General features: G+C 41.3%; 100 protein-coding genes, 1 pseudogene and 2 riboswitches (2 of these 103 only partly in view). Of the genes and pseudogenes, 47 read left to right on the top strand and 54 right to left on the bottom strand.

Annotated features, from left to right (window positions below; genetic code table 11):
- Together CYLST_RS10900 and CYLST_RS34390 are read left to right on the top strand one after the other, a co-directional pair.
- Positions 1-639: the 3' portion of an FIST signal transduction protein gene (locus CYLST_RS10900; RefSeq protein ID WP_015207782.1), read on the top strand. Its footprint begins 594 nt before the window's first position; 639 of the gene's 1,233 nt are visible here — the last part of the coding sequence; the start codon falls outside the window, past its left edge; the stop codon is at positions 637-639.
- A 3-nt stretch (positions 640-642) separates the two neighbouring features.
- Positions 643-795, top strand: coding sequence for a hypothetical protein (locus CYLST_RS34390; protein WP_157162565.1), 153 nt, complete (start codon positions 643-645; stop codon positions 793-795).
- Positions 796-819: 24 nt separating this feature from the next.
- Here CYLST_RS34390 and CYLST_RS32750 read toward each other — a convergent pair whose 3' ends face one another.
- The 6 genes from CYLST_RS32750 to CYLST_RS10870 form a co-directional block, all read right to left on the bottom strand.
- Positions 820-2,661, bottom strand: coding sequence for a type III secretion system chaperone family protein (locus CYLST_RS32750; RefSeq protein WP_015207781.1), 1,842 nt, complete (start codon positions 2,659-2,661; stop codon positions 820-822).
- Positions 2,662-2,738: 77 nt separating this feature from the next.
- Positions 2,739-3,473, bottom strand: a complete 735-nt coding sequence (locus tag CYLST_RS10890; protein WP_015207780.1) for a HEAT repeat domain-containing protein — start codon at positions 3,471-3,473, stop codon at positions 2,739-2,741.
- A 132-nt stretch (positions 3,474-3,605) separates the two neighbouring features.
- Positions 3,606-6,056, bottom strand: coding sequence for a leucine-rich repeat domain-containing protein (locus CYLST_RS10885; RefSeq protein ID WP_172642154.1), 2,451 nt, complete (start codon positions 6,054-6,056; stop codon positions 3,606-3,608).
- A gap of 223 nt (positions 6,057-6,279) precedes the next feature.
- On the bottom strand, positions 6,280-6,762 hold the full coding sequence (locus CYLST_RS10880) for a hypothetical protein (RefSeq protein WP_015207778.1): 483 nt from the start codon (positions 6,760-6,762) through the stop codon (positions 6,280-6,282).
- A gap of 37 nt (positions 6,763-6,799) precedes the next feature.
- A complete protein-coding gene (locus CYLST_RS10875) occupies positions 6,800-8,254 on the bottom strand; it encodes a hypothetical protein (RefSeq protein WP_157162563.1) in 1,455 nt (484 codons plus the stop codon).
- 314 nt (positions 8,255-8,568) lie between these two features.
- Positions 8,569-9,126: a hypothetical protein gene (locus CYLST_RS10870; protein ID WP_015207776.1), complete on the bottom strand. Its 558-nt coding sequence runs from the start codon at positions 9,124-9,126 to the stop codon at positions 8,569-8,571.
- 132 nt (positions 9,127-9,258) lie between these two features.
- Here CYLST_RS10870 and CYLST_RS10865 point away from each other — a divergent pair.
- Positions 9,259-9,495: pseudogene (locus CYLST_RS10865) on the top strand (IS982 family transposase); the annotation flags it as partial.
- A gap of 134 nt (positions 9,496-9,629) precedes the next feature.
- Here the strand turns inward: CYLST_RS10865 and CYLST_RS10860 are convergent.
- The 5 genes from CYLST_RS10860 to CYLST_RS10840 all read right to left on the bottom strand — a co-directional run bounded on the left by CYLST_RS10860 (position 9,630) and on the right by CYLST_RS10840 (position 18,734).
- A complete protein-coding gene (locus tag CYLST_RS10860; protein WP_015207774.1) occupies positions 9,630-10,403 on the bottom strand; it encodes a HEAT repeat domain-containing protein in 774 nt (257 codons plus the stop codon).
- Between the two features lie 26 nt (positions 10,404-10,429).
- Positions 10,430-14,797, bottom strand: coding sequence for an eCIS core domain-containing protein (locus tag CYLST_RS10855; RefSeq protein WP_015207773.1), 4,368 nt, complete (start codon positions 14,795-14,797; stop codon positions 10,430-10,432).
- A 546-nt stretch (positions 14,798-15,343) separates the two neighbouring features.
- The gene (locus CYLST_RS10850; protein WP_015207772.1) at positions 15,344-15,835 is read right to left on the bottom strand and encodes a hypothetical protein; all 492 of its coding nucleotides are present in this window, start codon (positions 15,833-15,835) and stop codon (positions 15,344-15,346) included.
- Positions 15,802-16,899 (bottom strand): hypothetical protein, encoded by a 1,098-nt coding sequence (locus CYLST_RS10845; protein ID WP_041233059.1) that lies wholly within the window; start codon positions 16,897-16,899, stop codon positions 15,802-15,804. Before CYLST_RS10845 ends, CYLST_RS10850 begins: the two co-directional genes overlap by 34 nt.
- 695 nt (positions 16,900-17,594) lie before the next feature.
- Positions 17,595-18,734 carry a metallophosphoesterase family protein gene (locus CYLST_RS10840; protein ID WP_015207770.1) on the bottom strand — a complete coding sequence of 380 codons (1,140 nt, stop codon included), beginning with the start codon at positions 18,732-18,734 and terminating at the stop codon, positions 17,595-17,597.
- Positions 18,735-18,869: 135 nt separating this feature from the next.
- Between CYLST_RS10840 and trmB the strand changes: the two genes are divergently transcribed.
- The 7 genes from trmB to CYLST_RS10805 all read left to right on the top strand — a co-directional run bounded on the left by trmB (position 18,870) and on the right by CYLST_RS10805 (position 26,079).
- The gene (trmB, locus tag CYLST_RS10835) at positions 18,870-19,517 is read left to right on the top strand and encodes a tRNA (guanosine(46)-N7)-methyltransferase TrmB (RefSeq protein WP_041233578.1); all 648 of its coding nucleotides are present in this window, start codon (positions 18,870-18,872) and stop codon (positions 19,515-19,517) included.
- Between the two features lie 332 nt (positions 19,518-19,849).
- Entirely contained in the window at positions 19,850-21,013 is a 1,164-nt protein-coding gene (locus CYLST_RS10830) for a phosphotransferase family protein (protein WP_015207768.1), read from the top strand.
- 25 nt (positions 21,014-21,038) lie between these two features.
- Entirely contained in the window at positions 21,039-22,160 is a 1,122-nt protein-coding gene (locus CYLST_RS10825; RefSeq protein ID WP_015207767.1) for a T3SS effector HopA1 family protein, read from the top strand.
- A gap of 457 nt (positions 22,161-22,617) precedes the next feature.
- Positions 22,618-22,812, top strand: coding sequence for a hypothetical protein (locus CYLST_RS10820; RefSeq protein ID WP_015207766.1), 195 nt, complete (start codon positions 22,618-22,620; stop codon positions 22,810-22,812).
- 649 nt (positions 22,813-23,461) lie between these two features.
- Positions 23,462-23,644, top strand: a complete 183-nt coding sequence (locus CYLST_RS10815) for a hypothetical protein (RefSeq protein ID WP_015207765.1) — start codon at positions 23,462-23,464, stop codon at positions 23,642-23,644.
- A gap of 176 nt (positions 23,645-23,820) precedes the next feature.
- Entirely contained in the window at positions 23,821-25,005 is a 1,185-nt protein-coding gene (locus CYLST_RS10810; RefSeq protein ID WP_015207764.1) for a phosphotransferase family protein, read from the top strand.
- A 12-nt stretch (positions 25,006-25,017) separates the two neighbouring features.
- Entirely contained in the window at positions 25,018-26,079 is a 1,062-nt protein-coding gene (locus CYLST_RS10805) for a T3SS effector HopA1 family protein (RefSeq protein WP_015207763.1), read from the top strand.
- A 140-nt stretch (positions 26,080-26,219) separates the two neighbouring features.
- Here CYLST_RS10805 and CYLST_RS10800 read toward each other — a convergent pair whose 3' ends face one another.
- The 14 genes from CYLST_RS10800 to ppsA all read right to left on the bottom strand — a co-directional run bounded on the left by CYLST_RS10800 (position 26,220) and on the right by ppsA (position 45,814).
- Positions 26,220-26,477 (bottom strand): hypothetical protein, encoded by a 258-nt coding sequence (locus CYLST_RS10800; protein WP_015207762.1) that lies wholly within the window; start codon positions 26,475-26,477, stop codon positions 26,220-26,222.
- Positions 26,478-26,987: 510 nt separating this feature from the next.
- Complete coding sequence (locus tag CYLST_RS10795) at positions 26,988-27,983, bottom strand: thiaminase II/PqqC family protein (protein ID WP_015207761.1); 996 nt, start codon at positions 27,981-27,983, stop codon at positions 26,988-26,990.
- A gap of 15 nt (positions 27,984-27,998) precedes the next feature.
- Complete coding sequence (locus CYLST_RS10790; protein WP_015207760.1) at positions 27,999-29,024, bottom strand: TENA/THI-4/PQQC family; 1,026 nt, start codon at positions 29,022-29,024, stop codon at positions 27,999-28,001.
- Positions 29,025-29,280: 256 nt separating this feature from the next.
- Positions 29,281-29,535, bottom strand: a complete 255-nt coding sequence (locus tag CYLST_RS10785; protein ID WP_015207759.1) for a hypothetical protein — start codon at positions 29,533-29,535, stop codon at positions 29,281-29,283.
- A 602-nt stretch (positions 29,536-30,137) separates the two neighbouring features.
- The gene (locus CYLST_RS33305; RefSeq protein WP_157162562.1) at positions 30,138-30,335 is read right to left on the bottom strand and encodes a hypothetical protein; all 198 of its coding nucleotides are present in this window, start codon (positions 30,333-30,335) and stop codon (positions 30,138-30,140) included.
- 688 nt (positions 30,336-31,023) lie between these two features.
- Positions 31,024-31,761, bottom strand: coding sequence for a peptidylprolyl isomerase (locus CYLST_RS10775; RefSeq protein WP_015207755.1), 738 nt, complete (start codon positions 31,759-31,761; stop codon positions 31,024-31,026).
- Between the two features lie 110 nt (positions 31,762-31,871).
- Positions 31,872-33,395 carry a beta-barrel domain-containing protein gene (locus CYLST_RS10770; RefSeq protein WP_015207754.1) on the bottom strand — a complete coding sequence of 508 codons (1,524 nt, stop codon included), beginning with the start codon at positions 33,393-33,395 and terminating at the stop codon, positions 31,872-31,874.
- Between the two features lie 123 nt (positions 33,396-33,518).
- Positions 33,519-36,236, bottom strand: coding sequence for a peptidase domain-containing ABC transporter (locus tag CYLST_RS10765; RefSeq protein ID WP_015207753.1), 2,718 nt, complete (start codon positions 36,234-36,236; stop codon positions 33,519-33,521).
- Positions 36,214-36,789, bottom strand: coding sequence for a helix-turn-helix domain-containing protein (locus CYLST_RS10760; protein WP_245587488.1), 576 nt, complete (start codon positions 36,787-36,789; stop codon positions 36,214-36,216). The genes CYLST_RS10765 and CYLST_RS10760 overlap by 23 nt, the downstream gene beginning before the upstream one ends.
- A gap of 476 nt (positions 36,790-37,265) precedes the next feature.
- Positions 37,266-38,432 carry a hybrid sensor histidine kinase/response regulator gene (locus tag CYLST_RS10755; RefSeq protein ID WP_015207751.1) on the bottom strand — a complete coding sequence of 389 codons (1,167 nt, stop codon included), beginning with the start codon at positions 38,430-38,432 and terminating at the stop codon, positions 37,266-37,268.
- A 118-nt stretch (positions 38,433-38,550) separates the two neighbouring features.
- The gene (locus CYLST_RS10750; protein WP_015207749.1) at positions 38,551-38,997 is read right to left on the bottom strand and encodes a response regulator; all 447 of its coding nucleotides are present in this window, start codon (positions 38,995-38,997) and stop codon (positions 38,551-38,553) included.
- Positions 38,951-41,248 (bottom strand): sensor histidine kinase, encoded by a 2,298-nt coding sequence (locus CYLST_RS10745; RefSeq protein WP_015207748.1) that lies wholly within the window; start codon positions 41,246-41,248, stop codon positions 38,951-38,953. Before CYLST_RS10745 ends, CYLST_RS10750 begins: the two co-directional genes overlap by 47 nt.
- A 473-nt stretch (positions 41,249-41,721) precedes the next feature.
- A complete protein-coding gene (locus CYLST_RS10740) occupies positions 41,722-43,230 on the bottom strand; it encodes a dolichyl-phosphate-mannose--protein mannosyltransferase (RefSeq protein ID WP_015207747.1) in 1,509 nt (502 codons plus the stop codon).
- A 121-nt stretch (positions 43,231-43,351) separates the two neighbouring features.
- Entirely contained in the window at positions 43,352-45,814 is a 2,463-nt protein-coding gene (gene ppsA, locus CYLST_RS10735; protein WP_015207746.1) for a phosphoenolpyruvate synthase, read from the bottom strand.
- Between the two features lie 180 nt (positions 45,815-45,994).
- On the opposite strand from ppsA, the gene CYLST_RS10730 reads away from it, so the two are divergent.
- Positions 45,995-46,402, top strand: coding sequence for a hypothetical protein (locus tag CYLST_RS10730; protein ID WP_015207745.1), 408 nt, complete (start codon positions 45,995-45,997; stop codon positions 46,400-46,402).
- A gap of 441 nt (positions 46,403-46,843) precedes the next feature.
- The gene (locus CYLST_RS10725) at positions 46,844-48,034 is read left to right on the top strand and encodes an RNA-guided endonuclease InsQ/TnpB family protein (RefSeq protein WP_015207744.1); all 1,191 of its coding nucleotides are present in this window, start codon (positions 46,844-46,846) and stop codon (positions 48,032-48,034) included.
- A 75-nt stretch (positions 48,035-48,109) separates the two neighbouring features.
- Here the strand turns inward: CYLST_RS10725 and CYLST_RS10720 are convergent, their stop codons facing one another.
- Positions 48,110-49,306 (bottom strand): site-2 protease family protein, encoded by a 1,197-nt coding sequence (locus CYLST_RS10720; RefSeq protein ID WP_015207743.1) that lies wholly within the window; start codon positions 49,304-49,306, stop codon positions 48,110-48,112.
- A gap of 455 nt (positions 49,307-49,761) precedes the next feature.
- Between CYLST_RS10720 and CYLST_RS10715 the strand changes: the two genes are divergently transcribed.
- A complete protein-coding gene (locus CYLST_RS10715) occupies positions 49,762-50,046 on the top strand; it encodes a hypothetical protein (protein ID WP_015207742.1) in 285 nt (94 codons plus the stop codon).
- Positions 50,047-50,098: 52 nt separating this feature from the next.
- Here the strand turns inward: CYLST_RS10715 and psaK are convergent, their stop codons facing one another.
- The 3 genes from psaK to CYLST_RS10700 form a co-directional block, all read right to left on the bottom strand.
- Entirely contained in the window at positions 50,099-50,374 is a 276-nt protein-coding gene (gene psaK / locus CYLST_RS10710; protein WP_015207741.1) for a photosystem I reaction center subunit PsaK, read from the bottom strand.
- 189 nt (positions 50,375-50,563) lie between these two features.
- Positions 50,564-51,409: a metal ABC transporter permease gene (locus CYLST_RS10705; protein WP_015207740.1), complete on the bottom strand. Its 846-nt coding sequence runs from the start codon at positions 51,407-51,409 to the stop codon at positions 50,564-50,566.
- Between the two features lie 60 nt (positions 51,410-51,469).
- Positions 51,470-52,297, bottom strand: a complete 828-nt coding sequence (locus tag CYLST_RS10700) for a metal ABC transporter ATP-binding protein (protein ID WP_015207739.1) — start codon at positions 52,295-52,297, stop codon at positions 51,470-51,472.
- An 89-nt stretch (positions 52,298-52,386) separates the two neighbouring features.
- Here CYLST_RS10700 and CYLST_RS10695 point away from each other — a divergent pair, with 89 nt between their 5' ends.
- From CYLST_RS10695 to CYLST_RS10680, 4 genes are all read left to right on the top strand, one after another.
- Positions 52,387-53,385 (top strand): metal ABC transporter substrate-binding protein, encoded by a 999-nt coding sequence (locus CYLST_RS10695; protein ID WP_015207738.1) that lies wholly within the window; start codon positions 52,387-52,389, stop codon positions 53,383-53,385.
- Positions 53,386-53,573: 188 nt separating this feature from the next.
- Complete coding sequence (locus tag CYLST_RS10690) at positions 53,574-53,906, top strand: hypothetical protein (RefSeq protein WP_015207737.1); 333 nt, start codon at positions 53,574-53,576, stop codon at positions 53,904-53,906.
- A gap of 130 nt (positions 53,907-54,036) precedes the next feature.
- The gene (locus CYLST_RS10685; protein WP_015207736.1) at positions 54,037-54,774 is read left to right on the top strand and encodes a hypothetical protein; all 738 of its coding nucleotides are present in this window, start codon (positions 54,037-54,039) and stop codon (positions 54,772-54,774) included.
- Between the two features lie 8 nt (positions 54,775-54,782).
- The gene (locus CYLST_RS10680; protein WP_015207735.1) at positions 54,783-55,430 is read left to right on the top strand and encodes a carboxylesterase family protein; all 648 of its coding nucleotides are present in this window, start codon (positions 54,783-54,785) and stop codon (positions 55,428-55,430) included.
- Positions 55,431-55,602: 172 nt separating this feature from the next.
- On the opposite strand, the gene CYLST_RS10675 is transcribed toward CYLST_RS10680, so the two are convergent.
- Together CYLST_RS10675 and CYLST_RS34385 are read right to left on the bottom strand one after the other, a co-directional pair.
- Positions 55,603-56,055 (bottom strand): restriction endonuclease, encoded by a 453-nt coding sequence (locus CYLST_RS10675; RefSeq protein WP_281172823.1) that lies wholly within the window; start codon positions 56,053-56,055, stop codon positions 55,603-55,605.
- 112 nt (positions 56,056-56,167) lie between these two features.
- The gene (locus CYLST_RS34385; RefSeq protein WP_015207734.1) at positions 56,168-56,344 is read right to left on the bottom strand and encodes a hypothetical protein; all 177 of its coding nucleotides are present in this window, start codon (positions 56,342-56,344) and stop codon (positions 56,168-56,170) included.
- Between the two features lie 404 nt (positions 56,345-56,748).
- Here CYLST_RS34385 and CYLST_RS10670 point away from each other — a divergent pair, with 404 nt between their 5' ends.
- The 4 genes from CYLST_RS10670 (at position 56,749) to CYLST_RS10655 (ending at position 63,367) form a co-directional block, all read left to right on the top strand.
- Entirely contained in the window at positions 56,749-58,104 is a 1,356-nt protein-coding gene (locus CYLST_RS10670) for a GTP-binding protein (protein WP_015207733.1), read from the top strand.
- A gap of 341 nt (positions 58,105-58,445) precedes the next feature.
- Positions 58,446-58,691: a Calvin cycle protein CP12 gene (locus tag CYLST_RS10665; RefSeq protein WP_015207732.1), complete on the top strand. Its 246-nt coding sequence runs from the start codon at positions 58,446-58,448 to the stop codon at positions 58,689-58,691.
- 640 nt (positions 58,692-59,331) lie between these two features.
- Positions 59,332-62,463 (top strand): hypothetical protein, encoded by a 3,132-nt coding sequence (locus tag CYLST_RS10660; protein ID WP_015207731.1) that lies wholly within the window; start codon positions 59,332-59,334, stop codon positions 62,461-62,463.
- Between the two features lie 154 nt (positions 62,464-62,617).
- On the top strand, positions 62,618-63,367 hold the full coding sequence (locus CYLST_RS10655) for a nucleotidyltransferase domain-containing protein (protein ID WP_015207730.1): 750 nt from the start codon (positions 62,618-62,620) through the stop codon (positions 63,365-63,367).
- 2 nt (positions 63,368-63,369) lie between these two features.
- Here the strand turns inward: CYLST_RS10655 and CYLST_RS10650 are convergent, their stop codons facing one another.
- Together CYLST_RS10650 and CYLST_RS10645 are read right to left on the bottom strand one after the other, a co-directional pair.
- Entirely contained in the window at positions 63,370-63,933 is a 564-nt protein-coding gene (locus CYLST_RS10650) for an NIF family HAD-type phosphatase (RefSeq protein ID WP_015207729.1), read from the bottom strand.
- 159 nt (positions 63,934-64,092) lie between these two features.
- Complete coding sequence (locus tag CYLST_RS10645) at positions 64,093-64,794, bottom strand: rhomboid family intramembrane serine protease (protein ID WP_015207728.1); 702 nt, start codon at positions 64,792-64,794, stop codon at positions 64,093-64,095.
- 106 nt (positions 64,795-64,900) lie between these two features.
- Here CYLST_RS10645 and CYLST_RS10640 point away from each other — a divergent pair, with 106 nt between their 5' ends.
- Entirely contained in the window at positions 64,901-67,015 is a 2,115-nt protein-coding gene (locus CYLST_RS10640) for a tetratricopeptide repeat protein (RefSeq protein ID WP_015207727.1), read from the top strand.
- Between the two features lie 132 nt (positions 67,016-67,147).
- Here CYLST_RS10640 and CYLST_RS10635 read toward each other — a convergent pair whose 3' ends face one another.
- Both CYLST_RS10635 and CYLST_RS10630 read right to left on the bottom strand, forming a co-directional pair.
- A complete protein-coding gene (locus CYLST_RS10635) occupies positions 67,148-68,938 on the bottom strand; it encodes a serine/threonine-protein kinase (RefSeq protein ID WP_041233056.1) in 1,791 nt (596 codons plus the stop codon).
- Positions 68,939-69,082: 144 nt separating this feature from the next.
- Positions 69,083-70,636: a YcjF family protein gene (locus CYLST_RS10630; protein WP_015207725.1), complete on the bottom strand. Its 1,554-nt coding sequence runs from the start codon at positions 70,634-70,636 to the stop codon at positions 69,083-69,085.
- 314 nt (positions 70,637-70,950) lie between these two features.
- Here CYLST_RS10630 and CYLST_RS10625 point away from each other — a divergent pair, with 314 nt between their 5' ends.
- The 3 genes from CYLST_RS10625 (at position 70,951) to rnc (ending at position 74,061) form a co-directional block, all read left to right on the top strand.
- Positions 70,951-71,448 carry a DUF937 domain-containing protein gene (locus CYLST_RS10625; RefSeq protein ID WP_015207724.1) on the top strand — a complete coding sequence of 166 codons (498 nt, stop codon included), beginning with the start codon at positions 70,951-70,953 and terminating at the stop codon, positions 71,446-71,448.
- 1,007 nt (positions 71,449-72,455) lie between these two features.
- Entirely contained in the window at positions 72,456-73,241 is a 786-nt protein-coding gene (locus tag CYLST_RS10620) for an NYN domain-containing protein (RefSeq protein ID WP_041233573.1), read from the top strand.
- A 136-nt stretch (positions 73,242-73,377) separates the two neighbouring features.
- The gene (rnc, locus tag CYLST_RS10615) at positions 73,378-74,061 is read left to right on the top strand and encodes a ribonuclease III (RefSeq protein WP_015207722.1); all 684 of its coding nucleotides are present in this window, start codon (positions 73,378-73,380) and stop codon (positions 74,059-74,061) included.
- A gap of 66 nt (positions 74,062-74,127) precedes the next feature.
- Here the strand turns inward: rnc and CYLST_RS10610 are convergent, their stop codons facing one another.
- The gene (locus CYLST_RS10610) at positions 74,128-75,315 is read right to left on the bottom strand and encodes a sensor histidine kinase (protein ID WP_015207721.1); all 1,188 of its coding nucleotides are present in this window, start codon (positions 75,313-75,315) and stop codon (positions 74,128-74,130) included.
- Between the two features lie 430 nt (positions 75,316-75,745).
- Positions 75,746-75,943: riboswitch (cyclic di-AMP (ydaO/yuaA leader) on the top strand.
- A 98-nt stretch (positions 75,944-76,041) separates the two neighbouring features.
- Between CYLST_RS10610 and ntrB the strand changes: the two genes are divergently transcribed.
- From ntrB to CYLST_RS10585, 5 genes are all read left to right on the top strand, one after another.
- Positions 76,042-76,893 (top strand): nitrate ABC transporter permease, encoded by an 852-nt coding sequence (gene ntrB, locus CYLST_RS10605; RefSeq protein ID WP_015207720.1) that lies wholly within the window; start codon positions 76,042-76,044, stop codon positions 76,891-76,893.
- 286 nt (positions 76,894-77,179) lie between these two features.
- On the top strand, positions 77,180-78,622 hold the full coding sequence (locus CYLST_RS10600) for an ABC transporter substrate-binding protein (protein ID WP_015207719.1): 1,443 nt from the start codon (positions 77,180-77,182) through the stop codon (positions 78,620-78,622).
- A 52-nt stretch (positions 78,623-78,674) separates the two neighbouring features.
- Positions 78,675-79,511: an ABC transporter ATP-binding protein gene (locus tag CYLST_RS10595; RefSeq protein WP_015207718.1), complete on the top strand. Its 837-nt coding sequence runs from the start codon at positions 78,675-78,677 to the stop codon at positions 79,509-79,511.
- Between the two features lie 30 nt (positions 79,512-79,541).
- Positions 79,542-79,660, top strand: a riboswitch (cyclic di-AMP (ydaO/yuaA leader).
- Positions 79,661-79,826: 166 nt separating this feature from the next.
- Positions 79,827-80,471: a universal stress protein gene (locus CYLST_RS10590; RefSeq protein WP_015207717.1), complete on the top strand. Its 645-nt coding sequence runs from the start codon at positions 79,827-79,829 to the stop codon at positions 80,469-80,471.
- A gap of 295 nt (positions 80,472-80,766) precedes the next feature.
- Positions 80,767-80,967: a hypothetical protein gene (locus CYLST_RS10585; RefSeq protein ID WP_041233055.1), complete on the top strand. Its 201-nt coding sequence runs from the start codon at positions 80,767-80,769 to the stop codon at positions 80,965-80,967.
- A 184-nt stretch (positions 80,968-81,151) separates the two neighbouring features.
- On the opposite strand, the gene CYLST_RS10580 is transcribed toward CYLST_RS10585, so the two are convergent.
- On the bottom strand, positions 81,152-82,036 hold the full coding sequence (locus tag CYLST_RS10580; RefSeq protein ID WP_041233054.1) for an aspartoacylase: 885 nt from the start codon (positions 82,034-82,036) through the stop codon (positions 81,152-81,154).
- 309 nt (positions 82,037-82,345) lie between these two features.
- Between CYLST_RS10580 and pip the strand changes: the two genes are divergently transcribed.
- The gene (gene pip / locus CYLST_RS10575) at positions 82,346-83,293 is read left to right on the top strand and encodes a prolyl aminopeptidase (protein ID WP_015207714.1); all 948 of its coding nucleotides are present in this window, start codon (positions 82,346-82,348) and stop codon (positions 83,291-83,293) included.
- Positions 83,294-83,482: 189 nt separating this feature from the next.
- On the opposite strand, the gene CYLST_RS10570 is transcribed toward pip, so the two are convergent.
- From CYLST_RS10570 to CYLST_RS10560, 3 genes are all read right to left on the bottom strand, one after another.
- Positions 83,483-83,959, bottom strand: coding sequence for a Uma2 family endonuclease (locus CYLST_RS10570; RefSeq protein WP_015207713.1), 477 nt, complete (start codon positions 83,957-83,959; stop codon positions 83,483-83,485).
- A 115-nt stretch (positions 83,960-84,074) separates the two neighbouring features.
- Positions 84,075-84,296 (bottom strand): hypothetical protein, encoded by a 222-nt coding sequence (locus CYLST_RS10565; protein ID WP_015207712.1) that lies wholly within the window; start codon positions 84,294-84,296, stop codon positions 84,075-84,077.
- Positions 84,274-84,564: a BrnT family toxin gene (locus CYLST_RS10560; RefSeq protein ID WP_015207711.1), complete on the bottom strand. Its 291-nt coding sequence runs from the start codon at positions 84,562-84,564 to the stop codon at positions 84,274-84,276. The genes CYLST_RS10565 and CYLST_RS10560 overlap by 23 nt, the downstream gene beginning before the upstream one ends.
- Before the next feature lie 209 nt (positions 84,565-84,773).
- On the opposite strand from CYLST_RS10560, the gene CYLST_RS32260 reads away from it, so the two are divergent.
- Positions 84,774-87,557 (top strand): TPR end-of-group domain-containing protein, encoded by a 2,784-nt coding sequence (locus CYLST_RS32260; RefSeq protein WP_015207710.1) that lies wholly within the window; start codon positions 84,774-84,776, stop codon positions 87,555-87,557.
- 178 nt (positions 87,558-87,735) lie between these two features.
- Here CYLST_RS32260 and CYLST_RS10550 read toward each other — a convergent pair whose 3' ends face one another.
- Together CYLST_RS10550 and CYLST_RS10545 are read right to left on the bottom strand one after the other, a co-directional pair.
- The gene (locus CYLST_RS10550; RefSeq protein ID WP_015207709.1) at positions 87,736-88,353 is read right to left on the bottom strand and encodes a PEP-CTERM sorting domain-containing protein; all 618 of its coding nucleotides are present in this window, start codon (positions 88,351-88,353) and stop codon (positions 87,736-87,738) included.
- A gap of 522 nt (positions 88,354-88,875) precedes the next feature.
- Complete coding sequence (locus CYLST_RS10545; protein ID WP_015207708.1) at positions 88,876-89,835, bottom strand: RsmB/NOP family class I SAM-dependent RNA methyltransferase; 960 nt, start codon at positions 89,833-89,835, stop codon at positions 88,876-88,878.
- Positions 89,836-90,035: 200 nt separating this feature from the next.
- On the opposite strand from CYLST_RS10545, the gene CYLST_RS10540 reads away from it, so the two are divergent.
- On the top strand, positions 90,036-91,481 hold the full coding sequence (locus CYLST_RS10540) for a DUF2157 domain-containing protein (RefSeq protein ID WP_015207707.1): 1,446 nt from the start codon (positions 90,036-90,038) through the stop codon (positions 91,479-91,481).
- 86 nt (positions 91,482-91,567) lie between these two features.
- Positions 91,568-92,278, top strand: a complete 711-nt coding sequence (locus tag CYLST_RS10535) for a GDYXXLXY domain-containing protein (protein WP_015207706.1) — start codon at positions 91,568-91,570, stop codon at positions 92,276-92,278.
- Here CYLST_RS10535 and CYLST_RS10530 read toward each other — a convergent pair.
- The 4 genes from CYLST_RS10530 to CYLST_RS10515 form a co-directional block, all read right to left on the bottom strand.
- Complete coding sequence (locus CYLST_RS10530) at positions 92,275-92,514, bottom strand: hypothetical protein (protein WP_041233569.1); 240 nt, start codon at positions 92,512-92,514, stop codon at positions 92,275-92,277. The two genes, CYLST_RS10535 and CYLST_RS10530, sit on opposite strands and share 4 nt — an antisense overlap.
- Before the next feature lie 165 nt (positions 92,515-92,679).
- On the bottom strand, positions 92,680-94,509 hold the full coding sequence (gene sppA / locus CYLST_RS10525) for a signal peptide peptidase SppA (RefSeq protein WP_015207704.1): 1,830 nt from the start codon (positions 94,507-94,509) through the stop codon (positions 92,680-92,682).
- Positions 94,510-94,587: 78 nt separating this feature from the next.
- Positions 94,588-95,637, bottom strand: a complete 1,050-nt coding sequence (fni, locus tag CYLST_RS10520; protein ID WP_015207703.1) for a type 2 isopentenyl-diphosphate Delta-isomerase — start codon at positions 95,635-95,637, stop codon at positions 94,588-94,590.
- A 193-nt stretch (positions 95,638-95,830) separates the two neighbouring features.
- Positions 95,831-96,406 (bottom strand): Uma2 family endonuclease, encoded by a 576-nt coding sequence (locus tag CYLST_RS10515; protein WP_015207702.1) that lies wholly within the window; start codon positions 96,404-96,406, stop codon positions 95,831-95,833.
- Positions 96,407-96,495: 89 nt separating this feature from the next.
- Here CYLST_RS10515 and bchD point away from each other — a divergent pair, with 89 nt between their 5' ends.
- Positions 96,496-98,532 (top strand): magnesium chelatase ATPase subunit D, encoded by a 2,037-nt coding sequence (gene bchD / locus CYLST_RS10510; RefSeq protein ID WP_015207701.1) that lies wholly within the window; start codon positions 96,496-96,498, stop codon positions 98,530-98,532.
- A 145-nt stretch (positions 98,533-98,677) separates the two neighbouring features.
- Here bchD and CYLST_RS10505 read toward each other — a convergent pair whose 3' ends face one another.
- A complete protein-coding gene (locus CYLST_RS10505) occupies positions 98,678-99,463 on the bottom strand; it encodes an RNA polymerase sigma factor SigF (RefSeq protein ID WP_015207700.1) in 786 nt (261 codons plus the stop codon).
- 561 nt (positions 99,464-100,024) lie between these two features.
- Here CYLST_RS10505 and CYLST_RS10500 point away from each other — a divergent pair.
- The 7 genes from CYLST_RS10500 (at position 100,025) to CYLST_RS10475 (ending at position 104,062) form a co-directional block, all read left to right on the top strand.
- Positions 100,025-100,753 (top strand): Bax inhibitor-1/YccA family protein, encoded by a 729-nt coding sequence (locus CYLST_RS10500; RefSeq protein ID WP_041233568.1) that lies wholly within the window; start codon positions 100,025-100,027, stop codon positions 100,751-100,753.
- A 176-nt stretch (positions 100,754-100,929) separates the two neighbouring features.
- Positions 100,930-102,052 (top strand): peptide chain release factor 2 gene (prfB, locus tag CYLST_RS10490; RefSeq protein WP_157162561.1). Its coding sequence is split into 2 segments (ribosomal slippage): positions 100,930-101,001 and positions 101,003-102,052, totalling 1,122 coding nucleotides; the frame shifts between segments, so codons are not numbered across the junction.
- A gap of 85 nt (positions 102,053-102,137) precedes the next feature.
- Positions 102,138-102,338, top strand: coding sequence for a hypothetical protein (locus CYLST_RS10485; RefSeq protein ID WP_015207698.1), 201 nt, complete (start codon positions 102,138-102,140; stop codon positions 102,336-102,338).
- 78 nt (positions 102,339-102,416) lie between these two features.
- Positions 102,417-102,617 (top strand): transposase, encoded by a 201-nt coding sequence (locus tag CYLST_RS33300; RefSeq protein WP_245587487.1) that lies wholly within the window; start codon positions 102,417-102,419, stop codon positions 102,615-102,617.
- A gap of 104 nt (positions 102,618-102,721) precedes the next feature.
- Complete coding sequence (locus tag CYLST_RS33295) at positions 102,722-102,892, top strand: DUF3285 domain-containing protein (protein WP_015207697.1); 171 nt, start codon at positions 102,722-102,724, stop codon at positions 102,890-102,892.
- A 37-nt stretch (positions 102,893-102,929) separates the two neighbouring features.
- Entirely contained in the window at positions 102,930-103,463 is a 534-nt protein-coding gene (gene ybeY, locus CYLST_RS10480) for an rRNA maturation RNase YbeY (RefSeq protein WP_015207696.1), read from the top strand.
- A gap of 143 nt (positions 103,464-103,606) precedes the next feature.
- Complete coding sequence (locus CYLST_RS10475; RefSeq protein WP_015207695.1) at positions 103,607-104,062, top strand: diacylglycerol kinase family protein; 456 nt, start codon at positions 103,607-103,609, stop codon at positions 104,060-104,062.
- A 42-nt stretch (positions 104,063-104,104) separates the two neighbouring features.
- Here CYLST_RS10475 and CYLST_RS34380 read toward each other — a convergent pair whose 3' ends face one another.
- Complete coding sequence (locus CYLST_RS34380; protein ID WP_157162560.1) at positions 104,105-104,284, bottom strand: hypothetical protein; 180 nt, start codon at positions 104,282-104,284, stop codon at positions 104,105-104,107.
- A 204-nt stretch (positions 104,285-104,488) separates the two neighbouring features.
- Here CYLST_RS34380 and CYLST_RS10470 point away from each other — a divergent pair, with 204 nt between their 5' ends.
- Together CYLST_RS10470 and CYLST_RS10465 are read left to right on the top strand one after the other, a co-directional pair.
- Entirely contained in the window at positions 104,489-105,088 is a 600-nt protein-coding gene (locus CYLST_RS10470; protein ID WP_015207694.1) for an anthranilate synthase component II, read from the top strand.
- Positions 105,089-105,091: 3 nt separating this feature from the next.
- Positions 105,092-105,859 (top strand): MBL fold metallo-hydrolase, encoded by a 768-nt coding sequence (locus tag CYLST_RS10465; RefSeq protein WP_015207693.1) that lies wholly within the window; start codon positions 105,092-105,094, stop codon positions 105,857-105,859.
- Positions 105,860-106,034: 175 nt separating this feature from the next.
- On the opposite strand, the gene CYLST_RS10460 is transcribed toward CYLST_RS10465, so the two are convergent.
- Both CYLST_RS10460 and CYLST_RS10455 read right to left on the bottom strand, forming a co-directional pair.
- A complete protein-coding gene (locus CYLST_RS10460) occupies positions 106,035-107,276 on the bottom strand; it encodes an FG-GAP repeat domain-containing protein (protein WP_041233565.1) in 1,242 nt (413 codons plus the stop codon).
- A 302-nt stretch (positions 107,277-107,578) separates the two neighbouring features.
- Positions 107,579-108,820 carry an acyltransferase family protein gene (locus tag CYLST_RS10455; protein WP_015207691.1) on the bottom strand — a complete coding sequence of 414 codons (1,242 nt, stop codon included), beginning with the start codon at positions 108,818-108,820 and terminating at the stop codon, positions 107,579-107,581.
- 174 nt (positions 108,821-108,994) lie between these two features.
- Here CYLST_RS10455 and CYLST_RS10450 point away from each other — a divergent pair, with 174 nt between their 5' ends.
- Together CYLST_RS10450 and CYLST_RS10445 are read left to right on the top strand one after the other, a co-directional pair.
- Positions 108,995-110,305, top strand: a complete 1,311-nt coding sequence (locus tag CYLST_RS10450; protein ID WP_015207690.1) for an aminopeptidase P N-terminal domain-containing protein — start codon at positions 108,995-108,997, stop codon at positions 110,303-110,305.
- Positions 110,306-110,718: 413 nt separating this feature from the next.
- Positions 110,719-112,182, top strand: coding sequence for a phenylacetate--CoA ligase family protein (locus CYLST_RS10445; protein WP_015207689.1), 1,464 nt, complete (start codon positions 110,719-110,721; stop codon positions 112,180-112,182).
- Between the two features lie 48 nt (positions 112,183-112,230).
- Here CYLST_RS10445 and CYLST_RS34370 read toward each other — a convergent pair whose 3' ends face one another.
- The 3 genes from CYLST_RS34370 to CYLST_RS10435 form a co-directional block, all read right to left on the bottom strand.
- Positions 112,231-112,374, bottom strand: a complete 144-nt coding sequence (locus CYLST_RS34370; protein WP_157162559.1) for a hypothetical protein — start codon at positions 112,372-112,374, stop codon at positions 112,231-112,233.
- Between the two features lie 113 nt (positions 112,375-112,487).
- Entirely contained in the window at positions 112,488-113,033 is a 546-nt protein-coding gene (locus CYLST_RS10440; RefSeq protein WP_015207688.1) for a hypothetical protein, read from the bottom strand.
- The gene (locus tag CYLST_RS10435) at positions 113,023-113,565 is read right to left on the bottom strand and encodes a cysteine hydrolase family protein (protein WP_015207687.1); all 543 of its coding nucleotides are present in this window, start codon (positions 113,563-113,565) and stop codon (positions 113,023-113,025) included. Before CYLST_RS10435 ends, CYLST_RS10440 begins: the two co-directional genes overlap by 11 nt.
- Before the next feature lie 143 nt (positions 113,566-113,708).
- Here CYLST_RS10435 and CYLST_RS10430 point away from each other — a divergent pair, with 143 nt between their 5' ends.
- Complete coding sequence (locus CYLST_RS10430) at positions 113,709-114,923, top strand: RNA-guided endonuclease InsQ/TnpB family protein (protein WP_015207686.1); 1,215 nt, start codon at positions 113,709-113,711, stop codon at positions 114,921-114,923.
- Between the two features lie 219 nt (positions 114,924-115,142).
- Here CYLST_RS10430 and ftsH2 read toward each other — a convergent pair whose 3' ends face one another.
- Positions 115,143-115,343: the end of an ATP-dependent zinc metalloprotease FtsH2 gene (gene ftsH2 / locus CYLST_RS10425; RefSeq protein WP_015207685.1), read on the bottom strand. 1,686 nt of this gene lie beyond the right edge of the window; the window shows 201 of its 1,887 coding nt (coding positions 1,687-1,887); the start codon falls outside the window, past its right edge; the stop codon is at positions 115,143-115,145.

Below are 115,343 nucleotides of genomic sequence, written 5' to 3'. Positions count from 1 at the left end.
GGAACGGTGGGTCTAGCTTTGAGCGGTAATATTGTTGTGGAAACAATTGTCGCCCAAGGATGTAGACCGATTGGCGAGCCATTGCAAGTGACCAAATCTGAGCGCAATATCATCCTCGAGTTGGATGAGAAAGTACCCTTGGTGGTGTTGCGAGATTTAATTGGCAGTCTCAGCGAACAAGAACGGATGCTGGCACAGCACTCTCTGTTTGTCGGTGTAGCGATGGATGGATTTAAGCCTTGTTTGCAGCAGGGAGACTTTTTAATTCGCAGCATCCTCGGAGTAGATCCATCAGCAGGAGCGATCGCAATTGGCGATCGCGTTCGTCCTGGTCAACGGCTGCAATTCCACCTGCGCGATGCCCAAGCCTCGGCTGAAGACTTAGAATTACTCCTAGAACGCTATCAAAGCCAACACAGCACCGAACCCTCTGCCGTTGCTGCCTTAATGTTTACCTGTTTGGGACGCGGTGCAGGACTCTACGGCAAACCCAATTTTGATTCTGAGTTATTTAGGCGCTATCTCAATCATATCCCCCTAGGCGGCTTTTTCTGTAGCGGCGAAATCGGCCCAGTTAGTGGTAGTACCTTCCTCCACGGTTATACTTCAGTGTTTGGCATTTGCCGCCAAAATGAGTAATCAGTGCTGATATCTGAAGTTATATCCCGCTTTCAAGACCCAGAAATGTTTCAATACATCCATTGGAAATGCGATCGCATGAAGGCACTGCGCTGGGTGATTCGGACAGGCTACGCGCGATCGCATTCCTCAGACGCTTTTGTCAATACAACTTGAAATCAGCCTAGTGGAAAATGTTTATTAGGTAGAAGCCAATCCGTCTGGAGGTTTTTCAGGGAGATTTTTGATAAATTTATCAAAAAATGCTAACTGCTCCCTAAATTGTTCAATCTCAAGTAAATATATTAGTTCTTTTTCACCTAGCAACTTATCTGTTGGTAGTTCTTCCAGACGCTTGTTAATCCGACCAAATAGTTTTTCCAAATCTTCTATAGCTAGGTTGATGTCAGAATTATCTGCTGCTTCACCATATTGTTTAATCCAATCTTTTAATTGCTGTATAAATAATTTTGTCTGTCCCGCCATTCTAGAATAACGTTGAGTTAATTTTAGAATAATTCCCGGAAATTTAGTTTTAGTAAAAAAAGTAAATGCTTCATCAAATACTTCTGTTCCCAAATTACCCAATCTAGCAATAATTAATCCTTTGACTTTCTCTAAAATTGCTTGAGTTTGTTTACGCTGATAAGGTTCCAGCATCTGCAATGCTTGATGTAATTTACCAATTTCATCTGGTGTTAATCTGGCTAATATATGAGATTGTCTTTCCGGGATTTTTTCCTCCTGTGGCTGTATTTCTAGTTGCAAAGTTGAGTTAACCACTAACTCTTCTGGTTTATCAGTAGGTGCAACAACTAAACTCTGCACAATTTCATCTGATGATTGGGAAACATCTTGCATCAGTTCAATTTGCTTAATCGCAGACATGGGCGAAACATTATCATTAATTACAGATAAAATTCCTGCAAGATATTTATCCATCATCTTGACGTTGGTGTAAACCAAAATCTTAATGCAGTTAAAGCTGAGTTTACCGTCTTCAACATTAATACTGGTTTTGTAGCGAATTTCTCCACTGTTAAAATCTAGTTCAAAATTGCCGATAATCATGTCATGGTTTGCCCTAGCAATAAATTCTGCAATAGCCTGATGCTTAGATTTTGGAGCTATGACGGGGCAAATAGAGTAAAAGACGAATTGCTGCTCTATCTCTTTGGCTTTAGCGTAGCAATTACATACACCATTTTTCCCAGAAAATGCCATCTGCAATGCTGCTTCACCTTCAATCTTGATACAAGTCCAGTCATCTATTTTGAAGAAATCAACCATTGCTGCAAATATATTTTGACTAGCAATATTTTGTTGATTGGTGTCAAATTCACTAGGCTCAACTAATTTTTCAAAAGCTTTGGCAATTTCTGAAAAGGCTTGAGTTAGGGTTTCTGAAGTAATGGCTGATATACTGCTATCAATCCATTCTTCAAGCCCTTGAGTTACTTCAGACAGCACTTGCGAAATGGCATCGTTAGCAATAGGCTCAAGATTAGCCTCTGCCCAATTTTCAAAGAAGTTGCTGACGCCCTTGCTAATTTGTTCACTGTCAAGATTCTCACCACTAATTGCTGTAAAGTTCACATAATCCCAAAAGGTACTATAACCGGTTGCAATTGGTAAGCGTTGTTGATTGACTTGTAAGCCTAACCAACTTTCAGTAGATAAAAGTGGATTACTTGGGTTTTCTTGACTAAGTTTTTGTAGATAAGCAGGTGCATTATCTAAGTGTGGGGTGAGATGTGGTAATAAATCGGGTTTTAAACTGGCTGTGATTGCGATGTTGGTTTCGCTATCAAATTCCCCGTTAGTCAAAGAACCGCGTAATTCGGGTTGCAGATTGAATAATCCTTGGGTGTGGATGCGTTGGTAGAGTTCTGGGTTGACGTGGAAGGTGAGACGGGACTCGATGAGGATGTCGTTTTGGGTGGTAAGGGTGAGCGTTTTAGCTTGGACGGTTAGGGGAGATTGTTCGGAATCTTGGAGGGTTAATTCAGTGTTTAGTTGATGGTTTTGGGTATAAGTAGTCATTTAAATTTATTTCTAGTTAGGTGAAGAGCTACAGAGGATAATGCTGCTAATTATACATCTGCCTTTCACACTTCTAGTTAACTAAGGGCTAAAATGGCGTTTGATACCGTTGTCTGAAGAGTTTTGTCATTACGAACCCAATCACTTGCAAGAAGTTCTCGTAATTCAGGCAAAGTATCAGTCCATTTCCAAGACACCAAACCAGAAATAAGTTTTGCAAGGTTAATAGGGTATTCTTCCTGAGCAAGTTGGTCAACAAAAATAGGTGCAACTTCACGAATATCAAACTTTACCAAGAAGTCAATGGCAGATTCTCTTACTCGATAAGCAGAATCTTTAACAAAAGGAATAATCATTGATGTTACTTCTTTTGCCCCAAGAAGATGAAGCAATTCAATAGCTTTGTAACGTATTCCCCCCTCTTCTTCTCCAGTAGAATCATCAGCTTTTATGGCATGAACTAGCGCCGAAATTGCCAGCGGATTTTTAAAAGTTGCTAATAAATTAATGTAAGCTTCCTTATCCCTAGTTTTTTCACTGACAAGTGCTGCGATATTTAGTTCTAAAGCACCAGGATGGCAGCGTTTAGCTAAGGAGTCCAGAACCAACTGAAACTTATACTCAATATCTTCAGATTCTTCACATCGCTCTAGTAACTCTTGACCAGTCTGCATTAGTGTTTCTGAACATTCAGATCCCAGTTGATATAACTTAGTTAAACACTCATACTCCAGATTTCCTATTTTTGTTGGGCTTTCATACTCTACATTAAGACCGCTAAGAATATCGAAAATTACTTTTTTACATCCCATAATCCCAGTTTAAGAATCTCACGGTAAATGAGTAATAATTCAGCTTCCTACAAAGCCTAATGTGGGAGTAAATTAATTTTACGTTGTTCAGTGATTGTGATCATTTTGATTCCTGAGTGTGTTTCGCCAAACCTATTCCTCTGGAAATAGTCTATGGCGACGCTTCAGAGCTTCATAAACATCAACATTTACACGATTAGGGTTGATCCGGAGTTGCCATAGCCTTGGTAAATTTAACAGAGAACTAAAATCTTCAACAGAAGTATTTCTAATATCCAGTTTTTTCAGGTGCTTGAAGTTGTTTAGCACCGATAGATCAGAAACTGGCGTCCGCCAGATACTCAATTCTTCAAGTTGTAATGAGTTCTTTAAAGGTGATAGATTCTCAACCGATGTCAGGTTCAAATTCAAGCTCCTTAGAGCGCGTGCATTAGTTAATGCCTCAATTGATTGAACCTTAGTTTCACTTATATCAAGCACCTCTAAATGGGCACTATCTGCCAACGCATTAATAGATTCAACCTCAGTCTCACTTAAATCAAGCACCTTTAAATACGCGAGAGCAGCCAATAAATTAATATCTTGTATACCAGTTCTACTCAAAATAAGCTCTTGAATGTCATGCAAACTTATCAGCCACGAAAGATCCTCTACTTCACAAGAATGCAAGTTTAAAGATATGAGCTTAGATAAAGTAGTTAGTTTGCTAAAATTTTGGATATCTGTCTTTTTTAAATTAAGTTTTTCTAGATTTGGCAATGTTTCTAATGCAGAAATGTCAGCTACCTCTGTGTAGTCTAAACATAGCTCTTTAAGATTTGTAAGGTTAGGCAACCACGAAAGGTCAATAATGCTGGAAGAAGAGAGGGATAAACTCTCAATTGTGGGCAGGTGGGACAGCGGACTAAAATCTCTAACTGCCGATGAATCAAGATATAATGTTTTTAAATGATTTAAACCAACCAGCACTCTAATATCGTTGACTTCTGTATTAAATAGGGAAAGTTCCCTAAGTTCAACTAGCTGTTGTAGGGGGGACACATCAACCACTCTTGTTCCTGATAAATTTAAAATTTGCAGTTTTGAAATAGGAGCTAAAAAGGAAATATCAGAAACTGAGCTGTCTTGGACACTAAGTTTCTCTAAATTTTGCATTTGTTGTAGTGGTGACCAATCCTCTAAATTTATACGTTCGGCTATCAAATCTTTCAATCCAGTTATGGAAGATAAAGGTGTAATGTCTTCTATTTGATTATCACTAATCGATAAATATTCTAAGGATGGCAGCAAAGCTAGCGGCTGAAAGTTAGTTACTTTTGTTGAATCTAGAGAAAGATGCTGGAGTGAGGGGATTTTCGCAATATCATTAACTGTCTCTAATGGTGTGTAGTTCAGTGATAGTCGCTTTAATGACTGGCATGAGATAATTGGAGCTAAATCGGTTATCTGCATTCTGTCCAACGATAATGACTCAAGACTGGTTAACTCTCCCAATGGTTGCAAGCCTTCAAACGGCTTTCTACTAATTGCTAAATTTTTGAGTGAATTTAATGAAGTAAGAGGACTGATATCTTTGATCTGTACTTGTCTTAAAGAAAGTGACTCTAACCAGTTCATTTGAGCAAGTGTTTTCAAATCTTTTAAAGGTGTTCCATCTAAATTTAAATGTCGCAATGACCTAAATTGTAATAATTCATCAAGCCGAGTTACGTCTGTCCTAGCCAAAGAGAGTTCTGTTGCCCCTACCAGCGTTTCTAGTTGCACGATATCTGAGACAGAAACCTCATACACCACGTTGGGTTGCGTCACCAGCGTTGCATCCTCTGATAATGAGCTATTTTGCAATACTTCTGGATTGGGTAACGCAGAAATTTCGCTGGTTTCAATTAGCTCGCGGTTATCTTCATTGGCAGTTTGCTGATGAATTTCTCTTAACAAGGGGCGTATATCTTGTGGGCTGTATAAACAAAATGGAACGTGTCCAGGTACTAAATTATGAGTAGTTAATATCCAATCACACTGGGATACTAAGGAATGAAACGATGGGTAGTAAGTATCATCGTCTAAATAGGATGTCAGGCTGTTTAATGTTGCTAGAGCATCCGGGGGCATACTATCTAGTTCGAGAGAAGTTGCCAGTATATAGAGGCGGGTAAATCCTTTTACGCCTAGCGATAAAAGTGCGCGTTGTCGAGTCTCTTCATCAAGCAGTGCTAATAATCCTGGCTTGCTTTCACCTGTCCAACGATAACCTAAAACACTATCTACCAGGTGTCGTGTGGTTTTTGGTTCTGAATCTAAGGGCTTAATAATTTCCCAGGAAAAAACTAAATAGAGAGGTGTTTTAGAGGACTGCAAAAGATGCCAGATAAGACTATGTTTAACCTCACGATCATCACCTTTCTTGATTAGAGAAAGGGGTGTTTCATAGAGAAACGTGAAATGTAGGGGTGGGCTAGGAATGGCATTAGGCAATAGGTAATCCATGAAGGGTCTAGCTTCTTCTGGATAATCAGATTCATTGATATGGAATACATATTTTTCTTTGATAGCGGTGAAGGGTAATGTGCTATCTGACCTCACGCATTTAAATAGAGAAATAGGGGAATCTTTGAGTGAGTTGGGAAAAGTCCAGTAATGTTTCTCAAACGCCAAGCCAGCTTGATACTGCTGTCGCTCAATAGCTAGCGGATTCATTGGAGATTCTGAATACATTAGTGTACGCATACGGCGATCGCTAATTCTTCTCTAGAGAACTTGATCGCTTTGCGGAAGAGATCATGTTTGTAATAATTGGCTGCCTAGATTAGGCATCCACTAAAATAGTTTCGCTACCATCTTCATTGCATTGAATAATTAATTGATTTTGGAATTTGGCAATATCATCTTCTACTATAAACTTAATTTGTTGTATAGTTTTTGGTATTTTATTTATCACAGTCTCAACCAAAAGTTCATAACTAGGTTTTCCAAGTCCTAAAATTTGTGTCAAGATAGTTCTATTATCACCGCCATTCCAAAATGTTTCTGAGCAGATATGTTTAATATCTTTTGTTCTATCTACTATTGTAAGTTTGGTGTGTTCAACCTCGCAAAGCTTACATCCTATATAATCTACTGCATGAAAGTATTTAGGAACAGAATCAAAATCATATTCCTCATTTAAAGAGTCTAGATATTCATCCTCATCCATTGGTTCAAAATATTCATCTGGTGTTATTTCTATTTTTTCACAGGTTGGCTGGTTTAGCATTTTATATTCAATCACTATAATAAGTTTCTCTTCCATTTTATTTACCTCACTAATGAGCTAAACTAACTACAAATTATTTACCGTGGGTTAAATCTCTATCCTCAAAAAATTTCCGAACTGTTCGGAGTATCTTATCTTTTCGCTTCTTATCTATCTGACCAGACTCGACCATTTCTTGAAGTCGCGCTTTGAGTCCGTTTGGAGTTAGTCCACGCACATCTTGGGAACTTAATGGCGATAAACTACCACCCGGTATTCTATTTAGTGCACTTAGTTGTCCTCTAGATGCTAATTGCGTTTCTATCTTTTCATCTTCTTTCCAACCTTTTCCTTTAATACCTTGTTTGTCTGGTTTATTGTTCTGCTGGTCTGTTTCTTTTTGAGATTCATTTGAGGTTTTTTCTTTTAGGCTGCCTTGAATCCATTTCCCCAGGTCTTCTGCACTGTTTTTAACTTGTTTTAATTCTTGTACAGCTTGTTTTGAATCTTTTAATACGGCGGCTCTATTGAATTCAATTTTAATAGATTTCAGCGATGTTCTTATAGATTCTAGCAATTCAGCAGATGAGTTTACAAGTTGTCTTTGCTGATTAAGGCGATACTTTCTTGTCAGTAAAGTATTGACTTTATCAATTGCATTTTTGGTCTCCACTCTGGCTTGGGCTTCATCTGCCGCTACTTCTTTTCCTACTAAGCCTGTTGTTATACTTCTACGGTCAGGATTCACCTTTCCATAAATTTCCCATTTGTTTCCTTCTTTATTTGCTTGTAAAGTTTGGAGCTTATGCTTTCGCTTGATAGATCGCAGTATTGGAGCCAGTTTCGCTTGGCTGACCTCTTTTCCACCAAAGGTACTGTTGACAGCACTAACAGCCGCAGCTACGGCATCATCGACTCGTTTCTGTTTCTCTGCTATTGTCTCGTTTTGCTCATCGGGCTTGCCGTCTTTGGCCTTGTTATTCTTTTTATTGCGATCGCCCTCTCTTCCCTTAACCTTATCTCCCTTCTTCCCAAAGAACTTATCCTTAACTTTACCTAACTTCCGCTTCAGCCGTTTCAGCCCCTTCTTCAACTTCCTGCCAATCTTCTTTGCAATCTCCCGCACCTTAGCAGCCACCTTACTGGCCGCACCCCGTAACCGCTTCAGCAACCAATTGGAGACAAAATCAATCAACACCACACCCGCAGCCGCCAACATCTCTGCAAACTGTGGCCCTGACTGTCCTGATTTCACCGCTTTCAAGAAAGTGACAAACTTCTCCATCGCTTGCAAGATGCGCCCCACCGTTCCCCAAGCTGCCTGTAATCCCTGGATGATTAACATCACCGTCCCCGCCGCCGGGATGATCATCGATACCACTTTCTCAATCAAAAGCTGAATCAATGTCGGCGGAATGGCTGATTTAATTCCCTCCCATGCCATTGCACCCACTTCTGCAACTTTGATGCCACCCTGGTTGAGAACGTTCCAAACTGTCATTCCCAAACCCAGCACTTCTTCTACCTTCTGCCCAAACCATGACTGCACTGCTATTTGGAAGGCTCCCCACAGATGGTTTTGGACTCCATCTTTTGCCCCTGACCCCAAGTTACTCAACCATTGACCAGGATTAAGAGCGATATCTTTAATCAGGCCGGCAAATGTCCCTAGTGCGTCTACAGCAGCTTTGGCAACAGATATGGCTCCTTGTACTGCTTTGCTTGTTATCTATAGTAGTGATGTTATGAGCGTTTTTAGCAAAAATTTGTTCTTCATTGGTAAACATAGAATTAGAATCTCATTTACCAAAGTCGGGCTATAAGAGATAGTAGAAACGCAAAATACGCGCTTTACAAGAGTTGTTAAAAGCCCTCTTTTTCAAGGTAACTTAGACCCTCTTTAGCCATGCTACGCACATCAGAACTTGGATCTTGTTCAGAAACTTCTCTCAAAAGATCAGAGAAGATACGCTGATTAGCATGGGAAATTGCGTAGGCAGTACCCTCTCGTACCCGGGATGAAGGATGAGCTAATCCTGAAGCAAATACTTCCCTATACTCAGGTTTAGGATTAGTCTGAGCAGAGACTGAGATATGTGCCATCTTACGCATAGCTGTTACGTCATCATCATCTAGAAATACAACCTCTGAGAGTTCATCTGGCAGATAAATTGGGAAACTGGCATAGGCTTGGCCTATAGCTTCTTCACCACTGTCACCGTCAAAATCCAGGAAACTAACCTTTAACACTGGATCAAATGTGTAATAAATTGTTGCTTGATCGCTACAAGCTTTCCAAACGAATTGACGTAATCCAGAATCATCTTCAGATTTCTCTCCAATTAAGCGCCAACCAAGATATCCAGAACGGATCAAGATATCTGCCTCTTTAAGTCCATCATATAAAATGAGACGTTCCATAGGATTCTTTAGTGAATTTTTACAATAATTCTTAGATACTAATAACTCAAGTTGCTAGTTACTCTCCAAGGGAGATGACATAGGGGTACAGAAACAAGAAAATCCCTCCAGCTAGAAAATTAGGAGGGAGATATGTTAAATGAAATAGTTACTGTCTATTGCTTAGTGGATGACCTCTTAAAGACAATTGGACATCGTGAAGATACTCGCCGTGAAATGAGTGATGCTGAAATTATCACAACGGCAATCATCGCGGCTATGTTCTTCAGTGGTAATCATAGTCAGGCTTGCAGCTATATGAAAGACCATAACTTGACACCACTTTCTCAATCAAACGTGCAGGTACAGCAAAATCTTCACATAGTCACATAGATTTAAAATTGCCCGTTCTTGAGTTTCCAAATAAACATGGCGTGCAAGATGACTCGCTCCTTTTTCAAACAAGGCATACTCAAATTCTATTCCATACTTTTCATTGATTTTATCCAGAGCATTTTGGAAAATTATTGAAGGTTTTCATCAGTTAACTCCTGAAGCGCTTTTATTGCTATGTCACGTACGTCTTCTTCCTGATCATTTAAAAATTTTTGCCAAACTTCACGTAGTCTAGGACGATTAAGTTTCAAGAGGCACTCAGCAAGAGAATCCCTCATAAAAAAATTCTCATCTTGAAGCAAGGCTACTAATTCATCAATTGCTTCTTCAATAAAACCTAAATTTGTCAGTGCTGTAACTGCTATATTTCTAACATCATCACTCAAATCTTCCAAAGATTTTTTCCAGACATCAACTAATCTGGGACGATTAAGTTGTAATAGGGATTCTGCCGCATCATCTCTAACAAAAACATCCTCATCATGAAGCAAAATTATTAAGGCATTTACTGCTTCCTCAAAATCATAGTGTTGGAGTTGTTTTGCAACTTCTTGTCTGGGACGCCTAGACTGCTTTTCACGGTATACTTCAGCGACTAAGCAGTCAAGTATTTCAGGGCTTTGATAATTTTCTAGGGCAGCTAGTGCTACTCCACGTACTTCCTCTGATGGATCTTGTTTAGCAGCTTTGATTATATGGGGAATGGCATTGATATTTCTAATGTCGCCTAAATTCCAAACTGAAGCAACTCTTACCCTGACATGATTGTCTGACAAATAGGGAGTGATGAGATCAATAGCATTACTCGGCTTCATCGTACCTATTGTGTCCAATGCCTTGATTCTGGCACGGGGGTTTGGATCTTTTAGATCCTTCAAGATAGTCGCCATCTCCTCTGACATAAGTTACTCCAACTTCAATATGGGGATTACTTTGCGAGTCTCAATATTTCTCCTGGTATTTGTCCTTCAATGAGAACTTCATTATTATTTGTCATAAGCTTATAAACATTCTTGGCATTGTGTCGAACTTCTTTTTCTTCATGTGCTTCCATTTGAGTTTTAACATTTTCTGGTGTATATATGCGGATAATTCCTTGAGTTTCTAATTGCTGAAGAGCTTCCCATGCAGCTTTGAGAATTTTACTCTTTTTAATTACCTTCTTTCCCTGTTGCCCGATAACTGCCTCGGCAAATTTTCTAGCGGCTTTTAAATCTGTTGCAAACGATGTATATCGGCTCGATTGTCTATGTTTTTTATTATCCTTATCTTGGACATGCTCCCAAGGCGTTTGAATGTCGGCAGTATTAGCTTCTGGGCTATCTAATTGAAATCCTATAGGATCACCTTGCTGATAAAACCCGTCACCACGAAATAGAGAACCTTTAGCTTTTTCAACTTCGCTTTTAACATCTAATACCTCACCTTCCGTAACCTTAGCTGTCGGATTAACTTGTGCAACAACATCAAAATGATCTGCTCCCTTTTTATTATCTACGTAAAGACGACTCAACCCATGTTGAATGCGCCAGATGGCTAGTTGGGCACGTAGTCGGATGCCTGAGACACCGCTACCCAAGAGCGCATTAACCTTGGGCTGAAGCTCCCGCGCAGCTTGCTCAACTTTATCTTTATTCTTTCGATCCTGCTCTTCCCTGTTTTCCTTGTTCCCTTTGAGATCGCCCTCTCTTCCCTTACCCTTACTTCCCTTACCCCCCTTCTTGCCAAACAACTTATCCTTAACCTTACCCAACTTCCTCCCAATCTTCTTCGCAATCTCCCGCACCTTAGCAGCCACCTTACTAGCAGCACCCCGTAACCGCTTCAGCAACCAATTGGAGACAAAATCAATCAGCACCACACCAGCAGCCGCCAACATCTCTGCAAACTGTGGCCCTGACTGTCCTGATTTCACCGCTTTCAAGAAAGTGACAAACTTCTCCATCGCTTGCAAGATGCGGCCCACCGTTCCCCAAGCTGCCTGTAATCCCTCGATGATTAACATCACCGTCCCCGCAGCCGGGATAATCATCGACACCACTTTCTCAATCAAAAGCTGAATCAATGTCGGGGGAATGGCTGATTTAATTCCCTCCCATGCCATTGCACCCACTTCTGCAACTTTGATGCCTCCCTGGTTGAGAACGTTCCAAACTGTCATTCCCAAACCCAGCACTTCTTCTACCTTCTGCCCAAACCATGCCTGCACTGCTGTTTGGAAGGCTCCCCACAGATGGTTCTGAACTCCATCTTTTGCCCCTGACCCCAAGTTACTCAACCATTGACCAGGATTAAGCGCGATATCTTTAATCAGGACGGCAAATGTCCCTAGTGCGTCTACAGCAGCTTTGGCAACAGATATGGCTCCTTGTACTGCCTTGCTGGCTATATCAACTGCGAATAAATAGCCTTTTTCTAGCAGTCCTAAAGCCGCATCTAGTCCTTTTCCTAGGAGGTTGAGGGCTGCTTGGACGCCTTGTTTGAGGTTTTGAGCAAGAGCATTAACGGCGGCTTCTGCGGCTTGGACTGTGGCTTTGATAGCGTTACGGAAGCGATCGCGGATTTCGGGGAACGCAGCTAACAATACATCCCCCAGAGCAATCAAAGCATCCCCCACCCGCTTGATAACACTAACAATAGCCTGACGCGCCGCTTCAATGACTGCGGTTGCTAATTTTTGCGCCGTCTCAATCGCTGCTTTCACCGCTGCACGGGCAATTTCAAAGGCTTTTTGAATTGCTTGTTTGATGCCATCAAAAAAGGCTTTGGCTTTGTCTGCAAACCAACCCAAGATGCCACCGGAATCTTTCTCTCCCTTGCTGCGTTCTTGTTCTGCCTCTGTCTCTCCTTTTTGACGAGCTGCTTCGGCTTCTGTGTTACCTTTTTCTATCTCAAGAGATGCCTTGGTTTCTGCTTGGGTTTGCTCCTGCTCAACTTCCTTATTCCCTTTGGCAATTTCCGCTTCTGCATCGGTGCGAGACTTAGCAACTAAATCAGTTTGTTCTTTATTCCAATCTTCTTTTTGTTTCTGTACTTCCGCTTGTGCTTTAGAACGTTCTGCTGACTGCTGGAAAGTATTTTCTTGCTGTAATTTAGCAATTTCCTGCTGATTACTAGCTTTCTCTTGAGCAACTTGGGTGGTATGTTCTTGCTGTTTAGCTGCCATCTGCCCTTGTGCTTGAGCTACGGCTGCTTGAATTTCCGCACCGTGTTCCTGTTGGGCAATGATGGATACGGCATCATCACCAACTATTCCTTGTATGACTGGCGCTTCAGGAGCCGCTGCATTGCCACCTATCCCCTCTGCCTTTAGGGTTTCTGGAACAATTTGGGGATAAATTTCATTTTCCCCCATTGGTTGGGCTAGTTCTTTCTGTCCTTGGGTGTGAGCTTCTGTGACACCTTGGTCTAATTTGGCTTTTTGCTCTTGGGCTTGTTGGGGGTCGGCATTACCTGTTAGTTCTAATGGCGGTGGTGTGCCTGCATTGACTTGTAAGTTGGGGTCACTGGTGGGGATTTGCCGCAAGGAGGCTTTCATCGCTTGGGCATCATTGGCAGAAAGTTTGCCCTCAGCATCTCCTTGAACTGGCGGTGATACTGCTTTGACTGCTGGTGCTGGGGGTAGGGTGATTGGTTGGGGTTGGGGGACAGGCTGGGCTTGTCCTTCTGGAGTTTTTTCTACAGGTTTTGGTGTTGCTGCTTGTGGATTTGGGCCTGAACCTGCGGCACCTTCTTTTGTGGGCGCACCGGTCGGTTGTTCCATCTGGGGGGGATTTGCTGCTAGTTCCGCCCGTTGCTTGCCTACTATATTTCCAACTGCTGCACTTACTCCACCCAATGCCCCCAAAAGTTGGGCTGGAGGCAATTTACCGATAGATGCTAAGGCTTGGGATGGCTCAGATTGAGAAACATCTGGTACTGGTGGTGCTGGCTTGTCGGCAATGGCTGCACCGCCGCCACCACCGCCACTAGGCGCGGCTGCACCACCACCTTGAGAGACTTCTGCTAGGGAACCCATGACTTCGGCGCGATCGCTTGATTCTAATTGCAATCCCTCTGTTCCCGTCGCTATCTCCTCCACTTCCTGATCTGCTCCTGCATCTACAGCCGCAGCTTCCTCACCGCCACCCCCACCAGCAGATACGTCCGGGGTGGTTGCCGCGCTTCCTGCCTGATCTACATCAGCAGATTCCACCTGCGGTGCTGACTGGGCTGTCTGCTCAACATCTGGTAGTGTTGGTGCGATTGCCTTCGGCAGTGCGCTCCGCGCAATCGCTTCATTTTTCTTCTCTTCTACCTTAAGTGCATCTACTCCAGGGTTAGCCTGTTTAGCTTCTGGCTGCGCTCCCTGTGGTGTAGTAGCAGGTTTTGCTGTATCTTGTCCTATTTCTGGAGTTTTGGCAGCAGATGTTTCCGCTAATTGCGAACCTGGTAACTGCTCTTTATTTAGGGGAATTTCCGGGATTTGTCCCAACAGGTTCTTTGCGGGCAGAGCTTTTTTCGCCGTTTCCGCCAATTGCGAACCTGGTAACTGCTCTTTATTTAAGGGAATTTCTGGAATTTGTCCCAACAGGTTCTTTGTGGGTAGAGATTTTTTCGCCGTTTCCCCTAATTGCGGTGGTTGCAACTGCTCTTTATTTAAGGGAATTTCTGGAATTTGTCCCAACAGGTTCTTTGCTTGAATTCTTTCTACCTGCTTCTTTGGCTGAACAGCACCCGTCTGTTGCACTACATGGGTTAACTCATGAGCCAACAACCGCTTACCATCATCCGCTCCCGGATTATATTTCCCCGCCCCAAAGAAAACATCTTGACCATGAGTAAACGCCTGCGCCTCTAATTCCTGATTCATTTGCACAGAGGGACTATCTGTATGCACACGCACAGAGCTAAAATCATTGCCAAAACGCGGTTCCATAAATGAGCGTGTCTGCTCATCTAAGGGACTACCAGAACCTTTTTGATTCGCTAAACGGCTTTCTAAGCTAGGATTTTCTTGACTCTTAATATTACCTTCTGCCCTTTGGACAAAGCGCTGAATCAATGGGTTAGTTGATGTTATCGGTTTTGTCTGAGTGCGGTTTTGGTTGAACTCCATCTGACGCTTAATCAGTGGATGGATGGATGTTGTCGGCTGTCTCTGAATGCGGTTTAACTCTTGCTGACGCCGAACTATTGGGTGGACGCTTCGGACTAAGGGCTGTTGCTGAATCGAGTTGAATGGTTCTTCCGAATGATGCCCAATTGCTTGCGAGTTAGCAGTTGGTGCGTCCATCGACATCACCTGTTCTGCCATTGAGTCAGCTTCTTGTTCATATTTATCCCCTGGTGCACCTATGGTGAGTTTGGTTTGCAGGGTTGTTTCTTCTTCGATTCCCTCTTGCTGTTCTGTCCCACATTCTGAGCAAAGCCGTTGGATAGTTCCCCCATTTGCTGATAAATCAGTGTCATCATTACCTGATTCTCCCTGTTCTGGGAGTTCTACAGCATCTTTTTTTAATTTGTTCTCTTGTTCAAATGATTCACTCTCAGACTTTTGTACTTCTGTTGTCTGAGTCTGGACGTTGACATTACTTGTGCTTAAGATATTCGACGCCGTCTCAAAAGTCGGTGTGTCAGGGGCTTTTGTTGCCTGCGGTGGTGATAAATTTGGATTTTGCTGAGGCTGGACTACAAAAGAGCGTGGTTTGAATTAACTTTCTTTGGACTCCTTTGGGGCTGCGGGATTCCACGAGGAACTATTCTTTTGCACTTTTTCGTAGACCATATTTTGCCCCGCTTTTTACCCAAAGTTAGGAAATATTTTGAGCCTTATAACTCAGTATATGCTCAGTGTCGTTTTTTAGATTTTTCTCTGACGAAAAGTAAAAAAGCTTGATTTAAATATCAATAGGACTCCCGCATTGACAAAGTGACCAAATAATAAATTGTGTAATTTTAGGTATAAAATACTTTGCTCAGATAGCGCGGAGCGCTCCTTTATGAGGCGATCGCGAAAGTTCCAAACTGTCACTGCTAACAATACATCCCCCAGCGCAATCAAAGCATCACCCACTCGTTTAATGACGCTAACAATAGCTTGACGCGCTGTTTCAATGACTGCGGTTGCTAATTTTTGCGCTGTGTCAATCGCTGCTTTCACCGCTGCACGGGCAATTTCAAAGGCTTTTTGAATTGCTTGTTTGATGCCATCAAAAAAGGCTTTGGCTTTGTCTGCAAACCAACCTAAGATGCCCCCGGAATCTTTCTCTCCTTTGCTGCGTTCTTGTTCTGCCTCTCCTTTTTGACGAGCTACCTTACTTACTGTAACTGGATTGAAATCAGTATTAAACAAGTTGGCCCCGTAGCCGATACAATTACTGTATCCTCAGAACTGGCAACTACAAAGCTAGCCCCTTCTAAACTCCATAAGTAGGGAAAGATATCATTACGGTAGCTTTTTTCATCTACAGTAAAAGATTTTTCAATACGCGAGCCATCATACCAAATTGCCTTGTCATGGCTATGGGCAAGGAAACGGCTACCCTCCACTGCAACTACTGTCAGCGCCCCATAATCAGATATATCAGTAGGAAGAGGAATTTTCTTTGGTGTATCTTGGCTAGTATACAAAACTACCTGGTGATTCTGCCGACCAGACACAAAAACATCACCACTTGCTGTTAGCCCTGCGGCTTGCACAACTAGCTCACTGGTGACACCTCCAAGTCCGTAGCGGCGCAGCTTGGAGGCGGTCATAGTTATGGCTTGGTTATCTTTGAATGCCAATAAGTCCTCAAAAAAGTCTGGAGGAGATGCCAGAGTAAAAAATTGTTCTTTTCCTTCAGGATTTAGACATTTTACCCGACGCGGTTTTCTTTTCTCTAAGGCACAAAGAGAATCTATCGCACCTACTGACTTTAAACCTCCTTCCCATGCATAAGGGCCGCGAACATGACCATCGCCTGTAACGAACCAGGTATTATCAAGACCTACTACCCAAACTGCATTTTCCGTAGCAGAGACAAGGGTCATTCCTGAAAGAGATCGGGTTTGTTTTACTGTCCCCGTGGCATCATGAAGTACCAATTCTTCCCGATTAAGTACCCAAAGTTCCCCATCTTGGCGTAGGTTAAGCGCTAGGGGAGGGGCTGGAAGTTGCATCACTGTTGAAGTTTGGCGTACTATAACCGCTACTGGCATAACGGTAGTGTCTGCTTTGATAAAACGAGCAGCAATGCCACTGGAACTGACAAAAGGCTCTAGGTAAGGTCTGACGGGGCGACGTTTTGGGCCGGGTAGTTCGATGAAAGACCCTCCAGGGGGTGGCTCAACTTCTACTATCTCTTGCTTTAATGGATGATCCCACTCCAATTTTGCTATCAATGAGACTTTGATTGGATAATTTTTATTGCTCATTAATCCCTCCATTGGTGTAAGGGCACTATACCCAATTACCAGAATTAGGCCTAAGCACAACCCTATTAGTAATCTAACGATTGGCAGTCTATTTCCTACTACCATTGCGGATTACCTATGTAAACTGTGCCTGATAAATCAGTTACTTTGATACGTTGCACAACGTTAACATTATTGGGTTGATTCCATAAGCTCATGGCTTGCTCACCACCAAGAGAAATAGCCCCGTGTCCTGGATATGGAGCGCCCTCAGTCTAGTAAAACAGAAGTTGTCCAAGTTTTTACAAGTTATTGCCAGATATCACTTTTGATGATTTCCGCCTTTCATCCAACTTACTAGCACCAACAATTACAACCTAACTACAACGAAAGCAATTGGTTAAACTGATAGTTCTCTGCTGCTGACTCACTCAGTTGTTTTAACAGCTTTATAGAGAATATTTTTTAGTCTTGTCGCTCAGTATATACTCTATGTAGTTGTTTTGTATTTTTCTCTGAGTAAAAGAAATAAAGTTTGATTTTTCAGTCAATAATCAATGTGATTTTTATAGAAGAAGTCACCCCAGAGGCGCAGCTTGTATACAGATTAAGTCGGAACCACGGGCTGTGGATTCAAATACTTATCCATCTGCATAACATGAAGGCAAGTTGGGGTAGTTCACAATCCCAAATTTATACCTCAGGAAAGGAAGAACTCACAACTTAGCACTGCGATCCAAAAGGAGGGTGCTGTTGTTATCAATCAGGGTAGCACTGTCATTAGTGGCGATGCCGGAATTGGGCTGCGCCAACGCACCATAAGCTTGAATGTGGCGACGCACTTCTAGGGGAAAATGGGGGTAGTCCAACACAGCATCCCCATCAGCAATAGTTGCCCAAAAGTCCCGCAAACCAGGAGCTAGTTCTTTTGCCTGGGCTAATGGTAAGCTGAGGGGAGGTAAAGTCAGCAGCTTAATTAGGAAAGGGAAAGAGCGATCGCCCATCCATTGCCGCGATGACTGCTGTAAGTTAGGAAAATCAGGCACTGATTCCACCCTGTGAGATAAAATTTGTAACCATTCCCTACCATCGTCATCTCGGCGAAACTCCAGCACTCGATAAGGATGAGGATAGCTAACTAAGGAACCCGTAGTAATATCATATATTCCTTGTGAGCAGGCCACATCCTGAACGTGCAAATGCCCCGTAAACACCAGTTGGACTTTGTATTTTTGTAGTAACTGCAAAAGTTCTGGTGCATTCTCCAACATGTAGCGATTTGCCATTGGGTGGCGGGATTGATTTGGCAAATGCTCAACAACATTATGATGTACCATCACTAAGACTAACTCATCACCAGTCGCCGCCAGTTCCGCTTCTAACCACCTGAGTTGTTGGCGATCCAAACGCCCCACCTGTTCACCTTGGTCATTAAACGAGTTAGAATTTAGACCAATTAACCGGACTCCCGGCAGTAATTGACAGTTGTAGTAAGGTTGCTGCGGATCTTCATAGCCAAACTTGCGGTAATAATGCGGGAAATCAGCAAAAGCAATTGATTGCTGATTTGCCTTCAGCACAGGTACATCATGGTTGCCAGGAACTACATAAACAGGAAAAGGTAGCTGGGCCAACCGCGATCGCAACCAGGCATGGTTTTCCGGTTCTCCATGCTGCGTTAAATCACCTGGGAGCAAGAGGAAATCTAAATCAAGTTGTGTTAAATGTTCTAATGCACTTTCAAAAGCTGGGATACTAACTTCCACCAAATGAAACCGGTTGGGATGATCCCAAATTGTGTGGGGAAGCGCAATGTGTAAGTCGCTGACGATCGCAAACCGAAAATTGAGAACCATTGATTTAAGATAATTTTAAAAGCAGGCGTGAAAATAAGTCTTTTTCCAAGAGTATAACCGATGGGGCTATACTTAACATTTGTATATATTGAGTGGCGATCGCTAAACACAGTAACAATTAAAGGAGATGCAATTTTGGCAGTTGTCCGAGTCCGCCAACACGTAAACCCACTTGCTAACAAGTACCAAACACCGGCTAATCCCCTAGAATGGGAAAAAGTTTATCCACAACCAAACCAACCCCTACATTTAGATATTGGTTGTGCCAGGGGTCAGTTTTTGCTGAAAATAGCCCAAATAGAACCTAACTGGAATTACTTAGGTTTGGAAATTCGCGAACCCCTGGTGGTGGAAGCAAATAAGTTACGTGCTGAGTTGGGTTTAACAAACCTGCATTATTTGTTTTGCAATGTGAATAACTCTTTGCGATCGCTGTTATCTTCTCTACCCCCAGGAACTTTACAACGCGTCACAATTCAATTTCCCGATCCCTGGTTTAAAAACCGTCACGCTAAACGGCGTGTAGTCCAACCGGAATTAGTGGCAGAACTAGCAAATTATCTCGCAATTGGCGGAACTGTGTTTCTGCAATCAGATCAGGAGTTCGTGGCGGTGGAAATGCGCGATCGCTTTGCCGAACATCCAGCTTTTCAGAAACAGGGTACCCAAGAATGGCTAGCAGAAAACCCGCTACCAGTCCCCACAGAAAGGGAAATAGGCACTATTAACAGAGGTGAACCTGTTTATCGCGCTTTGTTTATCAAAGTGAGCAGCGCTGAGTAGCAACTTATCAAAAACATTCCCCTGTCATCTGAAAACTTTTTCGGGACATAAAAGTTTTAGTTAATGGTAGAAATAGCCGGAAAAAGGCGATTTCGATTAGTGCGCCCCTACCTATAGAAAGATAGGGGTAGCTAAATTTGGTCATTTTTTAGTGACATAAAAATTTTATTTCAGTCTAATTCAAAGTACAAAAAATATGGTAAATCACTTTACTATGATTTAATATATTTCGTAGGCTTAACCTTTTTTAGCCTCAGAATTCACAGCTTACAAAAATACAATAAAGCACAAACTGTCTGGATTTTTGAAAAGTCTTGATACCTTGATTGCTTATGATGTTACTATTGAATTCTCATAATGTTTTCAATTACTTAGTTGAACAAGGGTTATGCAATCAGTCCGAGCAAATTCCCAGTCAAGTAGAACTAGTTGCAGCTAAAAACTTTAACTTATTACTGAGTTTGTCAGATGGTTGTAAACTTCTTGTGAAGCAAGAAAGATACAATCAGGAAAAAAAAGCATCTGGAGAGTTTTTGAGTGAGTGGCGAATTCAAAACTTCTTACAGCAATTTCCCAAACTTGAACACCATCGCCCATTTTTGCCAGAGTTGCTCCATTTTGATGTAGAGAATTCTATTATTGTCTTTAGATACCTGGATAATTACCAGGATTTAATGGATTTCTACACACAGGATAATAGCCTGCCAACAGAAATTGCTAAGGCAATTGGCACTATCATAGGAAATATTCATCGTGATACTTTTGACCGTCAAGAATATCAAGATTTTTTCTCAGATCATGAGGATAATCTAAATGTTAGTCACGTATCAGACCTAATTCAGGAGTTGGAAGATATTAGACCAGAAATTTTTGGGTTAGTGCCCAATGAGGGGTTAAAATTCTTCACTCTTTATCAGCGTTATGATAGTTTAAGCATAGCAATTAACCAACTAAGTAATGCCATAATTCCTTCTTGTCTAATCCACAATGACCTGAAGCTGAATAATATCCTCCTACAAAGAAATTGGCAAAATTCAAGTAACAGTATAATCAGGCTAATTGATTGGGAACTCTCTGTTTGGGGAGACCCAGCAACGGATTTAGGAATGCTCATCAGTAGCTATCTACAAATCTGGCTAGATAGCCTAGTCATAAGTAATTCCTTGAGTATTGAAGAATCTCTGCGTTTAGCGATAACGCCTTTGGATAGGGTTCAGCCTTCAATTGCCGCATTAACCCAAGCTTACTTAAACACTTTTCCAGAAATTATCAAATATCGCCCAGATTTTTGGCTGCGCGTAGTGCAATTGGCTGGTTTTGCCATGATTCAACAGATTCTAGCTGTGATTCAGTACCAAAAATCTTTTGGTAACACAGAAATTGCCATGCTTCAAGTTGCTAAGGCGTTATTATGCCGTCCTGAACAATCAATGGCAACAATTTTTGGTACCGCTGTTGCAGCAGAATTAATTCGCCATAATGCTTCAATTGCTTAAAATATTTCATTGTTACTAAATTAGTATGGCACTATTAACTTCCTCTCAAACTCAGCCTTTAGCTGAATTAACTGGGCGATTACTAGCTGTTTTAGAAGATATTGTCCACAAGGTCGAGATTAAATCTGACTTCTCCATTCACCATCCAGAATACAAACCCTTAGTATTACCCACAGAAGTAATTACCTATTTCCAGAAAATGCCAAGCCAGATGCAGCAGAACTATTTAAGTCTGCGACTGCGGAGTTTTCTCTACGGTATCTACTACAACGGTTCTATGCGAAGTTCGCTAGCACTAGACGGAGAGGAAAATGCTTTACCCCTGAATTTGGAGAATAATACCTTTTTGGGGGTAGATTTGGGTTTTTATGAACGATTGCATGAAAGTAATATGGGAAAGGGTTATTTTGACCCTGGTTGGTCTGTTCTGACAGAAAAAAGTGATGGCGTTTTAGCAGTCACCAAAGGCGGCTTGAGGCTGTATATTGAGCGTAACAAGCATCTTCAACCTATTGAACAAGCTGCCGTTGTCGGTGATTTAGTAGCTATCAAGTTACCCAAAAATCGGGTGCAAAATGGATTTTATGTGGCAGTTGGCAATGTCGGTTTCAGTACTGATTACCCTGCAATAACTCAGTTGACAACTGTGCGAATCTACTTCAACTTAACTCCCGAAGGTGCTGTATCAGTGATGGGTAGTTTGACACAGCGGCTAAATGATTTAGTAATTCCTTTCAGTTTTAAGGTTTTGTATAATCCCCATGACTATGGACGGCACGACTCAGGAGTGCTGTATTTTGATAAAAGAAATTATGAGGCAATTAGGGAAGTTTTGCAGGTTGTGTATAGGGAAAATAAATGGCATTTTCAGCCAGAAATTCCCCTATTTACCATGCAGCTTGCACCAGGTTTAGGATTAGCAGAAGAACCAGACCAAAAGTTTGTTGAACAGGAAAGTTTTGGGATGAATCGCTGTCAGATTGTGGCCAATGGGTTGCTAGAGGCTTGGTATCACAGGGATGAATCAACTGAGGGGCAGATGCAGGCTATCTGTGGGCATTTTTCTCGCTTGGGAATTGAATTGGAGTCTGTCTACTTAAACGCTAATTCTGAGGATATTTACAGGCAGCTTGGATTTGAGAACTGATACAAATACATTTGTCTGATTTTTTGATAGTTCAGTTCAAGAAGAATCTTGGGATGATTTTTTAGAGCTTTTTCTCTGGTTTAAAATTTATGGTGACATAACTGTTATAGTTTTGTTTTTTGTCAACAGAATCTAATTCAGTAATTGCTTCTAGACCAAGTTTCAGCCTAGCACCTAAATCAGTTACATTTAATACATATGTTTTATCCTAGCCCCCCAATTCCTGGGGGGTTGGGTGTATCTTATTTGTTTCAACTTTATGGGGAATTGGTATTACACAGATTTTCTTTAGCTCTAAGAATAAGTTATCTATCGTTGACAAACTGTAACTTTTATGGTCTATTAATCATCTAAAAACCCTAGACAGATTAAATAGCATTTAATAGCATATATTCAGGAATAAACCAGTAAGGTTTTCTCCTCAACAAAAACCAAAGTTTAACGGAGAAAAATTCCAATGGCTAATATCAAACTTAATGACATCAAACCCGCTGGTGCAGAATTGTTTACCGATGCTGAAAGTTTCCTCAATGAGTTGAATGAAACCGATATTAATAAGATAATAGGCGGTGGTTCTACCTATGCGCGTACCTGCACTGGTGCAAGAACATGTGCAACCAAGCAATTACCTGAATTCTATTTGGCTGGGTAGCCTAAGATTTGCGAAAAACTCTGAACTTTTTCTGAACAGGAAGGTTTTGGGATGAATTGCCTGTCAGATTGTGGCAAACTGCTTGAAGGAGCCTTGATATCACAGGGATGAATCGACTGATACCATTTATTTTCAAGCTTGACACATATGATTTATCTTAGCCCCCCAATTCCTGGGGGGTTGGGGGTATCTCATTTGTTTCAACCTTATGGGTAATTGGTATGAGGGGCGAATGTAGGATATCTGCGGGCTATTTTCTCTCTGGATAACTCATATAAATACATTTGTCGTAATCTGTATAATTCAGTTCAAGAAGAATCATGGGCTAATTTTTTAGAGCTATTGTTCAGGGTTGAAATTTAGGGTGATACAACTGATTTAGTTTTGTTTCTTGTCAAGATCATCTAATTCTGTAGTTTCTTCCAGATTAGGTTACAGACTATCACATAAATAAGTTGCATTTAGCCCACCCAAAAATTACTTTAGCTCCATAAGTTATTTATTGGGCATAAACTGTAGTTATTGTGTCCTATCAATCATCTAGAAAAATCTAGACAGATTAAATAGCATTTAATAGCATATATTCAGGAATAAACCAGTAAGGTTTTCTCCCTCAACAAAAACCAAACTTTAACGGAGAAAAATTCCAATGGCTAATATCAAAGTTAATGACATCAAACCCGCTGGCGCTGAATTGTTTACCGATTCTGAAAGTTTCTTCGATGAGTTGAATGAGAGCGATCTTAATAAGCTCATAGGTGGGTTGAACAGTACTTTTGCATATACCTGCACTGGTGCAGCAGGCTGTCGTAGACAACCTTTACGTAGATAGCTGTATTCTATTAGGCTAGATAGCCTAATATTTGCGAAAAACCCTGAAATTACGTTCCAAATTATCTTTGATAAAACTTAAATTTGGAGTGGGAGTTTAATACCTTAATGGTGTTATTCATCCCACTACTTATAGTTAAGACATGGTGTAGGCAATAAATTTATAATGAGTTGATTATGAGGCTTAGATTAAGCTCTAATAATGTATTGCAATACTTAATTGATGCTGGTATTTGCAAACAACAGGATTTAGAATTCACCCAGATTCATCCCAAGCCTAGTAATAATTTCATTTTTCTTACCCTTGACTTACCAGGTGGTAGCCAGCTAATTGTTAAACAGGAGTACTATTACCAAAATAACGAAATAGCGAATAGAATTAAGCGGGAATTACAAGTTCATAATTTTTTGCATTCTTCTCCATATCTAGGTTTCACTGCCTCGTTGAATTTAGAAATACTCCATATCGATCTAAAAAATTCAATTTTGGTATACAACTACACAAATCATTTAACTTTAGCCAATCACTACAGAAAACACAAGTCTTTCTCAATATCAATAGCGAAATTAATTGGTATTACTTTAGCTACTCTACATCATGAAACTTTCACTTCTCATAATTGCTACGATTTCATGAATCAGTCTATTGAAGCTAAATTAAGGTATCAATTTCCTTATCCTCGTCATCTGCTAGAAAAACCAACGCCTACTACCCTAGTTCAAGAATTACCCCTACCAGGCTTTGAGTTTATGAGTCTTTATCAAAGATTTGAAAGTTTAGGAGCAGCAGTCACGGATTTAGTAGCTAATCATAAGCACTATTGCTTAACACATAACAATCCTCGATTAGATAATATTCTAATCCCCATGAATTTGGAGAAATTATTATCTCAAACTGAGAAATCTGATGAGAATATCATGAGGATAATTAACTGGGAAAGTTGTAGTTGGGGCGATCCAGCTTTTGATTTAGGAACAGCAATTGCCGACTATCTACTATTATGGCTGAACAGCTTAATTGTCCATCCTGCTATTGAATTGAATCAATCTCTCCAGCTAGCTACAGTACCTTTAGAGGTTATTCAACCTTCAATTATTGCCTTAACCCGATCATATATTAGTAGCTTCCCAAAAGTTTTAGAGTCATATCCGGATTTATTTAATCAGGTTATCCGGTTTACTGGTCTTGCCCTGATATATGAAATTATATCAAGTCTCCAGTCTTTTAAAAGTTTTGATAATCGATGTGTGTGTATGCTTCAATTAGCGAAAAGCCTACTGTGCAAACCTAAAAATTCATTTGAATCTGTTTTTGGAATCACGCAATTAGACTTACTGGAATTGGCAAGCTTTAGCAAATAATCAACAGCAGGTATGCAAGTAATAAAGACTATCCAAGAAATTGCCAGCCACATTCAAATCAACTATTCTGATTTATCCGGTAGTCATATTCATTATCAACGGCAAAAACAATCTGCTGACATTGTAGCAATGCTCAAAAAAATGCCTGAGAAGATTCAGTATGATTACCTCGGCATACTCGTGCGTAACCTAATATTTGACGTTTACTTTAGCGGAGAAATTGCACTAGAAAAAAGGAATACGTCTAGGGAAAATAGGGCAAATGCAGATTCGGAAATTGAAGAAAACACTGCTGCCGAAGTCGATTGGGAATTTTGTGAACAACTACACCAGAACAATCAAAGTCGAGGCTGGTGGAACCCCGGCTTCCTTATCCTGAGACAGGAAGCAGATGGTAGTCTTGCTGTCGAAAAAAAAGGTGTTACCACCTATATTCAAAGAGATAAATATCTTTGTTTAGAAGAGCAATCTGCTGCGGTGGGTGATTTCGTTTCAGTATATACACCACCAGATAGAGTCTTATATAAATTCCTTATGGCATTTGGGAATTTAGCTAGTTTTTATGAAAATTCACCTGCATTTATCTACTTCAACTTCAGCAGTCAAACAGCAGTTGTGGTTATGAGATTTTTGACAAAAAGATTAAATGAAATTCAGGTTCCCTTCTGCTTTAATGTCTTACACAATCCTTACAACTACGGTCGCTATGACTCAGGATGCCTCCGAATTGATCAGGATAGCTATGCAGTGGTTAGACCAGTCTTACAAACTGTTTACGCAGAAAATGCCTTACACTTTCAAACACAAGTTCCCATATTCACTAAGATGCTAGCACCAGGGCTGGCTTTAGCAGAAAATCCTGAACCTGAATACGAATTTTACTTTAGAGAAGAGTTTGGGATGAATCGCTGCCAAATTGTTGCCAATGCCTTAATAGAAGCTCATAAAAATAATGATGAATCTTCAGAAGCTCGGATAAAATATATACTCCAACACTTCGACCGATTTGGAATTGATTTAGAGCGTCCCTACCTCAATCCTAACTCTGAAGATATCTACACACCATTGGTCTGATTCCAAACTAAAATCAAAAAATTGAGCTTTAATCTCAATAATTGGGCTTTATATTGATGGGTTTCCAACGATGCACTACAATTAAAACCTTCACCCCATAAATTGATAATTAAGGAGTGAAGGTATTGGCTGAAAAAAGGTTATAGAACGACAGGTGAATATCTCGTGGTTAACCCACCAAAAGTTCGCCTTGTAAATGGGCATCCAGGTGTGATTTTACCAGGAGTTCCAACAATCGTAGGTCTACCACCAGTCGGGTAGATTCTTCGTCCACCAATAGCATTTTCTAATTCATCATTGCTTAACTCGTCGAGGAAAGTTTCTGAATCTTCAAACAATTCAGTGCCAGCGGCTTTTAGTTCATTAATTTTCAGCTTTGCCATTTCAGTTACACCCATCAAATCTGCGTTGTTTGCGAAATAAAAGAAAATTTTTATTTCTGATTCCAGTCTAATAAATGCCACTCTGGTTTTTAAAACTATTTCATTTATATTCGGGGCGTAAGAATAACATTTTTGTCTTTTTTGTGATGATTCAGTCTATATTTAAATCTGTTGAATACTATTTTAGGAATCGTTTGCAGCAAAAAGTGCTAAGAAGTAGCATAAACCTAATAGCAGACTAGGTTAAATTTTATTTGCCTAGAATTTTAGCTTAAATTCACGGAGATTTATTCAATTATCTTGAAAAATTTTGATGTTTCTATTGAGCTAATATGGAAACAATTATGTCATGAAATACATTACATTGCACTCAATCATAAGGGGACTTTAAGAAGTTTTACCACCTTTTTAAGGGGGGCAAGGGGGGATCTCGATCAATTTTGATACTTTTCAAACAACCTCTAAAATTGATCTTCATATGCCTAAGTGCAAATCTGCTTTTGACTTCTTTCTGCCGAGAATATTTCAGCTAAAACAACGGGGAATTTCGTTACTGGCGTTACCGTAATAATCCAAAATTTCCTGAGTCCGTTTCACCATAGACTCCATCAAAATTGCCATCTTCTTTTTTACCACCAATTGTTCTGTCGGTGAAACATCAGGAACTTCTGCCAGCAGCAGTCTTGTCATATCTTCGTGTTCTCCTTCCTCATTGATTCCAGCGTGCTGCAATATGGGGTTATAAAATTCAGCGGGTAGTTCTTTGGCTTGACACTGCTGTTTAAACAATTCGTAGAATGTCTTGTCGTCTTGCTCGAATAGCAACAACGCCGCTTTAAAAGACAAAGGATGTTGGTAAGCAAAAACTCCTAAACTAGAACAAACGGCGAAGGTCATCGGTAAAGGTTGCATCCTCTCCAGTTGCTCTTGCTTGATTCCCACACTATTCAAAGAACTCTCAATCAAACGGTCATGATGCAACTCAGAAACAAAGAAGTCTCGGAGGAGTTTTTGCGTGGCTGTTGATTCATAATTGGCCAAGGACGGAGCCAAGAGTCTCGGACACAAATGGGTAATGTGATAGGATTCCAAAGCATAGCCAATCAACTGCTCTTTGGTAATTGTCCCATCAGCCATCTTTTGGGAGAAAAGAGAGGGCGGAAATTGCAAATTCAGGCTTTCTAGAAATCGGTATAACTCTCGATAAAACTGTCTTCCACTGAGGCTATGTGACTTTATCTCTCTTTGGGTCTCTGTCAGAAAGCCACGGTGATTGAACTCCATCAGTAATTCAGGAATATCTTCTTGAATTCCCGGACAGGCTTGAGCCAACTCTTCTGGTGACAAGCCACCAATCTGCAAAAGCCTGAATAATGTAACAGTCTCCTCCTGATATTCTGGCGGAATAGTAATGGAGCATCCTTGCTCACAATAACGAATTTCTACCTGGCTATCTTGGAATTTTAAAAATACCCTATCTTGGAAAAGGGGCTGTTGGAATAAAACTTTACTCACTGACATAATTACTTTCCTTGCTTAAATAGTTGCAACTCGTTGCAGTAAATTGCTGGTGTTGGCGTAGTGGTTCCAGATAGATTTATAGAAATTGTTATAAAGTTCTACAAACAGATAAGTTTGCCCTTTTAACCTTTGCCTCATTTGTCCATTAATTTGGGGTATTTCTTGATAAATACGACGAGTTAAGCTTTCCGATTCACGATTGAGTTTTCTGTTGGTCAATTGTTTAATCGGTTGGATAAAACTAGAGTCAAGTTCAACCCGCTCACAAAACAGAATATAAGACTCGATAATTTTTAATTCCCGCTCTACCAAAACTTCCAGCTTACTCAATAAAAATAGCGGTTCAAAGTTTGCCCAATATGTTAAAGCATTATACATTGCCATTGTTTCTGTAAGTGGCATTATTTCTATCAGTTGTTCTCGGTTAATACCAATGGTATTAAGTGCTGCCAGTAATAACTCATCTTGCCCATATTCTTGAGAGTAAAGTTCTTTAATTAATTGTCGAATTTCCGTTGAGCTATGAAAGCTCAGTATTGGAGAATAGAAATAACAATTTTGGGATAATAAGTGGTAATGCTCCATAGCAAAACCATACAGTATATTCATAGGTAAATCAAATGACGTTGAATTTATTGCTTTCCAAAATGGGTTTTCATTAAGGCTCTCGTCGAGTAATTTATTAGTCAAATCCTCCAACTCTAAAAGCGTATCAATACATGAATTAACCCTCGACTCGGCAACTTCATCGAGAAAACCCTGCTTGTCTAAATTCCGAACAATTTCATTAATGATTTCGGGTTTATTAGGAGAGAATATTTCTTGGAGTTCTTGCAGGCTATGACTACCATCCATCATTAAGAGAATTTTTTGTAACCTTTCTCTTGATTGACCTTTAACCTGAAAAGCAAAATTTCGGTCATTCTGCGAAAGAATAATCTGCTCTTGATAGAGATTAACCTGACAAGCTAATAGAGGACGCATCTCTGTAAACTCCTGATTAGCCAATTCGATGTTTCTATCTGCTGTAATACTTTTCATCGGATTTTCTTAACTTTCGATAATTGTAGGTTTAGACATGAAACTACTCTCTCGCATATATGCTCTGGAACTAATTGTGTTTCTTCTTTTACTAAAACTTGAGCCAATACTTCATCTTGCACCTGTAATTAAGATTCACATTTCTAGATACAATATCTTTGCTAATTCCAGATTTATCACCTTTCTGATGAAATACTTGAAAACCTTCACTCCTTAAATGCATAATTCAGAAGCGAAGGTATTTACTCAATGGAGTTTATAGAGTGACGGGTGTTCTGGTCCTAACAGTTGGAATTCTAGTAGTTAGGATATCTCCACCAATTATGGTTCTAGTTGTACGTCGATCAATTTGGACTCTACCGGTTATAAATCCGCCATTTGGGGAGAAGTATCCAAATCCACCCAGCGCATTTACCAATTCATCATTGTTTAGCTCGTCGAGAAAAGTTTCTGAATCTTCAAACAATTCAGAGCCTGCGGTTTTTAGTTCATTGATTCTCAGCTTTGCCATTGCAGTGACCTCCAATAAATATATAATTTATTTTTGGTTTCTGATTCCAGTATAATAAATGCAATTCTAATTGTTGCAACTATTTTAATTAAATTCAGGGCTTAAAAATAACATTTTTGTCCCTTTTGTAAGAATTTCGTCTATATTCAAATCGTTGTAATGCTCTTCTAATAATCTTTCACGACAAGCAATGCCAAAAGCTAGCATGGAATTGCTAGCAGATTACGGTTAATTTCTGCACTTGAATCGTAGCTTAAACTTACAGCATACCTCATACTTTTTCTATTAAAAACTACTTGTGTTTGTTCTTTTACTCAATCTTGAGTCAATGCTTGTTCTTGCACCTAGAATTGACATTCACATTTCTAGATACAAGATATGATGTTAATGATTTATCCCACACTGCTCTGACGCAGTAGCTAAATATCTTCACTCCTTAAACGCATAATTAAGGAGCGAAGATATTTACTCAATGAAGCTTATAGTGTCACAGGTGTCGCGGGTCTAACAGTTGTAAAGCTAGTAGACCTGTCTCAATTGGAGGTCTAGTTGTACCTTGATTGATTGGGACTACACCAGTAGTAAACCCACCATTTGCGACTCTACCAGCGCCTTCCATATCCGTAGCCTCCATGCCGATGGCCTCCATGACCGTAGCCTCCATGTCGGCGTCTTCCATATCCATATCCACCTACAGCATTTGCCAGTTCATTACTGTTTAGCTCGTTGAGGAAACTTTCTGAATCTTCAAACAATTCAGTGCCAGCAGATTGAAGTTCATCAATTTTTAGGTTTGCCATTTGATTTACACCCATTTAATCTGTATTGTTGGCAAATCAAAGAAACTTTTTGATTTCTGATTCCAGTCTAGTGAATCTAACTATAAGTTTTTCAAAAGTTACAGTTAGATTCGGGACATAAAAATTACTTTTTTGTCTCTTCAGTAATGCTTCAGTTTACAATTAAATCGTTTAAATACCCATATAGCTACCGCTTACAGGAAAATGCTGCCAATAAGCAGTATGAATATTAGACTCCAACGATTTATTCCCTTAAACTTTAGCTTAAGCTGACGGCGAATATTCAAGTTTATCGAAGGCGTATTATAATATTTATAAAATGTCAATATTGCAATAATTATGTCATTAAAAAATGTATTAAGTTCCTCAAGGAAATTTTAAGTGGCAACCGATGATTTAGGGATTGGGTAAGAGATAAACTAATCCTTGTTTGGACAGATTAATAGAAAACTTCAAAGGAGATAAAGCAATAGCTAAAATCAAAATTGATAGTTTAAGTAAGTAGGCAAAAAAAAATAAATCTATGTTAAGTAAAGTAAAAAATGTTGAACTTAGCTCGTAGTGAGCGGTTCTTAGCTCTACTTTGATGGCTAATAGCAGATCACTACGAACCTTTCATTATTTACGTTTCTCTACACTTATACGTGCTGTAATTTAGGAGAATAGTAAACCAAGCTGTCTATCTACCTCAGGTAAAATTTTTCATCAATTCAACTGGCGCAATTTGTTGTTCAATCCAGTCTTCAAACAAAAGGTCAATGATTTGATGACGCAGGTCGTTATCCAATTGTACTTGGATAATCTCTTCCACAAAAATCAGGTGTATTCCTTTAGAAGTGACTATCGGTTTGAGAATCTGAGGTGGAGTAGCAGCAAAGACCGCAGCAGAAAGTTCTGGCTTTAAATCCTGGCGGCGCACTGTCCCCAAATATCCCCCTCTTCGGCGTAACTCAATATCCTGGATGTATTTATGAGCCACATCATAGAAATTCATCTCACCTTCTTGAATGGCATAGAAAAGTTCTAGCGCCAAGTCTTCATCATCTAAGACAACTTCATGCATCACCACACCAGCATAGTCTAGCTGATGTTCAAAGAAGTAAGGTTCAATTTTATCTGCAAACAGATGTTGGCTTAATTTCTCAAAAATGAGATTACTGTAGATCATTTCTTCAAAATCATCTAAGGAGAAACCATGTTTTTCTAACCATGTCCAAGTATCTTTGGTACTGTTGAGTTTGTTGATTAATCGGAATAAATCTGCTGCTTTTTGTAATTCTTCTATCTCAACTTTTATGCCAACTTCTTCAGCAGTACTCATAACCAAGTTGTGGATGATGATCTGCTCAGTTATTTCCGGTATTTTGCGGGATAACTTGACTTGATCAAGAATATCTTCGTTGGTAATAGTCATAGATCTTGACATGATATCTTCCTTACATTGCTTAGAAAAAATTAAAAGTTAAGATACTGACTTTACCTCTTATTCTATTGGTTGAGAATAAGCATTGAAATTGCCTAAATATGGTAAATCTGCTACAATTTTGATCCTCCCTGCTGCAACTTCTTAAACGGATCAAGTAGAAAATCAATAATTCGGCGCTGGCGCACAATCACCTCGGCTGTTGCCGTATCGCCTGGACGCAAGGCAATACATTTATTAGCAGAGGGAATACAATTTTGTTTTAGGGAAATATCTAAGTTATAAGCTGCCATTTTTCCATTAGGTGTATCTATCTCTATAGTGGTAGGAGAAATATTAATTAATTCACCTGCTATTACCCCATAATCTTGATAAGGATAAGCATCAAATTTTATTTTTACTGGCAATCCTATTCGTAAAGAACCACTTTCAGAAGTAGCCATTTGTGCCCGAATTATTAAAGGTGAATTTAGGGGGGCAATCTCCGCTACCATTGTCCCTGGCTGAACAACAGAGCCAGCTTTTTGAATTGGTAGCTGAAATAGCGTACCATTGGCAGTAGCTTTGATATCTCGTTGCCCCAACTGAAATTTTAATGATTCAATCTGTCTTTTACTTTGAGCAATTTCTGACTTCAGCGAAGTAATTTCTGTTTCCATATTCTTCTGCTGTTCGGCGATTTTAAGCACAGCTAGCTGACCAGATTGGGTCAAGCTTTGATAACTTCTTTCCTGTTCTTTTAGTCGCAACTTAGCCTGCTCAATTTCTGCATTAATTTGGCGAATATTTCGCTCATAGCTAGTTTTTTGTTCGGCTAAACGTAACTTAGCCTGTTCAATATCTGCTTTACTTTGCTCATATAATTTTTGCTTATCTTTAGCTATGTCTTGCTTTTCTACAACATTAATTTCTGGAACAATTCCTGCCTGTTTTAGCTTGCTGTAGCGTTCAACTTCCCGCTGAGTACTTGCTAAACTGCTCTCTACTAACTTACTAGCATTTTGACTATGCTCAAGAGTTTGCTGTGCCTGATTGACTAGAGACAGTTTTTCATTTTTTTGTAATTCATAGGAATTTTTTAGAGCCTTAATATTCTGTCGTGCTTGGTCAATCTGAGTCTGCTTTTCTAATTGTTGAGATTGATTTTGTTGTTCTTGAGTTGCCAAGGATGCAAATAACTGAGTTTTGGATGAATTTAACTGAGCAAGTCGGTTTAATTGTCCTTCTAATTTATCCTGGGTCTGCCGTAATTCTGATTGGACTAATTCTGATTCTAACAATAACAAAGTCTGCCCAGCTTTAACCGAATCACCTTCTTTTGCCCGAATTTCGACAACAGTTCCTACCACAGGTGCATCAAGTTTAATTGTCTTGTCTTTCGGTTCAACTTTTCCCTTGGCTATACCAGTTTCATCCATCCGAGAAAGGGTTAGCCAAGGTAAAAGTATAGATATAAATAGAACCAAAAAGTATAGCAATCCTCTTGTCCAAACCTGGGGCAAGCTATCTAGTGATTCTTTGGTTATGTCAGACCAACCATCAGTTGTTCTAGCAGGTCTTGGCGGCGATAAAATTTCCTGATGCGGCGGATTTTCTGGTAGTGAGTTGTTTGTGGGTCTCTTTAATGTATTTGGCATATTTTTTACTGTCACCGATTTTTTAGTTGGGATTAATAATAATTATGGTTTGGTTAGCTTGTTTATCACGTTGATCTCCCCCCAATTCCTAAGAGGTTGGGGGGAGCTAGCAATCTAATATGTTCATTCAGAACCATAAAATTGCTGTTGATTAAGATAGAAATAATGTCCCTGCTTCGCCATCAATTTTTCATGATTTCCACTCTCAATTACCACACCTCTGTCTAGTACTAAAATCAAATCTGCTTTTCGCACGGTGGAAAGACGATGGGCGATTAACAATGTGGTTCTTCCCTTGAGGATTGTGTTCAAATTTTGCTGAATAATTCTCTCTGATTCGGTGTCTAAATGAGAAGTTGCCTCATCTAAAATCAGCAATTGGGGATTACCTAATAACGCTCTGGCAATAGCTATTCGCTGTCGCTGTCCACCAGACAACAACCCCCCACCTTCACCAATTTGGCTTTCGTAGCCCATTGGTAATTTTTTAATAAACTCATCGGCACCTGCTAGTTGTGCTGCCTCGATAACTTCTGCTAAATTTGCACCTGGATAGCCTAAGCTAATATTTTCCCGAATTGTGCCGCCAAATAAAAAGGTATCTTGGTCAACTACACCGACTTGCTGACGTAAGGAACTTAAGGAAATAGTGGTAATATCATGTCCATCAATCAAAATTTTGCCTTCTGTAGGGGTATACAAGCCCAAAACTAACTTAGAGATAGTAGTTTTTCCTGAACCACTTCGTCCTACCAGCGCTACTATGTTCCCAGGTTTGACTTCAAAACTGAGATTTTCTAAAATATTGATATTGCTTTCGGGGCGATAACGAAAGGTCACGTTTTCAAAGCGAATGTGACCTTTTAGTGGTGGTAAATTTTGCCGGATTTGGTGCTGTAAATCTTCTTCTGGTTGCGTCTCTAAGACATCATTAATTCGTTCTACTGCAATCACGACTTCTTGCAATTCTTCCCACAAGACGCTTAATCGTTGAAAGGGCGAAATAATATTTCCTAGGAGCATATTAAATGCTACCAATTGCCCAATGGTTAACTGGTTGTGAATTACCTGGTGTGCCCCAAACCACAGCAAAGCAGTAGTGATTACTGCTTGAATTGTGCCACTGAATAGTTGTAGACGAATACCAATGACTTGCCCGGAAAAGTTAGTTTTTATTTCTTTGTTTAATAACTCTTCCCAATGCCAACGCACTGTTTGTTCCACTGCTGTAGCTTTCACTGTCCGTACACCAGTTAGGGCTTCAATTAGGTAGCTACTCTCTTTGGCAACAGCACTAAATATTTCTCTGGAAATTCTTTGTAAAAAAGGTGTGGCAATTAAGGCTAGCAAGGCAAAAGGCGGGATAATTAGCAATACGAGTAATGCCATTTGCCAACTGTACCAAAACATTAATCCTAGATAGATAAAGACTGTGAGTAAATCTAGCAGGATAGATAATGCTTCACCGGAAAGGAAACGTTGAATTTTGCGGTTTTCTTGGACGCGAGAGATTATATCTCCGACATAACGGGACTCGAAGAAACTTAAGGGTAGCCGCAGGGTATGGCGAATAAATGCGACAATGAGTGCCAGGTCTATTCTATTGGCTGTGTGGTCTAGCAGATATTGCCGCAACCCTGTCATCACTACTTGGAAGAGGTTAAAGATCAGCAAACCTAATCCCACCGCTGTTAAGGTGAGTTCTGATCTTTGGACGATGACGCGGTCTAAAATTAATTGGGTAAATAGGGGGGTAATGAGTCCGAATATCTGGATAAATACGGAAGCGATAAACACTTCTAGCAATACCACAGAGTAAGATTTCATTAACTCAAAGAATTGCCAAAAGGGGGTGTAGGTCTCTTTGGCTTCTTTAAGCATGGTTGTTGGTTGCAGCAGCAGTGTATAACCAATCCAGCCGGCTTTAAATTCGCTGTGGCTGAGGGTGCGTTGACCAATGGCGGGGTCGCCGACGATCACGTGTTTGGGGGTAATTTCGTAGACAACGATGTAGTGGTTGCCTTCCCAGTGGACTATGGCTGGTAAGTTTTGCTTTGCTAACTGCTGAAGACTGGCTTTTATTGGTCGTGTGGTAAAGCCGATGCTTTCTGCTGCTGTTACTAACCCCTGCAAGCTGGCGCCATTACGGTCTACATTGGCGATATCCCGCAAGCGATTGACGGTAAAGTGTTTGCCCCAATATCGAGACACCATGACTAAACAAGCTGGGCCACAGTCAGAGGCGTCATGTTGGGCAAAAAACGGATAACGCCGGATCACTCGCTGCCATAAGTGCCCGACTTGCTGATTGGGGCTGGGAAAATAGGCTTGGTGAATCTTTTGATCGCGTGTTGGTGAAGCGGCCTGTGACGAAATATCTGTTTGATAGTTTGTGTTTGATTCGGCTGCGGTGACTGGGGGTTTTTGCAGGATATTACGCGATCGCGCCTTGACCCACAAATGTTCGCGAATTTGGGGATATTTGGCCATTAATGGCCATAACACACGACTCGGAACAAAACACAGTTGCAAGTTTACTGAAGCCCTGGCCGCGTAAGGTTGTAACTCGGCATCTGGGAATAAGCTAAATTCGCCAAATGATTCCCCCGGCTCCAAGGTAGCAATTAACTCATCGGTACTAGAAAGTAACCTGACCTTACCTGCGATCGCAATATAGATGCCTGGTTCAGCATCAGTTCCTTGCCAGAACTTGCCGACTTTCGGGTTAAGATATTTAATTTGTGAAAGACAATGTTGAAATTCTTCTTCGTCCAGAGAATATCCCAGAATGTTGTTGAACTGTTGCCGAGACAGTAACTCAGCGGATAAATTGTGCACCATGAGTATCTAAATCTTTGCTGAATTTTGCGAAGTTCATCGGCAGAAATTCGCTATTATCTGGAACTGTTGCCGATTTAAGATCACCAATGAAAATTTTGGAACCCTGAACCTGCTCTTGGTTATCGCGGGGTTTTGGTCGCGTGGATAACCCCATTTGTTTAAGTAGTCGCTTGATATGGCGATCGCTCACCGCCACCCCAAATTCCTTTGCTAGATGTTTTTGCAGCCAGTTCGCTGTCCACCGTTGAAAAGAATAGCCATAATCGCGGGGACTACTGCTAACTAGCTCCTGCAAACGCTCTAAATACCTATCATTCACTGCTTTAGGGCGACCAATCGGACAATCCTGCCATTGGTGCGCCATCCCCATCCGGGCAATGTGTGTCCAATGTCTTACCGTTGCTGCACAACACCCCAAAATTTGACAAATTTCTGTTTGAGTTTTACCTTCATCTGCCAACAACATGATTTCAATTCGCTGGCGGTAGGACTCTAGTAACTTTTTTTGTAAGCTCTCTAGCAGCAATTTACGCTGAAATGGTGTTAAAAACATAACTTTATAGTTACTTGTGTAACCTCTGTTTCCACTTATTTGAGATCCAGACATCTACTTAGTAATTCACATTTTTTAGAGATGCAAATGTTTTGTGTTCGATGTCTAGTTTTTCAGCAATTCTCAAAGAGATTTTAGCTACTGTCTCTTGCCTAAAAAGTTGACTTAACTCTGTTTAGACAGAGATTTAGTGACAAATCATGTTTGTTGATTCCGACGAATAAAGCCTAAATTGTCCAGTTCGCTATGTTGGGAAAATCACAGCATGTATATTGATTATTTTTTTATAAAGTGTTAAATTTAAATCTAGATACTTATTAATCTCAAATTTGAGAAAAATCGGCTAAATCGAAAAGTTTTTTATTATTTTCTGATGAAAAATTTTGCTTCGAGGCTTTTGTGAGGAGAGCCTGGCAAAGCTAAATACATTACCCCCAGAACTGTGTCGAATCAGATGAGGATAGCTATTTATTAGCTTAAATTCTGATCAAGGGCAGCGTGACTATAAATGTCGTGCCTAATCCAACTTCACTATTGACTAAAATATCGCCCCCCTGTGCTTCAACACACTTTTTTACAATCGCTAGCCCTAAGCCAGTACCAGGAGCTTTCCCAACATTTTCTCCCCGATGGAAAGGCTGAAACAGTCGCTTTTGGTCTTGTTTGGCGATGCCTATTCCCCAATCTTGAAACTGGAAAATTACTGAGTCATCCTGAGCTATTAATTCAAATCTGACTGTGCCTCCTGGTAGTGAATATTTAATCGCATTATTCAGCAAGTTTCCCAAAATGTGCCGCAACAGAGTTTCATCTCCTAATATTTCGCCCAATTCCCCAAAAGTGGCGAACACGAGAGTTAGATGCTTATCTAGAGCGGTCAATTGAGATTCTTCCACGATTTGGCGGCAGAAAGCTGCCAAATCCATCGGACTGAGTTCGCACCGCAGTTTGCTGCTTTCGGCTTTACCGATGAATGAAACTTCATCCAATAGCTGGGCCATGTTTTTGATCGCCGAGCGAATCATCTGAAAATGCGTAATTTTTTTATCTTTGGTTAATTTGTCATCGCTGTTTTGCAATAATCCCGCAGCTAAGAGAATCGTATTTAGGGGATTGCGAATGTCATGAGAGAGCATCGAGACAAATTCAGATTTGAACTGATTGATTTCTTTGGCTTTCACCAATTCAGCAGTTCGTTCCTCAACCCGTGTTTCTAATGTTTTATTAACTGTGCGTAATGATTCCAAAAGCTGCTTGCGTTCAATCGCATAATGGACGGCGCGAACTAATACATCTACATTTACCTGCCGCTTGACTAGATAATCTTGGGCCCCCTGCCGTACTGCCTCGATTGCTAGTTCTTCGTCGTTTGTATTCGTCAGGACAACAATCGGTGTGCTAGGAGCTTGACAGATCAGCAGAGGTAGGGATGATAATCCTTGACTGTCAGGAAGGGTGAGATCCAACAAAATCACATCATAAGTAGACTGACTTAGTTTATTGAATGCATCCCGCAGTCGCTGCACATGAACCAAACTAAAGTTTTTGGACTTGGCTTGCTTGAGATACTCTTGTAACAACCTAGCTTCTGCCAGGTTGTCTTCAATCAACAAAATTTGTAATGAGTAGCTCGCAGCTATCATCTTCTGGTTTTGCCCCCAATTGAATCTCTATGTTAAAAGTACTGAGTCCTAAGCCCTGAGTCTTGAGTCCTAAGTTAGAAGTTAGGAATTCTCCTTGTCCCCCCATCACCCTTTGGTTTTATGCCGATGGTAGGGTGGCAGTAGAGAGCCAAAAGTCTTCGATCCCCTTGACGATTTGGAATAACTGGCTGAGGTTGCGGGATTTAGTGATGTAACAATTTACGTGTAAGTCGTAGCTATGAAAAATGTCATCTTCATTTTTTGAGGTTGTCAACACTACTACAGGAATACGTTTTAGATTGGGGTCGGTTTTGATTTCTGCTAGCACTTCTCGGCCGTCTTTTCTGGGCAAGTTCAAATCTAGCAAAATCAGATCAGGGCGTGGTGCATCAACATATTCTCCTTCTTGGCGGAGATAAGCCATCGCATCCACGCCATCCCTGGCTGTCACGACTTTGTGTAGTAGTGCGCTATTTTTCAAGGCTTCTTGAATTAAGCGGATGTCAGCTTTATTGTCCTCAACTAAAAAGATTATTTTGTGCTTTCCTTCCATTTCTTCGTTCATGCTCGCGCCCTCCGACGGGAATCGTAAAGTAGAAGGTTGCGCCCTGACCGAGTTGTGACTCTACCCAGATTCGCCCCCGGTGGCATTCGACAATCTTCTTGCATATAGCCAAGCCCATACCAGTGCCGGGATATTCATCCCTTGTATGTAGGCGCTGAAAGATGATAAAAATGCGATCGCTAAACCGTGGATCAATCCCAATCCCATTATCCCTAACTGAGAACAACCATTCATCCTCTAGCCGCTCTGCTCCCACATGAATTTGTGGTGGTTTGTCACTATGGAACTTGATAGCGTTGGCAATCAGGTTCTGAAATAGCTGCATCAGTTGCGTGTTGTCAGCCATCACAGATGGTAAGGGATCGTGAGTAATTACCGCTCCAGCTTCGGCAATGCGTTGACGCAAATTACCAAGGGCGCGTTCTAAAGGTGTTTCTACCCCAATCAGTTGAAAGGCGATCGCTTGACTGTCCACTTTAGAATATGCTAGCACGTCATCAATCAATGTCTGCATCAGGCTCACTCCCTCCACAGCATAGTTGATAAACTCTTTAGCATCAGCATCCAGTTCTTCTTGATAACGCATCTCCAACAACTGCACGTAGTTGGCTACTTGATTGAGTGGTTCTTGCAAGTCATGGGAAGCGACATAAGCAAATTTTTTCAACTCAGCATTAGAACGTTCTAAATCTTCAGCTAACTGAGCCAGTTCATCAGCTTGTCGCAGCACAATATTCACAATGGCTTTCCGCAGTTCTAAAGCTGCTTTAATTTCCACATATTGCCAAGGTAAAGATGTTAAGCGAACTGTTTCTTTCCACAGATCAAATGATTTACGCGGACACAAACGCGCATTTCCATCTGATTGACTCAATGCAAACGCATTATTTGGATCTCCACCCCAATTTACAGTTTGAATTACTTCTGGTCGAAACCACAAAACATAATTCCGCTTAGAAATGGGAATAGCTAACAAACCGCTGGCAACGTTTTTGAACTTTTCGGCATCTGGATAAATCTGCGGTAGAGAATCGGTATAGAAGACTTCTTCGGCAACATTACTCTTCAGCCATTCAACTAAAAAATACAAATCTTCTTCTTTAGGAGTCTCACCAATTACCGTGCATTTTCCCCCAAAACAGACAGCTGCACCTTGAGCACTCGTTAAATCTAGGAGATTTGGCTGGTTTTGAATTAAACCATCAATAAAGTTTTCTGCTTGGGACATATATTCAACCAGTCTTGATTGAATATGTGTCAAATTCATCCGATAACCATAATCTTCTGTTTCTTCTCTAGCGGAAATTTCAGCAAATATCACTCGTCCCAAAAACTCACATGCTTTCCTCAACTCGTAAGACACATACTTGGGTACTTGATGATGACAAGCAATTAGCCCCCAGAGTTTTTCATCTTTAATCAAAGAAATCGTCAAAGAAGAACCAACACCCATATTATGTAAGTACTCTAAATGACAAGGTGCAGCACTTCTGAGAATAGAGTTTGTCAAATCAGTCGGACGCTCATTTACCGGATTATTAACTGGAAAAATTTGTACAGGTTGAGCATTAGCTTGGGGAATTGATCTAATCGAATTAGAAATAAATAATTTTCTAGCTGGTTTAGGAATATCTGACTCTGGAAAGTGCAATCCTAAATAAGACTCCAGGCTGTCTATTTTTTCTTCAGCAACGACAGAACCATGTCCATCATCATCAAATTTATATAGCATCACCCTGTCAAATCCTGTGACCTTCCGCACTTCCTGGACAATGATTTGACAAAATTCCCGGAGATTTGTGGTTTTTTCTAATTGATTAATCGAAGCTCTCGCCAAATGGTAAAAGCTCAAAAAAGGAATATTTTCTTGAGAAATAGCAGGCTCTAATTCCAGAATCAAAAGCCCCTGAGAATTACGGTGAAAAACGGCATCAAACACCGTATATTCATCACCTTTTTTTCTTACCCATATTTTTGTCGGGTTGATGAAATCGAGACTCTGCTCTGATAACCCTGATTTAATTCGCTCTATTTGAAATGGATCAAGTAAGTCTTCTAATTTTTTTTGCAACAAATTTTCGGCAGGAATTCCGAAAACACTCAATGTATTAGTGCTAACTTGTAATACCTTTAGCTCAGGCTCTTCTAAAACCAACAAAATACCATGCGGCTGAATTTGGCTAGAAAGATGAATCGATGCCTCTTTCAAGCTAATTACATTAATATCTTGCACTTGTAAATCTGCTTTCATCACGATTCTCCGCTATATATCTGGGAGCATCAAAAGTAGAATATTGATAGCCTTTTATCAGCTATCCGGTTTACCACTCTACTTTAGATGTAGTTTTCTTGAGACTTTTAAATTTATTTACAGATAGTTCAGAAATAGGCCCATGCTGTGATTATTTTCCCATATTTAATCAGTTGAGTTGGGGCGTGGTTCTCTAAGCTACTGATGTTTTAAAGCTTAACAGGTAGCAAACCTGTATACCCATAAGAAATGTGAAACCTAGGTGATTAACTCAACTACCAATAATGTAGCTGTGTTACCGTTAATGTAGCTGTGTTAAGAAAAACCTTAAGTTTGAAACTTTTACTAATTTACATAAAATCTCTCCGACTTGACGTCCGAACTTATCGCCTGTTTCAGGGAAGGTAGGTTTCTGATGTGTGGCGACATCAGGGTAACTTTATATTACATCTCCTTCTTCACAATGTCTTGACTTAAACCCAAGACTCAAACCACATTCTTAGTTTGTAACCGTCAGCAGAGAGGGGTAAACCCAAATAAATTGGCATCCAGAAAATAAAACCGACAAAAATGGCAAAGGTAATAGTTACACCAATGGCGCGAAATTGCCAATAGTAACTGCGAATACATTGATCTACAAGCCAAGCAATCGCTAAAAATGTGAATACCACCGCACACATATAATGATAGATAAAAACGCACCTTGTGACCTTCACCCAAGGTAGTAAGTTAGCGGCATAATTTAAAACTAAATACAGTGCAATCCAAGTATCAACGCTCAGAGTAGCAGGCAAAGAAAACCGATTTTGCCGCACCCAAGGAACTAAGACTTGTGATATTAGCATCCCGACTAAAAAAACAATGGCAGCGACACCAAACCACCACAAAAAGGGATTGCCCATCGCATGAACATCATAACTGACTTCCCCCGCTCCAGAAGGTAAAGGTGGCCCCAATACAGGTAGGGCATCGGTTGCACTTTGAGCCGTTTGGTAATAATAAGCCATTGGTCGAGTCATCAACGGCCATTTGTACCATGCAGCACAGTAAGGATGTACGGTGTTACTATTACCGCCCATCCGGAGATGAAACTGCAAAATTTGCTGATGGACTGCGATAAATCCATATCTTTTATCTAGCTGAAGATGGGGAATCCAAATAACGCTATAGACTACAGCCGGAATAATTCCCAAATAAAATAACATCTGGAAAATATTTAGCTGAGTTAGGTTTTGTAGAGGTGTCTGAATCTTAGATGAGATTGCAGTTGAGGAACTAACAAGGGGACGCAAATAAGAGAATAGGGGAATGCGGGGTTGTTTTGTTTGAACGAGCAAAGCAAAAGATTGCAACCAACGAATTATCCAAGCTGCAATCCACAGGAAATAAGCACCCAACAAAAACCATAAGCCATTCCACTTTGTCCCAGATGACGCACCAAAAGCAATGCCAGAAAGCACTAACCAAAATAAACGTCGTTGCTTTTGTTTGGACAATGCCAATAATAAAAACCACTGCCCTAGCAAACCAAAGATGACAATATAAATATTGTTTAGAGCATAACGAGATTCTACAAGAAATAAGCCATCTAAAGCTGTAAACAAGCCGGCAAGCAAGGCAAAGCTATGGCGATAACTCAATTGATAAGCAATTGCGGCTACAACTAGGGGAATAAATGAACCAGTCAGGGCATTTAACCACCGATAACTCCAAGGCGAGCGCAAAGAACCTGTCAACCCATTTATCGTATCCTGCCCAATGGGGATATGACTACCAAGCCAAATGCCAATGCCAATAATATATTGACTCAGCGGCGGATGAGCATTAAAAAATGGCGTATGGGTGAGATAATTATTACCGAATTTGGCAAAGTAAATTTCATCAAATACCAGGGTGTTAAATCGATCCAGCCCCCAAAAACGCAAGGATAGTGAGAGGAGAAATATTCCTGCCATCCCAAATCGGAACCAATTTTTAGTCATTAGTCAGTCGCTGCACTCCAATTAAAAATTCGTCTGGAAAATAAATTTTGTAGAGACGTTGCATGCAACGTCTCTACATTTTTTCCCACAATAGGTCTAATGCCAACCCTGATCATTAGGTTTAAGTTTGCTGTTCGACTTTTGCCACTGCTAGCATTGTCTTTAAAACCGAATCTGGATTTAGACTGATGGAGTCAATTCCTTGTTCTACTAAAAACTGGGCAAATTCTGGGTAATCGCTGGGTGCTTGCCCACAAATGCCAATTTTGCGATTGCTTCGGGCGGGGCGTAGCCCATCGCGATTTTTGGCGGCGGCTATTGCCATTTTTACCATCCGTTTCACACCTTGACTGCGTTCATCAAACAACCGCGCCACTAAGGCTGAATCCCTGTCTATGCCTAGTGTTAGCTGAGTTAGATCATTGGAACCAATCGAGAAACCATCAAATATCTCAGCAAACTCTTCAGCCATAATTACATTATTCGGCAACTCGCACATTACATAAACCTGCAAGTTATTCACGCCTTGCTGTAAACCATTTTTTGCCATTTCTGCCAACACCAAGCGCCCCTCATCAGGAGTGCGACAGAAGGGAATCATTGGGATGACGTTGATTAAACCCATTTCTTCCCTTACCCGCTTGATAGCCTGACACTCTAGGGCAAAAGCTTCTCTGTAGCCTGGATCATAGTAACGCGCAGCCCCCCGCCAGCCCAACATGGGATTTTCTTCGTCAGGTTCAAATTGTTTACCACCTAAAAGATTAGCGTATTCGTTACTTTTGAAATCTGACATTCGTACAATCACAGGTTTGGGATAAAATGCCGCCGCAATTATGCCAACGCCTTGGGCTAATTTATCTACAAAATACTGAGATTTATCAGCATACATTGCCGTAATTTCGGCAATTTTCTTTTGGACAAATTTGTCTTTTAATAAGTCATAGTGAATCAAGGCCATTGGATGGATTTTAATTTGATTGGCAATGATAAATTCGGTTCGTGCTAAACCGACTCCATCGTTGGGTATGGCAGCTAAACTCAAAGCTTCTTGGGGATTACCAACATTCATTAAAATTTGAGTGCGGGTGCGGGGTAAGTTATCTAGGCGAACTTCTTGAACTTCAAAAGGTAATAAGTTGGCATAAACTTTGCCTTCTTCTCCTTCTGCACAAGATACTGTTATTTCTTGATTATCTGCTAAGATTTCTGTAGCATTGCCACAGCCAACGATCGCAGGTACACCCAATTCCCGCGCAATAATCGCCGCGTGACAGGTGCGTCCACCAGAGTTGGTGACGATCGCACTCGCACGTTTCATAATTGGTTCCCAATCGGGGTCTGTTCTATCTGTCACCAAAATCTCTCCCGCTTGGAACTGGTCGATTTTATTCGTGTCTAACATCAAGTTAACTTTGCCCTGACTAATAGCTTCTCCCACAGCGCGACCAGTTACCAAAGGAGAATTTTGTCCGGTTCCCAGGAGGCGATAACTCCGCAACAGGTTTCCGTTTTTCTGCGACTGGACAGTTTCCGGACGTGCTTGGACTACAAATAATTGGTTGGTAATGCCATCTTTTGCCCACTCGATGTCCATCGGGGTATAGCTGTTGTGGACTTGGGAATAATGCTCTTCAATTAAACAAGCCCAACGTGCTAGTTGTAAAATTTCTTCGTCGCTAATGGCAAATTTATCTTTTTCACTTTGGGGAACGGGCAGATTTTTGGTAAGTTTTGAGCCGTCATCATAAACCATTTTTAAGGCTTTACTGCCCAATCTTTGATCAATTATCGGGCGGAAACCTGTTTTTAAAGTTGGTTTAAATACATAGTATTCATCAGGATTTACGGTTCCCTGAACGACATTTTCGCCTAAACCGTAGGCAGCGGTAATCAGTGCTACGTCCTGAAAGCCGGTTTCTGTATCGATGGAGAAGATCACCCCAGAAGATGCTAAGTCAGAACGCACCATTTTTTGCACGCCCACGGCGAGGGCAATGCTAAAGTGGTCAAATCCCTTGGTGTGGCGATAGGAAATGGCGCGATCGGTAAATAGGGAAGCAAAGCAGCGATGACAAGCGGCTAAAACCCCTGGGACAGTGACGATATTCAGAAAACTTTCTTGCTGTCCGGCGAAACTAGCATCGGGGAGGTCTTCAGCGGTGGCACTAGAACGGACGGCGACATCTGTATCTGCATGATAGCGCTCACAGAGATTTTGGTATGCTGTGGCGATCGCATCCCGCAGTTGATCGGGGAATGGTGTGTGCATCAATAGCGATCGCGCTTTTTTCCCTCTTTCTTGTAAATTTTTAACATCCTCAACATCCAAATCAGCAAAAATTTGGCGCAGCTTTACTTCTAACCCGGCTGATTCGATGAAATAGCGATAAGCATAAGCAGTAGTAGCAAATCCCATCGGCACATTCACACCTTTAGGCGTCAACTGCTGAATCATTTCCCCCAATGATGCATTCTTACCACCAACTAAAGGAATGTCAGCAATGCCAACTTGATCAAACCAGAGAACGAGGGAGCTATCTTTAGCAGATTGAGATACAGTCGTTTTAGATACTGTAACCATTCAGTATTACCTCTCAATTAAACGCGAAAATTATCAGTTTGTAATCGCTAATAAATTTTGCTTATATTCAATTTTAGAGTTGGGATTTTAAATTAGGCAATTAAGTGCAACGCTATAGCCACAAAAAAATTACAGTTTTTCGGGATAATGACTGTATCAAAATACAGGATGCAATAGACAATGCCGCAACTAGAGCGACTGCTAAAAATGGCAGAAGATGAGTTAACTGAGTACAGTACTGACGCCCGCAAGATGGAAAAACTGCGCCGGAAAATAGGTTTATCAGTATCGGCAGCAGAACAGCGGCAAGTCAAAGCGGCATTATTAGCGACTATGCAATCTGGTGGAATTGCGAAAATAGTCGAAGAACAAAGGCAAGGAGTCGCCTTACCATTTTGGGGAATTGCCGGCTTGGGTTTGTTATTTGGAATTTCTCTCAATCAACCCATCGGCTTGTTAGCAGCTGTAGTTGGGACAGCAGCAGCTTACAGAATTCAAAAATGGGGATGGCAATTGCAGGCAAACCGGCTACTGTTACAAACATTAGAAGATATTGAAGTGCGAATTGCCCAACCGAATAAGTCATAAAACAATTCAAAATTCAAAATTCAAAATTCAAAATTGAAGAGTGTTTCAAACGGGGATTTAAACCCCGACTGAAACGCTCTTCTATGTGTAGACGTTCGCACAGCGTTCTGTAGGAAAGAGTCTAATACCCCTTTCCTTGCTGATACAGCACTTCCCAGTGTCATGAGGTACAAGAACCCCTCCCCCAACCCCCTCCCCGCAAGCGATGAGGGGGCTATGATGTACCTTATAACAAAGGAATCCGCTGTATAGCAATTGCACATCGATAATTTGCTTTTCGATGTGCATTTAATATTGGGTGATGCCTGCGACACGCTACGCGTTAACGTTGGTGTTACTTTACCGAAAAACTGGGTCTAAAGCCCCGTCCGGAGACGGCTTTTGATTGTATTTGATTAATCTTATACCAAATGTGATAGTATAAGATAGGAGGTAAAAACGATGCTTGTTTTTGAGTTTAAAGCTTATGGTTTGGCAGCCCAACTAACAGCAGTAGATGATGCAATTCGCACTGCAAAGTTCATCCGAAATAGCTGTATTCGGCTATGGATGGACGTTAAAGATACAGGTAAAAACGATTTGCAGAAATATTGTGCAGTCCTGGCGGCTAACTTTCCCTTTGCTAATGAACTCAATTCAATGGCTAGACAAGCTTCTGCTGAAAGAGCTTGGTCTTCTATCTCTAGGTTTTATGACAACTGCAAGAAGGGAATTTCTGGAAAAAAGGGGTATCCTCAATTCCAGAAAGATTGTCGTTCTGTAGAATACAAAACATCAGGATGGAAGCTGGCGGATAATCGTAAATCCATAACATTCACTGACAAAAAAGGGATTGGGCGATTAAAACTCAAAGGTACTCGTGATTTGCACTTTTACCAAATCAACCAAATAAAACGGGTAAGATTGGTAAAACGTGCGGACGGCGTTTATGTTCAATTCTGTATTGATGTTAACCGTTTTGAGAACATAGAACCGACTGGAAATACAGTTGGGCTAGATGTCGGACTAAAAGAGTACTACACCGACTCTGATGGAACAATGGTTGAAAACCCTAGGTTTCTTCGTATTGGTGAAAAAGTTCTCAAGCGTTCACAACGTCGTGTTTCCAGAAAAGTAAAAGGGTCAAAAAATAGAGGCAAGGGCCAACAGATTTTAGGAAAGCGCCACCTCAAAATAAGTAGGCAACGTAAAGACCATGCTGTGAAATTAGCACGGTGCGTAGTTCAGTCTAACGACTTGATAGCCTATGAAGATTTGAGGGTGAAAAATTTGGTGAAAAATCATTGTTTAGCTAAGTCTATTAATGACGCATCTTGGTATCAGTTCCGTGTCTGGGTTGAATACTTTGCCAAAGTATTTAAGCGCGTCACGGTGGCGGTTAACCCGCAGTATACTAGCCTTGAATGCTCTAGTTGTGGTGTCATTGTTAAAAAAACACTATCCACTCGAACCCATGTTTGTAAATGTGGTTGTGTGATGGATAGAGATGAAAATGCAGCTAGAAATATCCTGAGTCGAGGATTGGGTACGGTAGGGCATACCGGAACCTTTGCGCTAGACGCAAGCAACGCTTGGGGAGATGAAACCTCTACTCAAATTGGTGAAAACCTGTTTGAGCAAGTTATGTCTTAGATTCAAGAATCCCCGTGCGTTCACGCCGGGGAGTGTCAATAATCAACGGTTGCTCCCTCTGCTTTCAGCTACTTTTTAATTTGTCGTTGACTTTGCTATTACCCCTAGCTGTAACCCAGGTGGATAGTTACCTTCGTCTTTGATTTGCTTGATTTCAGCCTCGGTAATCGGCAAATTTAATTTTTTTGCTAAACACTGGATAATATCCCCTCGATCAATCACACCGGCTACTGCACCGGCGGGAGAAAGGACAGTGATTCGGGGTAGCTGTTCATTTTCCAGTTTGTTAATTACCTCCGCGACAGAAGTTGATTCAGCAACGCTGGGTATTGTTGTCAGGGGATGGACGATGCTGTGCAGGGTTTGGATTTCCCATTGACTTCTTTCAATTGTTCGCAAATCGTCAATGAAAACCATACCCCGGTAACGTCCATCAGAAGCGGCAAAATAAACTCGCGGTGAGGTAGTTGCCAAAAGGTCTAGGTCGGCGAAGTCACGTAATGTTTGATCTGCATCGACCACACGAAAATCACGGGTCATAGTATCGGCAGCGGTTAGCTTTAACAAGGTTTCTTGTAATGTGGTGACGCGGTCGTAGCTGTTGGCGTTGCGAACAGCAAACCAACCCAACATCACAATCCACAAACCAAACACTAATTCTTTGGTGAGGAAGTCTATAGCAAATCCCAAAGCGATCGCACCATAACCTAAAATTTGCCCCGCCTTTGCTGCCAAATGTACGGCTTGAAAGCGATCGCCTGTGATTTTCCATAGTGCTGCTTTTAACACTTGTCCCCCATCGAGTGGTAAGCCAGGAATCAAGTTAAATAAGGCGACAACTAAGTTAATTCTCGCCAAATCCCCCACCATCACACTGAGGGGGCTAGTTTCTGGAATCACATTTGTAGCGAGACGTAGCAGCAAAAATAGGGTGATACTAACTACAGGCCCAGCGATCGCCACTTGAAAAGCTTTGCCCGGTGTTTTTGACTCTTCTTCTATAGCAGCAATGCCACCAAACAGAAATAAGGTGATGGAGTTAACCTTAATACCTTGTGACTGGGCAACCAAGCTGTGACCCAATTCGTGCAACAATACAGAAGCAAATAGCAACAGGGCCATGACAATGCCAGCACTCCACGCCGTGACTGTCCCCCATTCCTGGTAAGCCACCCCAAAATTGAGGGTTGCCAGCCCTAAAATTACAAACCACAACGGGTCTAAAAATAGCGGAATTCCAAATAAAGACCCTACTCTCCAATTTGTTTGCATTATATTATCCTAAAACTAGATATTTCCAGCAGTCTCTATCCTGAATATGGTGTGTGTATTTCTAGATAAAAATCGCTCTAGCACATCAACATAGTCTCGGTGCGAGATGCTCTAACTACTAGAATAAACAATTAATTCCTCTTCATCACTTTGGGAGTAACGTCCTATCATCAGTCGCAGATTTCTAGTCCATAACAAGCTTGCGTTTTTATTTATACTTATGTATTTATTTAAGAATTTTTGTTAACTCTTGCACTGGTCTACTGAAAGTTGTCGTCACACAGATAAAACAAGGCAGGGATAGCAAACGCTGTATTGTCGGTAAATATGGGTAAGAGATCCGTTTTCCAAATCTTTCCTTTATTTGTAAAACCTTGAACACTCATAAACCAGAGTTCATGATAATCTGAGTTTTACAACGTACATACTAATGCTGTATTGCTGAGATAGACAGTATGCTTTTACAAGCTTTTTACATCAAAAGCCTTGATGAAATAGACACTGTAAATCTTCCTGCTGGTGAAATCCAGGCGCGGAAGATTGCCAAAACCGTTTCAGTAATTCCTACTTTTATTATTTATGCACTATTTTTGCCATTGTTGATGATTTTACATTTTTGTCATCAACCTACTCAAGAAAAAGTGCAGATTATAATTTTTTATTTCCTGCTTAAACCAATTCGCTGGCTTTGCTATAAAATAATTTTCTTCATCTGTCATCCGTTCGTCACTGGTAATTAAGTTTCAGATCCCCGAATTCTCTAAGAAGTCGGGGATCTTGTTGTTCATATTTTCACAAATAACCAATATTGGTTAAGCCTAAAACGGCAGCAACACCGATAATATGACCAAAGCTCATCGCTGCTAAAAATGTAGCGACACTGGGATTATTGAACAGCGACGGGAAAGGCAAAGGCATTTTCTGACCAACCCGGGGATAGCGAATTGACCAACCGGCAAGCAAAAGTGCTAAGAGACAACTACCAATAATAATCGGGGTTCCGGCCCAGTTCCAAGTAGTACCAGTGTTGGGAACAGTAACTTGGACTGCTAATAATATTGAGGACATGACAATTATTTCCTCTGTATTCCTTCAGTTGATATATCCTTAGAAACGGAATCGCGTCTCTAAAGCTATATACATATTCAGCTTGCTGAACCGGCTAAATCCTCCCTCAAAGGGAAGGTTAATAGATATCTCCGACGTTGGGGTGACTCGATTAAAAATGTAATGGCATAGCTTCACCACACCGCAAAACTACTTTTTATTAACACTCGGTATCAAAATTCCGTGTCTAGGACTAAATAGTAATGACAACAAAAATAATCCTGACACTACTAAAACAATCGCTGGACCAGAAGGCAAATTATAAAAATAGCTGAGATACATACCGCTGATGCTGGAAAATACGCCAATTACCGCGCCTAAAATCATCAATTCATGTAAGCGTTTAACTAATAGATAGGCAGTGGCTCCTGGTGTAATCAAAAGTGATAGTACGAGAATCACACCTACAGCTTTCATGCTGGCAACAATTGTTAAAGCAATTAGTAACATGAGTCCAAAATTTAGCCGATTTACTGGCAACCCGGCGGCTTGAGCACCTAAGGGGTCAAAGGTGTAAAATAAAAGTTCTTTGTAGATTAAAACAACGACTATTAAAACGATAGTGGCAATGATCGCGGTGTCCCGCACTTCGTCAGCGGTGACGCCGAGAATGTTACCGAAAAGGAAGTGATTTAGGTCTATTTTGTTATCTTTTTGAATGACGGTGATTAGGGTAATTCCTAAAGCAAAAAATGCTGAAAAAACTATACCCATTGCTGCGTCTTCTTTAATTGGCGATCGCGTCCTGATCACGGCGATCGCCATTGTACTCAAGACTCCGGCAATAAATGCCCCTACATAGATATTGCTTCCCACCATAAAGGCGATCGCTAATCCGGGTAAAACTGAATGGCTGATAGCATCACCCAGTAAGGCTAGTCGTTGCACCATCAAGTAACTACCAACGACTGCACACAGCAAACCAACTAAAATCGCAATTACGAGGGAACGCTGCATAAAGCCATATTGCAGCGGCTCAATTAGTGCTTGGAGCATAGGTTTTTTATTTATAAAATGTAGGGGGTCTCCCCGCCCTCTATGCTGATAATTGATACTTTACGCAGCATCGGAGAAATACATTACTTTACCGCTATAAGCAAGATTTAAGTTTTCTTCTGTGAGTACTTGTTGTCGTGAACCTGTGGCAATTAATTCACGATTTAGTAAGATTAAATCATCAAAGTGGGTGATTGATTCGCCTAAGTCGTGGTTGACTACTAGGACGATTTTGCCAGCGGTAGTGAGTTCGTGGAAAACTTCAAAAATCACTGCCTGGGTTTTCTGATCAATGCCTACCAATGGTTCATCAAAACAGAAAATATCTGCTTGCTGGGCTAAGGCACGGGCTAAAAATACCCGTTGTTGTTGTCCTCCAGAAAGTTCGCCAATCGGGCGATCGCCGTAAGCACTCATCCCCACTCTTTCTATGGCATTTTTTGCTACTTGGCGGCTGACGGCTGAGAAACTGCGTAACCAGCCGGTTTTTTTCACCCGTCCCATCATCACCACATCCCAAACTGTCGCGGGATAAGTCCAGTCTATTTGGCTACGCTGTGGCACATAGGCAACTTTGTCTAGTTGCTGCATCAAGGGCTGATTTTGGTATAAAACTGAGCCACTGCTCAGGGGAACTAACCCCAATATGCCTTTCATTAACGTACTTTTACCCGCACCATTAGGTCCGAAAATACCCGTCAGTCGCCCCGGTTTAACAATACAGTTAACGTCCCTCAAGGCTTCTTGCGTACGGTAGTGTACTCCTAAATGAGCGATGTTAATTGCTGCTGGGGAATTCATGTCAATAGATTTAATAACTTGTGCAGGTATCTCTCCAGCTTGTCGCTGAGATTGGCTAATTTTCTGGTAAAAAGAGACGTTTTGCATAACTGCGCTTAAATATTCATTTCTTGAGCTTACTATAAAAATGAGAGAAATATGAAAAAATCTATAATTAGAAGTAATACCTGAAATCAATGAAATTAATACTACAGATAGAGGCTAAGGCAGACGGGATCAGGAAAACAACGGTTTCTCGGCTTTGGCTGGGGATGCTTTTACCTTTGGCTTTATTCAGTTGTACTCAGTTAAACCCTAACCCCAACTCTGCCAAAGGAGATGGTAAGCCGCGAGTTGTGGCAACGAGCACGATTCTTGCTGATTTGACACAAGAGATTGCCGGCGACGAAATTCAGCTTACCGGAATTCTCAAACCGGGTGCAGATCCTCACGTTTACGAACCAGTACCAGCAGACAGCCGGGTTTTGGAAGAAGCGGATTTGATTGTGTATAACGGCTATAACCTAGAACCAGGGCTGATTAAGTTAATGAATGCTGCTGGTTCTAAAGCGCGGAAGTTAGCAGCGGGGGAAGCTGTCAAGCCTTTGCGGTTAGAGAAGGGTAAAGGAGAAGTTGTGCCTGATCCTCACGTTTGGGGAAATGCCGAAAATGCGATCGCCATGGTGGAGGCAATTCGCGATGCTTTGATTGAGTTATCACCAGCAGACAAAGAGAAATTTACTCAGAAGGCGTCAGAACTGACTAACGAATTACAGCAGCTACATATCTGGATTAATCAACAAATTCAAACTATTCCCCCAGATAAACGCAAACTGATCACCACCCACGATGCATTTCAATATTATGGACAAGCTTACGGAATGGCGATCGCCGGAACTTTAATTGGCATCAGCACCGAAGAACAACCCAGCGCCCAAACAGTACAGCGATTAGTAGAGTCAGTTAAAAAGATAGGCGTACCCGCAATTTTTGCCGAAACCACAATTAATCCAGCTTTAATTAAAACCGTTGCTCAAGAAGCAGGCGTGACATTAGCCCCACATCAACTTTATTCTGATTCTATTGGTGCAAAAGGCAGTGATGGAGAGACTTACATCAAAATGATGGAGGCAAATACTCGCAGCATTGTAGAAGCATTAGGGGGAAAATCTACACCATTCAAACCAAAGAAATAAATCAAATTATCAAAGTGATCAGAGCAGGTACAAAAAGTTAGTTATTTCTTGAGTCATTGGTTATATATCTTTTGATAATCAACTCTGATATCTATTCTCAAACTCTCTCTGGGGAAAGAACTCATTCCGCCTATATTTTTATAAATTTAGATGAGCGAGAGTACAGTTCTTAATTCCCAAAAAAAGCCATGAATAAGGATTATCTAGATCAAGAAATTAATCAACCAGTAAGTGAAGATTGGCATTCTAGAGAAGAACCAACAGTAAAAGAAAGAAATTTAACAGCCAATCCGGGAGATGTAATTTCCCAAAAACCGCAATCAATTGAAGAGAAAGCCAAACAAGTTGCTGTAGACGTACCCGACATTACAGGCGACTGGATTAAAGTTCCGACTTACTTTGTGGTGGAATATCCCGATGGCACAAAAAAGGCACTCCACCATGTGAAAGACGCTGAAGCAATTTCTGATGTGATTCGCCAAGCACGAATGGATGAAAATGGCAATCGTATTTGGTGGTAGCTACTATTATGAGGAAATTAATCCCCCCTTGGCTAGGGATGTTGGGGGGATATTCTTTGCCTCTCGTTGACTAACCAAAAAATATCGCATCCTGTCTCTAAGTTGGTTTAAAATAAACTGGTGAACAAAAATGGTAAATTTCATAAATACCGAAGAATTGACACGTTGGAGTACACCAGAAATTAAAAATCACATTTTAGCCCTAGTGAAAGATCGTCAGGTAGAATCACTAAAAGCTAAAGTAGATTTTTATAAAAATCAATTAGCCGGATATTTTTCAGAATTGAGCAAACGCAACCCGTTTCCCAAAATTAGCGAACAACTGTCAATTGTCATGGGAGTATGGACACCAATCTGGTCTACCATACCGTTTCAGGACATTTTACCAGGTAGGATATATGACCAGTCTTACCAAATCTTTCATGGCAATGGTTACTATGCCAATATTGCCCGCTATGCACCAGGACAAGAGTCTGCTTTTTGGCGAAAATTCGCCTCGATACTGCCAGCTTATGACTTAATAGTTTTGCAAAAGTATGGAATTCAAAATGAGCAATGGTATATCCAAAATGTTGGCATATTCCAAGCATTCAAAAACAGAGAAGAACCGCTGACAATCGATTATGCGGATGAGTGGTTTACATCAATAGTCTCATCTAAATTCCAGGATAATTCGCCAAAAATAGAGTTACAGCAAGAAATTAACTTAGACAAGATGGATAGAGGTACTGTCAAGAAATTTGAGAAAGCCTATCTAGCTACCCCAACTTTAGAACATCTATATATAGATCATGATTTTCGGCTAGTTAAGAGTCAGCGAGAAGCCACACAGCGTCCGAGTTATACAATTGCTGAACGCATCCGTTAAACATCGCTATGCACTCAACACAACGACAAGTTACTAGCACTAACAGCTACCACTATCTGCTTTTCTTACCCAATCAGGACACAGCAAAAGAACAGCTTTTGCCGACAATCTTATTTTTACACGGTGCCGGTGAGCGCGGCTCTAACTTAGAAGATGTGAAAAGGCACGGCGTTGCTAAAATTGTTGAAGAACAGCCGAATTTCCCTTTTATTGTCATCTCCCCCCAATGTCCACCAGGTCAGAACTGGTCAGTAGAACTTCTGAGCAACCTTCTGGATGAAGCTATATCAGCTTACCCGATTGATCCACATCGGGTTTACTTGACCGGCTTAAGCATGGGTGGTTACGGAACATGGCATTGGGCAGCAGCAGAACCCCACAGATTTGCCGCCATAGCGCCCGTCTGCGGCGGTGGCAACCCAATCAGAGCACGTAAATTGAAAAATCTGCCCGTGTGGGTATTTCATGGGGCTAGAGATAATGTAGTGCCTTTGAGAGAGTCGGAACTTATGGTTTCAGCGCTGAAAACCTACGGCGGAAATGTAAAGTTAACAGTTTACCCAGAAGCCGAACACGACTCTTGGACACAGACATATAATAATCCACAATTATATGAGTGGTTTTTGCAGCATCGCCGGCAGAAGACTTTAGTTTGAGCTAAATTAATGCAAGAAGCGCTTGCACTAATTACTCATCTGGATAAACTTTGTCTCTAAATTAAAATTACAGCAATTTTCAGGTAAATAAACTTGCGGGGTAGGGGCACAGCATTGCTGTGCCCCTACGAGAGGTGTTGTTCAAATAAACGGAAACTACTGTTTTGATGGCTTACTCTATTTCATTTTCCTTATTTGCTGCTTCTTCATCTATTTCCCCTTGATAAAATGGATACGCTACTGGTTCTTCTGTTGCACCACTACCCGATACGCTGCTGTGAGAAATTTCAGTATAAACTACCGAAATTCCCTGATTATGTTGGGGAAGACGAATAAAGAAGTCCTCATTTGTTGGGTTATACCCTATCTCTATTACCTGTATATTCTCAGCGTCTGCTACTTTTATTGCCCCTGGGTCTAATCTTGCTGTAGTGACAACAATTCCGAGGTCTGCCCCTACATCTTTAATAATATAAGCAAATGCAGCTATAATATTTTGTTTGATGTTTGTTTTGTGATGCTTGCATTCAATGATTAAAAGCCGATTATTCATATCACGCCCATAAGCATCAACATTCCAACCTGTTCCAGATTTATTACCGGGTAGGCGTTCTTCTGGTTTAATGTAAATACCAGATAAGAGGATGTTTTAAAAGTCTTTGGTGATGTATCAAAAATATTGAGATCCCCCTAAATCCCCCTTGGAAAGGGGGACTTTGACTCCAATTCCCCCCTTTTTAAGGGGGGCTAGGGGGGATCTCGATACGACTTGATATTTTACAAACATCCTCTAAATTAAATTTATCCTCTAAATATTTCCTAACTGTTTCATCATTAAGAATATTCCTGGTATAGTTTTCATATGGTTTCCCATCATTTTTCTTTTCTTTAACAACATTTTTCTTTTTAGGCATAAATTCCTTCAATCAAAACTAAAAAAAATGTAGCAATCTTACAAGCAAAAGGCGTATCTGATATATTTGACAATTTTACCAACTAAATAAAGCTGATTCTTCAACATTATCGAATGTACTTAATACCATAACTTAAATAAATTAATGCAGCAAGCTGCTGCACAAAATACAAATCAGTGTCAGCTTCAGCAAATCCTTTAGTTAATGAAGTTATATAGCAGGGCTATTTCATTTGGGAAAACTTATTTTTCTTCTCTTCGTGTCCTATCTCTTCGAGACGCTGCGCGAACGTGCCTTCGTGGTTGATTAAAATTTAAATCTACAAATCACACAGATAGCCTGCAAATTAGATCAAAATAGATATGTAGCCTGTTGCCTACTCCACCTTGAATCAACCTAACTCAGTGCGTAATCAGCAAGAAACTCATTTAAACCGCGCTCGTGCTAGTCTCAGACAAGCGCTGTCTTGGTATGGATATCTTCGTAAGTCAGGACAGTTAACATCAAACCCAGAATTGGCAGGTTTGGTAAAACCAGAAATAGAGGCTTTAAACGCCACACTCAACAAGCTAGATTCTAATGTGATTAGAATTGCTGTCTTTGGTTTGGTGAGTCGGGGGAAGTCAGCGGTATTAAATGCCTTGCTGGGTGAAAAGATTTTGCAAACTGGGCCTCTCAACGGTGTGACTCAATGGCCTCGTTCTGTACGCTGGCAACCAGGGGGTAAGGTGCTGGTAGAATTAATTGATACACCTGGATTAGATGAAATTGAGGGCGATGCACGGGCGCAAATGGCGCGAGAAGTGGCACAGCAAGCTGATTTAATCTTGTTTGTCGTATCTGGAGATATCACGCGTACAGAGTATCAAGGATTGCTGGAATTGCGACAGGCACAAAAACCCCTGATTTTGGTGTTTAACAAGATTGACTTATACCCAGATACAGACCGGACAAAGATTTACAATAATCTACAGCAGTTGGGTGCAGGGAATCCCCAAGCCAAGCCTTTATTACCTGATGAAATTGTGATGGTGGCTGCGGAACCTGCACCAATGGAGGTGCGCGTTGAGTGGCCTGATGGACGTGTTAGTTATGAATGGGAAACTCCACCACCTCAGGTAGATGAACTGAAGCAGACAATTTTGAATATATTGAATCGTGAGGGGCGATCGCTACTTGCCTTAAACGCACTCATCCAAGCACGGGATGCAGAAGCGGCGATCGCTCAAAAAACCATCGATTTACGCGAACAAGAAGCAGAAGACACCATTTGGCAATTTACCAAATATAAAGCTTTAGCAGTCGGCTTAAATCCCATCGCCTTCTTAGACATCCTCGGTGGAACTGTCGCAGATTTGGCTTTAATTCGCTCTCTGGCTAGGTTGTACGGTTTACCCATGACTAGCTATGAAGCCAGCAAAATTCTCAAAACGATTTTATTCAGTTCCGGTGGCTTGCTACTGGGAGAATTAGGCAGTAGTCTGCTGCTAGGTTTAGGCAAGAGTACAGCCGCTATTGCCAGCGGTGACAACCCTACCAATATTACCGCCTTTGCCGGAAGTGCGATCGCTCAAGCAGGTATCGCCGGTTATGGCGCTTACTCTGTAGGTAAAGCCGCCCAAGTCTATCTAGAAAAAGGCTGTACTTGGGGGCAATTGGGCGCTAGCACCGTCATTCAAGAAATTCTTTCGGAAGTTGATCAAAACACAATTCTGTATCGCTTGCGCCAAGAATTGGGGGTCAAGTTCGGAGAGTTGTAAAATGTAACTCACCCCAGCCCTACTGATAAGTAAAAATTAATTTGTAGTTGTAGCTACAATATCTTTTTAAGAAATTCTGTTTAATTAAATGTGATCAGTGAATCATAGATTTGCATAACCTTCCAGCCCGGAATTCAACAGTTATTGCAACGGGTGTAGCCTAATTACCTTTAAAAATTGCAAATGACAAGAGGGCTTTCACCACTCATTCTCGCTAAAAGAATGACGGTGTTTACACCAGATTCTTATGTGGAGCTTATCTAAACTAGAAATGTGAGTTTACTGATGTTAACAGCCGCTCACAATCAATTTTTATCCCAGTAAACAAAGGTAAAAAAAACATGACCACAACCTTAAACGTGACTCCAACTCTTGAAGAAACAATTGTCGAAGCGATCGCAGAAGCCCGTGAAACCTGCGATATTAATGGCATTAATTCCGCTGGTTGTGCTGTAGCCTGGGACATCGTTGAAGAATTGCAAGCTGAAAAAGCAGATCAACAGCGAGCAAAACAACAACAAACCTCCTTAGAAAACTATTGCGACAACCATCCAGATTCCGTAGAGTGCCTAATCTACGACGTTTAACCATCTCCTAAATCCACCACCGCTGATTTAGTCATCATGCTCAATAGCCTCTAAAATCAGCGGTAAATCCCTAAACAATATCTACATATAGCAATTTTATTTCACTCAGATCCCTCAGATCCCCGACTTCTTTGAGAAGTCGGGGATCTTGTTCTTCACGAATTATTTAATATTTATCTATATTAGTCCGCGCAGGACGTTCGGCGAAGCTCAGTCGAGCCGCGGACTTTGTTCTGGTAGCCACGATTTTAATCGTTCGGCTTTGTATTGAATGCATTCGTTATTTTTTACATAAAAAATAATTAACTACGTAAAATAAATAAATTAAGTCAGAAAAATCAATAATTATCTCTTACTAGCAAAATCGAGAAATTATCTGTGTGCATCTATGGTGATCAATATCCTTAGAATATCATGAATTGTGCATTAAACTAAGTTAAGACAGGCGAAAAATTTTAAATTTATTACTCATAACTTTCTAAAGTTCTATCTTCCGCCGGATGAGGTTTTCAAACTTTGGGGGGATGCATTAGGTACCTAAATTCCTGGATTCTGAGAAATACATAGAGTTGGGTATTGCCAAAAATACAGCGAAATCCTTAATTCCCAAATTTAAATATAGATAGAGGCAGGAAATACAATGATTCAAAGTATGGAATTCTTACTGGAACGTTACAACCCACTTTTGTGGGTGGCACAGATTCCAGTAGGATCATCGACCGTCACACCAGCGCAGGCCTCGGTTCTCACTTCTGGGCCGCGCTTTTTTGTCGCTTTAATCTCTGGTGTGATTCTCGCCTTTGCTTTCCAATTAGTTTTAACAAACCTCTCCATTGCTGCTGGTATTTCCTATCTGGGACATTCATCTGAATCTGATTCAGGTAGTGGGGAAGTCGGCAGCTTCGGCGGCACAATTCGCAAAATTGGCACAGCCCTAGGAGTTTGGACATTAGTAACGGTGACAATTGCCTTATTAATCGCCTGTTTTTTGGCTGTGAAATTGAGCTTGTTGATTTTAGACCCCAGACTGGGAGCAATTCTCGGTTTAGTGATTTGGGGTGCATATTTTTTGCTTTTAGTTTGGGTGAGTTCTACCACTGTGGGTTCTTTAATTGGCTCAGTGGTCAACACCGCAACTTCTGGCTTTCAGGCGATTTTGGGGACGGCTACCGCTGCAATGGGGGCAAAAGCTGTAAATCAGCAAGTGGTAGCGACAGCAGAAGCAGCAGCCTCTGCGATGCGTCGGGAAATCGGTAACGCTATCGACCCGATGAGCATCCGGGAGAATATTGAAGATTACATAGAGAAGCTACGTCCCCCAGAAATAGATGTCTCTAGAATGCGGGCTGAGTTTGAAAAAATCCTTAATGAACCGCAATTTAAGGAAATTGCCAGTCATCCAGACCTCCGCAACATCGACCGTCAGCGGTTTATTGAGCTAGTTAGCGATGGCGCGGGAGCGCCCGCCGGAGGCGATCGCACTAACCTCTCGAAAAAAGAGGTTAACCGCATTGCAGACACCTTGTTCAAGGTTTGGCAACAGACGGTAAGTCAGCAACGTCCCACCCCCAACCATGTAGGTGAGTTGGTGGAATATCTTAAGTCACTCCCCCCAGGACAAGCTAAGACAGATGAACTCAACGCCAAACTGGATCGGCTAATTGCCGAAACCCAGGGTTCAAAGGAAGCAGAACCAAAACCTGCTGGTTTCGTACAACAAGCAATATCAGCACTCACCGGCGTTGTCTTGGGAAGAGCGGATTTGTCAGATTTGGATGTGGAAAAAATTTGGCGATCGCTTTCTTCTGCTAGAGAAAAAGTCGCTACCCAAGCCAACAAGCTAGGATTACCCGCAGCAGCACAACCCTACAGCCCAATTCACGCTGATGTGGAAAACTACCTGCTCAACACCTACGCTTGGCAACTAAGCCAGGAAAGAATTGCCCAGGAATTCCGCGATGTGATCTATGATCCCGCCGCTGATCCGGGAATTGTCCGCAGGGAAGTAGAGAAACTGTCCCGCAACGATTTTGTCAACATTCTCCAACAACGGGGACTGCTGACTCAAGCCCAAATTCAGCGAGTTGCTGATCAACTGGAAGCTGTGCGCCAAAACGTGTTGGTGACTGTCACCGCTGCTGAAGAAAGAGAAATAGTCCAAGACTTGCAACGACGAGTTGAAACTTATCTACTTGTTTCCAGCAAAGCAGATTTAACGCCAGAAGCAATTGAGCAGAATTTCAAACCGCTGTTGGCAGATCCAGAAGCAGATTATGAAACTTTGTCCCGGCGAATGGCCCTAGTTGAACGTCAGGAGTTGCGGGAGATATTGCGAGAACGCAATGATATTGAAGCTTCAGAAATCGACCCGATTTTAGACGAATTGGAAGCACAGCGCGATCGCGTTTTGGTCGAATCTCTGGGACTGCTAGAACAGGCACAACATCAAGCCGAAACCCTGTGGTTGAATATCGAGTCATATCTGCGTAATACCAGGAAAGAAGAATTAAACCCTGATGCCATCCGCGCCGATCTCAAAAGACTGCTGTCAGATCCCCAAGCGGGAATTGCGGCAATTCGCTGGCGATTATCTCGCTTTGACCGGGATACCTTGGTGAAGTTGTTGAGTCAGCGCCAAGACTTAACCCCAGAACAAGCTAATCAAATTATTGATGTGGTTGAAGAGTCTTGGCATAACATCCGCCATGCACCGCAAATAGTCGCAGATAAAGCTAAGGAGCAATATGACTCTGTGTCTACGACGATTGCCGATTACCTCCGGAAAACTGGTAAAGAAGAACTCAACCCAGAAGGGATTCAGCGGGATTTCACTAAACTGTTTGAAAATCCTAAAGAAGGGGCGGTGGCACTGCGTCAGCGCTTGTCACATATAGACCGGGATACCTTAGTGAAGTTGCTGAGTCAGCGGCAAGACTTGAGTGAACAGCAAGTCAATCAGATCATTGATGGTGTGCAAACTTCGATTCGCAACATTGTGCGATCGCCCCGTCGTCTAGCTACCCGCACACAGCAAAAAGTGCAAAATTTCCAAACTTATCTGCAAGAGTATTTGCGGCGGACTGGCAAGGAAGAATTGAACCCAGAAAGTATCAAGCGCGATATGCAACTGTTGTTGCATGATCCACGGGTGGGAATCGAAAGTTTTAGCGATCGCCTCGCCCATTTTGACCGTGAGACAATTATTGCCCTGCTGAAAATTCGGGAAGATATTTCTGATGTAGAAGCGGCCAGGATTGCAGATAACGTTGTATCAGTGCGCGATCAATTTGTCGAACAGGTGCGGGGTATGCAACGGCGGATTCAAGATACAATTGAGGATGTTTTTGCCCGTGTCCGCAACTATCTCAACTCCTTAGATCGCCCAGAACTTAACTACGACAGTATCAAGCGCGATATTCGCACGTTGTTGGAAGATCCCCATGCGGGATTTGATGCCTTGCGCGATCGCCTATCCCATTTTGACCGTGATACCTTAGTCGCCGTTTTGAGTTCCCGTGAGGATATCTCTGAAGAAGACGCCAACCGAATTATTGACCAAATTGAACGCGCCCGGAATACGGTGTTGCAACGAGCCGAACGCATACAACAGGAAACGCAACGCCGCCTAGAAGAAGTGAAGCACCAAGCCCAGCGCCAAGCTGAGGAAACGAGAAAAGCAGCAGCAACGGCCGCTTGGTGGTTGTTCGCCACAGCAACCGTTTCAGCTATTTTCTCAGCCTTAGGCGGTGCGATCGCAGTTTTAGTTGTGTAGTTTAACAAGTTGTCTCTGCTAAATTTTCAGCCTCCCACTTGGGTGGCTTTTTTTTTGGATTGTGGAATTAATAAAAACTTATGATATCGGTTAACCTCTGTGCTTATTTATGATTAGTATAATATTGTGTTAACAGTAGTATTTAATAAAGTCCATGAACCCACTGATCATCGAAAAACTAAATAAACTCGAAGAACAAAAACAGATTAAGATATTTTATGCTTGTGAGTCTGGTTCGCGTGCATGGGGATTTCCTTCACTAGACAGCGATTATGATATACGTTTTATCTATACACATCCAACTGATTGGTATCTGACTTTGAAAGAAAAAGAAGATACCATTGAAATACCAATAAATAATGAACTTGACATCGGCGGATGGGAACTTAAAAAAGCACTTAAGCTGATGTGGAAATCTAACGCACCCTTGCTAGAATGGATACAATCACCAATTGTATATAAAAAAGAAGACACCTTCCTAAAAGAAATGCAGCAATTGGGAGAACAATGCTTTTCAGCTATTGCTGTAATGTACCATTATCTAAATATGGCGAAAAAATATGTTGAGATCTGCTCATCAGGTGAACAGGTGAAACTCAAACATTACTTTTATGCTTTAAGAGCGACAATTGCTGGAGAATGGATAAAACAAAAGCAAACCATGCCACCTGTTGAATTTACAAATATGCTCACTCTTATTGATAAAAGCTTAGAGAACAGAATAAATGACTTAGTCGAATTGAAATCAAGGACAGATGAATCATATTTGCATTTTCGAGAACCGCTGATTGATGCTTTTCTTATTGATACAATTCAAGAAAATGAACGGATAGCAAAAGAATTAAATCTGGCAAATATAGATTTGAATCAACTGGATAATTTTTTCAGAAAATGGATAAAATGATCTTAGATAGTTAACTTACGCCATCCTCTTTTTTCTATTGTTCTGACATTCTCTACATCTTTCAAAACCAGCAAATATTTAGCAAGAAATTTAAGTTCTTTATCTGAAGATTCGCCCTTATATTCTTTGATATAGATTGCATTGCCATAGCTGTTTACTACTTTACTTGGGGTGTCATCAACTATCAAAACTTGTTTCAGATCAAAGCCTTTTTTACTGACTTTTTTAAGTTGCTTAGTGTAGTGATAATAGCTGTTTACATCTAAGTTATAATTGTAAAACTCATCTAGTTGAAGTAAAATTTTTGGCGTACAACGGTTTCTACTCCAGACAAATTTTAGATTTATGGATGCTGGAAATATCTGTTTCACAATTTCTTGTACGTAATCTTCTGCTGCTGATGACCAAACAGCTAAGTCAAATCTTTGACCACATTCTTCGATAAATTCATCTAAAAATGGTCTTTTATAAACAAAATAATCAAAAACTATAAAATCAGGTTCTTCTTCTAACTTTTGCTCTGTGGCGTGAATAAGTGTTTCGTCTAAGTCTAAAATTAACAGCATATTTTTTTAGTAAAAATCAATATTTACGTATGTTGGGAAGATATCCCAACATTAAACATCACTAAATGAACCCTCTTATCCTCCAGTTCTCAGAGGCGGACTCTACGGGAAGCTACGCGAACTTTCATGTAAACGCGACTTCCATTCTTCAGGGCGAATTTAACGTTTTTGCGCCAATTTCATCACACCTGCACCAATAAATAAACCCGCAATTTGTCCCCAATAGCCAAAGCTAGATTGATTCACCCCACCAGAAATATTTAAACCGCCAATACCATAAAACCACTGTTGTACAAACCACCAAAATAGATAGTAAAAAGCAGGTAATTCAATCGGGATATACACGATAATTAACGGTAAAATAGTATCTATTTTGGCTTGGGGAAACTTGAAGACATAAGCTCCTAAAATAGCTGCAATCGCCCCATTTGCTCCAATCAATGGCACTGTCAAACTTGGTTCCGCCAGAATTTGCACCACCTCTGTTAGCAACCCAGCAGCCAAGTAAAGTCCTAAATAGCGTCTAGTACCTAGAATATTTTCTACAGTCTTGCCGAAAACCCACAAAAATATTAGATTACCCAAGATTTGACTAAAACTACTGTGGAGAAATATCGCCAAAATCAGGGAAAATGAACGCCAAAATACAACTATCCAAGCCGCTGGGTTGAAAAACACTGCATTTGTGATTGCCTGATTGATCTGCGCCGGAATAACACCCCAACTGTTGATAAAATTGCCTAATTCACCGCTCAGTTCTAGTTTTAGCTCCCATAGGAATATGACCAGGTTAATACCAATCAGCCAATAATTTATCATCGGCTTGCTTCGACTGCGAATATTATCACTGATAGGAATCATCTAAATTAGCCATTATTCGTTAGTTAATTCCCCCATCTCCCCAGTATCCGGTTAGCCTGTGGCAAGATTGGAATCAGGTAATATTGTACTCAACTAGGCAAACCAGATGCTGGGAAACACACTTGTTGGAAGATACCAAATTATTAGCCACTTGGGAGGTGGTGGATTTGGTGAAACTTTTATCGCTTATGATACTCAATTGCCTGGAACACCTGAATGTGTCGTCAAGAAGCTGAAACCTCAGTCAACCGATCCAGTAACTTTGGAGACGGCTAGGCGTTTATTTGATACGGAAGCGCAAGTACTGTATAAGTTAGGTACTCACGATCGCATTCCCCAACTTTTAGCTTACTTTGAAGAAAACGCAGAATTCTATCTTGTACAGGAATTTATCCCAGGTGATGACCTGAGTAAAGAAATAACACCAGGAACAACCCTAAGTCAAGATCAGGTTATTTCCCTGCTGCGAGAAATTTTGCAAATATTAGAATTTGTCCATCAACAAAAGGTAATTCACCGTGATGTCAATCCGCGAAATATCCTCAGACGCCAGCAAGATGGCAAGTTAATATTAATAGATTTTGGTGCAGTTAAACAAATCACTACTCAGGTGATTATTCCCGGAGGTAAAACTAAATCTACTGTGGCTATTGGTACTCCTGGTTATATTCCTGGTGAGCAAGCCCAGGGGACACCAAAATTTAGCAGCGATCTCTATGCTTTGGGGATAATAGCTATTCAATCTCTCACAGGATTAAACCCTGAACAAATAGAAAAGGATGCCGAAACTAATGAAATTATCTGGCGGAATTCTGCCGCAGTATCACCAGAATTTGCCCAATTTATCGACAAAATGGTGTGTTATGATTTCCGCCAACGTTACCCTTCGGCAAAGTTGGCATTACAAGCGCTGCAAGAGTTAGCACCGCTCACCTCTGGTACAATAGCTTTAGCCCCCGCTGCTCTACCCAATAACATCAAAACTCGACCACTTAATAAAAAAGGCATATTTCTGAAGTTTTTATTAGCGATGTTTCTAGTTGGTGTTAGTGGCACAGCATCAGTATTTATTGTTAAGGAGATTAATAATAATAATGCCACAGAATTATATAAACAAGGTAACACATTTTTAGAATTGCAACGTTATCAAGATGCGCTGGCAGTTTATGAAAAAGCAGTTAATCTCAAACCAAATTATGTTCAAGGATGGAATGGACAAGGCAAAGCACTATTTGAATTAAAAAAATATCCAGAAGCACTGGCAGCTTATGATAAAGCAATACAAATCCAGCCGGATTATTTAGAAGCTTGGAGTGGTAGAGGCTTTAGTTTGGCAAATTTACAACGATATTCAGAAGCGATCGCCTCTTTTGACAGAGCAATACAACTGAAAAATGACTACCCAGAAGTATGGAATGCTAAAGGTGATGCTTTCAGAAATTTAAATCAATACGACAATGCTATTAAATCTTATGAGAAAGCAATTGAATTTCAACCAGAATATTATGAAGCTTGGTATAAAAAAGGATTAGCATTACATAATTTAAAACAGTATGATGAAGCTGTTATTGCCTTTAATAAGGTAGTGGAACTAAAACCAGATTACAACTCAGCCTGGTATAGTTTGGGAAATGCATTAGTCAATTTAAACCGCTACCAAGATGCATTTATAGCTTATGACAAAGCGGTGCAATATAAGCCAAGTTATAATATAGCTTGGTTTTCAAGAGGTAATATGCTCATTAACTTGCGGCGCTATCCAGAAGCAATTGAGTCTTTTAATCAAGTAATTAAATACAATCCCAGCAATTATCAAGCCTGGTATAGTCGAGGCTGGTCGCTACATCAAATCCAACGCTATCAAGAAGCGATAGAATCTTATAATAAAGCACTCGCCTTGAAACGAAATGATTATCTAGTATGGTATGCACTGGGAAACTCACAATATAGTTTGCAGAAATATGAAGATGCGATCGCATCCTATAACAAGGCCGTGCGCTACAAGGCTGACCATTACGAGAGTTGGTATAGTCGGGGTAACGCTTTTTTGAACTTGCGGCGGTATCAAGAGGCGATCGCATCTTATGAGCAAGCGATTAAATACAAGCCTAATTACCAACAAGCGATAGACGCCCGCAATCAAGCACAAGTTCAACTGGAAGCCACAACATCAAAGCCTGTGGTCGTACCAACTATAACAAGTCCTGGGTTGACACCTTAAACAAATCAAATAAATTAAGCCTCAGATTTTTAGCTAGCAAGTTACTAATAAAACCAATTTGAGCAATGATGGCGATAATTGGATTTCAGAAAAACTTATTCACTAGATTTTTCACAATTCCAAATGGTATAACTAGCGAATATTTACCTCTTCCAGGTAATTCTCTATTGGCAAAGTTTGATTTCTATTAGCTGAGTTGCTGCGAACAAATGAATCTTGTTTTGGTGGAGACGGAACCATTTTCAATATAGCTATATTTTGAGCTTCAGTACGTAGACGCTGCTTTTGAGTATACTCATTCAATTTGATTTGAGCTTGAGCATAAACTGAAGTGTTTTTGGAAATTTTATGGATAAATTTTATCGCATCGTCAAAGTTACCAACAGATGCTTTTTGGTAGGCTTTATGTAAAAAATATTCTGCTCTTATTTGCCGTTTTTGAGTGTACTCAACCAACTTTCGTTTAACTATAGCACCAGCCGCACTTTCTTGAGGAATTTGACGCAGATATTCTAAAGCAACAGAAAATTCTCTATTCTCTGCTTTTTCGTAAGCTTTAGCTAATAAGTCTTGCGTCTGTGCTTCGATATTAGCCTGTGCTTGCTCAACTAGTTTGCTGATTTTAAATTGCCAATATGCAATACTCGGCACTTTTGGCACAGCATGTAGTACATCTGACCATCTACCCTCATTCAAGGCTTGTTCTGTGACTAAATAGTGTTCTGTAGCAATTTGCCATTGCTGCTGCCATGCTTCAATTGTGGCTTGAGCTTCTGGATAAACATTGCTGTGGGAGGGAATTGATTTAGCCAGTCCGATCGCTTTTTGCAAATCCCCTGCTTGATATTCTTTTGTTGCTTTATATAAAGTTTCTGTCTCTGATGGAACCGAAGAATTATTAACTAAAGAATAGGTTCCTAATCCCATCAACAAAGAATTCACTGTTAGTCCAACTTTAATGCCTGTTAATAGTGGAGATGAGGAGCTAAATACAGATTGCTGGTGAGAAATATTATCCTCAACCTCTGACTTTTGGGTGACTTGAAACTGTGATTCTGTGATTTGTTGTGGCTGAGTTTGCCGAAATATTTGTTCGAGTACGCGCAGTATATCACTCGCAGATTGAAAGCGCTCTAGGAAATTGTAGCGGATCATTCGGTTAAGAACAGCAGCTAAATAATTATTAACTGGGGTGTTTTCAGAACGCCAGAAAATTTCATTGGTGTGAGAATCTATGTTTAATTGTAGAGGAGCTATTCCTGTTAAAGCCTGGATGGCAATCATCCCCAAAGCATAAAGGTCACTATTGGGCTTTGTTTGACCAATAAATTGCTCTGGTGGTATATACCCCAATGAGGTAACCGGAATTAGACAAATGGGTAATTCGGCGTCAATGCTAAAGTCAATTGGCTGAATTGAGCCAAAGTCAATCAGAACTAACTTGCCGTCAGAGGCACGTCTAATGATATTTTCTGGTTTGACATCGCAATGAATAAAGCCTTGAGAGTGAACAAATTCTAAGATACCTAAAACATCTTTGAGGAATTCTACAACTTCGCTTTCACTCCACAAATCTCCCCATTGTTGATTGCTCGGCAGTTCTGTTGTCAAGGAATGTCCTACAATATACTCTTGTATTAAATAAAATCGCTCATTCTCTTCAAAGCAAGTAATAAGTCTGGGAATTTGGTGATGGCATCCCAGATGCTTCAGGGTTTCGGTTTCTGTGAGAAAGCGTAACCTGAGGTAGTCTAAGTAGCTAGATTGGCGACTGTTTACCTTCAGCTGTTTAACAACGCATTTGGGGTTTTCTGGGCAATCGATATCTGCGGCAATATATGTTTGTCCGAATACGCCTGCACCTAGACCTTGGACAATTTGATAACGTGATTGTAGTATTTTACCGATCATGTGGTAGCTCATGAGCTGGTTACTTAGAGATTCATATATATCTTTTCTGACATTGCTACCAGTTTCCGGAATCCTAAAGAAGAAATTTAAGTAAAGAATCTTCGTAAAAGTATCAGTTAGAAGTTATGGAGTTAGAGGTAATTAAAAAGTGTCTAATTACCTAGATTCTTTGCTGTGATCTTCTCTGTCTTCAAAGTTGTCTGTTAAAGGCTTGACCACTTTGGCGATCGCTTCTTGAACAAACACCTTGATAAACTCGTCCTTGCGGTTGATTTGAAATTGTTGCTGCACTACCTCGGTCATGCCGCCATCACCCCAATCTTGGTCATGACGGAAATACTCAATAAAACTCTTACCGGCAATTCGAGTTAAATATGCTGCTGTCACCCCTTGAATGGCTCGACCAATAATAAATGTCGCCACATTGAGTTGCAAAGCGGTAGAAAGTAATTGAATTGCTCCCTTGACAATGCCTAAACCGGCGATGGTTTTGCCTAAAGAAAGGGCTAACTCTCGCCCCCGTTCCATGTTCAATTCGCAGCCGTAAACTCTACCAATTTCCACGACCATTTGAGCATTAACGGCGGCTGTTGCGAGTAAATCTACGACTGGTAGAGGGGTGACTGATACTACACCAGCACCAATCCACTGAAACCGCTCGACGATTTTATCAGCTTGACGGCGACGCTGGGAATCAATGAGTTTTCGTGCTTCTTCTCCTAATCGCAGAGATTGTAAGAGAATGTTATCTGCGACTAAATCTTCACCTTCAGCGCGTAAAACTGCCGCCATTCGCCGCAATAAGGGGATAATATCTGGTTCTGGCTCGAAGGTTTCGCCAGTTTCTAATTGTGCCGGTTGGGGATTAGCGGCGATCGCTACTACATCATTAGGAGCAATAAATCCTAACACCCGTTGACGCAACCGAGCGAGGATGGATTCTTGATCAGCTTCTGTATATAAGTCAGTTTTGTTGAGCACGAGAAGCGATCGCTTGCCAATTTCCGCCAAACCCCGTAACGGCTCATATTCTGAGCGCCGTAAGTCATTATCCACAACAAACAACAGTAAATCTGCTTCCGTCGCCAATGCCCTGGCTAACTGTTCCCGTTCGGTGCCGGCGACACCCGCTTCTAAAATCCCTGGTGTATCTGTAATTAAAATTTTCCGTTCTAATCCCTTCAACCGTAGACAATAGGTTTCTCCTACCTGGGTTGTTCCCATTGGGGCATCCACCTGACCCACCATCCTTCCCATAATCGCATTTACTAAGGAGGTTTTGCCAGCGCTTCCCGTGCCAAACACCACTACTTGAATTTCTCCCCGTGCTAAGTTAGCCTCAATTTCTCGCGTACGACTGAGTAAAGCTTGACGTGTGACTTCATCTTGAATTTGCGCCACCTGTTGTTTCACCGCTTGGAGAGTGGTAGAAGCTGCATCAGATTTAGCGGCGGGAATTTGGGCGGGTGTCACTCGTTTGCTTCCACGGCGCGATCGCTGCTCACCCGCTTGAAGCACCAAGACATAATAGATAAAAGCTGCAACTAAGCCACCGACGAGGACAATCAGCAACAACAGCAGCAGATTGCCAAGCAGGGGAGAATAAGACAACTGCCAGTAAAGTCGTGAGAGGGAATCAATCAGCCACAGGGTTAGCCCCAAAATGACGATTAAACCAACAATCAACGTAACTATGCGCGAGAGAGGCATGAATCGCAAAGTTTAGTAGGTATGAAGTACGCATATGCTTCTCATCTTAATGGCTTCAGCGTTTTTATCCAGAGTAGAAAGAAGCAACTTTTGATCAACTGAGGCAGAATTTCTCCGTAAATTTCCCTCCAGCACTGGCTGCGGAGTTCGTTTTTCCCTTTGGCGTTAGATCAAGATCCAGATCTGGCGTACAGCACTGTCAATCACTCCCTCCTAAAATTCTAGTTTTTCAAGTTGATTTTTTCCTAGTCAGCAGCAAGTGGCAGCTTGTGCAAGAATTTGATTGAAATCAGAACCAAGGCAGAAATCAATTTATGGGACTTTTTGATCAAATTCTCGGTGCCGTCTCTAGCTCTAATCAACAAGGCGGTTTAGGTCAAATCGGCAATCTTCTCAACACTGTAGAGCAGCTGAAAAATACTACTGGTGCAGACTCCGCCACTATCCAAACGATTTTAACAGTCGTGGGTGGTCAAGTGCGATCGTCTTTGCAAGACAAGCAAGCTACAGATGGAGATGGTGCAGCACAAAATTTTGTTAATCAATTTGCTGGTACATCTCCCGACACCCAAGCCGTTAATTCGCTCTTTTCTCCAGCCATCCAACAACAGGTAGCTGAGATTGCAGCCCAGCGCACTGGCTTAGATGCTGAGATGATTCAACAATTACTACCTTCGATAGTGCCCGTGGTGCTAAATTTCTTGCAAGCTGGTGGAAATCCAGCAATAAGTTCTTTCCTTGATGGTGATGGTGATGGTGATGTTGATATCGCTGACGCTATCAAGTTAGCTAGTCGGTTTTTAGGACGCTAACACACTAACTTAATTTAGGACTTATACCAATTTTATGTGAGGCTGCATAGAATCATGAAATCCATTAATTCATCCGTTTCGCTCGGCGTTTAGAGGATGTCTGATTCGGATCAAAATTGATCGAGATCCCCCCAACCCACGCCACTTGCTTTAAGCCGGGAAACCCTAGTCGAGCAGTGGCTCCCCGAACGGGGGGCAAAAACTTCTCAAAGTCCCCCAAGTCCAGGGGAGCCAGCGAGCAGAACAGGAACGTCAACGAGCAGAACAAGAACATCAAAATTATCAAGACTTATTAGCGAAATTGCAAGCCAAAGGCATTGATATCAATAATCTCTAAAATTTAGGGGATCTTGTTCCTGACGTTTCCCTAATTTGTCCCTTGATTTGAGTCAGGTGTTTCCACCAAAACTAGATTCTTAGGGAATACCAAAAATAAATTATCCAGTAATCATAGACTTGTAGGCACACAGCAATGCTGTGTCCCTAGCTATTGGATATTTTTTTTAATTGGAAGTCCCTTAAAATTTATTGGTATGGGGACATCTGGTTTACAGTTCTTAACAAAGAAAATGCTTGACATATATTTTAAGCTATGCCAGTCTATATTTAAGACAGCCAAATAACAGCACTCTAAAGCAAGACTCGACAAGTGCAAAAATTGATTGTTGTCTAAGACAACGTAGAATCCCTTGCTTACTGCCAGGTATCGCGTTATTCTCTCGGCTGAACATTCAGCCTGATGTTGCGTCAAATCATTGACTAGACTATCAGCGGGAAAACTAGATATTTGGGTGAATGTTCAGGGGAAGGAATAACGCGCTACTTAGCAGTAAGCCGGGGATTATACGTTCTTAGACTAGAAATCAATTAGATTTGCCAAAAGAGAGCCTAACGAGAAGGGAAATACTTTTTGAGTATAAACCCCTTTCTTAAAGCTAGGCTGCTGCTAGATGTGTGATTTGTTGAAACTGTCCGGTTTCCTTAACCCAATTTCTGGACATACTCAAATGACAAGCCATCATTTACCCTCAAACGGACAAAAAAGCCTCAAGAAATATTCTATTGGCATTTTTTGCGATATTCAGAACGTTTCCTCAATTACCAAATTTGCTAGTTTATTGCTGGAATTTGCAGAACATAAAGGGACTGTAGCTTGCAAAAATATTTACTACAATTCACAGCATAAAGACCAAGTTGCTGCCAAAACTAAGCTAAAAGTTGTAGGCTTTAACTGTATTGATGTTCCTGACAGTTCAAAGAATAGTGCAGATGCTAGACTTACTTTTGATTGCTGTAAATTGTTTGCACCAAAACCTTCGCCTATTCCTAATATAATTATCCTAGTATTGGGAGACTGGGACTTTGCCGGATTGATATCTATGCTCAACTCTATGGGTAAAAAGGTGATAATCTTTGCTCAACGAGGTAGCGAAAGTTCAAGGTTGATTAATTTGGTTGGTGATGATAATTTCCACTTTTTAGATGATTTACCGCTATTAGTTGGGAAAAAGACTCAACCTCAAACCACTAACAACGAGCTTCAAATTAGTTACAATGAAGCTGAAGGATATCTAATTGAGACTGTCAAAAACGCAGTAAGCCAAGGTAAACCCACAAACTACGGCTATATTAGTAAATCAATGCGTCAACTTTACCCCAAATATCAGGGTGTTGCTTCTATCTTTACACCTGATGGGAAGAAATTTAAAAGCTTTGGTAAGTTTGTTGAAGCTGCTGTCGGTTCTTCAGGTAGAATCCAAAGGCAAAATCAGGAATTGCGTTTAATAAAGTAACATAAACTAGCTGCCTGAATTTGCTTTTAAAATCCAGTTATATTAATTAACTGGGATTTAACAAAACTACCGCACCTTGCGGTTTTTTGATTTTTGATGATAATAGTTAATTTCCGCTACAAGACAAAAGATAAAAATGCACAAACTTCTCACATTCACAAATGAAAAACTCCTCCGCCAAGCACTTACCCATCGTTCTTATGTCAACGAACACCCAGGAGAAGGCGAACATAACGAACGCCTAGAATTTCTTGGTGATGCTGTACTAAATTTCTTAAGCGGTGAATATCTCTATAAACGTCACCCAGAAAAAGGAGAAGATGAATTAACTCGTCGCCGTTCTGCATTAGTAGATGAAAAGCAATTAGCAAAGTTTGCTCTTGAGGTGGGTTTAGACTTTCGGATGCGTTTAGGACAAGGTGCAATTCGAGATGGAGGATATCAAAATCCTAATTTACTCAGCAGCACCTTTGAAGCAGTCCTCGGTGCTTACTATTTAGATAATAATTCCAATATTGAAGCAGTTCGCGCAATTATAGAACCGCTATTTGATTCTGTATCAGAAAAAATTGTTGTGTCTCGTTCTAATGTAGACTCAAAAAACCGCTTTCAAGAATGGGTGCAACGTAATGTTACCCCAAATCCCCCAATATATGAAACAGAACAAATAGGTGGACCTTCTCACGCGCCAGAATTCGTAGCTAAAGTTTTGGTGGATGGAAAAGAATACGGTGAAGGTAAAGGACGCAATAAAAAAGAAGCTGAAAAAGCCGCTGCTGAAGATGCGTTAGCTAAATTGAAAAAGAAAGCTTTGTTGTAGAGATGATGTTGCATCTCACGCAAAGGTGTAAAGTTCTTCTTCGTGTCTTTGCGCCTTTGCGCGAAATCAACCTTCATTTATTTCCAATTGCAAAGGCAAAATCACGGTGAAAGTAGAACCAACCCCCACCTGAGACACCAGTTTAACTTCTCCTTGCAAGAGTTTTACCAATCGCGAAACTATTGCTAAACCCAAGCCAGTGCTGTCAGGAAGGTAGGATTTAGCGCGATAGTAGGGTTCAAAAATCCGCTCTTGGTCTTCTGGAGCAATACCAATGCCGGTGTCGGAAACTGCGATCGCGCATTTGTCATTATCTAGCACCTGAAATACTATATTAATAGTCCCCGACTCTGTATAGCGAATCGCATTACTCACAAGATTTGTCACAACTTGTTGTAATTGAAAAGAATCTGTGATAAACGGTTTGGGAGGTTGGACAGAATCCACCACAATTTGTAAACTTTTCCCAGCAGCTAAAGGCTCCAACATTTGATAGACATTATTTATTAATTCACATACATCTGTGGGTGCTAGTTCGAGTTTGATCTTCCCTGTATCAAACCGTGATATTTCTAGTAAATCATTGATCAGACGGAGTAAGTGTCTACCATTGCGTAGTACACGCTCAATATGTTCTACATTGGCATAGGTTTCTTTTCCCTCAATTTTTTTACGTTGTTCCCGTAAAAACAAATCTGAGTAACCAATAATTGAAGATAGAGGATGTTTCAAATCGTGGGCTAGGTGGGAAAGATGCTCTCGATTAGCGTTAATTAAGCGAGTTAGTTCCTCATTGTGCAGCGTCAGTGAGGAATGCAGATGCTCTAATTCTCTTAAACGTTCTTTAACATAACTATTAAAACACCTAGCGATCGCTTCATCGATCACAACATTAATCAATCTAAAAGCACGAATGATCTCAGTTGGTGTTCCCTGCAATAAATCCGCTTCTATTGCATCAAATATTACTATTCGCAACTGATGATATTCCCTAGCAATTTCTTCTGGATCAAAGCCTTGTATAGCTCGAATAGCCCCATGTTGCCAACTGGCAGTTACTATCGACTGAATATCATTACCCTGAGTTTTTGAAAGTACTGTTACCATCGCTTCCAACACATTGGGAATGTGATCTTTAATCGCGCCGTAGGATAGGTCATCAGCGCTTTCAATTCGCCGATCTTTGCGAACTGCTACCACCCATTTATCTAGAATAGTATCAATTTTTTCAGCCAGTAGTTGACTAAAATCCATTATCTTACATTTGCTGAGTAGTGTCTGAATCAGATTGTATGTGCAATTAGTTTAGTAAGTAGGATTTTACTTCCAAAACTATATAGACATTTCACCGAACGAAATAGAACGAAATAGATTGTATCTATAGATCAGCCTGCTGAATTGACTAGCCACGAATTAAATATTTTTATAGCATACAGATTATATAGTTAAAAATCATACTCAGCAAAATTTCATTTCATGCTTGCTGGCTCTCTCTCTATAGTATATGTATCTGTACCATGACAAGAGATTCAGTCACACTACAACCGGATGTATAGCCTTTACTAATTACCGAAAACCGACGAAAATTACTAAATTTTTGGATTGAAGTAAATAAAAATTATCATTCATCCAGATGCTTTTACGGCACATAAATGTTATAATTGATTTGTCATTATCCATCTTTAGAGTTAGTCAGCTTAATCCAGTGCATTGCGTAGCACTGGAGCGGAGGAACCCAATTGTGGGGCGTATCTCCTAGAAAGTGGCAAGTTAAGAGTCAAAATTGAGTAGTTAGGAAATATTTGACTCACCACTCTCAAGAGAGGGGCATCTCTCAGCCCTAGCCCGTCAGCTAACTTCGTAAGCATTGAGGGGAGACTGAAGAGACGGTATTTTTTTAATATTCCGATCTCATCAGTGTCCAACGCCCGTACTGTTCGGTTTTTTTTGTACCCGCGCTTTGATCTGTTGAGGTTGTAAATGGTATTTCAACTTAATTTAGCTGCAATCGTGGCGGTTGCTGGACAATTTGCATGGAAAAAGGCAAAACCTGTGATTTTTCGGGATGTCTTCTTATTTCCTGTCTTAGGATTTTTGGGAATAATTTTGTTGTGGTGGGTGGTAGCACTTGCCAATCACGATGTAATGCCCACTCCACCAGAAGCTCTAATTGCTAATCTGGACTACATTTTAAACCCGTTTTACGAACGAGGCCCGGGAGACTTGGGAATTGGTTGGTTATTAATAGCAAGTTTGCGGCGGGTATTAGTGGGGTTTCTGTTGGGTGCAGTAGTTGCTATTCCCCTGGGATTCTGCATTGGTATGTCTAGACAAGCAATGCTAGCTTTCAATCCGATCATTCAGATTTTTAAACCCGTATCGCCCCTAGCTTGGTTGCCGATATCTTTAGCCATTTTCAATTTAGCAGACCCTTCAGCTATTTTTGTCATCTTCATTACCTCCCTTTGGCCGACAATTATTAATACTGCTTTGGGAGTTTCTAGCGTTTCTCAAGATTATTTAGATGTGGCACGGGTGTTAGAAATGCCCAGTTGGCGGCGGATTACTAAAATTATTTGGCCAGCGAGTTTGCCATATATTTTTACAGGTTTGCGAATTAGTTTAGGAATTGCTTGGTTGGTAATTGTCGCCGTAGAAATGCTCACCGGCGGTGTTGGAATCGGCTTTTTTGTCTGGGATGAATGGAGCCGTTTAAATCTTAGTTCAGTCTTTCTCGCTGTGTTGGTAATTGGCGTAACTGGGTTAATTCTGGATTTTGCTGTGGGGAAAATTGAAGAGTTAGTCACCCACCGTCCGAAAACTTCTAAATAACAAAATTTGTCTGATGCCAAGATGATTCTTCCAACCCACGCCAGCTCGTACAACTCTCTCGGCAGTCCGCACAACTTTGGTCACATGAGTAAGCGGCTACCTTAGGAAAATACGCTCTTCAACTGACTCTCCTTTAAAAGCAGGGGGCTAAATTGTTTCATTACCTCATTGAAAAGGGGAAATATTTGATTCCATTAGCTCCTTTAAAAGGGGGTCAACCCGTGGGGTATCTTATCTGAACCGTATTGGGCGCGAGCCTATTTATAAATAATTGATAGCTATAACCATGAGTGAAAATAATTGGACTCGACGGGACTTTATTCAGGCAATAGGAGCAACAACAGCGGGAATATCCCTATCCTCTTGTGGAATATCAGGAGATAAATCTGTTAAAGGACTAACTGAACAAGCCTTAGCTGTGGAACCAGTAGTCAGACCCCAAGACTTAGAAAAACCCAACATTAGCGTTGGTTATGTGCCTGTTAATGATTGTGCGCCATTTGCGATCGCCTGGAAAAAAGGTTTTTTCCGCAAATACGGTTTAAACGTCCAACTCAATCGGGAAGCCAGTTGGGCTACCTCCCGCGACGGGCTGATTTTTGGTCGTCTGGATGCTGCACCTGTAGTATCCGGTGCCGTCACCAATGCCAGAGTTGGTGCTGAAGGCGCACGCCGTGCCCCCCTTTGTGCAGCTATGGTAATTCACCGCCACGGTAACGCCATGACGATGAACAAAGATATGTGGAATTTTGGGATACGCCCCTGGTACGAATACCAACAAAAGTATGGTGATGGAGCGCTGGAAGCCTTTGGGCGCGATTTCCGGAACTACTTTGACAAGCAGCCCCCAGAAAGAAAAATCTGGGCAGTAGTGCTGAGTTCTGCCATTTACGAATACTTTGTCCGCTACGTAGCCGCCGCCGCTGGTGTCGATCCCCTGAAGGAATTTCGGGTGATTATCGTTTCCCCACCGCAAATGCTCACCAACATGAGAATCGACGCGATGCAGGCTTACATGGTGGCGGAACCTTGGAACACCAGAGCAATTACAGGTAATGAAGGTATTGGTTTCACCTTTGCCCAAGGAAAAGAAGTCTGGGCAGGACACCCAGATCGACTGCTAGCGGTGATGGAATCTTTCATCGACAACTATCCCAAAACCTATCGTTCCCTAGTCAAGGCGATGATTGAAGCTTGCCAGTATTGCAGCAAACCGGAAAACCGCCAAGAAGTAGCCGAACTGATTACAGGCCGCTCCTTTACCGGTGCAAAACCCAAAAATCCAGGCGACCCCATCACCAAGTTTACCGCTCCCGGAATTCTTGGTAATTACAACTATGGTGGGTTTGATGGCAAAGACCGCACTATCAAAGCTGCTGACACGACAATTTTCTTTGATATACCTAGCAACGTCGCCCAAGAGCCAGGAGAACACTCAACATTTTTATGGAGATCCAGAAGTATCTGGCTGATGACTCAAGCAGCTCGCTGGGGACAGATCAAGACTGTTCCCAAAAATGCCAATGAAGTAGCTGAAAAAGGCTGGAGAACAGATTTATATCGGGAAATAGCCGCTGAAATGGGAATTGAGTGTCCCAAGAATGATTATAAAGTCGAACCTCCAGAAGTATTCATCGATAACAAAGGCTTTGACCCCAGTGATCCAGTGGGATATCTCAATAGTTTTACCATCAGGGCTAACGCGCCCACTCGCTTATTCATGTCTTAAGTATCAAGTGCCAATAGTGACTAATAACTAAATTTTTCCGGAGAATTTGATCATGAAATATACCTCATTTCCAGAAGATACTTATCAAGAAGTTATGACCCGTAATGGATTTTTAGAAATTGAAGATTTGATCAAGTCATATCCGACACCAGACAAAGATGATTTTGTCGTTCTCAATGGTGTGAATCTTACAATTAATGAAGATGAGTATATTTCTGTCATTGGTCACTCTGGCTGTGGCAAATCAACACTACTTAAGATTATTGGCGGTTTTGAAAAAGCTACTTCTGGCTCAGTAAGGCTAGATGGAAAAGAAATCCGCAAGCCAGGTGCAGAGAGGATGATGGTATTTCAGAATTATTCGCTGCTACCTTGGTTAACTGTGCGAGAAAATATCCGGTTAGCTGTAGATGAAGTGATAAAAAAGGCTAGTCGTGCCGAAAAAATTAGCCTTGTAAATGAACACTTGGCAATGGTAAACTTAACAGCGGCAGCCGATAAGTATCCCGATGAAATTTCTGGAGGTATGAAACAACGGGTGGGTATTGCTAGAGCCTTGGCAATTCGTCCAAAAATGTTATTGATGGATGAACCTTTCGGGGCACTGGATGCACTAACTCGCTCTAAATTGCAGCGGCAGGTATTGGATATCTGGGAAAATCATCGCCAAGCTGTGATGATGATTACTCACGATGTAGACGAAGCAATTTATATGTCTGACCGCATCGTTTTGATGACCAATGGGCCAGCTGCTAACATAGGAGAAATTTTAGAAGTTCCCTTTGAGCGTCCACGCGATCGTAGTGCCATGCGAAACACAAAAGAATATTTTGACCTTCGCAACCACGCCTTGAATTTTCTTGACCGATATTTTACTCAAGATGAGTAAAATGGATTATCATTTTTAAGTGGGTAGCCTAATTCAAATTTATCAAATCTAAATTTGAAGCGGAGGAACCAAAATATGGGGCTAATCTTAATGAGAGACACCTTCCAGTCTTAGCCCGTCAGCTAACTCCGTCGGCAATGGAAGGAACCCCCAAAATAGTGGCTGTAATATCAGTTTTTATTGGGGTTTCCTTAATCAATTTGAGATTTTAGATTACGGTTTATTTCGTTTAATCCAAAATCTATAATTGGTTGGCCTGCTTCTCGTTCGTTATTCATTTCATAGAGAGAAGTTAAAGCTGTGAAAATTAAGCCAATGTTAGCGCGCTTGCAAAGTGCCATAGGTCGAGATGACTTAATTGAACAAATGGTATTGCTGCCTGAGCCAAAAAAACCTTTTTCTAAAAGAACCTCGAAAGCAAAATCAGTCAACTTAATTGTTGCCTACGATGCTTCACCCAACAGTCACACAGCCCTAGATATCGCTTTTTGGATTGCTCATCAAACGCGTTTAGCTACCAACGCTCAGGTCACAGTTCAAGCCGTTTATGTAGTAGAAGAAAATCCTAGCAATCAGTATTTAGATATCTTCAGCTTTGACAAAAATCAATTGCCATTAGAGTGTCCGGTTAGCGATATCTCAAAGTCGGTCACACAGGTTCTAACTCAACCAAAACTAACGGCAATTGCCACGCATCTACAACGAGAATCTTTAACTCCCATCAAACAAGCTGATAGAATTCTCTGGCAAGCACGAACTCTAGCTGAAGAATGGCAGGGTGGTTTCCAGTCTCATTTGCGGTTTGGCTGTATTAGTACAGAACTTAAAAAAGTTGTTGAATCAGAAGCTGCCGATATCCTGTTTATGGGCTGTAAATCTGTTACTCATCCGATGATTGAGACATTAGGTGCTAATTTCCCCTGCGCTGTCTTGGGTATTCCCAATTGTATTGATGAATAAATTTCAGTCAACAGACCGTTGGTGCAAATATCTAATACACCACCCAATACTTTTCGGTTAGTGATGAAAAGCTAAAGCAGATTCTCCCCAACCCTCCTTGGATAGCAGGGCTGTTTCCTTTATTCAAAGGCTCATAATGTCAAGGGTTGATCTTAGCGGTTGCTTTTAATTTTCTGGGTTGAAATGGAGGTTTTTCCCGAATTTTATTCCCGAAATTTATCACTAATGATATTGACAAAGCCTCCCCGCTTGTCGAATGAAACAGCCCTGCCCTCGACAAGTGGATATCTCGATCATGGGTGCATTATCTACACAACTGCGGAAATTATTTAGTGATAGTAAAGAATTTAACTCTGATCTAACTTTTGGCAAACAAACAGTCTACCAAGAACGAGAAATCATACCTAATAATTTCTCGTTGATTTCTATAGAAGAGAAGTTTGCAGTTGAGTTCAATATAGACCTTACCCTCAATCGCCCTGAAAAGGGGAGCTAAAAAGTGAAGAATGACCTCCGGAGAAGGGAAATCACCGGAGGCTTTGAACAAAGACATTGGAATAGCTGACTAGTCTATATATAAATAAATCTTGTTTACAAATCTGTTCCCTCCATCTAAAGGATGGGTCAAATTAAGTTCGTAAATCATTCTGAAGATATAGGGCAGAATACTTTTCAACTTCCTAGAGATTGATTTGCTGTTTCTGAGTTAAACACATAGCAATTAGCTTTTCGTAATAAGCTGCTTCATTGATAAAAATAGGCCAAACTGTTGATTTTCCCTCATAAACAAGCGTTTTACCCTCAAAGGTGAGAAACATTGGCTCTCCTGGACTCAATGGTTCATAATCTCTGTCTTGCAGTTGTGGATGAATCATCCCCAAAATGGAACCATCCTCTTGTTTTGGGTAGTCTATGCTCGACAAGTGGTGATAGACTGACAGTGTTTCCCCCGTTGATAAAATTTTGCCTTCGTTGAACCGCTCAAGATAGTCTAGAACTTGATGCACCAGTTCTTCTGTTTGTTGAAACAAATCTGCTTTTAAAATGCCTTGGGCAATAGGGCCAACCTCTATTGCAAAACCCAATTCACACAAGGAATTAAGGAAGGGATTTTCTACAACTGATGAGAAAGAACAGCGATAAATTTTAACTAACGGGTTGACATGGCTCAAATAAGCAGCTAGTTTCAAGTTGAAGGGATGGCTGTTTACCAGAATAATTGTCAGCCCCATATTACTTGTAGTGCTGTGTAAATCTAAAATAAAATCTACCTGTTTATCTCGATTTGATAACAGCATATTTTGAATTGATTTAGCTCGCAATTCTTCGTAACTTCCTAGAGTTGGATCTTGCAGTTTTTGCTGGAGAAAACAACGGTTTAAATCTTGATCTATGTATCGTCTCCCGGCGGCAAAAGCTTTAGGGTTTGCTAGCAGGGTTACAGTCTCGAAACTAGGTCTGGTAATTAGCTTAGGAAACTGGGCAAACTTTTGAATTAGATAAGCTCCGGTGAACTCATTGCCATGAGTTCCGCCAACAATTGCCACTCGATTAATCTTGTTCATCATGGCACTAACTCTGGAATGCAACCATTGAGGAATCTGTTTTTAGAGTAACTTAACTTTCTCAGGGGATTTTCGCAAGCTAGTTTTTTTGTTATGCCGAAATTTTGCCGGAACAGCCAAAATTTTATTGAATAGGGCTATATACTGAACCATTTATACAGAAAGCAGGGCATCAGATAGATGTACCCCCTCTGAGATAACGTCTGGTGACAAAGCCGCTTTAGGGATACCCTAGAGCGGTTTTGTATTGCAAAAATAAAAAATCTGTGAATAAATTGTTGCTATATCTTGTTTAGCGACATCTCTAAAATGCGAGAACTTTACCCATTAATCGAACCCTACCGAGAAGGTAATTTACAGGTTTCTGACCTCCACACTATTCATTTTGAAGAATCAGGTAATCCCCAAGGACAGCCAATTGTTTTACTACATGGTGGACCTGGTGGTGGATGTCCACCCTTTTATCGGCAATATTTCCACCCAGAAAAATGGCGTTTGATAATGTTTGATCAACGCGGTTGTGGCCAAAGTAAACCCCATGCTGAATTGCGAGAAAATACCACTTGGGATTTAGTCGGTGATATCGAAAAATTGCGGGAATATTTAGGTATTGAAAAGTGGGTATTATTTGGTGGTAGTTGGGGGAGTACGCTGTCATTAGCCTACAGTCAAACCCATCCCTCTCGCTGCACAGGTTTAATTCTGCGTGGCATTTTTATGTTGAGACAAAAAGAATTGCGCTGGTTTTATCAAGAGGGTGCTAGCTATATTTTTCCTGATGCTTGGGAAGAATATCTTAAACCAATTCCTCTTGATGAACGGGAGGATATGATTTCAGCTTATTATAAACGCTTGACTAGTCCAGATTTGCAAATTCAACTAGAAGCAGCGCGTGCTTGGTCAATTTGGGAGGGGAGTACAAGTAAGCTTTTTGTAGATCCAGAACTCAAGCAAAAGTTTGGTGATGATAAATTTGCTGCGGCTTTTGCGCGGATAGAATGCCATTATTTTATGAATAAGGGATTTTTAGAATCAGAAAATCAATTACTTTTGAATGTATCCCGCATCCGTCACATTCCGGCTGTAATTGTTCAGGGACGCTATGATGTGGTTTGTCCGATGATATCGGCTTGGGAATTACACCAAGCTTGGCCGGAGGCTGAATTTATTGTTGTTCCTGATGCTGGACACTCGATGAGTGAACCAGGGATACGCAGCGCTTTGATTGATTATACAGATAAGTTTGCTCTTTTGTAAGTCGCCTATTTGGTTGCAGAGATAAATGGCGATCGCATTTCGCGATCGCTTTTTATTGGACATCTCCGAAAAAGAATGTAGAGTAGAGACGTTCCATGGAACGTCTCTACAAGGGTTCCAGATAACGCATATTTAATTCTCGGAGATGTCTATTATTCACAACCAGATCAGGACAATCTAATTAATTATTTACCGTTCTATTTTCTGTGGAAACTCAGGGACTAACAAAGATTTATCTAATTCACCTTGTTCATTATAAAATTTCATTTCACCTTGTTCATTACATAACCAAATTTCTATAGCTTTAGCTTCTAAATATAAATTCTTTTTAAATTCCATTTCGTCCCAAGTATTACCGCTAGACTTAACTTCTATACAAATTTCTGGTGCAATAGACGCTGATACTTCATCTTCAATTAGTGCAAATCTTTCTGCTGAACACCAGACAACATCAGCAACTTTAACCCCATCTGATGTGTTGATAGCACATTCTGGCATAACTTCTCCTGTATGCAAGAAAGATTCTAATAAACGTTGGATTCTTCCTTGATAAAAAGAATGTTTAATTTTTACGGGACTCATTACAATTTGACCCCATTTATTTAATTCGATTTTAAAGGGTAAATCTTGTAACTCTTTGTGTTCACAAACTTCTTCCCACCTCATAGTTAATATTTCCCTAGAGTGATTGATCTAATTGTAACTCATCCATCAATACTGAATCGCTCTCTCATTGACAGCCACAGACAAGCGATTGTGTAGCATACCAAAGGCAATCTCCTTATGCTTCAGGGATAGCGGATAGTAAACATCGTAAAGCACGATTCACTGCTTCTGAAGTTTGAAACACTCTAGCAACATCAGGATCAAGGGTGACAGTAATCCTGTTTTCTGGCGTTGGTGCGAAACGATTAGGACGAGCTTTGCTATAGTCGAAATTATATTCAGGTAATAAATCATCCGATTCAAATGAATTTTGTTCAACGTTGGGTGTTTTGTTCATAATTTTGTCGTTCTTTTTTAGTGGTTAAACGAGAACTAAAAATCCGAATTAAATTATTATCTCTTTCGGTGAAACAAACTAGAAGTAAACGGTTTTGAGCAGAATAACCAATAATAATTTCTCTTTGTTCACCAAAAGAATGAGTCGGATCATCAAATATTAAAGCTAACGCATCATCAAATACGGTTTTTGATTCAACAAAACTCACACCGTGTTTATCCAGATTGATTTGTGCTTTATTATCGTCCCATTCAAATTTTAACCTCATACAAGTTAGTTACTATGTATATCTTTATTATAGGCGATCGCATCCCACAACCCACACTAGGAGAGCGATCGCAATTTAGTTAAACAAGTATTATCAATCATCAAAAACAGCCAATTTTGTTAAAAATCAAGCAGATAAGCAAATTTCAGCCACTAAAGCTTGTTGTATAAACTACAATAGATACATAAAAGCGTTTGTAATCATACCAGATGACGAGCCAGCAATACTACATTTCCCGCAAACCTGCTGAGGAATTTCTGACAACCTTTGCTAAAGCCTTAAAAGAGCCAGAATCTCACCCGCTGCTATTTCATGTTTATGGTATTGGTGGTATCGGCAAAAGTACCCTGCTGGATACATTGGAAGAAACACATAGCCACCAAGCTCATATTGTCAAATTTGACTTCACTGGAAAGACACTGAGTAATGAAACCCCGCTGAAGGTCATGAATAAGCTATATGAGCAAATACCTCAACCTGGGATTTTAAAACAAGATTTATTTAAATCTGACCCCTTTATCAGGCTTTGTGAACAGTATCAGGGGACATTAGAAGAACTGACGACTACACCAATTGAGGGTAAGAAAACTGTTGAGAAAGACCAACGCGACCTTGTAAAAGATTTAGGTTCCGCAGCGGTGTATGGTTTAGGTGCATTTTTTCTAGCTCCAGTTGAACCTGTGAGTGCAATTAGTTTGGGAGTATCGGCTATTGCTGAAACAACAAAAGGAACGGTATCAGGAGTTGGAGCAATTAAAGATAATCTGCTGTTAAAACATCCAGCCACAAAGCAGAATAAAAAATTGCAAGAACTGATGCTGGAACCCATACCAGAATTGACTAAGGCATTTGTAGAGGGATTAATTCAAAATCAAAATGCTCGATTAGTACGACTACCAAATTCACCAAAAAAGCCGATTATTTTGGTGCTAGATCATTATGAGAAAGCAGCTTCTGATTTAAATTCATGGCTAGTTGAATATCTGCTCAAACAAAGTGGATTGCAATCCCAACCGATTCGGATTGTGGTAGCTGGTAGATATTCTTTAAGAAAGCAAGCATCCAGAGAGCGGGATTTAATCTTTGAGCGGCAGTTAGAGAAATTTGATAACAAGCAAACAGAAGAATATTTAAAAAAGATTAGTATTACTGATACTAAACAAATTCGCCAAATATATCAAGCTACCGATGGTTTTCCTTTTCATCTAGATTTGATTAGACAGCAGAAGGAAGAAGGTAGAGATATTAACTGTTCGCGGGATAATAAAGAACTTGTTGACAGATTACTAGAAGGTTTAACTTCTAACCAAAAACAGGTGATGCATCTAGCAGCTTATTGTCGCTGGTTTGATGAGGCATTAATTCAGAAATTAGTGACAGCTAACGGCATTGATAAAGATGAAAAAATCAACTGGTTTGAATGGTTAATTGAGAGAGAATTAGTTGTAGAAGAAAACCAATTCCGTCTGCACGATGTGGTAAGAGATATTTTGCGGCGCTCTCATTTTAAAGCTAATCAAGAAAAATTTCGTGATAATCATGGCTTGATAGCTAAGTACTTTGAGAAACTGGCAGATGGAGAAGTACACCCAGGGAATCCAGAACCAGAAAAGTACGAGAATTCCCAATGGCGTCAATATACGGCTGAATCTCTTTATCATGCCTTATTTGAACGTACTAAAGCTCAACGGCTGTTACTCACTCATTTATTTGCTGGTGTCTACCTCAAGAAAATGGATGTGGTAGTAGTTGCCTATGTTGCTGTTGCTGCTGAAGGAGAATTTGAGAATAACGAACTCTTACCCCCTGATACACGAAAATTTCTCGAAGATATAAAACTAGCATTGAAGTTTGGCAGGCTATTAAGTCGAGATCCAAATAATTATGAAATTAAAAATGATAGTTCTCTAAAGTCACAAATAGAGGCATCTGTCAAAACTTGTCTTAGTCAAGTTGATTTCTTAGAGGGGTTGGGTAAATATGCAGGAATTTTGTACAAAACTCTACGCAGTCGCTCAAGTCAGCAAGTAGATTTGCTGCAACAGGCAAAAGCAAAAGCTGAACAAATTGCAACTGATAGTTATCCTGAATTCAGCAGCAATCTATTTTTTAATGTGGGTTATAGGCTGGGGATATTAGAGCAAAATGAAGAGGCACTCAATAGTTTTGACAAAGCCTTAGCTATTAAAGATGACTTCGCCGAAGCTTGGGATAACCGGGGTGTGTCGCTGCTAAACTTAGAGCGAAATGAAGAGGCACTCAATAGTTTTGACAAAGCCTTGGCTATTAAAGATGACTTTGCCGAAGCTTGGAATCATCGAAGTGGGGCGTTACTAAAATTAGAGCGTTCTGAAGAAGCACTAGCTAGCTGTGACAAAGTCTTGGCTATTAAAGATGACTTCGCCGAAGCTTGGAATAAGAGAGGTATAGCGCTAGAGAAATTAGAGCAAAATGAAGAAGCGCTAGTTAGCTATGACCAAGCCTTAGCTATTAAAAACGACTTTGCCGATGTTTGGGGTAATCGGGGCGATACGCTGAATACATTACATCGTTATGAAGAGGCGATAATTAGCTTTGATAAAGGCTTAAAGATTCAACCAGATAAACCTAATATTTTGAACAGTAAAGGTTTAACACTGAGTTTATTATGCCGTTATGATGAAGCACTGGCAAACCTCGAAAAAGCTTTAAAAATCCAACCAAAAAAGCCTGTCTTATGGGCTAACAAGGGTATTATATTAGCTCGCGCGGGGTGCTATCAAGAAGCTCTAGATAATTGCGAAAAAGCTCTAGTACTAGAAATGCAAGATGAAGGTGGTTATTATGGCAAAGCTTGCTGTTATGTCTTGCAAGGTGATGTTGATTTAGCCCTTAAAAATCTGCAACAGGCAATTAATATCAATCCTCGTCGATGTCGGAGGGAAGCGAAAACTAACCCTGATTTTGATAGCATTCGCAATGATTCACGGTTTCAAGCATTGCTGCAAGGGTGAATAGCTGTAGGGTGTGTTACTGCGTTAGCGTAACACAGCATGAACTATTTCCGGTTTTCGGTGCGTTACGGAAGTCGTAACACAACGGCAATAAAGCGGGAGGAACATCCACACCGCTTTTTGCCTCCCTACAGTATCTACCTCAATCAATGAAAATTGCTGTAATATCTTGTCAGGACTAAACTTTAGTAGTCTTCTTCAGGTGCTTGTATTTTCGGGATAAACCGACACCATAAATAGTCCCTATCAACGTGCCTAAAATGCTTACAGGTTCGGGAACGTCTGCAACATTACCAAGAGTAATATTACCAGAACCAGTAATACTAGAAGTAAAAGTACCGAAATCGTTGTTTGTAAATCCAGTATTTACGAAAAAGTATTGTGTCCCCGCTGTTAGAGACACGTTATTGAAACCGGATTGACCTGTTGTATTTGAGAAATCATCATTCCCAATCAGAAGATTAGCAAGTGGGGTAGTTGGGTTAAAACTGTTTTGGTATAGGTACGTATAGTTATCCCAGCTATCAGGAGAAATAGATTTACTAAAGAAGTTGTATAACCCACTGGTATCGACAAAAAACTGTTGGGAGGTATATTGAGTAGCAGTTGCAAATCCGCTAAGACTCGTAGGAGGGTTATTCCCATTGGGATTGGGACGATTCCAAGTTTGGCCCGTCGCCGTATCGCTCTCGAAGTTAATTGTAACAGCCATTGATGGTATGGCAGATCCCAGAGAAATAAATGCAGTTCCTGCAACAGCCATCGATACTTTTTTGATCACAGTTGAAATAGACATCAAATTCCTCAGTTTAAACAGTTTAGTATTGACCGTAGCGAAAGGAAATCAATAAGCACAGCAAAATAGAGTATTTTATAGATAAATACTCTGTCATTCATGAATGACTAGAAAATGAACATTCACTTATATTTCCAAACAAATATTTGCCAAACATCTGGCTTGTAAACCTAGCTCAAGATGTTTCGCTTAATTATTATTTTGGTAGGTGATATTTGTTTTATATCATGTCAAATGATGGCGAATATAGCCTCTATTCCGCAGTCTCAACTGTCACATACTTACAGAAATCAGTTATAGATGTTACTTGCATACCAAATCAACTCGGTTGAGAAAATTAACGTATGATCATTAATTTTCAGCTAATTTGGCAGATAAAGTTACACTTAGGGAATACCAAAAAATAAATTATCCAGTAATCATAGACTTGTAGGGACACAGCAATGCTGTGTCCCTACCGATTGGATATTTTTTTTATTGGAAGTCCCTTAAATCTATATCTAACGCTGATTAAATAATTTTTTATTGTGAAAGAGTCGAGTATTTGCACATAGAAAATAAAGTATCTAAATTTACTTTTACTTCCTCAAGCTCTGTGGTATTTTTAAATAATGCTGTAAATGCACCAGCGCCTAACCTATCTTGAGGAAATATTCGATAACAAGGCATGGTGGTTAAATGAGATTGATATTTTGATAAATGACTAACTTCCACCGGCTCAAATTGGGGGAAGCGTTCTAAAAACCATTCACAAACCTGCTCGTTTTCTTCTGGTGAGTAGGTGCAAGTCATATAAGCTAAATAGCCTTGAGGGGCAACTATTTGCGCTGAGTTGGCGATAATACGTTTTTGGCGATTGGCACTTTTATTAATCGCCGTGTGGTGAAAACATCCAGGGGCTTTTTCTCCTTTAGCAAGTAAAGATTGTCCAGTACAAGGAGCATCTACTATGACTAAGTTACTAGATGCTGGAAACATTTCTGCAAAGATACTAGAATCTCGATTTACTACGCCGCTAGGTTTAATTTGGCAACGCTTCAAGTTAGAAATTAGCATTCCTAGGCGTTTACCAATTACTTCATTGCTGATGAGTAAGTCAGGTTTTAATGCTTTCCAAGCAAAAACACTTTTTCCTCCTGGTGCGGCACACATATCAAAAACTAAAGATACTGGCTGCGGAATTGTTAATAAAATACCTGCGGCAAATACCGAAGAAAAATCTAAACAATAAAAATATCCCTGTTGATGTAGGGGATGTTGACCTGGTTTTTCTCCCAGGTATAAACGGTCTACAAATTCCGGTTGCCAAGTAGTTGGTATTTCTACAGTAAAGGGCGAAACTTCTGGTTTTTCTTGACACCAAAGTATGCAAGGTGAGAAAGGCTGAGGATTCATTAAAGCATCAGTAAAGCTTGCTTGTTCATCTGGATTGGTAAACAAACGCCGGGAGACTTTAAGTAATAAATTTGATGGTTTTTCCATATAATTTTTTCAAGAATTATGTTGGTTTAGAACACTAATGAAACTGTTACAGCAGAACAATGCAATCAATAGTTTTGGCATCATACTGAAAATATAATGACCGTCGTTCAGATTGCGTTCGATTCGCGGCTTCTAGTTTTTGACTGGAAGCTAACTGTGTTTGGACGCTAGCCAAACTACCTATTGCACCGGAGAAGGTCATGATATTAGATAATTTTCAGCGAAAATTGCGCCAAGAAGCGCAACTCTGGCGGGATGAAGGACTTATTAGTTCTTCACAGCACCAACAACTAGCAGACCGTTATCAATTTAATAAACTGGAAGCTGCTACCCGCGAACGTTTTGTCTTTATTGTGATTGGTATTGGCGGCATACTTTTGGGGTTAGGTGTAATTACTTTTGTAGCAGCAAATTGGCAGACATGGACGCGAGAAGTCAAGTTTATCTTGTTAATGAGTTTGTTTCTGTCTACTGCGATCACTGGTTTTTACACTTGGAGAGAACCTACTCTAGCTAAGGCGGAAGCAAAGAAGTCACAAGAAGGCAAACGGATATTGGGAGAGGCGTTGCTAATTCTCAGCGCTTTTATTTTAGGGGCAAATTTACTGCTGATGTCCCAGATTTTCAATGTTAGCGGTTCAACTTCTGAGCTTTTTTTGGCTTGGGGGTTGGGTGTGTTAGTGATGGCTTATGGGTTGTCTATAAATTCTTTGGGAGTTCTGGCAATTGTCTTGGTGCAAATCGGCTATTGGATTGGACTGAGAGATTTGTGGAACGGGTCTAGTGAATTAACCTGGGCGCGGTTTGTGGTGCAACATATGCCGCTGCTGTCGTGGTTGTTGTTTGTGCCTTTAGCTTATTTTTGCCGATCGCGCTGGATTTTTGGCATGGGGGCGATCGCGTTTGCTACTTCTTTGCAATTAAACCTGACTCCACTACCACTGCTAACTTCTGGTGATCTAGCGCCTTGGGTGGCGCCTTTCGCCTTCGCCCTGCCATCTGCATTATTCTGGAGTTATGACGATTTGCTTTTCCCGACGATTAATTACAGGTTATTTCAACCCTTAGCCCGTAGTTTAGCGTTGGTGTGTTTTGGCATCTTCTTTTATCTCCTGTCTTTCCGTTGGCAGTGGCTACCGCTAGATTATGGTTATGATTCGCCAACGAATTTCTCAAATGCATTGCGATCCGCGCCGATAATTGATTTAGGGATTCTCAGCGGTTTGGCGGTGTTGCAATGGTTGTATCTGCTGCGTCAGAGAAACAACCCGCCTCGTCGGGAAGTAGTTTTCACCCTCGCTGTAATTACTACTTTTCTGGCCTTTCTAACTGTAGTACCTTTTTGGCATCAAGCTATTAGTCGCATTGCTGATTTGGGGATTTTTATTTTCAATGTTCTTTTAGGACTATTAGCTTGGGGACTGATTCAAGAAGGCTTGAAGTTACGCGACAGACGTTCTTTTTGGGGCGGGATGCTGTTGTTCACGCTGCAAATTATCAGTCGGGTGTTGGAGTACAATACCGATTTACTATTTAAGTCCTTGGTCTTCATCTTGTGCGGTTCTGCCCTAATTTCCTCCGGGCTTTGGTTTGAACGCCGTTTATCTGCTGCATCTAGTTCTGCTAATAAGAATATAGCTAAGTAGCAACTTGCAACCATATATGATCCTGAATCTCTGCGTATATCTGCGTTTCTATTACCCAATTCCTCCTCCTGTTTCGGACTACCTCCATGAAAAGTAATTCTCCTGAACCGAATAAATCCTTATCTCCAGAAAAGGAATTTTCCGAAAAATTGACTTTTCGGGATTACCTGATAGCGACTGAACAGAAAGCAAATAAGCCTTTACCTTTGTATCGACTAGTGGCGCCCTTATTGCTGCAAATAGGGCTTATTCTCGCCGTACCAGCCCAAGCGCTGTACACAGACTTAACGGGCAAGACAGTAATTTTGCAAACTGTGCCTGTAAACCCTGATAATGTGTTGCAGGGCTACTCTTTGAACCTTGACTATAATATATCTCGTACCTCAACTTTGAGAAGACTGCCGGGTTGGCGGGAGTGGGTACGGAAAAATTCTCAGAGGAATAGACAAGTGGCTGCTGGCAGCACCTTATACTTGATTTTGCAAGAGCAACAATCTTTTGGTCGTGGTATTCCTAGGGCTTGGAGACCGGTGCGCGTGAGTAGCGATCGCCCCTATTCGCTGCCAAACAATCAAGTAGCTTTAAAAGGTGCTTATGAAGATGGCGCCATCAACTACGGTTTAGAAAACTATTACATTCCCGACGACCAACGCCAGCAAATTAATAATGATGTGATGCAGGCACAGCGAACCAGAGACGGGAGGCTACCACCAATAGTGGTGAAAGTGAAGGTAGATCCTCAAGGTAAAGCTGTGCCAGTTAGTATGTGGGTGCGCGATCGCAATTATCGCTTTTAATGTTCTTGCCGTAAATTCCAGACAGCAGCGCAAGCCGCCCCAGCCCCAGCTAACAATCCGGTACTCATGCCTTGGATAGTTTTTTGCACTGGGTCTTGGGTCAGGCACTCGCTTGTGACTTGACTGGCTTGCAAGCACATAGTGCTTTCTGCCCAACTGGCGGTACCGCCTAAAATTACACCAGTGACGCTACAAGAAACAACAAGTAGTAATAAGCGCTTGGTTTTTCTATCCATAGGTGGATGCGTTAAATAGAGGAGGGGTAATTGGTTCTCAACTACTTTACACATCTGGGGGCTTTCTGTCAGCTGATATGCAATTTTAATTGGGTGGCTGAGAACATTTCCCTCGGAATGTAGAGACGTTGCATGCAATGTCTCTACAGTGTTTTTTGCGAAAATCTAATCAATTTTCAAGTTAAAAGGTAAACGGGCGTAAACGCCTTGGGGGTCGTTCATTTTTTGGAGAATTTCCATTTCCTGTAGTAGTTTCTGAAATTCAGCGGTGAGGGGGTTGGCTGGTTTGAGTTGGGACTTCTCAATCCCGAAAGTTGCCCGCGTTTCTTGAGCAGCCCGTCCGAAAAAGCGTTGTCCGAAGCTACTAGGGCGCGGATACTCTTGCAATTCCCAATCATTGCCCAACTTCGCTTGCTTGGTAGTGTAGGCGATCGCACTATTCAGACCGCCAATTTCATCCACCAAACCAATTTCTTTAGCCGCAATACCTGACCAAACCCTTCCTTGGGCAATTTCTGCTACCTTCTGTGTTGGCAATTTCCGACCTTGAGAAACTTTATTCAAAAACATATAGTAAATACGGTTGACACTGCGCTGATAAATTGCCAACTCTTGGGGTGATTTGGGACGGGAAACCGTTTGTGTATCGGCATAGCGCCCGGTTTTGACTGTATCCCAAGTGATGCCATTGTCATTCGCCAGCTTTTGACCATTAAACAGCAAGCCAAACACGCCTATAGAACCTGTAATGGTATTGGGTTCGGCAAAAATTCGGTTGGAGTCGCTAGCAATCCAATAACCACCAGAAGCGGCGACATCACCCATTGAGACGACAACTGGTTTTACCTGACGAGTTAATTTTACTTCTCGCTGCATAACTTCAGCTGCGGTAGCGCTACCACCGGGACTGTTAATTCGCAACACAACTGCTTTGACATCATTATCTTGCCGCAGTTTGTTGAAGATTTTGGCAAAGCGATCGCCACCGATTTCGCCGTCATCACCTTTACCATCGACCATCTCACCTTCAGCATAAACAACGGCAACTTTATTTTGTGATTTCTTTTCTCCACTCTTATCGGGAACTTGGGCGTAGTTACTCAGGTCTATTTGCCGGAATGTTTTGTCTTTCTGCTCGCTAGCTGTTAACTTTTTGAGGTCAGCGACTACTTGATCGATGTATTGTACTTGATCAACCAAACCTCTGGTTTTAGCTTCCTTGGCTTCTAATAATGACTGATTATCTGCGATCGCCTGCAACTGTTCTGGTTTAAGTTTCCGACTAACTCCCACAGCCGTGCGCCAATCTCCCCACACATCATCTAACAATCTCTGAGTTTGTTGGCGGTTTTCTGGACTCAGTTGATCGAGAATAAACGGTTCTACTGCTCCCTTAAATTTCCCTACCCGCACAACCTGAACACCAATGCCATATTTGTCCAATGCTCCCACCAAAAACATCGGTTGTGAACTCAATCCGTTGACTTCCATCACTCCCACAGGATTAAGGACGATGCTATTAGCCACCGAACCCAGGTAATATTCCCGTTCACTCCAGTCCTGTCCATAAGCGACAATCTTTTTGCCAGATGCACGGAATTTTTCTAGGGCTTGGCGGATTTCTTTGAGGGAAGCATAGCCGATGTTACTAGCTTGTTCTGCATGGGTTCCATCCAGGTAAATACCCACAATTCGCGGATCTCCACTGGCTTTCTCCAAGGTTTCCACAACTTTGCGGAGTGTGATTCTATCTTCATCTACACCTGATAGTGCTCTCTGAAGTAGTTTAGTAGAATTGGGTGTACTATCGGTGATTTTCATCGACAAGTCAAAAACCAGTACTGACTTATCTTTAACTTCTGGCCCGGTATCTTTGGAGGACACAGCAGCTAGCAGGAGTATAAATAATCCAGTAGTACCGATACCGGCAAAAATAGTTAGTCCGAGTAAGCTGCCAACTAAGCTAGCAAAAGTTTGTTTAAGAAAATTATTCATTAGTTATTAGTCATTGGTCATTAGTCATTGGTCATTAGTCATTGAGACAAAACAAATGACTAACGAACGGTGACTTCTTTATTGTAGGCGTTGTAAACTGCCAGTGTGCTTTAACTGATACAAGTTAGCGTTGCCAGTGCAGAATAATACTGTGGTGATTTCGGCGATTAACACTTCGGCTAGTTCGTAAACTGCGGCTTCTGAGTCGGCTGCTGCTTGGAGGAAAGGCATTGCTAAACCAGCGAGATCTGCTCCTAAGGCGATCGCTTTTGCTGCATCTAGTCCATGACGCAAACCTCCAGAAGCGATTAAAGGTATTTTTGGTGCGATCGCGCGAATTCCGGTAATACACTCGGCTGTCGGTAAACCCCAATCAGCAAACGTCCTCCCCAAACGGTACTGCAAGGCATTTTCTGCCCGTTCGCTTTCTACCTTGGCCCAAGAGGTACCACCCGCACCAGCCACATCAATTGCTGCTACTCCCACTGCAATTAGTTTTTCTGCCATTGTGGCGGAAATACCATTACCGACTTCTTTAGCAATTACAGGCACTGGTAATTGATTACATAATTTAGATATCTTGTCAAGCAAACCCCGAAAGTTAGTATCACCTTTAGTTTGAATGCATTCTTGTAGGGGGTTGAGGTGCAAAATCAAGGCATCAGCTTCAAGAATGTCGATGATTCGCAGACATTCATCTACACCATACTGATAATTAAGTTGTACAGCGCCCAAGTTGGCAAACAGCAGCACATCGGGGGCATATCTGCGGATAGCGAAGGTATCAGCAACTTGGGGTTTTTCCACTGCTACACGCTGGGAACCAACACCCATCGCTAATTTGTAGTGTTGTGCGACTGCTGCTAAACGCTGGTTAATGATTCCCGCTTGTTCGGTTCCCCCAGTCATGGAAGAGATTAACAAGGGTGCACCGAGGTTTCTGCCGAAAAAATTGCTGCTAATATCGATATCATTGCGATCGCATTCTGGTAAGCAACAATGAGTAAAGCGATAGCTTTCTAGTCCATTGGTGACTTGCTGACACTGAACATCTTCTTCTAGACAGATGCGGATGTGATCAGCTTTGCGATTCTGAGTTTGCGCTGAGGTGCTGGTTGGAAGGTTCACAGGGTATGACTCAATGCGGTTTCCTTCCTTATTGTTACAGTTTCATCTGATATCGGCCAAATACCTATTATACAGCATTTTTCAGGTAAATGAAATACACGGGTAGGGGCACAACATTGTTGTCTACGATAATCTGTACCTCACCAAGTTGCAATCTGCTGTATATCCCAACTTCTTTGATAAACTGAGGATATTATGTAGGTAAAATTCTACTTAAATCAAGCAGCAAGTCTGAGAAACCAGGCAAAGATATAATCTGGTTGGATAAGACAATTCGCTTATTTAAATAACCATGTTTACCTTGATGATTTTGATAAGGTGTATTGTAACATTCCAGATGATTGTCGAATAAATTAAATATCCAATAATCAGCAATACCCGCTTGAGCATACAGAGGAATTTTTATATTTTGGTCATAACCTAAAGATGAATCTGCAACTTCTATCACTAACAAAACATCAGCGGCTTGAGGATGAGATGATAAATAATCATCATCTCGGTTTTTTACAATTGCAAAATCTGGTTCAGGTTCGCTTTTAGGTGGTAGAGTAATTGGGGCTTGAGATTGTAAAGTTGCCCGGTCTCCTACGAGTTTTGGTAGTTCCTTCCATAATTTTCGTAAACAAGTTTCATGTGCTCTACCTTTTGCTACCATTTCAATAATTTCTCCATTGACTAATTCAATATGGTCATCTTCATGAAAAAAGCCTAATTCTGTAAGTTTGTGGTATTCAGCTAGGGTGAAGCGTTTAGCCTGAGTCATGCTCATAAATCTTGCTCCTAGAGGAGTTGTCATAATACTTATTCTAAATGTGCCAGAAGTTGATATGCTAAAAGCTGAGAACTATTAAGGAAACAATGCCTGCGCCTACTATCTCCCCTACTATCACTGCCTTTCCCCTGACAGCCGTAGTCGGTCAAGAAGCGATAAAATTAGCCTTGCTGTTAACAGCGGTCGATCCGGGGTTGGGGGGAGTTGTGATTGCAGGCCGTCGCGGTACGGCAAAATCGGTGATGGCTCGCGCTATCCACGCTCTACTACCACCAATTGAAGTTGTCAAAGGCTCTATTAGCAACTGCGACCCCAACCACCCAGAAGATTGGGATGACCTACTTTCGGCGGAGTTTGCAGATAAAGATATTCAAGATATCCCGACAGAAATCATCCCTGCGCCTTTTTTGCAAATACCGTTAGGGATAACAGAAGACCGACTTTTGGGTTCTGTGGATGTGGAGAAGTCGGTAAAACAAGGGGATACAGTTTTTCAGCCTGGGTTACTCGCTACAGCTAACCGGGGTGTGTTGTATGTGGATGAAATTAATTTATTAGATGACCAAATATCAAATCAACTTTTAACTGTATTATCTGAGGGACGGAACCAGATTGAGCGGGAGGGGATTAGTTTTCAGCATCCCTGTAAATCTTTGTTTATTGCGACCTACAACCCAGAAGAAGGTGGTTTGCGGGAGCATTTGATGGATAGAATTGCGATCGCACTTTCAGCAGACGGAGTTCTCGGTTTAGATCAAAGAGTAGAAGCAGTTGAACAAGCGATCGCCTATTCCCAGTCTCCCACAGAATTCCTTCAGCAGTACAGCGAAGACTTAGACGGACTCAAAACCCAAATTATCCTTGCACGGGAATGGCTCAAAGATGTCTGCATTACCCAAGAACAAATTGCCTACCTCGTAAATGAAGCAATTCGCGGCGGAGTTCAAGGACATCGCGCTGAGTTATTTGCAGTCCGCGTCGCTAAAGCAGCAGCAGCCTTGGAAGGACGTAACACTGTAAATGCTGAAGATTTACGCCGTGCCGTTGAATTGGTAATTGTCCCACGAGCGACCATCGTCCAAACACCACCACCCGAACAACAACAACCACCACCACCTCCCCCCCCTCCCCAAAATCAAGACGAGTCGGAGCAGGAAGAACAAGAAGAGGAAGAAGATCAAGAGGAGCAAGAACAAGAACAGCAAGAGCAAGAACCCCCCAGCCTCCCAGAAGAATTCATCTTTGACCCGGAAGGAGTAATTCTTGATCCAACCGTGCTTTATTTTACCCAAATGGCAAAGCGGCAGGGTAAATCGGGCAGTCGCAGTATTATCTTCTCCGACGACCGGGGACGCTACATTAAGCCAATGTTGCCCAAGGGGAAGGCCCGACGGATTGCCGTAGATGCCACACTCAGAGCAGCGGCTCCGTATCAAAAATCACGGCGAGAGAGAAACCCAGGCAAAAAAGTCATTGTCGAACAGGCAGATATCCGCTCCAAGCGCTTGGTACGCAAAGCAGGGGCCTTAGTCGTGTTTGTCGTCGATGCTTCCGGCTCCATGGCCCTAAACCGGATGCAGTCAGCTAAAGGTGCGGTCATGCAACTTTTAACAGAAGCTTACCAAAACCGCGACCAAGTAGCTTTAATACCCTTTCGGGGAGAACAGGCAGAGGTATTATTACCTCCAACACGTTCGATTGCTTTAGCACGTAATCGTTTGGAAAGGTTACCCTGTGGTGGTGGTTCACCCCTAGCGCATGGTTTAACCCAAGCTGTTCGTGTCGGTGTAAATGCCCAGATGAGTGGTGATATCGGGCAAGTTGTGATTGTGGCAATAACTGATGGGCGGGGGAATATTCCCTTGGCGCGTTCGTTGGGTGAACAGCTAGAACCAGGTGAAAAGCCAGATATCAAAGCAGAATTGCTAGAAATTGCCGCCAGAATCCGGGCTTTAGGGATACAACTTTTGGTAATTGATACGGAAAGCAAGTTTGTATCAACTGGTTTTGCTAAGGAATTAGCCCAAACAGCAGGAGGCAAATATTATCATTTGCCAAAAGCGACAGAACAAGCGATCGCTGCTATGACTAGAGGAGCGATCGCCGATTTAAAATCTAGATAAATTAGTCATTAGTCATTAGTCATTAGTTATTAGTTTAACTTGTTGACTTTTGACTCAGCACTCAAGCAGGCGATCGCTCATTTAATTTCCATACAGTTACTAATCAGGATGCCTGCCACTGGTTCGCTTTTGAATTTTAAATTGCCTATGATCCTGTTGGCATTATCTGTGGTTGCAAATAGCAAATCAGATCTTGAATGCCTTTTTGCAAATACCGCGTTACAGTCATGGGGCTGGTGCCAATCTTCTTAGCAGCATCCTTGCGGGAAAATTCCTTCAAAAATACCAACTCAACTGCCATACGGGGCTTATCTTCTAACAGACTGATTGCCCCTTGGAGTTGTTGCCGTTCTTCTTCTTGTTGCTGGAGAATATGAGAACGGGGACAAGGAAGCGCCTCACCCAAAGTTATCTGGCAGTCAACATAATGAACTGCGGTAGCATCTAAACTCAAAGGCATGCGATTTTGAGCCGCTAACTTGGTTTCTTGCCATTCTTGTAGAGATATCTGGAGCCTCTTGGCAATTTCAGCGTCTTTGGGAGGACGTCCCAAAGTCATTGCCAATTCTTTGCGAACCTTTTGCCCCTCATTGTAAAGTTCTTGCCAACGACGGGGAATTTTTAATAGCGTACTGCGATCGCGCAAAAAATGCAGCATCTCACCGCGAATATATGGCACAGCAAAGGAACTAAAAGCATATCCTTGGCTGGGGTCAAAGCGCTCAATCGCCCTAATCAAACCAAAATAACCGATTTGTTCTAAATCTTCATAAGGTTCATTACATTGATGGCTGAATTTATGAGCCATCTTCCGCACTAAGCCAGTATGTAACTGTACTAGTTGGTTACGAAGTTTAATAGAAGGATTTTGGTGGTATAAGTGTAATAGCTCCATACCATCGGATCGCACAGAGGACTCACTCGCAGCCATATAAATTCCTTTGTAGTAACTCCTTTTCCTGAAGAATGGAGTTGCGTATACTCTCTTCAAAGCTGTCATTATTCTCCTTAGTCAAGGCTGAATAAGCCATCGTCGTTTTACTGAACTTATGAGGGGTCTCAGTACATTATTCAGTAATTACACGCACAATTTCCTCCTCCTGCCTGTTTCAGGTAATTTCTGTGTTCTAGACAACAGTCTTGATTGCGAATAATCCCTGCTTATGTCATAAAACTTAGCTATTTGTGCTGAACAATGTTGAATTTATGCTACGGTTACTTGCTAAGTAAAGCAAAACATAGTTCACTGTTGCATTAAGACTCAGAAAAACTAGATAACCTGAGAATAATTGTGGAATTCTCGGAAGCCGATCACTCAGATTTTGTGTAACACAACTGCCTGTTAGGTTTGTCGACGGCGAAACGCCCGCTGTTGGCGAGCTCGCGCACTTATAAAGATATTTATATCCAGATATCCCCCTCGCTTCTAGCCGCGAATATTGGTAAGAATGGTAATCAGCAGGACATTATGCTGAATAACCAGTTTTTACTTATGAGCAATACCAGCAATTTTCGTCAAGCTTTCCGCGAGGCACAATCTCAAGCCCTCGTAGGCCCCAATGTGATTGCCAACGCCCTCCCCTACGTCGGTGGTGGCCTGGTGCTAACAGCATTAGGAACCTATGGCGGTTTGGGAATTATCCGTACTAACCCCGGGCTATTCTTCCCCACCTTCATTGGTGCGATGATTCTCGAGTTGATTCTGTTCTTCGTCGCCCAGAATGTAGCCTCAAAAGGTAACAAAGCTCTTGCCTTGCCCCTACTGGGAATTTACAGCCTTTTATCTGGATACACACTCAGCGGCTTAGTATTTGTCGCCTTGAGAACCCAAGGTGTTGGCATTCAAGGTATTGGTATCGCTGCTCTTGGTTGTGGCGTCACCTTTATTGTCGCTCGTCAAATTGGTTCCAATCTCTCGGAATCAGACGGCATGGCTTTAACGAAAACCATCTCTCTCGGCATGATTGCCTTGGTGGTTGTCTGCCTGACCCAATTTGTGTTTGCCTTATTTGGTGTATACACCCCCAGTTGGTTAGAAATTGGCATCTCCGGACTAGGAGTATTTTTGTTCGTAGGAGTGTCAGTCGTCGATTTCTACATCTTGCCCCGAACTTATCGCAATGACGAGTATCTGCCAGCAGCTTTATCGATGTACCTAACCTACATCAACCTATTCATCTTTATCTTGCGGTTGCTCATTGCGATCAATGGCCGTGATTAAGCACAGATAGGCAGAAGAAACAGAAAAATAAACAATATTCAACCGTGGTTGCACTAAAGCAGCCACGGCTTTTTTATCAGATGAGACGGAAACGCAATTTTGCTAATACGATATGTAGTAATAGAATAAAAAGCAATCTCGAAAAATTAGCAGCGCTCTCAACCAGAGCAAGCAATATGGATGTTCTAGAACTCAAACGCGAAATCGAAACGTTGTCTGGCCGCCTGGGTAAAACCCAGGACTATCTTTGACGTGCCTGCACTCAAAGCCAAAATTCAAGATTTAGAACAAATAGCAGCCCAACCAGAATTTTGGGACGACCAAAACCAAGCCCAACAAACGCTGCAAGAACTTAACGACCTCAAAGACCACCTCCAGCAATATTATCAATGGCAAGCTAATCTGGAAGATACTAGGGCAGTAGTTGAGTTATTAGAGTTAGAAACCGATGAAGCGTTATTGCAAGAAGCGGAATCTACCATTACCAAGCTCAATCACGACCTTGACCAATGGGAGTTACAACAGTTACTCTCCGGCCCCTACGACGATAAAGGCGCAGTGCTAACAATTAACGCTGGTGCTGGTGGCACAGATGCTCAAGATTGGGCATTTATGTTGATGCGGATGTACACTCGTTGGGCAGAAGATCACGGCTACAAGGTGACTTTAGCAGAAGAGTCAGAGGGTGATGAAGCAGGTATTAAATCAGCAACCCTGGAAATAACTGGTCGCTACGCCTATGGTTATTTGCGGTCAGAAACTGGCACACATCGCCTAGTGCGGATTTCGCCCTTCAATGCTAATGGCAAACGGCAAACCAGTTTTGCTGGCGTGGAAGTGATGCCGCAAATAGATAGCTCCGTAAAACTAGAAATCCCAGATAAGGACTTGGAAATCACCACAACCAGGTCTGGTGGTAAAGGTGGGCAGAACGTCAACAAAGTAGAAACAGCAGTACGGGTTGTTCACCTGCCCACGGGTCTTGCAGTGCGTTGTACAGAAGAACGCTCTCAGCTGCAAAACAAAGAAAAAGCCCTCGCCCGCCTCAAGGCCAAGTTGCTGGTAATTGCCCAAGAGCAACGTGCCCAAGAAATTGCTGAAATTCGAGGTGATATGGTGGAAGCTTCTTGGGGCAACCAAATCCGTAACTATGTATTTCACCCTTACCAGATGGTGAAGGACTTACGAACAAATACGGAAACTACGGGCATTATAGACGTGATGAACGGTGAACTTGATCCTTTCATCCAAGCCTATCTGCGGCAAGAAAACCAACTGGTAGATAGTACTCCAGCGTAATTACTTATTCCCAACATGTTAGAGCTACCAAGTAAAAGTTTTTACTATTACTCACTAGCTCTTTACTATTTTGGAGATTGACGCGATGACGCAAATCTCCCTCTCACTGGCGATGGGCTACGGCAAAGATATCACTCATCAAGTTACCCTTCGAGTGATGCCGACGGCAAACCTTCTCTACGAGACGCTGTTCGCGTTCGGTGAACGCCACTTTGCCGAGTTCCCTCCGGGACACTACGCGAACGTGACGGAAACCGCCCGCCGGAGGATGCCCGAAGGGCTGTAGACGGCAAGTTGACTCACTACTTACTTAGGTAAAAACTCCGCAAAAATAGTAGTAGAGAATTTGAATGTTTCCGGGGTAATGAAAAATGAAAAGTTGGCTTCTGTAATTGCTGATTGTGGGTTTTATGAATTTAAACGCCAACTTGAGTACAAAGCTAAAAAATTTAGTTGTGAAATAATAGTTGCTGACAGACGGTTTCCATCGTCTCAAATCTGTAGTTGTTGTGGTCATCAACAAAAAATGCCATTATTCAGAAAGAACGTACTACACTTTGCATAGTATAGAGGTTCTATTAAGAGAGATTTGAATGCCGCAATTAATTTATCGCGTTAGGCTTAATGTCCATATAATTAGCAACTATAGCAGTATATGTTCAAACAATAATGAGCAACTCTCCTTCAACAAAACCTCAACCAACAGAACCTCAACCTAGCTACGTGAAACTCGCTATGCGTAACATGGTGAGGAAAGGTGGCACTTCCTTGAAACATTTTGCACTGACTGCTGTAGGGCTTTTAGCCGCCCTCATCGGTCTTGCTTACCTAACTCGCTAATGACAGGCCATAATCTCGAACTAGGAGACTTCGCTTTGTGCCCCTGAAAGTCGAACTATATGTGGAGGATTGTTTTTCCGAGTCGTCCCCATCTGAAGTGGTATATATGGGTGACTCTCAGTCCCAAGTTGCGACTGCAACCTGGGAAAACTGGTTTCATGGCTGGTTGGAAATGCTTAATTCTCATCTTCCACCAGCGCCAAGTTATGAAATAGGGCTGCGGTTGACAGACGACGCGGAAATTCAGGCGCTAAATGCCGAGTATCGCCACCAGAATCAGCCTACAGACGTTTTAGCCTTTGCTGCCTTAGAAGCAGACTTGCCGCAAAGTGAGGAAATGCTTGCCTCGTTACCTTTGTATTTAGGTGACATTATTGTGTCTATAGATATGGCAAAGCGTCAAGCCCAACAGCAGGGGCATAGTTTGGCAAGCGAGCTGGCATGGTTAACTGCTCATGGCTTATTGCATCTTTTGGGCTGGGATCATCCTGATGAAGAGAGTTTGATGAAAATGTTAAAACAACAAGTGGTATTGCTGAACTCAATAGGTATTACTATTGACATAGAATAGCAGTTGTGCGCGTGTCTGCAAGTGTTAATCTTGGGTAATGCTTTTATAATACTTCTGTAAAAAAATTGCCTCAAAGTAGATCGCGCCATTAAAATCGGCGAAGACTCTCACCTTCCCTCCTCTATTTTTGTATTTTTAAGTTTATGTCTCAAAAAGTTTCGCCTCCACCATCGCCAAACCGCTTACCAACGCTTGTGACCAATGAACGGGAATTTTCCTGGCAAGTCGCCGCTAATTTATTTGTGAGTTTTAAGTATGCCTGGGCTGGAATTAGCTATAGTTTTCAGACTCAACGAAACTTTCGCATCCATGTAAGTGTCTGCGCTTTGGCTATTGGCTTAAGCGTTTTTTTGCAACTGCAAGCAGTGGAAATAGCTGTAATTGGTATAACTAGTGGTTTAGTTTTAGCTTTAGAGTTACTGAATACTGCTATCGAATCCCTCGTGGACTTAACAGTTAAGCAAACTTACCACGATTTAGCAAAAATTGCCAAAGACTGTGCGGCTGGTGCTGTACTTATTTCTGCTTTGGTAGCGTTGTTGGTAGCTGCTATTCTCCTACTCCCCCCGCTAGTGGCTTTAATCATTTCCGCCCTCTAGATGCGGTTTGTGACCGAAAATTAAAGCCTGTAGAGCAAATAGCTATGCCTGCGGCAGGCTGTGCCAACGGATAGGAGTATTAATCAGGACATAGGTGATGTTAATCGCCGTTGAGATAGAGTAAGCTCCATAAAATCCGTAGGTAGAAAGTATCTGCGGTACTTGGAGATGTTTGTAGTCAGCATTATGGCTTCGTCCATTGGCTTGAGGTTTTGTCCTCATTCCTAACTTAACTCTGTCTAGGTTTGCTCCTTAGAGCCGCAGAGGGAAACAATCCCCTGACTTTAGGTATGGCAAAAATTCAACTTTATCGCCATTAGCTATTATAAGTGTTGTGAAAATTATGATTATATTCCTCGGATAATAACTAGAAAGTTAATAAAAATAGTTCAATTGTAATCTGAAAGTATTGAAAATAGGTTAAGTATGATCATAGTCATCGATAATTACGATAGTTTTACATATAATTTGGTGCAATATCTGGGAGAACTAGCGGCAGATTTCCCAGTCGCAGCTGACCTTAGAGTTTTTCGTAACGATAAGATCACCGTAGATGAGATTCGGGCATTAAATCCGGATGTGGTGGTCATTTCTCCTGGGCCTGGTCGCCCGGAAGATGCGGGAATTTCCCTAGATTTGATTGCACAACTAGGGCAAGAGTTGCCAATTTTGGGCGTTTGTTTAGGTCATCAAAGCATTGGTCAAGTGTTCGGTGGTAAAATCGTCTCTGCTTCAAAGTTGATGCATGGCAAAACTTCTCTGGTGTCTCACACTGGGGTTGGGGTTTTTCAGGGATTAGAAAATCCTATTACTGCAACCAGATATCATAGTCTGGTGATTGACCGCGAGACTTGTCCCGAAGTGTTAGAAATTACCGCTTGGGTTGATGATGGCACAATTATGGGAGTCCGACACCGGAACTTTCCTCACATTCAGGGCGTCCAGTTTCATCCAGAGAGTGTCCTGACATCTTCGGGAAAGCAGTTACTGCGAAATTTTCTGGAACAATTACAGTCGAGAGAGTAGTGAATGAAACGACGACAGTTGATGGGCTATGCTGGGGCGGGTTTAGCAACAGCTTTGGTGACTAACTTGGGTTCCAACCTTCAAGCTGACGCACAATCTAGCGGTTTATCAGTTCGGTGGTTGGGTCATACTTGCTTTCTGTTTACTGGAGGCGGTGCAAAAATTCTTGTTAATCCCTTTCGGCCGGTTGGCTGCACTGCTGGGTATCGTCCGCCAAAAGTTGTGGCAGATTTAGTACTGATTAGCAGTCAACTACTGGACGAAGGCAGCGTGGAAGAACTACCGGGTAATCCAAAGCTAGTCTACGAACCGGGAGTTTATGAGTTCCAGGGCCTTAAGTTCCAGGGAATTTCTACAGACCACGATCGCAAAAATGGCAAGCAGTTTGGCAAAAATACGGCTTGGGGCTGGAAACAAGGGGGAATTACTATCCTGCACTTAGGGGGAGCTGCTGCACCCATTTCCATTGAGCAAAAAATCCTGATGGGGCGTCCTGATGTGGCGTTTATTCCTGTGGGGGGTAGTGCCAAGGCTTACAATGCCCAGGAGGCAAAGCAGGCGATCGCAGTTTTAAATCCTAAGTTGGTGATTCCCACCCATTACCGCACACAGGCGGCTGATACTGCGGCTTGCGATATTTCACCACTGGATGATTTTCTCACTTTGATGCCGGACGTAACTGTTCGCCGTAGCAATAGCGATAGTATTTCTATTAGCTCTAAGGATTTGCCAGAAAATTCGGCTATTCAGGTTTTGAGTTATAAGTTTTAGGTTTAGGGATGAATTGAAGAAACGCTTGTGGGATCAAAGCTGAAAGTGCTTGACCACAAGCGTTTTAGTTTTTGATGCGACGATATATTGACGAAGTTTCAGCAACGCCAGAAATATTGATAGTTTGGGTTGTAATGGCTACAACCCAAACAAGAGTCAATTATTTAACTAAATCCTAAGCTGTGTACCACTCTGGGGTTAGCTTATCTGCATCAGCTACGGCTGTCTCAGTCGCTTTTGTGCCATCCATAGTCCAGATGGTGTCTGCACCTGTTTGCTGATCACGCCAGTAGATGTCGGTTTTGCCATCGTTGTTGAAATCGCCAAACGATGGTGTTAAAGAAGCGCTATTGCTGGGGAGGAAAGCTTCAGAACTAACAGTGGTGCCATCCATCAGCCAAGCACTATTCTCGCCGCTGGTTGTATTGTGCCAGAAGATGTCAGTTTTGCCATCACCGTTATAATCACCAATGCTGGAAGTCCAGGTTGAGTCAAGGGTTTGTAGAGCGCCCTCTGTGACGAAGATGCCATTCATGTTCCAAATTTTGTTCTCACCTGTTTGTGAGTTGTTCCACAAAATGTCAGTCTTGAAGTCGCCGTTGAAATCGCCAAGTTTATAAGTCCAGGCTGCATCCTGTGATTGCAGCGCATAGTTAGTGGCTTGGGTGCCATCCATAAACCAAACGCTGTTCTCGCCTGTTGTGGTATTGCGCCAGAAAACATCACTCTTGCCATTACCGTCGAAGTCAACGATGGTAGGAGCCAACGCTACGTCTGTGTTGTCTAGTACCGTTGCACTTGTAACTGTTGTGCCATCCATTTGCCAAATAGCATTCTGACCTGTTTCAGCATTATGCCAGAAGATATCGGTTTTGCGATCGCTATTGAAATCGCCAATGCTAGCAGTCCAATTTGGATCAACTTTGTCTAGAGAAGCCACACTAGCGACTCTCACTCCATCCATTAGCGCAATGGTATTTTGACCGGTTGTCTTATCGCGTAATAAGAAGTCGGTCTTGCCATCACTGTTGAAATCGGCAATTTTGTAATCATAGGCAGTTAAGTCATATTGACCCAAAGAACCCTGCTCCATGGTCTTTGTACCATCCATCAACCGAAGCAAAATTTCACCTGTTTGAGTATTAACCCAAAATTTATCTACTTTGCCATCAGCGTTGAAATCAGGAGCCACCGCTGCACTAGTTAAGTAAGGATTAGGATTAGGGTTTCCTGTCCCTATTGGTGACTCGCCTAACAGGTCAGTTGGTATTTGTTGTGAGGAACTCCTAACTCCCAGATACGAATCAGAATTTTCTGTATTAAGTGAGGTTGTCAAAGTTTCTGATTTGTTGAGAGAATCTGCTGCCCAACCGCTTGTATTTGCAGATAAGCCTGAGAGATTTCTACTTTCAATCATGGTTTTTTTTTTATGGCTGGTTGTCATCTTTATTTAACTTTCTTATTTATGAAGATTCTGTAAATAAAGAACATTTACATTAGCTTTACCATTTCTTCATAAGTATTAATTTTTAATAATTATCAATTTTTGCAGACATATATATATTCGTCATAAACGATTTTTATATTTTTAAAGTCCTACGTAATCAATTGGCAAATATTGGATTGTTATTTTATGTAGGTCAATACCTATGTTGGGTAATTGGTAATTGGTAATCGCTAAGAGTTTTCCCAGTCCCCAGTTTCCTCTAAGGTTGTGGACTATTGTTCAGTCTGCTGATAAATCTTCCATCTGGCACATGGAAGTTCAACCAAGTAGTAGGTAACAGTCGCCAACAGGATTGATAAAATAGTTGTTGCAGTCAGTCTGGCATAAAATGCCTCAATTGGGATCTTTGAGGTAAAAATAGGCGTGATATTTTCCATGATTGGCTTATGCCAAATATAAATCCCGTATGATAGATTACCGAATACTTCTAAAATTCTGAACGGATTTCTCAAAATTGTGCTAAATGATAACTTTTCATTTTTAATCAGGGAGTTATAAATATCTGACTCAAATGCCCAAACAAAAAAAGATGTAATCAGTGCAGTGAAGGGTGGTAGGATAAAAAATGTTGTCGCAGTTCTAATTCCTTTCCCAGCTATCTCTGGTAAATTCGCTAGCTCTTTGTGATATGAGTAATAAGCTGTGAATAAATAGAGGATGACAATGAGAATCACAGCTATATGCTTTTTATTAATCCTGTCTAGATAGAATATTTTATCAAGCTTATTATTGTTTTTTATCGGTGAATTAAAAGGTTGGCTATTCAGCCAAACATTGACTGAGAAACCACACAAAAACAGGTCTAAATTTGTGAGCAGTGGAGTATACCAATATTTAACAACATAGCTAAATTGCTCACTAATTTCTCTTCTCAAGGAAACCCAGAATAGACAGCGGATGATAAAAATCATCAAAAATATGAAAATTCCGGCAATATAAACTTGTTTCGGCTGTGAAAACCGCTGTTTAAAATAGCTAAAAATAAAGGGAACAAGAATATAAAACTGAACTTCGGTGGAGAGTGACCAAAAAACTACATTAAAATTCATCCCTGGTTGAGAAGTTATTGAAAACTCATAACTAAATGTAAAAAGCCGCAATAAATAACCCCAGTTTTCTATTTTCAACCAATTTGGATAAACGAATAAAGTTAAAATTAATATGGAAAAATAATAAAGGGGCACAATTCTGACAAGGCGATTACGCCAAAAGTTGATAACTCCTGGAACATCAGCGGTGTATCTGTTGGCATAAAAGGCTTTCCCCATTAAGTAGCCAGATAGAACAAAAAAAATCCAAACTGCTACCCAGCCATGACTAAATATTAGCCAACTCAGGTCATAACCTCGATAAACGATTGAATTTCTAGGAGGATTACTATGGAGAATGACTACCATTAAACAAGCAAAACCCCGCAGCGCCAGCAGCGCATCTAAATGGTTATTTTGTTTCATAAATATTTCTAATAATTTAAATAAATGTTGATTGGGCGAGGATTTATGACTTGAGGTGAAATAAATATTGGCTAGAATAACTTAGAACTGGCAACTGAGGAAGAGGCATAATCTGTGCAGTCGCTAGGTTACAAAAGTGTAAAATAACACAATAAATTCAAAAACAAATTAGCTATGCAAGCAGAATATCGGCAACGTCGTGAGCAGTTAATGGCAAAAATTGGCAATGGAACAGCCATTTTTCGCAGTGCGCCAATGGCAGTGATGCACAACGATGTCGAGTATGTTTATCGCCAAGAGAGCGATTTTTTCTACCTGACTGGCTTTAACGAACCGCAGACAGTGGCAGTATTAGCCCCACATCACCCAGAACATCAGTTTGTGCTGTTTGTTCAACCGAAGGATAGAGAAAAGGAAGTATGGAGTGGTTATCGCTGTGGGGTAGATGCCGCGAAGGAAATTTATGGTGCTGATGAAGCTTACCCGATTGCTGAGTTGAGCGAAAAGTTGCCGCAGTATTTGGAAAAGTGCGATCGCATTTACTACCACTTAGGACGCGATCGGGCTTTCAATGACAACATTCTGGGACATTACCAAAGTTTACTGCGGACTTATCCCAAACGCGGCACTGGGCCAATTGCCATTGAAGATACTGGCCCCATCTTGCACAGCATGAGACTGTATAAAAGCCAAGCTGAGTTAGAGTTGCTGCGGCAAGCAGTGGCGATCGCTGTTGAGGCACATAATCACGCCCTGAAAATCGCTGCACCAGGGCGTTACGAGTACGAAATCCAAGCGGAAATAGAACACATCTTTCGGCTGCGGGGTGGCATGGGCCCAGCTTATCCTTCAATTGTAGCTGCTGGTGCCAATGCCTGCGTTTTGCACTACATCGAAAATAATTGCCAAATGCAGGATAAAGACTTGCTGCTGATTGATGCAGGTTGTGCCTACGGCTATTACAACTCCGATATTACCCGGACATTTCCCGTCAATGGTAAGTTTACCCCAGAGCAGAAGATTCTGTATGAAATTGTCTTAGAGGCGCAAGAAAAGGCGATCGCCCAAGTGCAACCAGGCAACCCCTTCACTGCACCCCATGATACAGCCGTGCGCGTCCTCACAGAAGGCTTAGTCGAAATTGGCATTCTCAAAGGAGAAATCGACAAATTAATTGAAGAAGAAAAATACAAGCCATTTTATATGCACCGCACCAGTCATTGGTTAGGTTTAGATGTTCATGATGTCGGTCTTTACCAACATGGTGAAGATAAACCGCAACTTTTGCAACCCGGCCAAGTGCTGACAATAGAACCAGGACTTTATATTGTTCCAGATACCAAACCCGCAGAAGACCAGCCAGAAATTGACCCTCGTTGGGTGGGCATTGGAATTCGCATTGAAGATGATGTGTTAGTTACACCTGATGGAAATGAAGTTTTAACAGCAGGAGTTCCCAAAGCGGTGAAGGATGTAGAAAAATAAAACGAATCCCCTGCCTAAAGTCCAGGGGATCTTGAATACACCGAAGTGAAAGTGCAATATCTCAACAGTATTCAATTGAGCAGATTTTTGCAAATTTTGGCAAAATTATTTAAAAATATTAACTAAAATGATCTTCCTATCTCCATAGTTACTGCTCCTATTGCTTTTAATCAAGATATAAAAAAGTTTAAATCACCCAAAACCCTTGGGATTGCCTGGTTACAGCAATGACATAGTGTGAATTAATCATGCTATTCTACTTAAAATTGTTGGTATTGGTGGGAGTTTAAGAACCGATTATTATACCCAGCTAGGTTTGCAAGTAGCAGCATAGCAACTAGCCATTTCAAAGTGGCTGAACGCAAATCTGGTTCAAAAATAAATAAAAGTGGATACCTTTAGAACTAAGAAACATGAATAAAGCATTCTTGAAAAACAGTCTAGGTTCAAAAGAGACAGCAGAAAAGTTAGCTCAAAAAGCTCAACAGGTTGTACCTGCTTATAAACGCTATCTAGAAACACATGATTTAAAACCTGGTGAACCTTTTGAAAATTTACCAACCTCAGATAAGAAATCCTATGCCCTAGTCTATCCCTATGAAGATATCCTGGTAAGGGAGCCGGAAGAAATTTTTGCTTTGTTTCGCTCTTCTGGCTCATCGGGTAACAGCTTTTATTGGCCACAACTAAAATCAACTTATCGCTCTGCACCTGTAGTAGGAAAAAAGTTTTTTGAGGACATATTTGCTATCGAGCAGAAAAAAACACTAGCTATTGTTGGATTTAATCTTGGAGGCTGGATTGGGGGAGAATCTGCTTCCTGGAACCTCAAAAATGTGGCGCTCAATGCTCCTTATCCCTTCTGGGTTCTCTGTCCTGGCAATGATATTGATGAAATTATCAAAATAATCTGCCAATTAGAGTCTTCTGTCGAGCAGATTATTCTCCTGATTGTCCCCTCCGCCATTGCTCACCTTCACTTGAGAGCCAGTCAGTTAAAACAGTCTCTTCCGGTGAAAAAACTTAGATATTTGGTGGGTGGTGAACCATTTCCAGAAACACTGCGTATTTTCTTCCAAAATCAGGCAGAGGTGGCAGACAATATCCCATTTATGCTTTCCATTTATGCCAGTGCTGATACTGGAAATCTTGGATTTGAATCACTTTATTCTGTCGCTGTGCGAAAACTGTTGTGCCAAAATGAGGCTCTCACTGGAGAATTAGGGATAGAATTCCCGATTCCCCAGTTCTTTCATTTCGCTGCACCAGACACTTTTTTGGAAATTGTCAACGGAAACCTATGCGTTACTCTTTGGCAAGGAATTCCTCTGGTGCGCTACATTCTTTATGACCGAGTGTCTCTATATAGTTGGCGAGAATTAAGACAAGCTATTCTCTCCTCTCCTCATCTCAATCCTCAAGATGAACCTTGGGTGAAACTTCTACAATCAGCTAGTGAGGGGCTTCCTGATCTAATAGCTATCACAGGTCGGGCTGATAGATGCCTGATCATTGGTGCAGCAAATTTGATGGAATATATGTTAGATGAAGCAGTTAAAAATGAAGATCTAAAGGATATTCTCACTGGATTATACCGCGCCACAATTGTTTACGAAGAAAATCAGCAGTATCTATCATTTAATTTAGAAACCATACAAGATATTGATCTTGATCTAGAAAAGATAGATTTGGTTTATTACTCTTTAGTGAAAACTTTGGGACGCTTAGAACCATATTTTTTTGAAGCTTATAAAAATCTTTATAGTATTTGGGATACCGACCGAAAAAAGCGAATTCTTCGGCTCAATTTTGTCTCCTGGCCTAGCCTATCTCAGACAACGAAAACCTCTATTAAGCAAAGAGGTATTGTTCAGTAATAGCAGCAATTTTAAATTGCTGACACTCTAATCGGCATTTCGCTTAGACTATTGGAATCCTGGCAAATAAAGGGTTTCGTCTACCATGAAGGTAAATGGCAATGGACAAGCCAAAATTCTCAACTCGGAAGAATTGAGATGACTTTTTTCTAAGGGATTCACAAAAGAGCGCGATGGCGCTTTGTTCGCCATCCCTCTTTTTACTGGTTGTCGGGTGTCGGAAGGCCTCGGACTCCAGCCGACTGATTACCTAACTAAATAAAGTGATCTTGGACAACTAATATTGCCCTGTTAAAAAAGGAAACTCAACTACAACCCTCCACAAATTCCACTTCTGGCAGTTTACCTGAGCGAAATGTGACTACACGCTTACCATCAGTCTCAAATACAACGCGATAGTTCTTGTCAGCGCTGTCTTTGGGAACAAAAGTTAGATAATGCCCACCTTGAACATATTTATGAAAGGAGACTTTTATTTGTCCTGGATAAAGAGACTTAATTCGCGCTTCGCTATCCCCAATTTTTGCGCCTTTTAAGGTAGTAATTTTTTTATTTCGCCACACATCAACCCTAGAAATGCGACCTTGTGTCACCATAAACCCAATATCTTTCGGTTCACCTTGAGGTTTAATGTAGTAGCAATTATTATTAAGTGGATCGCTAACTAACCGCGTACCAGCAGCTTTTGCCGCTTCAGGGACAGTCATCCTAACTCTAATAGGCCCAATCCCGTTAATAGCTAATTTTGACTGGTTTGTTAGTTTCACCTGTGCAAGAACTGCCCCGACTGTCAGATAAGTAAAGGTCAAAGTAACGCTAGAAAAAGCAAATAAGTTAGTTTTAGTTTTCATTTGTATCTGCAAGATTGTTAATCCATTTAGAGGTACTTATTACCTTGCTAATAAAGTTATCTTGGGCAACTAATATTGCCCGGTGCAGTTCTTCATCAGTAACAGCACCTGCATCGTTTTTAAAAGCAAGAGTTCCTGTAGCATCAGCAAGAAACTCTACAGAAAAACCTAAATGGGAGGCTTGCCTAGCTGTTGTATCACAACACATTTGAGTCATATATCCAGAGATGACTACAGTATCAATGCCCTTCTCTTTCAGCCAAGACTCTAATTCAGTTCCTGTAAAGCTTCCTGGCAAATTTTTCTCAATTAGGAGATCATATTGATGTTTAGCGATTTCAGGATGCAGTTCCCATTCCTGACTCCCCTGTTTAAAAATGGGAGAATCTGCTGCTAGCTGTGTATGTCTAACAACGATAACTGGAATGCCCCGTTCACCAGCAATATTCATCACTTGCAGAATTTTATCTAGTGTTCCTGATGGGTAGGTAACTGGTAGCTTACCGGTGAAATATTCATTCTGAACATCGATTACAAATTAGCCGGTAAGCGTAAATCTCAGTGGCTTCAGCCCTGAGATATAAGCGACTCGTGCGGTTTTAACCGCATTCAATCTTTCTGAAATGCCAAATTTTTATACCAACTATGGTAGTATAAGATTAGGAGGTATAACTAATGCTTGTTTTTGAGTTCAAAGCTTATGGGAAATCAGCGCAACTAGTCGCAATAGATGATGCAATTCGGACTGCTAAGTTCATTCGCAATAGCTGTATTCGGCTATGGATGGATGTTAAAGATACGGGTAAAAATGATTTGCAGAAATATTGTGCTGTACTTGCGTCTAACTTTCCTTTTGCAAACGAACTTAATTCAATGGCTAGACAAGCTTCTGCTGAACGAGCATGGTCTTCTATCTCTAGGTTTTATGACAACTGCAAGAAGGGTATTCCGGGTTTAAAGGGGTATCCTCAATTCCAAAAAGATTGTCGCTCGGTCGAGTACAAGACTTCAGGATGGAAGCTTGCAGATGACCGAAAGTCTATAACTTTTACTGACAAAAAAGGCATTGGACGACTTAAATTAAAAGGCACTCGTGATTTGCACTTTTACCAAATGAATCAAATTAAGCGGGTTCGGTTGGTTAAGCGTGCTGATGGGGTGTATGTCCAATTTTGTGTTGATGTTAATCGGTCTGAAAATATTAAACCAACTGGCAAGACTGTCGGGTTAGATGTTGGGCTAAAGGAATACTACACTGACTCTGACGGCTTGATGGTTGAGAACCCTAAGTTTTTGCGTAGTGGAGAAAAGGTTCTTAAGCGTTCACAACGTCGAGTTTCGAGAAGGGTAAAAGGTTCAAAAAATCGGGGTAAGGCACGGCTTTATTTAGGTAAACGCCACCTCAAAATAAGTAGGCAACGTAAAGATCATGCTGTGAAATTAGCACGGTGCGTAGTTCAGTCTAACGACTTGATAGCCTATGAAGATTTGAGGATGAAAAATCTGGTGAAAAATCACTGTTTAGCCAAGTCTATTAACGATGCATCTTGGTATCAGTTTCGTGTCTGGATTGAATATTTTGGACTCGTATTTAAACGTGTCACGGTTGCGGTTAATCCGCAATACACAACCCAAGAATGCTCTAGCTGTGGTGAAGTTGTTAAAAAAACTCTATCTACCAGAACACACTCTTGTAAGTGTGGTTGCGTGATGGATAGGGACGAAAACGCAGCTAGAAATATCCTTAGTCGGGGATTGGGTACGGTAGGGCATATCGGAACCTTTGCACTTGATGCAAGCAACGCTTTAGGAGATGAGTCCTCTACTCATGCTGGAGTAATCCTGCATGAGCAAGTCATGTCTTTGATTAAAGAATCTCAGTGTCTTTAGACCTGAGAGTGTCAATAATAAGGCTCGTTTCATATTGATTATTCTCCCCAATAAACGGTTGAGAGTGCAGTAGCTTGGCTGATACACTTAGAAATTAAAATACCATTGCTCAACCCGTCAACCTGCAAAATACAGAATGTAAGTTTTAGTATAAATCTTGCATAAAAAAGGGGGACGGTTTTTACCATCCCCAGTCAATTTTCACGATTAGTTAAAAGCTTACAGCGTTGGTACAAACTGGGTTTTTTCTGGTACTTCGGTGTACTCAGCCACAATTTGCCGGAATTCTGCGCCGTCAATGGTTTCTTTTTCGATCAGCAAATCTACTAAGCGATCGGTAACAGTGCGATTGTCACGGACAAGCTTTTTAGCTAAGTCATAGCATTCTTCGACGATCGCGCGGACTTGGCCATCGATGCG

Origin of the sequence: Cylindrospermum stagnale PCC 7417, from assembly GCF_000317535.1 — a bacterium.
Classification (GTDB): domain Bacteria; phylum Cyanobacteriota; class Cyanobacteriia; order Cyanobacteriales; family Nostocaceae; genus Cylindrospermum; species Cylindrospermum stagnale.
Note: the sequence above shows the minus strand (reverse complement) of the source record. Positions and strands in the feature narration are given on the sequence as shown.

Bases quoted from the DNA above. Each gene is read 5' to 3' on its own strand.
- CYLST_RS32750 (WP_015207781.1), bottom strand. From the start codon at position 2,661: ATGACTACTTATACCCAAAACCATCAACTAAACACTGAATTAACCCTC.
- CYLST_RS10890 (WP_015207780.1), bottom strand. From the start codon at position 3,473: ATGGGATGTAAAAAAGTAATTTTCGATATTCTTAGCGGTCTTAATGTA.
- CYLST_RS10880 (WP_015207778.1), bottom strand. From the start codon at position 6,762: ATGGAAGAGAAACTTATTATAGTGATTGAATATAAAATGCTAAACCAG.
- CYLST_RS10870 (WP_015207776.1), bottom strand. From the start codon at position 9,126: ATGGAACGTCTCATTTTATATGATGGACTTAAAGAGGCAGATATCTTG.
- CYLST_RS10860 (WP_015207774.1), bottom strand. From the start codon at position 10,403: ATGTCAGAGGAGATGGCGACTATCTTGAAGGATCTAAAAGATCCAAAC.
- CYLST_RS10855 (WP_015207773.1), bottom strand. From the start codon at position 14,797: ATGGCAGAACAGGTGATGTCGATGGACGCACCAACTGCTAACTCGCAA.
- CYLST_RS10845 (WP_041233059.1), bottom strand. From the start codon at position 16,899: ATGAGCAATAAAAATTATCCAATCAAAGTCTCATTGATAGCAAAATTG.
- CYLST_RS10840 (WP_015207770.1), bottom strand. From the start codon at position 18,734: ATGGTTCTCAATTTTCGGTTTGCGATCGTCAGCGACTTACACATTGCG.
- CYLST_RS10830 (WP_015207768.1), top strand. From the start codon at position 19,850: ATGATGTTACTATTGAATTCTCATAATGTTTTCAATTACTTAGTTGAA.
- CYLST_RS10825 (WP_015207767.1), top strand. From the start codon at position 21,039: ATGGCACTATTAACTTCCTCTCAAACTCAGCCTTTAGCTGAATTAACT.
- CYLST_RS10820 (WP_015207766.1), top strand. From the start codon at position 22,618: ATGGCTAATATCAAACTTAATGACATCAAACCCGCTGGTGCAGAATTG.
- CYLST_RS10815 (WP_015207765.1), top strand. From the start codon at position 23,462: ATGGCTAATATCAAAGTTAATGACATCAAACCCGCTGGCGCTGAATTG.
- CYLST_RS10810 (WP_015207764.1), top strand. From the start codon at position 23,821: ATGAGGCTTAGATTAAGCTCTAATAATGTATTGCAATACTTAATTGAT.
- CYLST_RS10805 (WP_015207763.1), top strand. From the start codon at position 25,018: ATGCAAGTAATAAAGACTATCCAAGAAATTGCCAGCCACATTCAAATC.
- CYLST_RS10800 (WP_015207762.1), bottom strand. From the start codon at position 26,477: ATGGGTGTAACTGAAATGGCAAAGCTGAAAATTAATGAACTAAAAGCC.
- CYLST_RS10795 (WP_015207761.1), bottom strand. From the start codon at position 27,983: ATGTCAGTGAGTAAAGTTTTATTCCAACAGCCCCTTTTCCAAGATAGG.
- CYLST_RS10790 (WP_015207760.1), bottom strand. From the start codon at position 29,024: ATGAAAAGTATTACAGCAGATAGAAACATCGAATTGGCTAATCAGGAG.
- CYLST_RS10785 (WP_015207759.1), bottom strand. From the start codon at position 29,535: ATGGCAAAGCTGAGAATCAATGAACTAAAAACCGCAGGCTCTGAATTG.
- CYLST_RS33305 (WP_157162562.1), bottom strand. From the start codon at position 30,335: ATGGCAAACCTAAAAATTGATGAACTTCAATCTGCTGGCACTGAATTG.
- CYLST_RS10775 (WP_015207755.1), bottom strand. From the start codon at position 31,761: ATGTCAAGATCTATGACTATTACCAACGAAGATATTCTTGATCAAGTC.
- CYLST_RS10770 (WP_015207754.1), bottom strand. From the start codon at position 33,395: ATGCCAAATACATTAAAGAGACCCACAAACAACTCACTACCAGAAAAT.
- CYLST_RS10765 (WP_015207753.1), bottom strand. From the start codon at position 36,236: ATGGTGCACAATTTATCCGCTGAGTTACTGTCTCGGCAACAGTTCAAC.
- CYLST_RS10760 (WP_245587488.1), bottom strand. From the start codon at position 36,789: ATGTTTTTAACACCATTTCAGCGTAAATTGCTGCTAGAGAGCTTACAA.
- CYLST_RS10755 (WP_015207751.1), bottom strand. From the start codon at position 38,432: ATGATAGCTGCGAGCTACTCATTACAAATTTTGTTGATTGAAGACAAC.
- CYLST_RS10750 (WP_015207749.1), bottom strand. From the start codon at position 38,997: ATGAACGAAGAAATGGAAGGAAAGCACAAAATAATCTTTTTAGTTGAG.
- CYLST_RS10745 (WP_015207748.1), bottom strand. From the start codon at position 41,248: ATGAAAGCAGATTTACAAGTGCAAGATATTAATGTAATTAGCTTGAAA.
- CYLST_RS10740 (WP_015207747.1), bottom strand. From the start codon at position 43,230: ATGACTAAAAATTGGTTCCGATTTGGGATGGCAGGAATATTTCTCCTC.
- ppsA (WP_015207746.1), bottom strand. From the start codon at position 45,814: ATGGTTACAGTATCTAAAACGACTGTATCTCAATCTGCTAAAGATAGC.
- CYLST_RS10730 (WP_015207745.1), top strand. From the start codon at position 45,995: ATGCCGCAACTAGAGCGACTGCTAAAAATGGCAGAAGATGAGTTAACT.
- CYLST_RS10725 (WP_015207744.1), top strand. From the start codon at position 46,844: ATGCTTGTTTTTGAGTTTAAAGCTTATGGTTTGGCAGCCCAACTAACA.
- CYLST_RS10720 (WP_015207743.1), bottom strand. From the start codon at position 49,306: ATGCAAACAAATTGGAGAGTAGGGTCTTTATTTGGAATTCCGCTATTT.
- CYLST_RS10715 (WP_015207742.1), top strand. From the start codon at position 49,762: ATGCTTTTACAAGCTTTTTACATCAAAAGCCTTGATGAAATAGACACT.
- psaK (WP_015207741.1), bottom strand. From the start codon at position 50,374: ATGTCCTCAATATTATTAGCAGTCCAAGTTACTGTTCCCAACACTGGT.
- CYLST_RS10705 (WP_015207740.1), bottom strand. From the start codon at position 51,409: ATGCTCCAAGCACTAATTGAGCCGCTGCAATATGGCTTTATGCAGCGT.
- CYLST_RS10700 (WP_015207739.1), bottom strand. From the start codon at position 52,297: ATGCAAAACGTCTCTTTTTACCAGAAAATTAGCCAATCTCAGCGACAA.
- CYLST_RS10695 (WP_015207738.1), top strand. From the start codon at position 52,387: ATGAAATTAATACTACAGATAGAGGCTAAGGCAGACGGGATCAGGAAA.
- CYLST_RS10690 (WP_015207737.1), top strand. From the start codon at position 53,574: ATGAATAAGGATTATCTAGATCAAGAAATTAATCAACCAGTAAGTGAA.
- CYLST_RS10685 (WP_015207736.1), top strand. From the start codon at position 54,037: ATGGTAAATTTCATAAATACCGAAGAATTGACACGTTGGAGTACACCA.
- CYLST_RS10680 (WP_015207735.1), top strand. From the start codon at position 54,783: ATGCACTCAACACAACGACAAGTTACTAGCACTAACAGCTACCACTAT.
- CYLST_RS34385 (WP_015207734.1), bottom strand. From the start codon at position 56,344: ATGCCTAAAAAGAAAAATGTTGTTAAAGAAAAGAAAAATGATGGGAAA.
- CYLST_RS10665 (WP_015207732.1), top strand. From the start codon at position 58,446: ATGACCACAACCTTAAACGTGACTCCAACTCTTGAAGAAACAATTGTC.
- CYLST_RS10660 (WP_015207731.1), top strand. From the start codon at position 59,332: ATGATTCAAAGTATGGAATTCTTACTGGAACGTTACAACCCACTTTTG.
- CYLST_RS10655 (WP_015207730.1), top strand. From the start codon at position 62,618: ATGAACCCACTGATCATCGAAAAACTAAATAAACTCGAAGAACAAAAA.
- CYLST_RS10650 (WP_015207729.1), bottom strand. From the start codon at position 63,933: ATGCTGTTAATTTTAGACTTAGACGAAACACTTATTCACGCCACAGAG.
- CYLST_RS10645 (WP_015207728.1), bottom strand. From the start codon at position 64,794: ATGATTCCTATCAGTGATAATATTCGCAGTCGAAGCAAGCCGATGATA.
- CYLST_RS10640 (WP_015207727.1), top strand. From the start codon at position 64,901: ATGCTGGGAAACACACTTGTTGGAAGATACCAAATTATTAGCCACTTG.
- CYLST_RS10635 (WP_041233056.1), bottom strand. From the start codon at position 68,938: ATGAGCTACCACATGATCGGTAAAATACTACAATCACGTTATCAAATT.
- CYLST_RS10630 (WP_015207725.1), bottom strand. From the start codon at position 70,636: ATGCCTCTCTCGCGCATAGTTACGTTGATTGTTGGTTTAATCGTCATT.
- CYLST_RS10625 (WP_015207724.1), top strand. From the start codon at position 70,951: ATGGGACTTTTTGATCAAATTCTCGGTGCCGTCTCTAGCTCTAATCAA.
- CYLST_RS10620 (WP_041233573.1), top strand. From the start codon at position 72,456: ATGACAAGCCATCATTTACCCTCAAACGGACAAAAAAGCCTCAAGAAA.
- rnc (WP_015207722.1), top strand. From the start codon at position 73,378: ATGCACAAACTTCTCACATTCACAAATGAAAAACTCCTCCGCCAAGCA.
- CYLST_RS10610 (WP_015207721.1), bottom strand. From the start codon at position 75,315: ATGGATTTTAGTCAACTACTGGCTGAAAAAATTGATACTATTCTAGAT.
- ntrB (WP_015207720.1), top strand. From the start codon at position 76,042: ATGGTATTTCAACTTAATTTAGCTGCAATCGTGGCGGTTGCTGGACAA.
- CYLST_RS10600 (WP_015207719.1), top strand. From the start codon at position 77,180: ATGAGTGAAAATAATTGGACTCGACGGGACTTTATTCAGGCAATAGGA.
- CYLST_RS10595 (WP_015207718.1), top strand. From the start codon at position 78,675: ATGAAATATACCTCATTTCCAGAAGATACTTATCAAGAAGTTATGACC.
- CYLST_RS10590 (WP_015207717.1), top strand. From the start codon at position 79,827: ATGTTAGCGCGCTTGCAAAGTGCCATAGGTCGAGATGACTTAATTGAA.
- CYLST_RS10585 (WP_041233055.1), top strand. From the start codon at position 80,767: ATGGGTGCATTATCTACACAACTGCGGAAATTATTTAGTGATAGTAAA.
- CYLST_RS10580 (WP_041233054.1), bottom strand. From the start codon at position 82,036: ATGAACAAGATTAATCGAGTGGCAATTGTTGGCGGAACTCATGGCAAT.
- pip (WP_015207714.1), top strand. From the start codon at position 82,346: ATGCGAGAACTTTACCCATTAATCGAACCCTACCGAGAAGGTAATTTA.
- CYLST_RS10570 (WP_015207713.1), bottom strand. From the start codon at position 83,959: ATGAGGTGGGAAGAAGTTTGTGAACACAAAGAGTTACAAGATTTACCC.
- CYLST_RS10565 (WP_015207712.1), bottom strand. From the start codon at position 84,296: ATGAACAAAACACCCAACGTTGAACAAAATTCATTTGAATCGGATGAT.
- CYLST_RS10560 (WP_015207711.1), bottom strand. From the start codon at position 84,564: ATGAGGTTAAAATTTGAATGGGACGATAATAAAGCACAAATCAATCTG.
- CYLST_RS32260 (WP_015207710.1), top strand. From the start codon at position 84,774: ATGACGAGCCAGCAATACTACATTTCCCGCAAACCTGCTGAGGAATTT.
- CYLST_RS10550 (WP_015207709.1), bottom strand. From the start codon at position 88,353: ATGTCTATTTCAACTGTGATCAAAAAAGTATCGATGGCTGTTGCAGGA.
- CYLST_RS10545 (WP_015207708.1), bottom strand. From the start codon at position 89,835: ATGGAAAAACCATCAAATTTATTACTTAAAGTCTCCCGGCGTTTGTTT.
- CYLST_RS10540 (WP_015207707.1), top strand. From the start codon at position 90,036: ATGATATTAGATAATTTTCAGCGAAAATTGCGCCAAGAAGCGCAACTC.
- CYLST_RS10535 (WP_015207706.1), top strand. From the start codon at position 91,568: ATGAAAAGTAATTCTCCTGAACCGAATAAATCCTTATCTCCAGAAAAG.
- CYLST_RS10530 (WP_041233569.1), bottom strand. From the start codon at position 92,514: ATGGATAGAAAAACCAAGCGCTTATTACTACTTGTTGTTTCTTGTAGC.
- sppA (WP_015207704.1), bottom strand. From the start codon at position 94,509: ATGAATAATTTTCTTAAACAAACTTTTGCTAGCTTAGTTGGCAGCTTA.
- CYLST_RS10515 (WP_015207702.1), bottom strand. From the start codon at position 96,406: ATGAGCATGACTCAGGCTAAACGCTTCACCCTAGCTGAATACCACAAA.
- bchD (WP_015207701.1), top strand. From the start codon at position 96,496: ATGCCTGCGCCTACTATCTCCCCTACTATCACTGCCTTTCCCCTGACA.
- CYLST_RS10505 (WP_015207700.1), bottom strand. From the start codon at position 99,463: ATGGCTGCGAGTGAGTCCTCTGTGCGATCCGATGGTATGGAGCTATTA.
- CYLST_RS10500 (WP_041233568.1), top strand. From the start codon at position 100,025: ATGAGCAATACCAGCAATTTTCGTCAAGCTTTCCGCGAGGCACAATCT.
- CYLST_RS10485 (WP_015207698.1), top strand. From the start codon at position 102,138: ATGACGCAAATCTCCCTCTCACTGGCGATGGGCTACGGCAAAGATATC.
- CYLST_RS33300 (WP_245587487.1), top strand. From the start codon at position 102,417: ATGAAAAATGAAAAGTTGGCTTCTGTAATTGCTGATTGTGGGTTTTAT.
- CYLST_RS33295 (WP_015207697.1), top strand. From the start codon at position 102,722: ATGAGCAACTCTCCTTCAACAAAACCTCAACCAACAGAACCTCAACCT.
- CYLST_RS10475 (WP_015207695.1), top strand. From the start codon at position 103,607: ATGTCTCAAAAAGTTTCGCCTCCACCATCGCCAAACCGCTTACCAACG.
- CYLST_RS34380 (WP_157162560.1), bottom strand. From the start codon at position 104,284: ATGAGGACAAAACCTCAAGCCAATGGACGAAGCCATAATGCTGACTAC.
- CYLST_RS10470 (WP_015207694.1), top strand. From the start codon at position 104,489: ATGATCATAGTCATCGATAATTACGATAGTTTTACATATAATTTGGTG.
- CYLST_RS10465 (WP_015207693.1), top strand. From the start codon at position 105,092: ATGAAACGACGACAGTTGATGGGCTATGCTGGGGCGGGTTTAGCAACA.
- CYLST_RS10460 (WP_041233565.1), bottom strand. From the start codon at position 107,276: ATGATTGAAAGTAGAAATCTCTCAGGCTTATCTGCAAATACAAGCGGT.
- CYLST_RS10455 (WP_015207691.1), bottom strand. From the start codon at position 108,820: ATGAAACAAAATAACCATTTAGATGCGCTGCTGGCGCTGCGGGGTTTT.
- CYLST_RS10450 (WP_015207690.1), top strand. From the start codon at position 108,995: ATGCAAGCAGAATATCGGCAACGTCGTGAGCAGTTAATGGCAAAAATT.
- CYLST_RS10445 (WP_015207689.1), top strand. From the start codon at position 110,719: ATGAATAAAGCATTCTTGAAAAACAGTCTAGGTTCAAAAGAGACAGCA.
- CYLST_RS34370 (WP_157162559.1), bottom strand. From the start codon at position 112,374: ATGGCGAACAAAGCGCCATCGCGCTCTTTTGTGAATCCCTTAGAAAAA.
- CYLST_RS10440 (WP_015207688.1), bottom strand. From the start codon at position 113,033: ATGAAAACTAAAACTAACTTATTTGCTTTTTCTAGCGTTACTTTGACC.
- CYLST_RS10430 (WP_015207686.1), top strand. From the start codon at position 113,709: ATGCTTGTTTTTGAGTTCAAAGCTTATGGGAAATCAGCGCAACTAGTC.